The 111839-nt window shown below is 44.2% G+C and carries 138 protein-coding genes and 6 pseudogenes (2 of these 144 running past the window's edge); 91 read left to right on the top strand and 53 right to left on the bottom strand.

Annotated elements, in window-relative coordinates; all coding sequences use genetic code 11:
• From ACKKE8_RS26155 to ACKKE8_RS26130, 6 genes are all read left to right on the top strand, one after another.
• On the top strand, positions 1-292 hold the 3' end of the coding sequence (locus ACKKE8_RS26155) for a riboflavin synthase (protein ID WP_409175586.1). 365 nt of this gene lie to the left of the window's left edge; only the last 292 of its 657 coding nucleotides appear in the window; the start codon falls outside the window, past its left edge; its stop codon occupies positions 290-292.
• 16 nt (positions 293-308) lie between these two features.
• Positions 309-1508 (top strand): bifunctional 3,4-dihydroxy-2-butanone-4-phosphate synthase/GTP cyclohydrolase II, encoded by a 1200-nt coding sequence (locus ACKKE8_RS26150; RefSeq protein WP_409175585.1) that lies wholly within the window; start codon positions 309-311, stop codon positions 1506-1508.
• Positions 1509-1523: 15 nt separating this feature from the next.
• Positions 1524-1988, top strand: coding sequence for a 6,7-dimethyl-8-ribityllumazine synthase (ribE, locus tag ACKKE8_RS26145; protein ID WP_015893048.1), 465 nt, complete (start codon positions 1524-1526; stop codon positions 1986-1988).
• Between the two features lie 123 nt (positions 1989-2111).
• Positions 2112-3614 carry a spore germination protein gene (locus tag ACKKE8_RS26140; RefSeq protein WP_409175584.1) on the top strand — a complete coding sequence of 501 codons (1503 nt, stop codon included), beginning with the start codon at positions 2112-2114 and terminating at the stop codon, positions 3612-3614.
• Positions 3615-3618: 4 nt separating this feature from the next.
• Entirely contained in the window at positions 3619-4707 is a 1089-nt protein-coding gene (locus tag ACKKE8_RS26135; RefSeq protein ID WP_409175583.1) for a GerAB/ArcD/ProY family transporter, read from the top strand.
• Positions 4704-5825, top strand: coding sequence for a Ger(x)C family spore germination protein (locus ACKKE8_RS26130; protein ID WP_409175582.1), 1122 nt, complete (start codon positions 4704-4706; stop codon positions 5823-5825). Before ACKKE8_RS26135 ends, ACKKE8_RS26130 begins: the two co-directional genes overlap by 4 nt.
• Before the next feature lie 22 nt (positions 5826-5847).
• Here the strand turns inward: ACKKE8_RS26130 and ACKKE8_RS26125 are convergent, their stop codons facing one another.
• The 3 genes from ACKKE8_RS26125 to ACKKE8_RS26115 all read right to left on the bottom strand — a co-directional run bounded on the left by ACKKE8_RS26125 (position 5848) and on the right by ACKKE8_RS26115 (position 9124).
• Positions 5848-7380, bottom strand: coding sequence for an aldehyde dehydrogenase family protein (locus ACKKE8_RS26125; RefSeq protein ID WP_409175581.1), 1533 nt, complete (start codon positions 7378-7380; stop codon positions 5848-5850).
• Between the two features lie 3 nt (positions 7381-7383).
• Entirely contained in the window at positions 7384-8010 is a 627-nt protein-coding gene (locus tag ACKKE8_RS26120) for a TetR/AcrR family transcriptional regulator (protein ID WP_409175580.1), read from the bottom strand.
• A gap of 106 nt (positions 8011-8116) precedes the next feature.
• On the bottom strand, positions 8117-9124 hold the full coding sequence (locus ACKKE8_RS26115) for a M23 family metallopeptidase (protein WP_409175579.1): 1008 nt from the start codon (positions 9122-9124) through the stop codon (positions 8117-8119).
• A 199-nt stretch (positions 9125-9323) separates the two neighbouring features.
• On the opposite strand from ACKKE8_RS26115, the gene ACKKE8_RS26110 reads away from it, so the two are divergent.
• From ACKKE8_RS26110 to lipA, 4 genes are all read left to right on the top strand, one after another.
• Positions 9324-9875 carry a DJ-1/PfpI family protein gene (locus ACKKE8_RS26110; RefSeq protein ID WP_409175578.1) on the top strand — a complete coding sequence of 184 codons (552 nt, stop codon included), beginning with the start codon at positions 9324-9326 and terminating at the stop codon, positions 9873-9875.
• A 136-nt stretch (positions 9876-10011) separates the two neighbouring features.
• On the top strand, positions 10012-11139 hold the full coding sequence (locus ACKKE8_RS26105; RefSeq protein ID WP_409175577.1) for an exonuclease SbcCD subunit D: 1128 nt from the start codon (positions 10012-10014) through the stop codon (positions 11137-11139).
• The gene (locus tag ACKKE8_RS26100) at positions 11136-13331 is read left to right on the top strand and encodes an ATP-binding protein (protein WP_409175576.1); all 2196 of its coding nucleotides are present in this window, start codon (positions 11136-11138) and stop codon (positions 13329-13331) included. The genes ACKKE8_RS26105 and ACKKE8_RS26100 overlap by 4 nt, the downstream gene beginning before the upstream one ends.
• A 101-nt stretch (positions 13332-13432) precedes the next feature.
• Positions 13433-14335 carry a lipoyl synthase gene (gene lipA / locus ACKKE8_RS26095; RefSeq protein ID WP_047073014.1) on the top strand — a complete coding sequence of 301 codons (903 nt, stop codon included), beginning with the start codon at positions 13433-13435 and terminating at the stop codon, positions 14333-14335.
• Positions 14336-14406: 71 nt separating this feature from the next.
• Here lipA and ACKKE8_RS26090 read toward each other — a convergent pair whose 3' ends face one another.
• Complete coding sequence (locus tag ACKKE8_RS26090; RefSeq protein ID WP_409175575.1) at positions 14407-15357, bottom strand: YhcN/YlaJ family sporulation lipoprotein; 951 nt, start codon at positions 15355-15357, stop codon at positions 14407-14409.
• A 79-nt stretch (positions 15358-15436) separates the two neighbouring features.
• On the opposite strand from ACKKE8_RS26090, the gene ACKKE8_RS26085 reads away from it, so the two are divergent.
• Positions 15437-16102, top strand: a complete 666-nt coding sequence (locus ACKKE8_RS26085) for a YutD family protein (RefSeq protein WP_409175574.1) — start codon at positions 15437-15439, stop codon at positions 16100-16102.
• On the opposite strand, the gene ACKKE8_RS26080 is transcribed toward ACKKE8_RS26085, so the two are convergent.
• The 3 genes from ACKKE8_RS26080 to glpX all read right to left on the bottom strand — a co-directional run bounded on the left by ACKKE8_RS26080 (position 16099) and on the right by glpX (position 18019).
• The gene (locus ACKKE8_RS26080; protein ID WP_409175573.1) at positions 16099-16623 is read right to left on the bottom strand and encodes a hypothetical protein; all 525 of its coding nucleotides are present in this window, start codon (positions 16621-16623) and stop codon (positions 16099-16101) included. The two genes, ACKKE8_RS26085 and ACKKE8_RS26080, sit on opposite strands and share 4 nt — an antisense overlap.
• A 139-nt stretch (positions 16624-16762) precedes the next feature.
• Positions 16763-17032 (bottom strand): DUF3055 domain-containing protein, encoded by a 270-nt coding sequence (locus ACKKE8_RS26075; RefSeq protein WP_088909252.1) that lies wholly within the window; start codon positions 17030-17032, stop codon positions 16763-16765.
• Between the two features lie 12 nt (positions 17033-17044).
• Entirely contained in the window at positions 17045-18019 is a 975-nt protein-coding gene (gene glpX, locus ACKKE8_RS26070; RefSeq protein ID WP_409175572.1) for a class II fructose-bisphosphatase, read from the bottom strand.
• A 242-nt stretch (positions 18020-18261) separates the two neighbouring features.
• Here glpX and ACKKE8_RS26065 point away from each other — a divergent pair, with 242 nt between their 5' ends.
• The 4 genes from ACKKE8_RS26065 (at position 18262) to ACKKE8_RS26050 (ending at position 21978) form a co-directional block, all read left to right on the top strand.
• Positions 18262-18696 carry a DUF86 domain-containing protein gene (locus ACKKE8_RS26065; protein WP_409175571.1) on the top strand — a complete coding sequence of 145 codons (435 nt, stop codon included), beginning with the start codon at positions 18262-18264 and terminating at the stop codon, positions 18694-18696.
• 111 nt (positions 18697-18807) lie between these two features.
• Complete coding sequence (locus ACKKE8_RS26060; protein ID WP_409179200.1) at positions 18808-19437, top strand: helix-turn-helix transcriptional regulator; 630 nt, start codon at positions 18808-18810, stop codon at positions 19435-19437.
• A 350-nt stretch (positions 19438-19787) separates the two neighbouring features.
• A complete protein-coding gene (locus tag ACKKE8_RS26055) occupies positions 19788-21029 on the top strand; it encodes a DUF4073 domain-containing protein (RefSeq protein WP_409175570.1) in 1242 nt (413 codons plus the stop codon).
• Positions 21030-21198: 169 nt separating this feature from the next.
• Positions 21199-21978, top strand: a complete 780-nt coding sequence (locus tag ACKKE8_RS26050) for a TIGR01457 family HAD-type hydrolase (RefSeq protein WP_409175569.1) — start codon at positions 21199-21201, stop codon at positions 21976-21978.
• Here ACKKE8_RS26050 and ACKKE8_RS26045 read toward each other — a convergent pair.
• Positions 21973-22488: a phosphatidylglycerophosphatase A gene (locus ACKKE8_RS26045; protein WP_409175568.1), complete on the bottom strand. Its 516-nt coding sequence runs from the start codon at positions 22486-22488 to the stop codon at positions 21973-21975. The two genes, ACKKE8_RS26050 and ACKKE8_RS26045, sit on opposite strands and share 6 nt — an antisense overlap.
• A gap of 164 nt (positions 22489-22652) precedes the next feature.
• Between ACKKE8_RS26045 and ACKKE8_RS26040 the strand changes: the two genes are divergently transcribed.
• From ACKKE8_RS26040 to ACKKE8_RS26030, 3 genes are read left to right on the top strand one after another with little or no spacing between them, the layout of a single operon-like run.
• Positions 22653-23738, top strand: a complete 1086-nt coding sequence (locus tag ACKKE8_RS26040) for a hypothetical protein (protein ID WP_409175567.1) — start codon at positions 22653-22655, stop codon at positions 23736-23738.
• A complete protein-coding gene (locus tag ACKKE8_RS26035; protein WP_409175566.1) occupies positions 23695-24654 on the top strand; it encodes a 2-hydroxyacid dehydrogenase in 960 nt (319 codons plus the stop codon). The genes ACKKE8_RS26040 and ACKKE8_RS26035 overlap by 44 nt, the downstream gene beginning before the upstream one ends.
• On the top strand, positions 24651-25571 hold the full coding sequence (locus ACKKE8_RS26030) for an alpha/beta hydrolase (RefSeq protein ID WP_409175565.1): 921 nt from the start codon (positions 24651-24653) through the stop codon (positions 25569-25571). Before ACKKE8_RS26035 ends, ACKKE8_RS26030 begins: the two co-directional genes overlap by 4 nt.
• A 51-nt stretch (positions 25572-25622) precedes the next feature.
• Here the strand turns inward: ACKKE8_RS26030 and ACKKE8_RS26025 are convergent, their stop codons facing one another.
• Positions 25623-25850 carry a NifU family protein gene (locus tag ACKKE8_RS26025; protein WP_007715787.1) on the bottom strand — a complete coding sequence of 76 codons (228 nt, stop codon included), beginning with the start codon at positions 25848-25850 and terminating at the stop codon, positions 25623-25625.
• Positions 25851-26045: 195 nt separating this feature from the next.
• Between ACKKE8_RS26025 and cysK the strand changes: the two genes are divergently transcribed.
• The 7 genes from cysK (at position 26046) to ACKKE8_RS25990 (ending at position 31363) form a co-directional block, all read left to right on the top strand.
• On the top strand, positions 26046-26969 hold the full coding sequence (cysK, locus tag ACKKE8_RS26020) for a cysteine synthase A (RefSeq protein ID WP_007715789.1): 924 nt from the start codon (positions 26046-26048) through the stop codon (positions 26967-26969).
• A 1-nt stretch (position 26970) separates the two neighbouring features.
• Positions 26971-28104: a bifunctional cystathionine gamma-lyase/homocysteine desulfhydrase gene (locus ACKKE8_RS26015; RefSeq protein WP_409175564.1), complete on the top strand. Its 1134-nt coding sequence runs from the start codon at positions 26971-26973 to the stop codon at positions 28102-28104.
• 29 nt (positions 28105-28133) lie between these two features.
• Complete coding sequence (locus ACKKE8_RS26010; RefSeq protein WP_047072988.1) at positions 28134-28469, top strand: YuzD family protein; 336 nt, start codon at positions 28134-28136, stop codon at positions 28467-28469.
• Positions 28444-28893 carry a hypothetical protein gene (locus ACKKE8_RS26005; RefSeq protein WP_409175563.1) on the top strand — a complete coding sequence of 150 codons (450 nt, stop codon included), beginning with the start codon at positions 28444-28446 and terminating at the stop codon, positions 28891-28893. Before ACKKE8_RS26010 ends, ACKKE8_RS26005 begins: the two co-directional genes overlap by 26 nt.
• A 72-nt stretch (positions 28894-28965) precedes the next feature.
• The gene (locus tag ACKKE8_RS26000) at positions 28966-29859 is read left to right on the top strand and encodes a hypothetical protein (protein ID WP_409175562.1); all 894 of its coding nucleotides are present in this window, start codon (positions 28966-28968) and stop codon (positions 29857-29859) included.
• Between the two features lie 144 nt (positions 29860-30003).
• The gene (locus tag ACKKE8_RS25995; RefSeq protein ID WP_409175561.1) at positions 30004-30345 is read left to right on the top strand and encodes a hypothetical protein; all 342 of its coding nucleotides are present in this window, start codon (positions 30004-30006) and stop codon (positions 30343-30345) included.
• Between the two features lie 259 nt (positions 30346-30604).
• On the top strand, positions 30605-31363 hold the full coding sequence (locus ACKKE8_RS25990; RefSeq protein WP_409175560.1) for a carbon-nitrogen hydrolase family protein: 759 nt from the start codon (positions 30605-30607) through the stop codon (positions 31361-31363).
• 45 nt (positions 31364-31408) lie between these two features.
• Here the strand turns inward: ACKKE8_RS25990 and ACKKE8_RS25985 are convergent, their stop codons facing one another.
• Both ACKKE8_RS25985 and ACKKE8_RS25980 read right to left on the bottom strand, forming a co-directional pair.
• Positions 31409-32269, bottom strand: a complete 861-nt coding sequence (locus ACKKE8_RS25985) for an MBL fold metallo-hydrolase (protein WP_409175559.1) — start codon at positions 32267-32269, stop codon at positions 31409-31411.
• A 110-nt stretch (positions 32270-32379) separates the two neighbouring features.
• Positions 32380-33447: an NAD(P)/FAD-dependent oxidoreductase gene (locus tag ACKKE8_RS25980; RefSeq protein ID WP_409175558.1), complete on the bottom strand. Its 1068-nt coding sequence runs from the start codon at positions 33445-33447 to the stop codon at positions 32380-32382.
• Positions 33448-33620: 173 nt separating this feature from the next.
• Here ACKKE8_RS25980 and ACKKE8_RS25975 point away from each other — a divergent pair, with 173 nt between their 5' ends.
• Complete coding sequence (locus tag ACKKE8_RS25975) at positions 33621-33884, top strand: DUF1450 domain-containing protein (protein WP_047072975.1); 264 nt, start codon at positions 33621-33623, stop codon at positions 33882-33884.
• A gap of 104 nt (positions 33885-33988) precedes the next feature.
• Here the strand turns inward: ACKKE8_RS25975 and mqnE are convergent, their stop codons facing one another.
• Positions 33989-35092, bottom strand: coding sequence for an aminofutalosine synthase MqnE (gene mqnE, locus ACKKE8_RS25970; RefSeq protein WP_106836312.1), 1104 nt, complete (start codon positions 35090-35092; stop codon positions 33989-33991).
• A gap of 336 nt (positions 35093-35428) precedes the next feature.
• Here mqnE and ACKKE8_RS25965 point away from each other — a divergent pair, with 336 nt between their 5' ends.
• Positions 35429-35650, top strand: a complete 222-nt coding sequence (locus ACKKE8_RS25965; protein WP_409175557.1) for a Spo0E family sporulation regulatory protein-aspartic acid phosphatase — start codon at positions 35429-35431, stop codon at positions 35648-35650.
• Positions 35651-35800: 150 nt separating this feature from the next.
• Positions 35801-36160 carry an iron-sulfur cluster insertion protein ErpA gene (gene erpA, locus ACKKE8_RS25960; protein WP_173616485.1) on the top strand — a complete coding sequence of 120 codons (360 nt, stop codon included), beginning with the start codon at positions 35801-35803 and terminating at the stop codon, positions 36158-36160.
• Positions 36161-36566: 406 nt separating this feature from the next.
• On the opposite strand, the gene ACKKE8_RS25955 is transcribed toward erpA, so the two are convergent.
• The gene (locus ACKKE8_RS25955; RefSeq protein WP_409175556.1) at positions 36567-37094 is read right to left on the bottom strand and encodes a GNAT family N-acetyltransferase; all 528 of its coding nucleotides are present in this window, start codon (positions 37092-37094) and stop codon (positions 36567-36569) included.
• 99 nt (positions 37095-37193) lie between these two features.
• Positions 37194-37382, bottom strand: a pseudogene (locus ACKKE8_RS25950) (IS1595 family transposase); the annotation flags it as partial.
• Positions 37383-37618: 236 nt separating this feature from the next.
• On the opposite strand from ACKKE8_RS25950, the gene ACKKE8_RS25945 reads away from it, so the two are divergent.
• The 4 genes from ACKKE8_RS25945 to ACKKE8_RS25930 all read left to right on the top strand — a co-directional run bounded on the left by ACKKE8_RS25945 (position 37619) and on the right by ACKKE8_RS25930 (position 41131).
• A complete protein-coding gene (locus tag ACKKE8_RS25945) occupies positions 37619-38047 on the top strand; it encodes a hypothetical protein (protein ID WP_409175555.1) in 429 nt (142 codons plus the stop codon).
• Positions 38048-38053: 6 nt separating this feature from the next.
• A complete protein-coding gene (locus tag ACKKE8_RS25940; protein ID WP_409175554.1) occupies positions 38054-38638 on the top strand; it encodes an RNA polymerase sigma factor in 585 nt (194 codons plus the stop codon).
• Positions 38613-39530 (top strand): hypothetical protein, encoded by a 918-nt coding sequence (locus tag ACKKE8_RS25935; RefSeq protein ID WP_409175553.1) that lies wholly within the window; start codon positions 38613-38615, stop codon positions 39528-39530. Before ACKKE8_RS25940 ends, ACKKE8_RS25935 begins: the two co-directional genes overlap by 26 nt.
• A gap of 110 nt (positions 39531-39640) precedes the next feature.
• Positions 39641-41131 carry a DUF4153 domain-containing protein gene (locus ACKKE8_RS25930; RefSeq protein WP_409175552.1) on the top strand — a complete coding sequence of 497 codons (1491 nt, stop codon included), beginning with the start codon at positions 39641-39643 and terminating at the stop codon, positions 41129-41131.
• Between the two features lie 24 nt (positions 41132-41155).
• Here the strand turns inward: ACKKE8_RS25930 and ACKKE8_RS25925 are convergent, their stop codons facing one another.
• On the bottom strand, positions 41156-41737 hold the full coding sequence (locus tag ACKKE8_RS25925; protein ID WP_409175551.1) for a hypothetical protein: 582 nt from the start codon (positions 41735-41737) through the stop codon (positions 41156-41158).
• A gap of 55 nt (positions 41738-41792) precedes the next feature.
• Between ACKKE8_RS25925 and ACKKE8_RS25920 the strand changes: the two genes are divergently transcribed.
• The 4 genes from ACKKE8_RS25920 (at position 41793) to ACKKE8_RS25905 (ending at position 44515) form a co-directional block, all read left to right on the top strand.
• Positions 41793-42587 carry a metallophosphoesterase gene (locus tag ACKKE8_RS25920; protein WP_409175550.1) on the top strand — a complete coding sequence of 265 codons (795 nt, stop codon included), beginning with the start codon at positions 41793-41795 and terminating at the stop codon, positions 42585-42587.
• A gap of 120 nt (positions 42588-42707) precedes the next feature.
• Positions 42708-43091 (top strand): cupredoxin domain-containing protein, encoded by a 384-nt coding sequence (locus tag ACKKE8_RS25915; RefSeq protein WP_409175549.1) that lies wholly within the window; start codon positions 42708-42710, stop codon positions 43089-43091.
• 400 nt (positions 43092-43491) lie between these two features.
• Positions 43492-43851 (top strand): hypothetical protein, encoded by a 360-nt coding sequence (locus ACKKE8_RS25910; protein ID WP_409175548.1) that lies wholly within the window; start codon positions 43492-43494, stop codon positions 43849-43851.
• Between the two features lie 43 nt (positions 43852-43894).
• Entirely contained in the window at positions 43895-44515 is a 621-nt protein-coding gene (locus ACKKE8_RS25905; protein WP_409175547.1) for a hypothetical protein, read from the top strand.
• Positions 44516-44545: 30 nt separating this feature from the next.
• On the opposite strand, the gene ACKKE8_RS25900 is transcribed toward ACKKE8_RS25905, so the two are convergent.
• Entirely contained in the window at positions 44546-44836 is a 291-nt protein-coding gene (locus ACKKE8_RS25900; protein WP_409175546.1) for a hypothetical protein, read from the bottom strand.
• Between the two features lie 111 nt (positions 44837-44947).
• On the bottom strand, positions 44948-45958 hold the full coding sequence (locus ACKKE8_RS25895) for an NAD(P)/FAD-dependent oxidoreductase (protein WP_017251337.1): 1011 nt from the start codon (positions 45956-45958) through the stop codon (positions 44948-44950).
• A 348-nt stretch (positions 45959-46306) separates the two neighbouring features.
• On the opposite strand from ACKKE8_RS25895, the gene ACKKE8_RS25890 reads away from it, so the two are divergent.
• The 6 genes from ACKKE8_RS25890 to ACKKE8_RS25865 all read left to right on the top strand — a co-directional run bounded on the left by ACKKE8_RS25890 (position 46307) and on the right by ACKKE8_RS25865 (position 49880).
• Complete coding sequence (locus ACKKE8_RS25890) at positions 46307-47497, top strand: NAD(P)/FAD-dependent oxidoreductase (RefSeq protein ID WP_409175545.1); 1191 nt, start codon at positions 46307-46309, stop codon at positions 47495-47497.
• Positions 47498-47501: 4 nt separating this feature from the next.
• The gene (locus tag ACKKE8_RS25885; protein WP_017251334.1) at positions 47502-47753 is read left to right on the top strand and encodes a hypothetical protein; all 252 of its coding nucleotides are present in this window, start codon (positions 47502-47504) and stop codon (positions 47751-47753) included.
• 66 nt (positions 47754-47819) lie between these two features.
• A complete protein-coding gene (locus ACKKE8_RS25880; protein WP_173616475.1) occupies positions 47820-48296 on the top strand; it encodes an NUDIX domain-containing protein in 477 nt (158 codons plus the stop codon).
• Positions 48297-48476: 180 nt separating this feature from the next.
• A complete protein-coding gene (locus ACKKE8_RS25875) occupies positions 48477-48620 on the top strand; it encodes a YuiA family protein (protein ID WP_173616474.1) in 144 nt (47 codons plus the stop codon).
• A gap of 204 nt (positions 48621-48824) precedes the next feature.
• A complete protein-coding gene (locus ACKKE8_RS25870; protein ID WP_017251331.1) occupies positions 48825-49085 on the top strand; it encodes a YuiB family protein in 261 nt (86 codons plus the stop codon).
• 159 nt (positions 49086-49244) lie between these two features.
• Entirely contained in the window at positions 49245-49880 is a 636-nt protein-coding gene (locus ACKKE8_RS25865; RefSeq protein WP_409175544.1) for a 3D domain-containing protein, read from the top strand.
• Positions 49881-49969: 89 nt separating this feature from the next.
• On the opposite strand, the gene ACKKE8_RS25860 is transcribed toward ACKKE8_RS25865, so the two are convergent.
• Together ACKKE8_RS25860 and ACKKE8_RS25855 are read right to left on the bottom strand one after the other, a co-directional pair.
• Positions 49970-50740, bottom strand: a complete 771-nt coding sequence (locus tag ACKKE8_RS25860) for a cobalamin-binding protein (RefSeq protein ID WP_409175543.1) — start codon at positions 50738-50740, stop codon at positions 49970-49972.
• Positions 50741-50752: 12 nt separating this feature from the next.
• Positions 50753-51229, bottom strand: a complete 477-nt coding sequence (locus tag ACKKE8_RS25855) for a divergent PAP2 family protein (RefSeq protein WP_047074924.1) — start codon at positions 51227-51229, stop codon at positions 50753-50755.
• A gap of 153 nt (positions 51230-51382) precedes the next feature.
• Between ACKKE8_RS25855 and ACKKE8_RS25850 the strand changes: the two genes are divergently transcribed.
• The 5 genes from ACKKE8_RS25850 (at position 51383) to ACKKE8_RS25830 (ending at position 55758) form a co-directional block, all read left to right on the top strand.
• The gene (locus ACKKE8_RS25850; protein WP_017251328.1) at positions 51383-51757 is read left to right on the top strand and encodes a DUF309 domain-containing protein; all 375 of its coding nucleotides are present in this window, start codon (positions 51383-51385) and stop codon (positions 51755-51757) included.
• A 49-nt stretch (positions 51758-51806) separates the two neighbouring features.
• Positions 51807-53303: a leucyl aminopeptidase gene (locus ACKKE8_RS25845; protein WP_409175542.1), complete on the top strand. Its 1497-nt coding sequence runs from the start codon at positions 51807-51809 to the stop codon at positions 53301-53303.
• Between the two features lie 47 nt (positions 53304-53350).
• A complete protein-coding gene (locus tag ACKKE8_RS25840; RefSeq protein ID WP_409175541.1) occupies positions 53351-53782 on the top strand; it encodes a CoA-binding protein in 432 nt (143 codons plus the stop codon).
• A 30-nt stretch (positions 53783-53812) separates the two neighbouring features.
• Positions 53813-54409: a sulfite oxidase-like oxidoreductase gene (locus ACKKE8_RS25835; protein WP_409175540.1), complete on the top strand. Its 597-nt coding sequence runs from the start codon at positions 53813-53815 to the stop codon at positions 54407-54409.
• Positions 54410-54684: 275 nt separating this feature from the next.
• A complete protein-coding gene (locus ACKKE8_RS25830; protein ID WP_409175539.1) occupies positions 54685-55758 on the top strand; it encodes a DNA cytosine methyltransferase in 1074 nt (357 codons plus the stop codon).
• On the opposite strand, the gene ACKKE8_RS25825 is transcribed toward ACKKE8_RS25830, so the two are convergent.
• The 4 genes from ACKKE8_RS25825 to ACKKE8_RS25810 all read right to left on the bottom strand — a co-directional run bounded on the left by ACKKE8_RS25825 (position 55755) and on the right by ACKKE8_RS25810 (position 58135).
• Positions 55755-55970 carry a hypothetical protein gene (locus ACKKE8_RS25825; RefSeq protein ID WP_409175538.1) on the bottom strand — a complete coding sequence of 72 codons (216 nt, stop codon included), beginning with the start codon at positions 55968-55970 and terminating at the stop codon, positions 55755-55757. The two genes, ACKKE8_RS25830 and ACKKE8_RS25825, sit on opposite strands and share 4 nt — an antisense overlap.
• A 353-nt stretch (positions 55971-56323) precedes the next feature.
• Positions 56324-56743 (bottom strand): coproporphyrinogen III oxidase, encoded by a 420-nt coding sequence (locus ACKKE8_RS25820; RefSeq protein WP_409175537.1) that lies wholly within the window; start codon positions 56741-56743, stop codon positions 56324-56326.
• Between the two features lie 56 nt (positions 56744-56799).
• Complete coding sequence (locus ACKKE8_RS25815) at positions 56800-57192, bottom strand: hypothetical protein (protein WP_409175536.1); 393 nt, start codon at positions 57190-57192, stop codon at positions 56800-56802.
• Positions 57193-57325: 133 nt separating this feature from the next.
• Entirely contained in the window at positions 57326-58135 is an 810-nt protein-coding gene (locus ACKKE8_RS25810; RefSeq protein WP_409175535.1) for an alpha/beta hydrolase, read from the bottom strand.
• A 686-nt stretch (positions 58136-58821) separates the two neighbouring features.
• Here ACKKE8_RS25810 and ACKKE8_RS25805 point away from each other — a divergent pair.
• Together ACKKE8_RS25805 and ACKKE8_RS25800 are read left to right on the top strand one after the other, a co-directional pair.
• The gene (locus tag ACKKE8_RS25805; RefSeq protein WP_409175534.1) at positions 58822-59076 is read left to right on the top strand and encodes a hypothetical protein; all 255 of its coding nucleotides are present in this window, start codon (positions 58822-58824) and stop codon (positions 59074-59076) included.
• 42 nt (positions 59077-59118) lie between these two features.
• Positions 59119-59466 (top strand): hypothetical protein, encoded by a 348-nt coding sequence (locus ACKKE8_RS25800; protein WP_409175533.1) that lies wholly within the window; start codon positions 59119-59121, stop codon positions 59464-59466.
• Between the two features lie 7 nt (positions 59467-59473).
• Here ACKKE8_RS25800 and ACKKE8_RS25795 read toward each other — a convergent pair whose 3' ends face one another.
• From ACKKE8_RS25795 to ACKKE8_RS25785, 3 genes are all read right to left on the bottom strand, one after another.
• Positions 59474-59848: a hypothetical protein gene (locus ACKKE8_RS25795; protein ID WP_409175532.1), complete on the bottom strand. Its 375-nt coding sequence runs from the start codon at positions 59846-59848 to the stop codon at positions 59474-59476.
• A 93-nt stretch (positions 59849-59941) separates the two neighbouring features.
• A complete protein-coding gene (locus ACKKE8_RS25790) occupies positions 59942-60070 on the bottom strand; it encodes a hypothetical protein (protein WP_409175531.1) in 129 nt (42 codons plus the stop codon).
• Positions 60071-60265: 195 nt separating this feature from the next.
• On the bottom strand, positions 60266-60547 hold the full coding sequence (locus ACKKE8_RS25785; RefSeq protein WP_409175530.1) for a hypothetical protein: 282 nt from the start codon (positions 60545-60547) through the stop codon (positions 60266-60268).
• Between the two features lie 105 nt (positions 60548-60652).
• Between ACKKE8_RS25785 and ACKKE8_RS25780 the strand changes: the two genes are divergently transcribed.
• From ACKKE8_RS25780 to ACKKE8_RS25665, 24 genes and pseudogenes are all read left to right on the top strand, one after another.
• Positions 60653-61039 (top strand): ArpU family phage packaging/lysis transcriptional regulator, encoded by a 387-nt coding sequence (locus ACKKE8_RS25780; protein WP_409175529.1) that lies wholly within the window; start codon positions 60653-60655, stop codon positions 61037-61039.
• 82 nt (positions 61040-61121) lie between these two features.
• A complete protein-coding gene (locus ACKKE8_RS25775; RefSeq protein WP_409175528.1) occupies positions 61122-61628 on the top strand; it encodes a hypothetical protein in 507 nt (168 codons plus the stop codon).
• Positions 61629-61759: 131 nt separating this feature from the next.
• Positions 61760-62182 (top strand): hypothetical protein, encoded by a 423-nt coding sequence (locus ACKKE8_RS25770; protein WP_409175527.1) that lies wholly within the window; start codon positions 61760-61762, stop codon positions 62180-62182.
• Between the two features lie 637 nt (positions 62183-62819).
• Positions 62820-63731 carry a DUF6973 domain-containing protein gene (locus ACKKE8_RS25765; RefSeq protein ID WP_409175526.1) on the top strand — a complete coding sequence of 304 codons (912 nt, stop codon included), beginning with the start codon at positions 62820-62822 and terminating at the stop codon, positions 63729-63731.
• A 37-nt stretch (positions 63732-63768) separates the two neighbouring features.
• Positions 63769-63990 carry a hypothetical protein gene (locus tag ACKKE8_RS25760; RefSeq protein WP_409175525.1) on the top strand — a complete coding sequence of 74 codons (222 nt, stop codon included), beginning with the start codon at positions 63769-63771 and terminating at the stop codon, positions 63988-63990.
• Positions 63991-64060: 70 nt separating this feature from the next.
• Positions 64061-64555, top strand: coding sequence for a hypothetical protein (locus ACKKE8_RS25755; RefSeq protein WP_409175524.1), 495 nt, complete (start codon positions 64061-64063; stop codon positions 64553-64555).
• A 219-nt stretch (positions 64556-64774) separates the two neighbouring features.
• On the top strand, positions 64775-65167 hold the full coding sequence (locus tag ACKKE8_RS25750; RefSeq protein WP_409175523.1) for a ParB N-terminal domain-containing protein: 393 nt from the start codon (positions 64775-64777) through the stop codon (positions 65165-65167).
• A gap of 2 nt (positions 65168-65169) precedes the next feature.
• A complete protein-coding gene (locus ACKKE8_RS25745; RefSeq protein WP_409175522.1) occupies positions 65170-66075 on the top strand; it encodes a DNA-methyltransferase in 906 nt (301 codons plus the stop codon).
• Between the two features lie 397 nt (positions 66076-66472).
• Positions 66473-66637: a hypothetical protein gene (locus ACKKE8_RS25740; protein ID WP_409175521.1), complete on the top strand. Its 165-nt coding sequence runs from the start codon at positions 66473-66475 to the stop codon at positions 66635-66637.
• A 345-nt stretch (positions 66638-66982) separates the two neighbouring features.
• Complete coding sequence (locus tag ACKKE8_RS25735) at positions 66983-68188, top strand: hypothetical protein (protein ID WP_409175520.1); 1206 nt, start codon at positions 66983-66985, stop codon at positions 68186-68188.
• The gene (locus ACKKE8_RS25730; RefSeq protein ID WP_409175519.1) at positions 68169-68345 is read left to right on the top strand and encodes a hypothetical protein; all 177 of its coding nucleotides are present in this window, start codon (positions 68169-68171) and stop codon (positions 68343-68345) included. The genes ACKKE8_RS25735 and ACKKE8_RS25730 overlap by 20 nt, the downstream gene beginning before the upstream one ends.
• A gap of 73 nt (positions 68346-68418) precedes the next feature.
• Positions 68419-68757, top strand: coding sequence for a hypothetical protein (locus tag ACKKE8_RS25725; RefSeq protein WP_409175518.1), 339 nt, complete (start codon positions 68419-68421; stop codon positions 68755-68757).
• A 16-nt stretch (positions 68758-68773) separates the two neighbouring features.
• A pseudogene (locus ACKKE8_RS25720) lies at positions 68774-69723 on the top strand (hypothetical protein).
• 5 nt (positions 69724-69728) lie between these two features.
• Positions 69729-69977 (top strand): hypothetical protein, encoded by a 249-nt coding sequence (locus ACKKE8_RS25715; protein ID WP_409175517.1) that lies wholly within the window; start codon positions 69729-69731, stop codon positions 69975-69977.
• Positions 69977-70411, top strand: a complete 435-nt coding sequence (locus ACKKE8_RS25710; protein ID WP_409175516.1) for a DUF2634 domain-containing protein — start codon at positions 69977-69979, stop codon at positions 70409-70411. Before ACKKE8_RS25715 ends, ACKKE8_RS25710 begins: the two co-directional genes overlap by 1 nt.
• Positions 70399-71214 carry a baseplate J/gp47 family protein gene (locus ACKKE8_RS25705; protein ID WP_409175515.1) on the top strand — a complete coding sequence of 272 codons (816 nt, stop codon included), beginning with the start codon at positions 70399-70401 and terminating at the stop codon, positions 71212-71214. The genes ACKKE8_RS25710 and ACKKE8_RS25705 overlap by 13 nt, the downstream gene beginning before the upstream one ends.
• The gene (locus ACKKE8_RS25700; protein ID WP_409175514.1) at positions 71211-71762 is read left to right on the top strand and encodes a putative phage tail protein; all 552 of its coding nucleotides are present in this window, start codon (positions 71211-71213) and stop codon (positions 71760-71762) included. Before ACKKE8_RS25705 ends, ACKKE8_RS25700 begins: the two co-directional genes overlap by 4 nt.
• Positions 71756-72055 (top strand): hypothetical protein, encoded by a 300-nt coding sequence (locus tag ACKKE8_RS25695; RefSeq protein WP_409175513.1) that lies wholly within the window; start codon positions 71756-71758, stop codon positions 72053-72055. The genes ACKKE8_RS25700 and ACKKE8_RS25695 overlap by 7 nt, the downstream gene beginning before the upstream one ends.
• Before the next feature lies 1 nt (position 72056).
• Positions 72057-72668, top strand: a complete 612-nt coding sequence (locus ACKKE8_RS25690) for an integrase (RefSeq protein ID WP_409175512.1) — start codon at positions 72057-72059, stop codon at positions 72666-72668.
• A gap of 140 nt (positions 72669-72808) precedes the next feature.
• Entirely contained in the window at positions 72809-73282 is a 474-nt protein-coding gene (locus ACKKE8_RS25685) for a VOC family protein (protein WP_409175511.1), read from the top strand.
• 128 nt (positions 73283-73410) lie between these two features.
• Positions 73411-75288, top strand: coding sequence for an Ig-like domain-containing protein (locus tag ACKKE8_RS25680; RefSeq protein ID WP_409175510.1), 1878 nt, complete (start codon positions 73411-73413; stop codon positions 75286-75288).
• A complete protein-coding gene (locus tag ACKKE8_RS25675) occupies positions 75288-75518 on the top strand; it encodes a hypothetical protein (RefSeq protein ID WP_409175509.1) in 231 nt (76 codons plus the stop codon). The genes ACKKE8_RS25680 and ACKKE8_RS25675 overlap by 1 nt, the downstream gene beginning before the upstream one ends.
• Complete coding sequence (locus ACKKE8_RS25670; RefSeq protein WP_409175508.1) at positions 75515-75670, top strand: CD1375 family protein; 156 nt, start codon at positions 75515-75517, stop codon at positions 75668-75670. Before ACKKE8_RS25675 ends, ACKKE8_RS25670 begins: the two co-directional genes overlap by 4 nt.
• Positions 75671-75716: 46 nt before the next feature.
• Entirely contained in the window at positions 75717-76187 is a 471-nt protein-coding gene (locus tag ACKKE8_RS25665; RefSeq protein WP_409175507.1) for a hypothetical protein, read from the top strand.
• Here the strand turns inward: ACKKE8_RS25665 and ACKKE8_RS25660 are convergent.
• The 4 genes from ACKKE8_RS25660 to ACKKE8_RS25645 all read right to left on the bottom strand — a co-directional run bounded on the left by ACKKE8_RS25660 (position 76188) and on the right by ACKKE8_RS25645 (position 79797).
• A protein-coding gene (locus ACKKE8_RS25660; protein ID WP_409174781.1) for an IS3 family transposase occupies positions 76188-77359 on the bottom strand; the annotation gives its coding sequence in 2 pieces (ribosomal slippage) (positions 76188-77086 and positions 77086-77359; 1173 coding nt in all).
• A 131-nt stretch (positions 77360-77490) separates the two neighbouring features.
• Positions 77491-77988 (bottom strand): hypothetical protein, encoded by a 498-nt coding sequence (locus tag ACKKE8_RS25655; RefSeq protein WP_409175506.1) that lies wholly within the window; start codon positions 77986-77988, stop codon positions 77491-77493.
• Between the two features lie 74 nt (positions 77989-78062).
• The gene (locus ACKKE8_RS25650) at positions 78063-78638 is read right to left on the bottom strand and encodes a YpjP family protein (protein ID WP_409175505.1); all 576 of its coding nucleotides are present in this window, start codon (positions 78636-78638) and stop codon (positions 78063-78065) included.
• A 466-nt stretch (positions 78639-79104) separates the two neighbouring features.
• Positions 79105-79797, bottom strand: coding sequence for a hypothetical protein (locus ACKKE8_RS25645; protein ID WP_409175504.1), 693 nt, complete (start codon positions 79795-79797; stop codon positions 79105-79107).
• Positions 79798-80049: 252 nt separating this feature from the next.
• Here ACKKE8_RS25645 and ACKKE8_RS25640 point away from each other — a divergent pair, with 252 nt between their 5' ends.
• The gene (locus ACKKE8_RS25640; protein ID WP_409175503.1) at positions 80050-80649 is read left to right on the top strand and encodes a M23 family metallopeptidase; all 600 of its coding nucleotides are present in this window, start codon (positions 80050-80052) and stop codon (positions 80647-80649) included.
• Between the two features lie 472 nt (positions 80650-81121).
• On the opposite strand, the gene ACKKE8_RS25635 is transcribed toward ACKKE8_RS25640, so the two are convergent.
• From ACKKE8_RS25635 to ACKKE8_RS25625, 3 genes are all read right to left on the bottom strand, one after another.
• Complete coding sequence (locus ACKKE8_RS25635) at positions 81122-81577, bottom strand: recombinase family protein (RefSeq protein WP_409175502.1); 456 nt, start codon at positions 81575-81577, stop codon at positions 81122-81124.
• 14 nt (positions 81578-81591) lie between these two features.
• Positions 81592-82005, bottom strand: a complete 414-nt coding sequence (locus ACKKE8_RS25630; protein WP_409175501.1) for a hypothetical protein — start codon at positions 82003-82005, stop codon at positions 81592-81594.
• 406 nt (positions 82006-82411) lie between these two features.
• Entirely contained in the window at positions 82412-82555 is a 144-nt protein-coding gene (locus ACKKE8_RS25625; RefSeq protein WP_409175500.1) for a hypothetical protein, read from the bottom strand.
• Between the two features lie 509 nt (positions 82556-83064).
• Between ACKKE8_RS25625 and ACKKE8_RS25620 the strand changes: the two are divergent.
• Positions 83065-83261 (top strand): annotated as a pseudogene (locus ACKKE8_RS25620) (DUF3850 domain-containing protein).
• A 132-nt stretch (positions 83262-83393) separates the two neighbouring features.
• On the opposite strand, the gene ACKKE8_RS25615 reads toward ACKKE8_RS25620, so the two are convergent.
• Positions 83394-83879: a hypothetical protein gene (locus ACKKE8_RS25615; protein ID WP_409175499.1), complete on the bottom strand. Its 486-nt coding sequence runs from the start codon at positions 83877-83879 to the stop codon at positions 83394-83396.
• A gap of 328 nt (positions 83880-84207) precedes the next feature.
• Here ACKKE8_RS25615 and ACKKE8_RS25610 point away from each other — a divergent pair, with 328 nt between their 5' ends.
• Genes ACKKE8_RS25610 through ACKKE8_RS25595 form a run of 4 tightly spaced genes read left to right on the top strand, consistent with a single transcriptional unit; the run spans position 84208 to position 85106 of the window.
• The gene (locus ACKKE8_RS25610) at positions 84208-84471 is read left to right on the top strand and encodes a hypothetical protein (protein WP_409175498.1); all 264 of its coding nucleotides are present in this window, start codon (positions 84208-84210) and stop codon (positions 84469-84471) included.
• Positions 84468-84590, top strand: a complete 123-nt coding sequence (locus ACKKE8_RS25605; RefSeq protein ID WP_409175497.1) for a hypothetical protein — start codon at positions 84468-84470, stop codon at positions 84588-84590. The genes ACKKE8_RS25610 and ACKKE8_RS25605 overlap by 4 nt, the downstream gene beginning before the upstream one ends.
• A 44-nt stretch (positions 84591-84634) precedes the next feature.
• Complete coding sequence (locus ACKKE8_RS25600) at positions 84635-84781, top strand: hypothetical protein (RefSeq protein WP_409175496.1); 147 nt, start codon at positions 84635-84637, stop codon at positions 84779-84781.
• Positions 84765-85106, top strand: a complete 342-nt coding sequence (locus ACKKE8_RS25595) for a hypothetical protein (RefSeq protein ID WP_409175495.1) — start codon at positions 84765-84767, stop codon at positions 85104-85106. The genes ACKKE8_RS25600 and ACKKE8_RS25595 overlap by 17 nt, the downstream gene beginning before the upstream one ends.
• A 29-nt stretch (positions 85107-85135) precedes the next feature.
• On the opposite strand, the gene ACKKE8_RS25590 is transcribed toward ACKKE8_RS25595, so the two are convergent.
• Complete coding sequence (locus ACKKE8_RS25590) at positions 85136-85429, bottom strand: recombinase family protein (protein ID WP_409175494.1); 294 nt, start codon at positions 85427-85429, stop codon at positions 85136-85138.
• Positions 85430-85942: 513 nt separating this feature from the next.
• Positions 85943-86251, bottom strand: coding sequence for a cupin domain-containing protein (locus tag ACKKE8_RS25585; protein ID WP_002094998.1), 309 nt, complete (start codon positions 86249-86251; stop codon positions 85943-85945).
• A 90-nt stretch (positions 86252-86341) separates the two neighbouring features.
• Between ACKKE8_RS25585 and ACKKE8_RS25580 the strand changes: the two genes are divergently transcribed.
• The 5 genes and pseudogenes from ACKKE8_RS25580 (at position 86342) to ACKKE8_RS25560 (ending at position 91385) form a co-directional block, all read left to right on the top strand.
• Positions 86342-87223: a LysR family transcriptional regulator gene (locus ACKKE8_RS25580; protein WP_409175493.1), complete on the top strand. Its 882-nt coding sequence runs from the start codon at positions 86342-86344 to the stop codon at positions 87221-87223.
• Positions 87224-87296: 73 nt separating this feature from the next.
• Positions 87297-87479 (top strand): annotated as a pseudogene (locus tag ACKKE8_RS25575) (hypothetical protein); the annotation flags it as partial.
• A gap of 287 nt (positions 87480-87766) precedes the next feature.
• Complete coding sequence (locus ACKKE8_RS25570) at positions 87767-88897, top strand: tyrosine-type recombinase/integrase (RefSeq protein ID WP_409179199.1); 1131 nt, start codon at positions 87767-87769, stop codon at positions 88895-88897.
• On the top strand, positions 88898-91012 hold the full coding sequence (locus ACKKE8_RS25565; RefSeq protein ID WP_409175492.1) for a tyrosine-type recombinase/integrase: 2115 nt from the start codon (positions 88898-88900) through the stop codon (positions 91010-91012).
• Complete coding sequence (locus ACKKE8_RS25560) at positions 91005-91385, top strand: DUF6262 family protein (RefSeq protein ID WP_409175491.1); 381 nt, start codon at positions 91005-91007, stop codon at positions 91383-91385. The genes ACKKE8_RS25565 and ACKKE8_RS25560 overlap by 8 nt, the downstream gene beginning before the upstream one ends.
• 213 nt (positions 91386-91598) lie before the next feature.
• On the opposite strand, the gene ACKKE8_RS25555 is transcribed toward ACKKE8_RS25560, so the two are convergent.
• From ACKKE8_RS25555 to ACKKE8_RS25540, 4 genes are all read right to left on the bottom strand, one after another.
• Complete coding sequence (locus ACKKE8_RS25555) at positions 91599-92252, bottom strand: hypothetical protein (protein ID WP_409175490.1); 654 nt, start codon at positions 92250-92252, stop codon at positions 91599-91601.
• Positions 92253-92297: 45 nt separating this feature from the next.
• Complete coding sequence (locus tag ACKKE8_RS25550; RefSeq protein WP_409175489.1) at positions 92298-92954, bottom strand: hypothetical protein; 657 nt, start codon at positions 92952-92954, stop codon at positions 92298-92300.
• A 1550-nt stretch (positions 92955-94504) separates the two neighbouring features.
• Positions 94505-94753 (bottom strand): DUF4183 domain-containing protein, encoded by a 249-nt coding sequence (locus ACKKE8_RS25545; RefSeq protein ID WP_409175488.1) that lies wholly within the window; start codon positions 94751-94753, stop codon positions 94505-94507.
• A gap of 317 nt (positions 94754-95070) precedes the next feature.
• Positions 95071-95355 carry a DUF4183 domain-containing protein gene (locus ACKKE8_RS25540; RefSeq protein WP_409175487.1) on the bottom strand — a complete coding sequence of 95 codons (285 nt, stop codon included), beginning with the start codon at positions 95353-95355 and terminating at the stop codon, positions 95071-95073.
• Positions 95356-96226: 871 nt separating this feature from the next.
• On the opposite strand from ACKKE8_RS25540, the gene ACKKE8_RS25535 reads away from it, so the two are divergent.
• A complete protein-coding gene (locus ACKKE8_RS25535) occupies positions 96227-97240 on the top strand; it encodes a hypothetical protein (RefSeq protein WP_409175486.1) in 1014 nt (337 codons plus the stop codon).
• Positions 97241-97370: 130 nt separating this feature from the next.
• On the opposite strand, the gene arsC is transcribed toward ACKKE8_RS25535, so the two are convergent.
• The 8 genes from arsC to ACKKE8_RS25495 all read right to left on the bottom strand — a co-directional run bounded on the left by arsC (position 97371) and on the right by ACKKE8_RS25495 (position 103586).
• Positions 97371-97775, bottom strand: a complete 405-nt coding sequence (gene arsC, locus ACKKE8_RS25530; protein ID WP_409175485.1) for an arsenate reductase (thioredoxin) — start codon at positions 97773-97775, stop codon at positions 97371-97373.
• Between the two features lie 14 nt (positions 97776-97789).
• Positions 97790-98839 carry an ACR3 family arsenite efflux transporter gene (arsB, locus tag ACKKE8_RS25525; RefSeq protein ID WP_409175484.1) on the bottom strand — a complete coding sequence of 350 codons (1050 nt, stop codon included), beginning with the start codon at positions 98837-98839 and terminating at the stop codon, positions 97790-97792.
• Between the two features lie 18 nt (positions 98840-98857).
• Positions 98858-99295 (bottom strand): ArsI/CadI family heavy metal resistance metalloenzyme, encoded by a 438-nt coding sequence (locus ACKKE8_RS25520; RefSeq protein WP_409175483.1) that lies wholly within the window; start codon positions 99293-99295, stop codon positions 98858-98860.
• Positions 99296-99359: 64 nt separating this feature from the next.
• Complete coding sequence (gene arsR / locus ACKKE8_RS25515) at positions 99360-99674, bottom strand: arsenical resistance operon transcriptional regulator ArsR (RefSeq protein WP_409175482.1); 315 nt, start codon at positions 99672-99674, stop codon at positions 99360-99362.
• Between the two features lie 77 nt (positions 99675-99751).
• A complete protein-coding gene (locus ACKKE8_RS25510) occupies positions 99752-100678 on the bottom strand; it encodes a discoidin domain-containing protein (RefSeq protein WP_409175481.1) in 927 nt (308 codons plus the stop codon).
• A 715-nt stretch (positions 100679-101393) separates the two neighbouring features.
• A complete protein-coding gene (locus ACKKE8_RS25505) occupies positions 101394-101798 on the bottom strand; it encodes a DUF4288 domain-containing protein (protein ID WP_409175480.1) in 405 nt (134 codons plus the stop codon).
• Positions 101799-101819: 21 nt separating this feature from the next.
• Complete coding sequence (locus ACKKE8_RS25500) at positions 101820-102401, bottom strand: hypothetical protein (protein WP_409175479.1); 582 nt, start codon at positions 102399-102401, stop codon at positions 101820-101822.
• 402 nt (positions 102402-102803) lie between these two features.
• Positions 102804-103586 (bottom strand): hypothetical protein, encoded by a 783-nt coding sequence (locus tag ACKKE8_RS25495; protein WP_409175478.1) that lies wholly within the window; start codon positions 103584-103586, stop codon positions 102804-102806.
• Between the two features lie 368 nt (positions 103587-103954).
• On the opposite strand from ACKKE8_RS25495, the gene ACKKE8_RS25490 reads away from it, so the two are divergent.
• Entirely contained in the window at positions 103955-104497 is a 543-nt protein-coding gene (locus ACKKE8_RS25490; protein ID WP_409175477.1) for a hypothetical protein, read from the top strand.
• 542 nt (positions 104498-105039) lie between these two features.
• On the opposite strand, the gene ACKKE8_RS25485 is transcribed toward ACKKE8_RS25490, so the two are convergent.
• The 3 genes and pseudogenes from ACKKE8_RS25485 to ACKKE8_RS25475 form a co-directional block, all read right to left on the bottom strand.
• Complete coding sequence (locus ACKKE8_RS25485) at positions 105040-105609, bottom strand: hypothetical protein (protein ID WP_409175476.1); 570 nt, start codon at positions 105607-105609, stop codon at positions 105040-105042.
• Between the two features lie 177 nt (positions 105610-105786).
• Positions 105787-106005 (bottom strand): annotated as a pseudogene (locus ACKKE8_RS25480) (hypothetical protein); the annotation flags it as partial.
• A 169-nt stretch (positions 106006-106174) separates the two neighbouring features.
• Positions 106175-106615, bottom strand: coding sequence for a hypothetical protein (locus ACKKE8_RS25475; RefSeq protein ID WP_409175475.1), 441 nt, complete (start codon positions 106613-106615; stop codon positions 106175-106177).
• Between the two features lie 356 nt (positions 106616-106971).
• Here ACKKE8_RS25475 and ACKKE8_RS25470 point away from each other — a divergent pair, with 356 nt between their 5' ends.
• From ACKKE8_RS25470 to ACKKE8_RS25450, 5 genes and pseudogenes are all read left to right on the top strand, one after another.
• Positions 106972-107463 carry a transposase gene (locus ACKKE8_RS25470; protein WP_409175474.1) on the top strand — a complete coding sequence of 164 codons (492 nt, stop codon included), beginning with the start codon at positions 106972-106974 and terminating at the stop codon, positions 107461-107463.
• Positions 107464-107528: 65 nt separating this feature from the next.
• Entirely contained in the window at positions 107529-108224 is a 696-nt protein-coding gene (locus ACKKE8_RS25465; protein WP_409175473.1) for an HAD family hydrolase, read from the top strand.
• A gap of 50 nt (positions 108225-108274) precedes the next feature.
• Positions 108275-108920: pseudogene (locus tag ACKKE8_RS25460) on the top strand (uridine kinase).
• A gap of 402 nt (positions 108921-109322) precedes the next feature.
• Positions 109323-109793: a DinB family protein gene (locus tag ACKKE8_RS25455; RefSeq protein ID WP_409175472.1), complete on the top strand. Its 471-nt coding sequence runs from the start codon at positions 109323-109325 to the stop codon at positions 109791-109793.
• A gap of 169 nt (positions 109794-109962) precedes the next feature.
• Positions 109963-110445, top strand: coding sequence for a hypothetical protein (locus ACKKE8_RS25450; protein ID WP_409175471.1), 483 nt, complete (start codon positions 109963-109965; stop codon positions 110443-110445).
• Between the two features lie 209 nt (positions 110446-110654).
• Here the strand turns inward: ACKKE8_RS25450 and ACKKE8_RS25445 are convergent, their stop codons facing one another.
• Both ACKKE8_RS25445 and ACKKE8_RS25440 read right to left on the bottom strand, forming a co-directional pair.
• Complete coding sequence (locus ACKKE8_RS25445) at positions 110655-111314, bottom strand: uridine kinase (protein WP_409175470.1); 660 nt, start codon at positions 111312-111314, stop codon at positions 110655-110657.
• Positions 111315-111421: 107 nt separating this feature from the next.
• Positions 111422-111839 carry the 3' portion of an IS110 family transposase gene (locus ACKKE8_RS25440; protein WP_409175469.1) on the bottom strand. 1031 nt of this gene lie beyond the right edge of the window, so only the last 418 of its 1449 coding nucleotides appear in the window; its start codon lies off the right edge, out of view; it ends in the stop codon at positions 111422-111424.

The following is a 111839-nucleotide window of genomic DNA, read 5'->3' as shown; positions in this document are numbered from 1 at the left end:
TGAGGCGAAACCGCAACTGTTGAAGTACGTTATTGCCCGTGGATCGATTTGCATTGACGGCATCAGTCTCACTGTGGTGGACGTAAACGATATCGGTTTTACCGTTTCGATCATTCCGCATACGCTGGCCAATACGAGTCTTGCCGACAGACGACCTGGGGACTTGGTGAATCTCGAAACAGATGTCATCGGCAAATATGTGGAGCGTTTGTTAGGTTATCAAAACCATGGCGGTACTGAGAAATCTAGCGGGCTCAGTCTAGCCTTTTTGCAGGAAAACGGCTTCGCGTGAGTAGGAGGGAAAAAGCATGTTTCATCGCATAGAAGAAGCATTGGAAGATTTGCGTCAGGGCAAGGCGGTCATCGTGGTAGATGATGAGGATCGGGAAAACGAAGGAGATTTTGTCTGCATGGCCGAAGCGGCTACGCCTGAAATGATCAACTTCATGATTACACATGGGAGAGGACTCGTTTGCGTACCGGTGACAGAAGAGCACGCAACTCGCTTGCAGCTCCATCCGATGGTGAAGTCCAATACAGACAAGCAAGGAACGGCTTTTACCGTGTCCATCGATGAAGGGAGTACACACACAGGGATATCCGCTCATGAGCGCTCATTGACGGTCTTGGCGATGCTCGATGAGCAGAAGACCGCAGAAGATTTCCGCAGACCGGGACACATTTTCCCGTTAATCGCGAAATCTGGCGGTGTATTGCGCAGAGCGGGACATACGGAGGCGGCGGTTGATTTGGCTCGCTTGGCGGGGGGCAAACCCGCGGGAGTCATTTGCGAAATTATGAACGAGGATGGCTCCATGGCACGTCTGCCGCAATTGGTAGAGATCGCACGCCGCTTTGATCTCAAGCTGATTACGATTGCAGACTTGATCGCGTACCGGATGCGGACGGAATCCATGGTGAAAAGGGAAATCGAAGTGCAGCTTCCGACCGCCTACGGTGATTTTCGGATGGCGGCCTATACGAACGAGCTGGATGGCAAAGAGCATGTGGCTCTCATCAAGGGAGACATCGGACCAGATGAGCCCATCCTCGTTCGCGTGCACTCGGAGTGCCTGACAGGAGATATTTTCGGCTCTCATCGCTGCGACTGCGGTCCACAGCTGCACGCTGCATTGGAGCAGATCGAAGCGAACGGACGCGGCATTTTATTGTACATGCGCCAAGAGGGCAGAGGCATTGGCTTGATGAATAAGCTGCGTGCCTACAAGTTGCAGGAGGAAGGCTTGGATACTGTTGAGGCCAATGAAAAGCTAGGCTTCGCCGCTGATCTGCGAGATTACGGTATCGGTGCGCAAATTTTGCGAGATATAGGAGTGCAACGCATGCGGCTTTTGACCAACAACCCACGAAAAATCCGCGCGCTTACCGGTTACGGATTAACAGTAGAAGAACGGGTGCCACTTCAAATGCCGGAGCATCTGCACAACAAACAGTACCTATCAACAAAACAAGAGAAGCTGGGTCACCTGCTTCATCTGCACGGATAAGGAGAGGGAATAAGCATGAGAACATTCGAAGGACATTTGGTTGGAACAGGTTTGCGTGTCGGGATTGTGGCAGGACGCTTTAACGAATTGATCGTAAGCAAGCTGGTCGGAGGGGCTCTCGATGCCCTGAAGCGTCATGGCGTAGAAGATGAGCAGGTAGACGTGGCTTGGGTACCGGGGGCATTTGAAATTCCGTTGATCGCTAAAAAAATGGCGGAATCCGGTCGCTATGATGCGGTTGTTACTTTGGGAGCTGTCATTCGTGGCTCCACTCCGCACTTCGACTATGTCTGCAATGAGACCGCAAAAGGAGTTGCGTCCCTATCTCTATCGACTGGGATTCCCGTTATTTTTGGTGTTTTGACGACAGACAATATCGAGCAAGCTATCGAGCGAGCAGGAACAAAAGCAGGCAATAAAGGCTGGGAAGCAGCAACGGCAGCGATAGAAATGGCTAATCTATCTAAACAGTTCGCCTAACCAATTCATAGGAATAACGAGTTTTAACGGGGGCTTCGGCTCCCGTTTTCTATTTTTTTGGATAAAATCACCACGGACAGGTCAAAGTAAGAAAGATTTTCCTGAAAAAAGGGGGGATCTAGCGTGAAGCCGACTGATTGGTGGAGAGCGCAAGTAGAGTCCATACAAGCAAAGCGGCGCATCGGTTCGGGTCAAGCGCGGCGAAGCGAACAAATTACACCGGATATGGTAAAACAATGCATGCAAAACGTGGATGACCTCAGCAGCTTGTCATTGAAGATGAATGACGAAGAGGTACACGTTTTTTTTCTCGATACGCTGGTGGATGTGTCCCAGATTTATGAGAATGTCTTTCTTCCGTTGCAGCGTTCCGATGGTAGAGATCCGATGCAGGTGCTTCCTTTCGCACAGGAATGTCTTCTTGACGATATGGAGACGTTGATGAGTAACTTGCTACGCGGTCATACCATCTTGTTTTTCCTGGAAAGGGATCTCATTCTGCATGTGAATACATTTCAGGTCCCGCATCGTTCCATTACGAAATCCGAGACAGAGGCGACCGTCCTTGGACCGCAAGACTCCTTTGTTGAAATGCTGGAGATCAATTTGTCTTTGATCCGGAGAAGACTGGCTACGCCCCATCTGAAAATATCGAGCTATACGATCGGCACCGAGGCGCAGAACAAGGTAGCTGTGATTTATTTGGACAATATCGCGAACGCGGAAAATGTGGAACGCGTGAAAAAACGGATCGACAACGTCATTTACCATGGATTTGTCGGGATGCCCGTCTTAAAGCAAATGCTGGAGGACAAGCCGTACTCTCCGTTCCCGCAGTTCGGCTTGACGGGTCGGCCAGACAATACGGTAGCAGCTTTGTTGGACGGCAGAATCGTGATCATGCTGAATGGCAGTCCGGATGCAGCCATCTGTCCAACTTCCTTTCTGGAGATGTTTAGCAGCCCCGAAGATTTTTACAATCGATGGTCAACGGCAAGCTTGCTGCGGATGATTCGCTTTTTTGGTTTATTTATCACCATTATGCTCACCTCCAGCTACGTCTCTGTCTTGACGTATCATCCGGAAATGCTTCCCCCCGCTTTACTGACGATTTTGTCTGAATCGCGCAGTCGGGTGCCTTTTCCGCCCGTGATCGAGGTGCTCATTATTGAGCTCGTCATCGAGATCCTGCGGGAAGCGGGGATACGCATGCCGACTAAAATCGGCCAGACAATCGGTATCGTTGGCGGTATCGTGATCGGGACAGCCTCTGTACAAGCGGGGTTAGCCAGTAATATCTTGATTGTCCTTGTTTCTGTATCAGCACTGCTTTCTTTTGTGCCACCCAATTTTTTGATGAGTAATGCGATTCGCCTCGTTCGCTATGGTTTTATCTTGATGGCAGGAGTATTGGGTATGTACGGCCAGATGCTGTCACTGGCGTTTTTGTTCGCACACTTGCTCAATCTGACTTCACTCGGCACGCCGTACATGGCCCCAGGTGTTCCGCGTCAATGGACCGATTTGATGAATAGTCTCCTACGTGCACCATTGAGGTTTATCGTCAATCGCAACCGCATGTCCCGGGCAAAGCAAAAGCATGTCCGGCCAGTTGGGGAGGACTAGGGAGATGGATAGAGGGAGAATTCACAGCCTGAATCCGATCCTGGTAATCGGATTGATTATGAATACGATGGTGGGGGTTAATTTACTTGGACTGGCTCATCATGCGAGCAAAATGGGCTACAGTCTGTGGTGGTCTCCGATTTTGCTGGGATGCATCGTCAGCTTAACGTTAATTCCGATGATGGCCTTGTGCCGTCGCTATCCAGAGGATAATCTTTTTCGGATTCACGAAAAGCTGTTGGGAAAATGGCTGGGACGCTGTTTCAATATCTTGATCATCGTCTACGCCATTCTGAATGTATCTACCGCCAATGAAGGATATGTCAGGCTGGTGCAAACCTCCATGCTGAGCAATCAGACAGCCACATTGCCGTTGCTCGGATTGACTTTGGTCATGGTCTACATTACAAATGGCGGTATCAAATTGATCGCGCGTTTTTGCCTGTTAACCTTCTTTTTTACGGGCTGGATGGTTTTTCTTTTGCAGTACGGATTTCAAAAGGGGGGAATCACGCATATTTTTCCTCTTTTTCATACAGATTGGCGAAGTATAGCTGAAACTGTGCACAATTCTTACGCGAGCATGCTTGGGTATGAATTGGTTCTGTTTTTTTACCCATATATCCAAGAGAAGAACAAGGCACACAAGCATGTGCTGATTGGGATATGGATCGTTGTTTTGCTATACGTCATGATCCTGATCACAAGCGTAGCTTATTTTTCCGAATGGCAAATGGACAATCTCATTTATCCCATTTTGAATTTGTTTAAGGCTGTAGAGCTGTCTTTTTTGGAGCGGATCGAAAATCTCGGGATTGGTCTCTGGGTCTTCCTCATTCTCAGCACGAGTACGGGATACTTGTGGGTTGCCCGTACCGGTCTTGAAGAAATGGCAGACAGGACGAGGTTGTGGCATCTGCTTTTACCGACAATCATTTCGTTTCTATTCATTGTGGGGCCATTATCTGTGGAAAAACAACGCTACATTTATGACAAGGTGACTGTTTATATCGCCTATGGATTGATCTTGTGGCCGATTTTTTTGTTATTGCTTCATTCCTTGAGGTTCGGTAGAGGAGAGCGGGTATCATGAAGAGGGCGAGCTGGTTCATTGCTACGGTTATCCTCTTGCTCAGCCTTTGCGGGTGTGGAGGCGAACTCGAACGGCCGGCACTGGAAGACATGGCCATGATTGGGGTGATGGGCTTCGATTATGTGGATCGTGAAAAGATAGATGTCACCGTATCCGTACCAGTTCCCTCCAAAAATAAGGAATCCACGCAGGTGTACGCGACTTATGCCTCGATGACGAGCGAGGCGATGCTGAATCTCGCGACAAAAGCAGAGAGGACTATGTCCCTCTCGCAATTGCGTGTGATATTGTTCAGTGAAGAATACGCCCGCAAAGTAGGGATCGGAAAAGTCATCCTTGATCTCTATCGCAATCCGATTGTAGGAGAAAATGTATACATTGCTGTCGTACAAGGAAAAGCGAAGGATGTCATCAAAGGAACCTATAACCACAGGCCGGAAATCAACACGTATTTGAACAACTTGCTCCGTCCGAGAGTGGAAACGGCCTTTTCGTCTTTTGCGACCATTCACGATTTTGTTTTTATGATGACCAGCAACACGATGGACCCCAATCTTCCTTATCTTATCCATAGTAACGGAGAAATTCAGATCATTAAGGCGGCCCTTTTTCGAGTAGACAGGATGATTGGATTTTATTCACAGCGAGAGGGGAAGCTGGTTCAGGGGTTTCTGGGAAGAGAACGCTTGCCGCGTATGAGCTTCGAGTTCCAGCACGAGACGAAGACGGGGAAGAAAAAACCAACGGAAAGGATCGTCTTCGATTTTGTGCGGGCAAAAACGAAAGTAAGAAGCAAAGGCAGCCTGAAAAAGCCTGTCATCGACATCAAGCTCCGGGTAAGAGGGATGTTGGTGGGTTATTCAGGAAGCAAGGATTTGGAGAAGCGGGCTCAATTTCGGACCATGGTTCAGGAGCTTGAGAAACGAATCAAAAAGGAAAGCGTGGATATGCTGGTACGTTTTCAAAAGCAAGGGGTTGACCCGGCGCAGCTAGAGGAGAGCATTCGCCAAAAATATGGTGGCAAATGGACACGCGAAACGGGTCTCGCCCTTTATAAAAAAGCGAAATTCAACGTCAAGGTTCATGTGGATATAGTCGGTTTTGGCACACTGAAATAAGGAACAACAGCATTCCGGTGTGTTAGAACAGACGCTTGAATTCGCGCCAGATCGCACCCAAAGTCCGGCGATTTACATTTTGGAGTTTGCCGTACAAGAGGTTCGTCAAACCGATGAAGGTGAGCTCCTGATCCTTCGTATACGGATACCAATTGAACTCACGCTTGCGTTTGCCCGGATCATGGATGACAGAGATGCTGTGCGTAAAGGCTTGCAATCCTGAAGGTCCGCGATAACGGCCGATGCCACTTTGTTTGACCCCGCCAAAAGGAAGATGGGGATTGGCGTAGCTGATAATGACGTCGTTGATGCAAACATTGCCGCTGTCGAGCTGACGAGCTATGCGATCCGCTTTTGTTTTATCAGCTGACCATACCGAGGCATTCAGCCCGTATGGTGAGCTGTTAGCCAGGCGGACAGCCTCCTCTTCGGTGGCAAAAGTCATGATGGGCAACACCGGACCAAAGGTCTCTTCCCGCATGATTTTCATGTCAGATGTCACGTTTGTGAGAATGGTCGGCGCGATATACATGCTGTCAGGGGAAGGGAGTCCTCCGGTGACTGCAGTCGCGCCCGCAGCCAGTGCTTCGTTCACATGCTCACGGACAATGCCGATTTGTTGGGAAGACGTCATCGAACCGACCTCGGCCTGATTCGGATAACTTTGGCGCAATGCTTTTGTCTTTTCGGTGACCAGCTTGAGAAATTCAGGATATACCTTTTCATGGACAAAAAGCCGTTCAACAGACATACATACTTGCCCGGAGTTCGTAAAAGCCCCCCACACCGCGCCATTTGCTGCCCGTTCCAGATGCGCATCTTCAAACACGATCATCGGGTCTTTGCCGCCCAGCTCCAGTTCTACCGGGATCAAATGCTGCGACGCTGCCGCCATAATTTTTTTGCCTGTCGCGACAGAGCCTGTGAAAAATATTTTATCTGGGCGCGCAGCTACCAGCGTCTGTCCAGCTTCGCGTCCCCCATGCAGGACGGTCACGACTCCATCCGGCATCGAAACAGCGGAAAACACCTCTTCAATGAGCAGTCCGGTAGAAGCAGTCACCTCGGAAGGTTTTAAAATAACGGTATTGCCTGCTACGAGGGCAGATAATACGGGAATGATGGCAAGCTGAAACGGATAATTCCACGGAGAGATGACCGCGACGACACCCATCGGCTTGTAGTGGATATACGATTTCTTCGGCCACAGTACGATAGAGGTTGGTACTGGCTGATCAGCCAGCATCTGATAAGCATGTTTTTCATAAAACCGGATTGTGTCGACAGTGACAAAAATTTCGGTCATGTACGCTTCCAATGTAACTTTTCCGGTAGCCTCACTGATTTTTCGGGCGATTTCTTCGCCGTGATCGACTAAATAGTGCCGCAACCGTGTCAAATAGTCCAGACGCTCGGCCAACGATGTAGTGGACCAAGCTGGAAAGGCGAGACGCGCACGTGCCATCGCGTCTTCTACTTGTTCTGGAGTCGCTTCCTGTAAAGAGCCAAGCAGCTCTCCAGTGGCGGGATTTTGCATGGACATGACTGCCATCATGATTCACCTCGATTCAGGAGATAAAGATTCAGAAGGGAAGAGTGCATGCATCAAATGCGCAAAGGCCTGTTCAAAACGGGCAATCGCTTCTTCCGGCTTCTGTAACTCATCGAGCAAAAATTGAAAAAGGAATCCGTCGATTGCGGAGTAAATGAGTGAGATTGCGGAGTCTTCGTCGATGGTCAATGAAGATTGTTCTTCGTGCTGCAATCGTACGAGCATACGAGAGATGAGCTGATGCAAACGGGATCGAATGACTTTTACCTGTTCACCAAACGCAGGAACGTACATGGCCTGTACCTGCAAGTCATACCAGAGCCGATGCAGCTTTCGATCCTCATGCAGACTCCGGCACAAGACACGGGCTAGAGCAGCTGACCATTCGCCAAATGGAGCTGCGAGCACTTCGCGTTCCAACTCCTCCATAAAACGTCCTTTGTAGCTAGAGATTACAGCGAGTAAAAGCTCTTCTTTGCTTGCAAAGTAATAATGCAGAATGCCAAGTGAGACACCAGATTCCTTGGCAATGTCGCGCAAGGAAACATGTGCATACCCTTTTTCAGCCAGACAAGCAGTCGCTTGCTCAATCAAAAATGCCCGTTTTGCTTCGGCTTTTTTCTGGGTAGTCACTTTCTCACCTCTTTTTTGGACGACTGTCCAGTTTTTATGTTTTTATTGTATTTTTACGGAAGATGTCTGTCAATAAAAAGAGCTACCCATAAAAAAAGAAGCGGCTTCATTGCCGCTTCTTTTGCCGCTCCCAGCGTCGTAAATACGGATAAGGATCAAATGACCAATCTGCGCCACCTGTTTCCCGATACATACCGTAGTGCAAATGGGGAGGGAATTTGCCTGAGGTACCAGGCTTCCCATAACCTGAGCTGCCGACATATCCGATGACTTCACCCGGCTCCACGATGTCACCCGGCTTCATGCCCTTTTTAAACGAGGACAGATGTGCGAAGTAATGGTACACATTGCCCATGTCACGCATCCCGATTCTCCACCCGCCATACCTGTTCCAGCCGAGTACCTCAATGACTCCGTATGCTGTGCTGAGTACAGGGGTGCCGTGACTCGCAAAAATATCGGTCCCCTCGTGGATACGACGCCCACCCCAGCCGCGCGGAGCGCCCCATGTACTGCGGTAGCTGTATTCGTACCTCGCGGGGATAGGAAAATGCCGCTCATCTAGGTCCAGATGTTGATACTTTGCATACACCTGAGCGAACTGCCTGATCGTCTTCACGGAACGATCCCGCTGGTAGTACGACCAGAGACCAATTTGCCAATCTTCGTGAGAGAAGCCGTATTGGGATAGGTAGCGTATGAAGGTAGTGAGTGCATCGAGATCGTTTTGCCGATCCGCAAGCCCATCGCCATCCCCGTCCATCCCAATTCCGTCAAAAAACTGGATGGATACCGGATTGGTATCCTCCGCATCAGGATTTAACGCACCTGCCCAACGATCGCTTGGAATGTCCACGGCTGTTAACCGCGAGACGTTTTCTTGCTCCTGCTTCTTCCTGCGTATTTTCATGGTTCGCTCGTATTGATCAATGGCTGCTAAATAATTCCATGGAATTCCGTACATTGATTCCAAGCGCAAAAAAAGCTGCAAGCGCTTTTGAAGAACCGGGTCTTGCTCATTGGCGGACGGAGCGATTCCGGCGACGGATTCTAATGGCGAAATAGCTGCAACCACGCACAAGCTGATCTGAATGATTAGGCGGAAAACTCGCATGCCGTCTCCCTCCAGCCTCGTAGTCTTTTGTTGTAGTTTCTGCCAGTTGGAGTGGATTATCCAAGATACTTTTGGAAAGCTTTTTGTCGAGGAAAGTTTTGTAAATTTGCGGTAAAAGAGGCAGGAGCACAACGTACAGTCAAAGAATTGAAATCAGGAGGAGTGTATTCCTTAAAAATCGTCATGAGGAGGCTGTGTGATGAGCAAAAAAGTGTTGATTGTAACAGGCGACGCTGTAGAGGCACTGGAGGTTTTCTATCCGTATTACCGCTGCTTGGAAGAAGGGTATGAAACGGTCATTGCAGCACCCAGCGTGAAAACCCTGCACACCGTTTGCCATGATTTCGAAGCACACAGTGAAACTTACACAGAAAAGCCAGCTTATCAGCTTCCCGCCCATGTTGCATTCTCAGACATTAATCCTGAGGCGTTTGACGCCTTGATTATTCCGGGTGGACGAGCACCTGAGCATATCAGGCTCAATGAGCACTTGAAGCCGATTGTGGCACATTTTTTCGAGACGAACAAGCCAGTCGCAGTCATCTGCCATGGTTCCCAAGTATTGACCATCGTTCGCGAACACTTAGCCGGCCGTGAAATCACAGCTTACCAAGCATGCAGACCCGATGTAGAAGCGTGCGGAGCGATCTACCAAACAGAAACACTCCATGTCGATGGCAATCTTGTTTCCGGACATGCATGGCCAGACTTGCCAGGCTTCATGCGTGAATTCCTCCATTTGCTCAAGTAAAAACCAAATCCTTCAAACTTCCGTCATTGCTGGCGGAAGTTTTTTCGTTCTGACAGATGCTTTTCATCCAGCCTTTTCCTCTGTATCATAAAGGGAAAGTATGTTCGTCTGTTTCATGTGAGGAGTGGAATTGATCGTGTTGTCATTTATTCATACAGCGGATGTCCATCTGGATGCGCCGCTTCAAATGTTGGGGGAGCGTTACGAGCTGCGTCAGGATGATTTTCGTCAAACGATGAAAAGAATCCGTGACCTCGTTCGGGAAAAGGAAGCAGACTTCTGGCTCATTGCCGGAGATTTGTTGGAATACCACGGGGGAAGACGATCAACTGCGATGTTTTTACGTGATCTTTTTGCCAGCATCGCACCAATCCCTGTCGTAATCGCACCTGGCAATCATGACCCGTGGCGAGCGGATTCGTTTTATCAAACATTGGAATGGCCAGGGAACGTCTACTGGTTTACACCCGAGTGGGGTGTGTATGAATTCCCCGAAAAGTCGTGTGTGATCTACGGCTGGGGCTTCGGGCAGCCACATGTATACGAGTCGCCACTCGAGACGTTTCCAGGCAAATTGGAAGGATATGCCCATCATCTGATGGTTCTGCATGCCAGTGTGCTTTCCAATTCAGGAGACGAAGAGCATCATCCGTATGCGCCTGTAACCTTGCAGCAGCTCGTACAGACTGACATGGACTATGTTGCGATGGGACATATTCACAAGCCAGAGCAATTCATGCATCCCGTCAAAAAACAACCGTTCGCAGCTTATCCCGGCTCTCCAGAAGGATTGACGAGCAAGGAAGCAGGAGAACGAAATGTTTTGTATGGAGAGCTGGATCATGATGGCAGATTGCAGCTCGCGGCGATTCCTGTCCAGTCACGCAAAATTAGAAAGCTGGAGATCAAAGGGAATGGAGTCGAAACGACTGAGCAGCTCATTGATCAGATGGAGCAGCAGCTCGCAGAGGAAAAGGATTCTGATATGATGTACATCACGCTGACAGGAGAACGTGCTGGGCATTTTCAGCCTCCATTGACCGTGCTTCAACAGCGATTTTCTCGGTTTTTTCTGCTGCAGCTGACAGACCGGACCTGGCCTGATGTGGATGAGGACAAGCTGATCGCAGAGGGTGGCGTCTGGGGGAGATGGCTTTCTAAGCTGGCAGAGGCGGAGTCCCGTGCACAAAATGAGGACGAGCGAGAAATCGTCAGGTTAGCCAAGCAAGAGGCTTTGGCGCGGATTGGAGGGACCATTCGATGAAAATGGAGGAGCTAGTGCTAGGGAGCTTTGGAAAATGGCAGGATGCTACCTTTCGTTTTGCTCCAGGCATCAATCTGTTTTATGCCCCCAATGAGTCAGGAAAATCAACCATCCTACAAGGCATTTTCGCTGCCTTGTATGGAATGAAGCGCGATTACGTCAAATCGGCTCGATACTTGCCTGAATATGAAAAATACCGTCCGTGGCAGAATGGCTCGTATGAAACGATCATTACGTACCAATTAGCGGGTAAAATCTATCGCCTGCATCGTCAGTTGACGAAGGAGCGGGAGGAGGCGCGCCTCTTTTTGGACCCTGAATGGACGGAGTTGACTGAGCTTTATTTGGAAGACAGGCGCAAGGAACGGAATTTTATCGAAAAGCATACGGGCCTTACACGCAGTCTATTTACGGATTTGACATGGATCAGGAGGGAACCACTTCAGGCGGCTGAGCATTTGATTCCGACTTTTACGACTGCGGAAGAAGCCAATCCGGCTGTCCAACAAATTTTGACCGAGCTGGATCGGGAGGTTGCGGTCATCGGCAAAAAAGAACGGGCCGAAAATACACTTTTGGGAAAAGCCGCAACGAAGGTGGCGCAAAAAGAACAGGAGAAGGAAAACGCAAAAGCAGCGTGGCGAACGATCAGCCAACTGACGCTGCAAATAGCGGAAGCCACAGAAGAATGTCAGCAATTAGAATTGCGGCGCAGCCGATTGCAGCAGCGTCTGGATCGCTCAACCGGACACGCGAAAGCGTTGCAGGAAGGCTGGCAACGAAGCCATGCTCCTGTCAGTCAACAAGACTGGGCGTGGTGGGAGCAAACAGCTCGCTCTGAAGCCGAGTTGGCTATTCACGAGGAGGCAAGACGTGGTCTCACTCAGGTAAACATGTCGACGGTTGCCGTACAACAGAGTGATGACCAGCTCATACCCTTACAGCAGGATTATGAAAAAGGCGCACAATTGCTCAAACAGCGAGAAGTATTACATATTCGTTTGGCGACATTGGCTGTATCCGCCCTTTCTACAAGTCCGCGAAGTACAGCATCACGCAGCAACCGCCAAGGCAATCACGCGAAAAGGAAGCGGGGAGCTGCACTCATGTGGGGCGGCGCAGGGATACTGTCTGTTCTCGGGTTAATCGGCTTTGCGAGTGGACATCCCCTTGTGGGAGGAATTTCTGTGACTGCCGCTTTGTTGCTGTTCGGCTTTGGGGTTTTCTTGCTGCGAGTAAAAGGGAGTAAGGGCGGAGCTAAACAAACAGCAGATAATGATACAGTACAGGAAAGTCAAAGGGTACAAGAAGAGATCGCTTCACTCGATGCTGAACTCGCTGCACTCGTTCAGAGATGGGGGGCGAGTAATTGGGATACATTTTTGGAAAGACGGGAAGAGCTACTGAAAAGCACACGAAAGCAACAATCTGAGCAGCTTCTATCGGAGATGGCGAAAACGAAGCAGGAGGCCGATCTGTCTGCAAGCTGGGGGGAGGCACTTCGGACCTTGCTTGAACAGGAAAAAAACGCGCTTGAGATCGAGCAAGGCAAATTGCGCATCGAGATGGTGGAGATTGAGGAGAGACTGCAGGAGCTGCGGGAACAAATGGCCAGAGGAAATGGGGAGATGGCAGTTCACGAGAGCCTGTCATTATCTCGCGCGACGGATGAGCTGGAGGAAGCACAGGCAGCACTTCGTCAGTTGCAAAATAAGCGAGATGCCCTCCAGTTGGCTCGGGAAATGCTCCAGGAGGCAGTAGGGGAATGGCGGCGGGATAGCACCCCTGCTGTGAATCAGCAGGCTTCGGAGATCATCGCGCATATTACAGGGGGAGCGTATCGGGATGTCAGACTCGATCCCCGTGACGGATTTGCCGTCCGTTTGCTGGAACCGACCAAACAAATGGTGCTCGAACAGGATCAATGTTCCACGGGGACTATCGATCAGCTATACCTTGCCCAGCGTTTGGCATTGGTGCATCATGCTAAGCAGTCGGAGCCATTGCCGCTGTTTTTCGATGATCATTTTGTCCATTACGATGAAGAGCGCCTGCGTCGAACGCTTGATTATGTAGCGATGCTGGCACAAGAACAGCAAGTGTTTCTTTTCACCTGTCATGAACGAGAGCTGCGCATGCTTGCGCCATTGCTTCGTCAAGGGAACCGTCATGCCGTGCATCGAATCGGGTAATTGTTTCCGGGGGAGGAAAGAGGTTGCCCCTCCGAAATCCAACCTCTATAATGGAGATTGTTATTGTCTTGTACCATGATGTCACATGAGGAGTGAGCCCTATGACGCAACGCAAGCCGGAGTGGCTCAAGATCAACCTTGTTTCAGGATCAGAACTAGCCAGCTTTAAAGAGCTTAAGCAAACCATGCGCACGAAGACGCTACATACCGTTTGTGAAGAAGCAAAATGCCCCAACATTCATGAATGCTGGGCAAGCGGTACAGCAACTTTCATGATTTTGGGTGATATATGTACCCGTGCCTGTCGGTTTTGTGCAGTAAAAACTGGACTACCGACGGAGCTGGATACAGCTGAACCAGAACGTGTAGCAGAAGCAGCAGAACAAATGCGTTTGAAGCATGTCGTTGTTACTTCCGTTGCTCGTGATGATTTGGCAGATGGAGGCGCACAGATTTTTGCCGATACGATTCGTGCAATTCGTCGTCGACTGCCGTTTGCCTCCGTAGAAGTATTGATTCCCGATTTTATGGGGAACTGGGATGCGTTAAAAGTGGTCATGGACGCAAAGCCTGACGTATTAAATCACAACATTGAGGCAGTTCGCCGAATGTCAGATCGTGTACGGGCAAGAGCCAAATACGATCGGACGCTGGAACTGTTGAAAAAGGCGAAGGAATTCCAGCCGAGCATTCCGACCAAGTCCAGTCTGATGATTGGTGTAGGCGAGACGATGGAGGAAATCATCGAAACGATGGATGATCTGCGTTCTGTCGACGTCAACATCATGACGATTGGTCAGTATTTGCAACCGACTAAGAAGCATTTGAAGGTAGAAAAGTTCTACCATCCAGATGAATTCGCTCGCTTGAAGGATGAAGGCATGAAGCGTGGCTTTAGTCACGTGGAGTCAGGGCCATTAGTGCGCAGCTCGTATCATGCTCATGAGCAGGCGAGTGCTGCGAAGGAAACGATTGCGAAAGAATCCATGCCGAAAGCGCAATAATAAGTAACCCCCTCAGCCGCCCTACACGAGCGGAAAAGAGGGGGTTTTTCAAATACATGGGGGAGAGGGCTTTAGCGACCGGTTGTACCTGTATGAGCTTTGTGAGTCGTCTTCATAGGCTGGGGTGTTCCACCCATACGCTTGACTAGCGTATCAATGCTATTCGCATCTTCTGTACGCGCTGTACTCACATTGCTGGAGCGGCTGGCGACACGAGCGATTTCCTGGATATCATTTGGATTATCGGTTACATACACTCTGTAATAGCGTGGTGATACCGATTCTGCATTCATTTTTGCCTGTTTTTTCGCTGTACGTGCATCTGCTCCTTGTGTGTTCAGCCCCACAAAAATTTCTCGATCCGTTACCAAGACGGTAGACCGTTGAACGCCAGGGCAGCTCGCAGTGACATTCCCGACAGCCTGTGCCAATGTGTTACGATCTACATAGACGTTGGTTACACCGGCGGTTCGCATATGCTGACGGTCAGTCTGTGCATAGCCCATTCGCTGCATTCCGGTTTGCATGACACCTGCACCGCCACGGTTCCAGGCCTGATTTTGATAAATGGACTGGTTCATACCTGCTGGCGTGTTGTTAGTACCCATCGTGCCCATCCCTGCTTTATGATCCGTAAAGGCATTATACGGTCTCATACCGCTCGTGAAGGCGTTGTAGTTGTTGACATTTGCTCGTGGATAGGTACCATTTGGGAACATGCCATTGTTGATTCCATCGTTGTTGGTAAGCCCCATTCCATTCCGGGCCTGACCACCGCCAAAATTGTTGGAACGTACACCGTTATTGTTGTCGGCATTGAACCAGTCAAAGTTATTCAAGCCCATGCCATCGTAGTTACGGACGTGCATTCCATCAAAGTTTCTGGTGTACGGTGCGGCTTGATTCGTCATCGTCCTGTTTGGATGCGTGTAATTGGGTGCTGCGTTGTTGTTACAACCAGAAGCCAAGAGCACAATACCTGCAATTGCAGAATACAACCATGTCTTTTTCAATGGTAACACCCCCTACACGATAGAATGTCCAAAGGCACACGGCAGTTATCGTGGGAATTTTAGCTCATGTTGCGTGAAATATGATAAGATGGACATAGTATACATGCGTAAGGAGGAAGCGAGTTTGATTCGCACGCAAGCCGGTACTTATGAAGTCATGGAAGTAAATCGAGACGGCTGGAACCTTGAAGCGTTCAAGGAGCGCTATAGCGACATCCTCGACAAGTACGATTATATTGTAGGGGACTGGGGCTATGGTCAACTTCGTCTTCGTGGGTTTTATACTGACGCTAATCGCAAAGTACCGTTCGAGCAGCGGATCGCCGCTTTGGATGAGTACCTGCATGAGTTCTGCAATTTTGGTTGTCCGTACTTCGTTTTGCGCAAGGTAAAAGCAAACGTCGGCAACGGTGACGACCAAAGCGGGCAAGACGAAGCTGCCTTTGATGTCATCATTGATATTCGTCATGACATTCCGCGTGAAGAGGGTGGCTCTTCGCCCTATGTAGAACGAAAAGAACGCAGACGCTATCACCCGCGTCAAAATAAACAGGATCGCCAGAACAATGCTGGTGCTGAACGCAATGGAGCAGGGAGAAACGAACGCGGGGAGAAGCCAAAGTTTCAAAAGGATCGACCCGATAAAAACGGCAAGGATGCCAACTCGCGAGAGCGCCGTCCCAATCAATTGAAACCCAATCGCGAACGAGATAAAGTCCCAACAGGACCAAATACACCAAAGCGTGATTCCTAAAAACGAATCAGAATAACCGAAGCATAAAAAGAGCCCTGTATGTCAGGGCTCTTTTCGTTTTTCGATCTAATAACCGCCGCCAAAACCACCAGGGGTTCAAAAACCACCGGGTCCACCGAAACCGCCGGGTCCACCGAAACCACCGGGTCCACCAAAACCACCGGGTCCACCGAAACCACCGGGTCCACCGAAACCGGGTCCCCAACCAGGCCAACCCCATGTGGGCCAATAACCAGGCCAGCAAGTACTGCATCCCCACCAAGGATATGGCTGTGGGACGACAACGACCTCAGGACCGCGTCTTCTCCGGAAAAAGACTGGATGTGCCTGATCTTCTGGAATGTATTGATAATCCTGGTCTGCTGAGTAATAAGGTGACTGGTCATATTGTGCAGGAACAAATTGGTTTTGAGCGTATTCGTTTTGAGCATATTGAGTTTGATCGTATTGGTTTTGGTCGTATGAGCTTTGGTCGTATGAGCTTTGGTCGTATGGATAAGGTTGCATGTTGCGATTCGCACTCCTCTCGGTATCTGTCTGTGCATCTGTGCAGTAGCAGTATACGAGGCATTCGCCTGTAAGGAGCATTGTCCAGCAGGAAATGGGCGGGGGCTACAAATAAAAAAAGGAAGAGCCCGCAATCGCTCTTCCTTTGGTGAATTAAATAGCTGCTTCCAAAAATGCTTTCAATTCTTCTGCTTCACGCTCGTTCAAGTTGAACGCGAATTCCAGATAGCCTTCTTCTTCCAGATCATCATGTCCAATAATAGCGGAGCGGCCATTTTGAATGTTGATGACAATCGCCTTCCCATAAAAACGGGTAGTCGTCGTAATCGCGAGGTCAAAGCGGGTAGCTTCGCCCGTGAAGCTGACAAAGCGCGTTCGAGTATCCTCAGCTTCGTCGTACAAGTAGAACAAATCATTTGCCATATAGGTGTCCCTCTACTTCCATAAAAGATTTGGTTTGTGTTCGGTATTGTGTACAGCGCGGACAAAGCGAATGGTTTTGGTTTTGGCACGCATGACGATTGAATGAGTTTCCACCATATCATCACCGAGATAGCGCACGCCTTGCAACAGCTCTCCATCAGAGACGCCTGTTGCCGCAAAAATGGCGTCATCCCCTTTGACGAGATCGTTCAGCGTCAAGAGCTGCTCCGGATTGTCGAGCCCCATTTTGATGCAGCGCTCACGCTCGATGTCGTTTTGCGGCTTGAGCTGGGCTTGCATGTCGCCACCCAGGCACTTGATCGCCGCGGCACTGATCACGCCCTCTGGGGCACCACCAATACCTAAGAACAGGTCAATTCCTGTATGCGGCAGACAAGCAGCAATCGCAGCACCCACATCGCCATCTCCAAAAAGCTTCACTCGCGCACCCTTTTCACGAATGGCGTCAATAATCGCCTGGTGGCGGTCGCGTTCCTGAATAATGACCGTCACATCTTGCACGCGCTTGTTGTTTGCTTTTGCTACAACCTCTATCATTTTATCCACAGGATCGTAAAGGTTGATTTGTCCGGCAGCACGTTTGCCGACGGCCATTTTCATCATGTACATGTCTGGTGCATGCAACAGTGTTCCACGGTCGCCGATGGCGATGACAGACATGGCATTGTTGTGACCCTTGGCGACAATCGTCGTTCCTTCTAGCGGATCAACCGCCACATCTACCTCAGGCCCGCCTGCTTCCGAGTTACCGAGCTTTTCACCGATATAGAGCATGGGGGCCTCATCCAGTTCACCTTCGCCAATGACGACGGTACCCCTCATGTTGATCGTATCAAACATGGCGCGCATGGCGCTGGTCGCTGCTCCATCTGCTTCATTCTTTTTCCCGCGTCCCATCCAGTGAGAAGAGGCGAGTGCAGCCATTTCCGTTACCCGCACAATTTCCAGAGCCAATTCGCGTTCCACAGTGTGTTCCTCCCCTTATGCTTGCCGGCAAAAATTCACCCCATCATTGTATCATAAAGTGATACGGGATTCGTGACAGGTCGTACAAATTTGGTATACTGAGGGATGAAAAGAGGTGAAACCGGTGAGCAATTCCTATTTGCAGGAAGGGGAATTGGTGCTTCTCGTCCTGGTGCTAACATTTGTGTTTACCGTTTACTACTCAAAACGCAAATCAAAAAAGCGAAAGTAAGGAGAAATATATGTACGACGTGAATACAAAACGAATCGACCAAGTATTGGAACATATGTCTCGTATGCTTGATCTGTTGGACAAGCTCAGCGAACGAGGAGCCAAAGCGGTTTTGGCAGATGAAGTAGCTGTTGCAGCGATGGAGCGAGCCCTGCACTTGTCTATCGAAGGAATAGTGGATGTCGGAAACGCGTTGATCGACGGATTCATTATGCGAGATCCAGGAAGCTACAGCGACATCGTGGAAATTTTGCGGGATGAGCAAGTCATCACGGATGAACAGGCTTTGATCCTGACACGTGTAACTGATTTCCGCAAGCATCTGGTCATTGATTATACAAGTGTGCCGGTCACTGAGATGTACAGCCTGGTAGAAGAAGCTGCGGGTACCATTCGTCAGTTTGAGCCACAGGTGAGAGCTTTCCTGAAAAAAGAACTGTTTTAAAAAATGTTTTCAATCCAACACCAACGTAGCGGATATTTTATACAAAAGACTTTCGTTTGTTTACTAAAACGTCTTCATCCACTACAATAGGGGGAAAGGACGGTGATACGTATGACAAACGAAGGAACGTCCACTCGTGATCAAATCCTGCACATGCTCAAGGTCAAAGGTTCACTCCCTGTCAGCGACATGGCCGTCGATCTAGGGATTACTGAAATGGCGGTACGACGTCATTTGAACACCCTGGAGAGAGATAATTTGATCAAGTCTACGCTTGTTCGCCAAGCGATGGGACGCCCAACGAATGTTTATTCATTGTCGCAGGAAGCAGATGAACTGTTCCCGCGCAATTATTCTCATTTGACATTAGATTTTTTACAAGACATAAAGGAAATCGACGGTTTGTCCAAAATAGAAATGCTATTTAGACGCCGCGAGAATCGCTTGGAGGAGACTTATCGCTCCCACATGCAAGGTGACTTGGAAAATCGTGTAGCCAAGCTAGCCGAGCTGCAAAACGATAAAGGCTACATGGTGGAATGGGAAAAGGACGAAAATGGAGACGGCTATCGGATTCAGGAGTTCAATTGCCCAATCTCGCAAGTAGCTCGTGAATTCAACCAAGCGTGTAGCTGTGAGCTCTCCTTGTTCCGTCGGGTCTTGAACGCCAATGTCGAGCAAACCACATGCATGGCAAAAGGCGGAGACAAATGCGTGTTTCACATCAAGGAAGCGAAATAAAGTTGCTATAACGAAAGTCCACTCGAATCGGGTGGATTTTTTTCTTTTGTTTACAAGATTTCCTTGATGACATTTCCTTATCGTTCCTTATAAGAACGATGCAGGCACAGGATTCGGTTAGGGTCCTGTGCCTTTTTTTCTATAAGCAGGCGGGCATTAAGTACCTTTTTGCTCCATTCTAGCAATCTTAATGTTGTTTTAACGTTTTCTTTATGTTGGACATCTACTATTTATGGTGTAAAAAACAACAAAACACACAGGAAAACAACAGAAAGCCGGAATGATATCGGGATACTAATTGGTGAATCGGATGGGCGTCGTTACGAAAAACAAATGAGGAGAGATCCGTAATGAAAAAAATGGTATCAGGTATAGCTGCTTCTGCCATCTTGTTGGGTGGAATCCTGCCAGTCGTTGATTCCGCACATGCAAGTGACAAATTTTCTGGGAAAAAGATGACGATGACATTTGACGTGATCAGTGACATCCAAGGAGACCTCCGAGATTTTGATCACGTTTTGCAAGACATCGATAAGGAAAATCCAAAGTCCGAAGCACTGATCATTAACGGCGATATTACTCCTCGCGGCTACGATTTTGAATATCAAGCCGTTCAAGATGTGCTCGATAAAAATCCTCACCCTGAAAACGTTTGGTACAGCATCGGTAATCATGAGTTTTATGTGCCGAAGTGGAAGAATCCCCAAACGCTTGCACAAAGTTCATGGCCAAACGGCACAACGGAAGAAGAGTTGTTCGATAACTTTTACCAATTCAGCGGAGAAGACAAAGTTTATCACCAAAAAGAAATCAAAGGATATCCCTTCCTTTTCCTCGGCACAGAAAAGTACATGAAATACCACGATCCAAAATTGTGGGATGAAGTATACATGAGCGACGAGCAACTGGATTGGCTGAAAGATAATCTGAAGCATTACAGCAAGAAGGACAAGAATAAGCCCATTTTTGTATTCTCCCACCATGTGCTCCCGGATAGTATCTCCGGCTCCAGACAAAATCCATACTTGAACGATTACCTTAATGTGGACGAGCTCCTTGACATCTTGAAAGACTATCCGCAAGTTGTTTTCTTCACGAGCCACACCCATTGGGATCTGAACCTGCCGGACTGGGCAGGCAAAAAGAAAGTCAAAGGCGGAGACAAACGCGGCTTTACTGTCGTAAACACGGCTGGCATTGAAACGGGATGGATGTCAGCCGGTCCAGACGGGGGCGAAAAAGTCACGCCGGATGGAGGGGATTTCAAGCAAGGGCTGCGCTTGCAAGTGTACGGTAATGATGTCGTCATCCAAGCGTATGACTACCAACACGACAAAGTAATTAAAAAGCTCGGTATCCGTAATGGAAAAATCGAGCAGTTGCCGCCGGATGTACAGGCAGATGATGATAATAATGAGCTTGTCAACGCGACGCAATACATGGAGTACGCAGTTGGCAAGCAAAAAAACTGGCAGGATTTTGATCCCGAAAATCCACCGACATTTGCAGGAAACCAGGTCGTGTTTGTTCGTCATAAAGGGGAAATGAACCTGGAAGACGGCAAGCCAATTATGGTCAAATTCAAAAAATAACGGGACTGACGGCTGGACAGAATCGTGGCAATGCGAGGAAGAGCCGACTAGACAAAAAGCAGGAAGCGGTGGAAGGCCGTTTCCTGTTTTTTTGCGATAGAAAGGACGAAGGTTTACACTAAGAGGGGAGAGCTAACCGGCTTAGAAAACAGATGGGAGATGGAACAACGTGAAACAATATAAAGGCTATTTGCTTGATCTAGATGGAACGATTTATCGGGGAAAAGAAGCGATTCCGGGAGCCGCAGCATTCATCACCCACTTAAAAACTCATCAAATTCCATTTTTGTTCCTGACCAACAATTCTTCAGCCTCTGCACAGCATGTGGCAGAACGGCTGGTAGCAATGGGTATAGAGGCACAGGCACGGGACGTGTATACCACGAGCATGGCGACCGCTACCTATTTGCGAGAACAGGCACCAGCGGGTACACGCGTCTACGTGATTGGAGAAGCGGGCTTGCATGATCAGCTGACGGATGCAGGCTATGTGATTACAGAAGAAGATCCGGCTTATGTCATTGTCGGGATTGATCGTGCTTTTACGTATGAAAAGCTGACGATCGCCGCACGCGCTATCCGTGCAGGAGCAACTTTTATCGCTACCAATGCAGATGCAGCCCTGCCGACGGATGCTGGTCTGTTCCCCGGCAATGGTTCACTGGTGGCAGCCGTCTCCGTTGCCTCCGCGACCAAACCTATCGTGATTGGCAAACCAGAGTCCATCATCGTCCGTTACGCTCTGAATCAGCTTGGTACTGCTGCGGCTGACACGCTGATCGTCGGGGACAATTTATTTACTGACATTGAGGCAGGTGCCAACAGCGGCTTGGACAGCTTGCTCGTTTTGACTGGCTATTCCACGCGCGAAGAAGCAGATCAGCATCATGTTGCGCCTACCCATATTGCGGAAGATTTGCCGGAATGGCAGCAACGAATCTCGCTATGATTCTGCGCATTCTTCCTGCTGCTTCTGGCGGTGGGCAATGCGGCTGGAGGCGGCCGCTGCGACCGCACCGACGAGATCGTCCAAAAAAGTATGGACACCAAAACGCTTGTCGTTGAGATCGGCGAGCTTGCCGTGTTTCAGTTTGTCTACATAACCGAAGTTGGTGAATCCGATGCTCCCGTACAGGTTGACGATTGCGAGGGCAAGTACCTCGTCTATGCCGTATAGCGGTTCGTCTGATTCAATAATTGCCTGGAGCGGGGGCAGCAGCTGCTTTTGTTCTGCGAGGATGTCGAGCTGAATCCCGGTCAGCAGCGCGTTTTGGACCTCACGTTTTTTCAAGACGGACGCCACACTGTCCAGACACAAGTCCAAAGTGATGTCCGGGATGTATTGTGACTGCAGGAACATGACAATTTCAGCAATGTCGTTCAAACTGACTCCTCGTTTTTCCAAAAGCTCAATAACGAAGTCCAGACAGCTCTCGCTATTTAATGGATGCTCAATCATGCTTGTGGTTCCTCCTTTTTAACGTGTGTGTTCAAATAGTCGACTTTTCAGCACCCAGAAAGTCGGCATGAATGCATCTAGTATCTGCATACAAATAGGCACCTATCCCGATCTACCGACATACAATGCCAGAAGAGCAGTATGCAAGGAGGGTGAACAACTGTATGGAAGAAAAAGAGCTTCTTCAGGAGAAGTACGGTTTTGAACTCCAGGGATATCGTACGACGGGGGCCAGCAAGGTACTGGAAACGGATCGAGGCCTTTACTACATGTTCGAGGCGCCAGCCGGATATAAATACAAGAGCAAGTTTATTGAGAAAGTAAAAAAGCATTTGAGTCAACAGCAAAGCATTCGCTTGTTAAAGCTAGTGAACACAACAAGCGGGCAGGCTCACATCGTTGATGATGAGCAGCTTTACTATTTATACAGAGGCGTGCGGGAAGCGGTTCCTGACGACCCATATTATGCCAGTGGCCAATCGCTCGCACAGTTCCATCTGGCCACGAGTGATTTTTCATCTGACAAGATGTTTATCCCTTATAGCTCTCTTGGCAACTGGCCGAGCATGTGGCGAAAAAAGCTACGGAATTTTAATGAGTACCGGGATGAGATGGATGAGGATCATGTAGAGCTCGCGCCAATGGATGAATATTTGTTAACCTGCTTCACCTACATTACTCAGCTCGGTGAATTGTCCGTTCAATATTTGTTGGATGCCGGATACGATAAAGTCGTGAAGGAAACAGCTAGTCTCGGGAAAGTAGCCTACCAAAATTTTGATCAAGGGTATATGCTATGGAAAGAGAAGGATGTACGTCTAATGGCAGGTGAATGGAACTGGGTTCTTGATATGCGCACTCGTGATGTAGGGCAGTGGATCAAAGCCGAGACAAAGCGAAACGGCTGGAATGAAGAGGCTGTGACCAGCTTTCTCGACGGCTACAACAGCGTCTCTGTGCTGAAGCCAGCTGAATATGCCGTGATTTATGCGCTCATGATCTACCCAGGCAGGTTTTTGAAACTCGTAGAGACCTATATGGAGTTGCCGGTAGAAGAGCGCCAGGAAGTCAACATCCAAGCATGGCAAACGCAGTTGGAAGACGAGCTAACCAAAATGGAAGACGCACTTCGAAAGTACCCCGTATTCATTGCACAGCGTTATGACGTATCCATTCCACAAATTGATTGGTTGTGGAGGAAAAAAGATGATCAAGCAACAAGTTTTCGTTACGAGGAAACTCAATCCTGAAGTGATCGCGATGCTTGAAAAAGTAGCCGTGGTCGAGCAATGGACAAAAAATGCGCCGATCCCGCGTGAATTGTTGCTGGAAAAGATTAAACATGTAGATGCCGTCTTGACCATGCTGACAGAACGCGTGGATGAGGAATTTTTGGCGTGTACAAAACGACTCCGAATCGTGGCGAACATGGCGGTCGGTTACGACAATATTGATTTGGAAGCGTGCAGACGGCACGAGGTGATCGTAACCAATACGCCAGATGTACTGACAGAGTCCACAGCCGATTTGGCTTTCGCTTTATTGATGGCAACAGGCCGCCGATTGACGGAAGCCAATCGATTTTTATTGCAGGGGGAATGGACATCGTGGAGTCCGACCCTCATGGCTGGACAAAATGTATATGGTTCGACACTGGGGATTATCGGGATGGGGAGAATTGGGGAAGCTGTGGCGAGACGCGCCAAAGGATTTGGCATGCGAATCTTGTATCACAACCGGAATCTCAAACCGCAGGCTGAGCAAGAGACAGGAGCACGGTATGCTGATTTGGCAGAGCTTCTGCAAGAGTCCGATTACGTCGTTTTGCTTACACCGCTGACAGAGGACACACGCATGTTGATGGGGGAAAAACAATTTTCGCTCATGAAAGAAACCGCTGTGTTTATCAATGTTTCTCGTGGTGGGACAGTCGATGAGTCCGCCCTGTATCAAGCGTTGGTAGATAAAAAAATTTGGGCGGCAGGCCTGGACGTTTTTGCGGTCGAGCCTGTCCCGATGGATAACCCGCTCTTGCAACTGCCGAATGTCGTAGCATTGCCGCATATAGGTAGTGCGACTGTGCAAACGAGGGCGGAGATGGCGAGGCTGGCTGCTGCTAACATCGTAGCTGTACTAAGTGGGAGGGAACCTCTGACTGCGGTATGAACACATACTTTGTATTAATCATAGGACTCTTATTGCTACTCTTGATTGCAGCAGTAGCCGTGTCGTTTCACGTAACCTGGCGCTTGACACATCCCGTACGAAAGCTGGTTAACACGGACCCTCGAGATTTTGGGATTGAACAGGTGGAATCCATCGTTTTTTCGAGCAGGGAAACGACTATTTCGTTGGCTGGATGGTACTTGTCAGCTGAAAAAAATGGGAAAGTCTCCAATGGTCGTACAGTCGTCTTTGCCCATGGGTATAGCCAAAACAGATTAGAACCGCATCTTCCCGCTCTGTCACTAGCGGCAAGGCTTGTTCATGCCGGTTTTGACGTGCTGATGTTTGACTTTCGAAATGCGGGTGAGTCCAGCGACGCGCTGACTACGATTGGTCTTCGGGAGCAGCAGGATTTGCGGGGGGCCATTGATTTTGCGGCAGCCAAGAAGCCGGAACACACACTGGGTCTCGTCGGGTTTTCCATGGGGGCGGCAACCTCCTTGATGGTGGGAGGAGTGGATGAACGCATCACGGCGATTGTAGCGGATTCTCCATTCTATTCCTTGCGTGAATACTTGGTTGAGAACTTACCGCAGTGGACGGGCCTACCTCGCTTTCCATTCAACTGGCTCATCCTTACCTTGTGTCCTATATTGCTAGGAGCTAATCCGCGTGACGTCAACCCGTATCAGGCAGTCAAGCAAGCGAATAAACCGATTCTTTTTATACACGGGACAGGCGATACGACGATCCCCATGGTGAACAGCGAACGACTATTTGAGCTGACGCAAGACAAAGATTCCGAGATTTGGATCGTACCGCGAGCGGGTCACGTCCGCAGTTATCCGTTAGTTCCAGAGGAATACGAGAAGCGCGTCGTTGCTTTTTTGGAAAAAGGAATGGGGAAGGGAAAATGAAAAAAGCAGCTACGCGGTTGCTGTAGCTGCTTTCATGTCGATGTGACTGGATTAGAATACTTGTTGAACTTCTTTGATGCCTGGGATTTCTTCCACCAGTGCACGCTCGATTCCTGCTTTCAGGGTGATGGTAGAGGAAGGGCAGCTACCGCAAGCACCCATCAGGCGCAGCTTCACGATGCCATCTTCTACATCAACGAGTTGTACGTCACCGCCGTCACGTTGCAGGTAAGGACGCAGTTTATCGAGAACTTCTTGTACTTGATCCATGATATCCATGTTACATTCACTCCTTTCCAACCTCTCCTTTATTATAATCATACCATGGTGAGAAATCCATGGCTTACATGCCCTGTTGACACTTTGAAGTTCCGTTGACGCACCGAAGTTCAGTAGCATGGACTTTTTGTAATCTTTGCATGTTATAATGAAAAAGAAAGAAGCAAGTACTTCAATATAAGGAGTCAGATCTTCGTGAACGTATTTCGCAATGTGAAGGAACTGATTGGTAATACGCCGATCGTCGAAATTACACAATTTGAGCTCCCAGAAGGTGTCCGCTTGTTTGCCAAGCTGGAATATTTTAACCCAGGGGGCAGCGTAAAAGACAGACTCGGCATGGAGTTGATTCGTGCCGCAGAAGAGAACGGCCAATTGGCCCCAGGTGGTACCATTATCGAGCCGACAGCAGGAAATACAGGAATTGGTGTAGCGCTGGCCGCTGTAGGAACTGGTTATAAAGTCATCTTCTGCGTACCAGCGAAGTTTTCCGAGGAAAAGCAAGAGCTGATGCGTGCCCTCGGAGCAGAAGTCGTCAATACCCCGACAGAATTGGGAATTAAGGGTGCAATCGCCAAGGCAAAAGAACTCGCAGAATCGATTCCAGGTGCTTTTGTTCCACAGCAATTTGCTAACCCGGCGAATCCAGACGCACACTACAAAACAACAGGTCCAGAAATTTGGAGTCAAATGGATGGTCAAGTTAACGTATTTGTGGCAGGCGCGGGCTCTGGCGGTACTTTCATGGGTGCTGCTCGCTACTTGAAAGAACAAAATCCAAACGTAAAAACGGTAATTGTCGAGCCAGAAGGTTCCATCTTGAATGGGGGAGAATCCGGCCCGCATAAAACAGAAGGAATCGGCATGGAGTTTTTGCCGCCGTTCATGGATACGAGCTACTTCAATGCCATTCACACGATTCTCGATGTGGAAGCATTCGATCTGGTCAAGCAGCTAGCTGCCAAGGAAGGCTTGCTCGTAGGCAGTTCCTCAGGTGCAGCCATGGCAGCGGCACTGCGCGAAGCAAGAGAAGCAGCACCAGGGACGAATATCGTTACATTGTTTGCTGACGGCAGCGAACGTTATCTAAGCAAGAAAATTTACCAGGGGGGAATTTAAGATGCGCATCAAAACTCGTCTGATCCACGGCGGAATCGATGGAGATCCACATACAGGAGCCGTATCCGTTCCAATTTACCAGGTAAGTACTTATAAACAGGAAGCCATTGGCGTTCACAAGGGCTTCGAATACTCCCGTACCGGGAACCCGACCCGCCACGCATTGGAAACATACATCGCAGAAATCGAAGGCGGCGCTCGCGGCTTTGCATTTGGTTCTGGTATGGCGGCACTCTCTACCATCCTTTCCATGTTCAACAAAGGCGACCATCTCGTGGTAGGTGACGATGTATACGGTGGTACTTACCGCGTCGTTACACGTGTATTCTCCCGTATGGGTCTGGAAGCAACCTATGTAGATACGAGTGATCTGGCAGCAGTAGAGGCGGCAATTCGCCCGGAAACCAAAGCCATCATTATGGAAACACCGACAAACCCGCTGCTGAAAGTAAGCGACATCAGCGCGTTGGCAGGCATCGCGAAAGCAAAAGGCGTGCTGCTCGTAGTAGACAACACGTTCATGACACCATACTGGCAAAATCCGCTGGATCTCGGTGCTGACATCGTGTTCCATAGCGCAACGAAATATTTGGGCGGACACAGCGACGTAGTAGCAGGTCTGGTCGTAGCAAAAGATGCGCAAGTGGGCGAAGACCTCCATTTTGTGCAAAATGCAATTGGCGGTGTGCTTGGACCACAAGATTCTTGGCTCTTGCTGCGCGGTATGAAGACGCTGGGAATTCGAATGGAAGAGCATGAGCACAACGCACGTACGATAGCAAAATGGCTGTCTGAGCGCAGCGACATCAAACGTGTCATTTATCCTGGTTTGTCCAGCCATTCCGGTCATGAGCTGATTCAAAAGCAAGCGCGTGGCTTTGGTGGTATGATTTCCTTCGACGTAGGCAGCGCAGAACGTGCTGACGAAGTGTTGGCAAAGGTAAAATACTACACGCTGGCAGAATCGCTGGGTGCAGTGGAGAGCTTGATCAGCGTACCTGCACGCATGACACATGCTTCTATCCCGGCAGAGCGCCGTGCTGAGCTGGGCATTACGGATGGCTTGGTGCGCATCTCTGTTGGTATTGAAGATGTTCAGGACTTGATCGAGGACCTGGACCAAGCATTGTCCTAAGCTAGCTGACCCGGGGGAGGGCGGATATAGTGACTGTCGATATCAAGGTTTTTGGGACAGAGCAATTGTGCGCAAGCTGCGTCAATTTGCCATCTGCAAAGGAAACAGCCGAGTGGCTGGAGGCGGCACTCTCGCGCAAGTATGGGAGTGACAGCATCCGCATCGTTTATAGCGACTTTCAACAGCCGCAGACAGACGATGACAAAAGCTGGGCGAATCGCATTATCGAGGAAGATTTATGGTATCCGCTTGTCGTAATTTCCGGGGAAATTGTCGGTGAGGGAAATCCGAAATTAAAGGATATCTATGAAAAGCTGGAGAGCATGGGCGTGCAGCCGATTGCTTCGACAGCAGATGCCGAATAACAGCATAAGAGCAACGATAGTCATTTTTTTAAGCGACCAGATGCATGAGCCTGGTCGCTTTTTTATCTGTGCGAAACGACATCTCTCGTTTTTACGTCCGTATGACCGCTTGTTTCTCTTTATCACGCTCGTTCTGCCGGGGAAAAAGACGGACGAAGGTTGGGAGTATTACCAAGTCAAGCTGTTAGATGGCATGCTGCCTGTTCAACTCCGTGAGTTCATCCACAATCCGAAGTTTGCCAAGCAAGTGGCTGCCTATCGCAAAAATAAAAGCAGCAAAAACGTAGATGCTGCCTATCAGGCAGTCAGACAGCATTACAATCTGAACATCCGTCAAGACTCGCCAGCCATATCAAAAGTGTGCTGGATAACGTCAAGTAACGTGCTGTTTCCTATTTGTATATCATTCGTAAACATTTTGTAACGAAATAGAATGGGCCTCGTCCTATAGTAGTAAATGTAACCAATAACTTACCATCTAGTGGAGGCCATAACGATGAATAAAAAATGGATGAAGCCTGTTACATATTTGCTGCTTGCAGGAGTTGTAGGCGTAGCTGGATTTTCTGCAATGAATACACAGGTAGCACACGCAGACTCTGAAAAAGGAAAGCTGTTCTCTGCGGCAGCTGAATTAAAGCTCGCGAAAAACACCTATGTGATCGATCAAAAAACGGCTGACGTGAATGGCGATAAGAAGGATGACGTCGTATACCTAATTGGCGAAAAAGAAAAAGCGGATGACATCTATTCCTCCAATATGAACATGGTAGTGAAAGACGGAAAATCCGGCGCTTATAGTCAAACGGATATCAAAGAGCTGGGCGGCTATGAAGGCGAGCTGACTCTCGTAGACTTCACGGGTGATCATGTTGCGGATGCCTTTGTGAAAACAGCGACTGGCGGAAGTGGCGGTGTTTACAGCCACGTAATCGCTACCTTTGAAAACAACAAGCCAGCCGTGATTTTTGGTGAGAAGGAAAACGAAGGAATCCGTTACGAGGGGAAATTTGTAGATGGCTTTAAAGTAGAGGGAAAAGGCTCCCACCTGGATAAGCCGCTGACGCTTGACGTGAGTGCCAACCAAGATGTATACGTAGCTGCCAAGCTGTATGACAAAGCAGGCAAAGTACAGCCAACCGAAGATGCTGTTTCTGTATTCTCTTATCCATTCGGTTCTTTGACTCCAGTTGATATGGATGCGAACGGTACATTTGAGCTGGTGGGGGAGCAACGACTCGTAGGTATGAACAACACAGATACCGTTTCTCGCATCAACTCCGTATGGGGCTACCAAGGTGACGGCAAATGGAATCCATGGGAAGTAGAGTATTCTACTTTCTTGAAAAAACACCCGGGTGAAGCGATCAACACGATGATTGAAAAGTAATAATTGTAGAGTTTGATCGGCAGCCTCCTTTTCATGACGGAAATGAAAAAGGAGGCTGTTTTTCGTTGCCAGTGAATGGTTCTACCAACCGACTTTTTCTCATATGGATTTTGGGTACAGGGGTAACCAAAGGAGGAAGAGCGGATGGACCAACCGATTGCTCGCTACTACGAATTAAAGGAAATTCAAAAGCAGGTAGAGGAAGAGTTGAACGAGCTGCGGAGTAAACTGATTGAAGCTTACAGCGAAGCAGGCAGTGCAGAGGAAGGCGAATACAAGCTGCTGATCTCCTATCAGGAGCGGCGAGAATACAACGATGATCGCCTTTACAACGCCTTGCCAGATCCTTCGCTTTGGCGCCTCGTGTCGAAGGCGGATACCGGGAAAATTTCGAGTTTGCTCAAGCTGAATGTTATTCAAGAGAAGGTACTGGCAGACACCTTTGAACCAAAAAAAGTACCTGTTTTACGTGTCCAAAAGCGATAAACCAGCAAAATGAGGAAACCGTCAGGATTAATCTTGACGGTTTTTTTGCATTGGGAAAATTATTTTGTATAATGGAATGATATTGAAAATTCCTGTTTTTTTCCTTGTTTTTCTCTAGCATCTCGCCAAGATGGAAAATGGCTTTTGGACCATCCTCGAACTGGGGGATGCACAGGTGTCTGCTCTGCCTGAACAGGCTGACAGATTTGAATTTTTCACAGAGCTAAAAAGAAATCTTTCATAGAAAGAGGGATTCCCCATGAAAATAGGCTTGGCTCAGACGAGGTTTCCTCAATCAGCGGCGGAGGGGCTTGCAATCATCAAGCAGCAGATGATCAACGCTGCGCAAAACAATTGCGATCTGATTTGCTTTCCTGAATCGGTCATTCCGGGGCTGCGCGGTGTAGGCTATGAAGTCGAAGCATACGATCATGAGGTACAACAGAGAGCTTTGGAAGAGATTCGTGCTCTGGCGAAGGAACGCCAGCTCGCCGTCATTTTACCGATGGAATGGAAGGATGAGCGCGGCTATCATCTAGTCGCCTTTGTTGTGGGGAAGCAGGGAGAAGATCTTGGGCTGCAAATCAAAAATCAGATCGATCCAGATGAGGATCAGTTTGACTATGTCCCGGGCGAGGGGCGCCAATTGTTTACGTTAGAGAATGTGTCGTTTGGCATTGTCATTTGCCATGAGGGATGGCGGTATCCAGAGACGGTACGGTGGGCGGCACGCCGTGGAGCGAGCATCGTTTTTCATCCGATGTTTACAGGAGAAGTCAGCAATCCTGATTTTTACAACGGGGCAATGGTTTGCCGAAGCTTGGAAAACAACATCTACTTTGCCAGCGTGAACTACGCGATTCCGAATCAACAGGTGACGACGGCTTTGATTTCGCCTACGGGGGAACGACTGTGTGTCGCAGCTTCAGGGGGCGAGGAGATGCTTGTGTACGAGATTGATCCTGCGAGAGCGACACGATTATTGGCCGAGCGCTTCCATCCTGAGTTGGTTGAATAGGAAGGAAAAAAGCTGACGTCCATACGCGTCAGCTTTTTTGCCAGTCTACATCTCCATATCCACATAACGTCCATACTTGGGGACAGCTATTCGATCAAACTTGGCAGCCAATTGGACCAATCCATCGGCCAACTCCTCGCCATACATAGGTGGACCGTGACCAGTAATTGCATATGCAGGGGCAAGATTGGCAAGCTTTTCGACGGATTGTCGGGCTGCCTGCCAATCGGTTGTAAGATAAACAGGAGGACCGGTCAATTGCTTTTGCTGGGTCACGACTTGATACAACGAGTCCTGCTTCACCGTAACAAAAGCGTCCCCTGCGAGGAGAGTTCTGTCTTCATCACGAAAGAAGGAAATGTGCCCGGGCGAATGTCCAGGAGTATGTATCCAGCGCCATTCAGGCATTTCGGGAACGCTCCCATCTTCGGGCAGAGGAAGAACATGGCTGCCCAAATCGATTGGTTCATTTGGAAACAACGGCGACAGCTTCGCAAGCAACCCGCCCTCAACAGTTCCATCTGGCTCCGGATAGAATTTTTGGCCTGTCAGATAAGGGATTTCTAGTGGATGGGCATAGACGGGAACCTTCCACGCTTTTACGAGCTCGATGACTGCCCCGACATGATCGAAATGACCGTGAGTGAGCATGATGGCTCTCGGCTTGGCTTCCTCACCAAAGCGCCCCCGGGCAATCTCGATGATTTGTTCCGCTGATTGTGGCATCCCCGCATCTACTAGAACCCATGATTCTGAATCCCCGACCAACGCGATGTTCACAATTTGAATGGTGTAGCATTCTACATCTGGTCTGACTGTCTCTTCGACTCCACTTCGAAAGGAAGTCATTGGCATGTAATTGTCTGCCAGCGTATCTTTCATATCCTCATATGTGTTTGATTCCACTAAAAAACCTCCAAGCTGGTTTCTCCGGTCTACGATATTATGCCGATTCTGCTTGGAGATTATATACAAAAAGAAAACCTGTTTGACCATCCGGCCAACAGGCTTGTGCTTTATCCCATATGCTTTTTGTACATCCATAGCTGACCGCTCTTGATGACACGAGCCATCTGACCGACCAGAGACATTTTTCCCATGCTGGCAAAGCCTTCCTTTTTGCCGAGGGAACCGAGGAAGCCTTTGTGCTTGAGAGCAGGCAATGACGCTGGATACTCCTCACCTTTGATGTCTTTTTTCAACATCAAGGCAACTTGTTCGCCTTGGATCTCAGCTGTTTGTGCGCTCGGCGCGATGATGGTGCTTGCACAGTCACCTACCACATACACGTTCGTATGGGATGGGATTTGATGATACTGATTTAATTTGGCGCGTCCGATGTTGTCTGTTTCGATCGGTAGAGAGCGCACGATTTTGTTCGCTTGAATACCTGCTGTCCATACGATAACATCACTTTCAACAGGCTGGTTGTGGTTGTACACGATCCCTTGCTCAATGCCAGTGACATTCGCCATGGAAACAAGCTGTACATCGTGTTCAATGAACCATTGAGATGCATATTCCTGAAGCTTTTTCGGGAATGGGCTCAAAATGCTTTGACCGCGGTCGATGATGCGTACATTCAGGTCGGGACGGCTCTCGCGCAGCTCAGCAGCCATTTCCACCCCGGAAAGACCACCGCCCACAACGCTAACCGTGCCGTATGGGTTCACATTATTGATTGCCATGTATGTGTTGCGGGTAGCTCCCATGGTTTGGATCGAACACGTAAATTGTTCAGCACCAGGGATATCATGGTAACGATCCTCACAACCCAATCCGATTACAAGCCAATCGTAGGAGAGGGTGTCCCCGTTAGCAAAATTGACGACCTGCTCGTCCAATTCCACACCAGCAATTTCACCGTATTTGACGGTCAGGCGTGGATCGTTTGGAAAATTAACACGCAGGTGAGATTCCGGTGTAGTACCTGCCGCCAGAGCATAATACTCTGTTTTCAAGCCATGAAACGGCATACGGTCTACGAGGGTTATAAACACGTCATCTGGTAAATCAGGGGACAGGACTCGCTCAATAATACGAAGACCCCCGTATCCTCCTCCAAGGATCACAAGTCGTTTCATAGAAGGTCTAGTCCTTTCTTCTGTCCGTTTTTTACAGCACCCACTCTATTTTTAGTCTCTTTCACTAAAAATGCAAGCAGAATCTTTTTCCCGTTTTCTCCGCTGGATTTTTATCAAACTCGAGGTACAATAAAGTACGTGATGATGTCGAAATAATCGGTAGGTGACAATAGATGAAACCACTTGTAGAATTTTGCGCGAGCAATGTTTCCTCCTATACGCAATCCGTCGTGGATGCATTGGAAAATGATCCTGATCTGGACGTGGACGTACTCGAGTACGGCTGTCTGGGGTATTGCGGTGAATGCTACATGGAGCCATTCGCGCTCGTAAACGGCACATTGGTGCAAGCTCCAACAGCCGATGAATTACTGGTGAAAATCAAGAATAAATTACGGGAGGAAGAAGAGCTGCTGGATGCAGATTTCCCTCTGTAGGTTGTTCTCTTAGGATGTTCATTGGGGAGCATGATCAACCGTGCACGTATCAAAATAGTAAAGCTGATGCCCAAGTGATTCGGAGCATCAGCTTTTTTTATGGTTTAATGTTCTTTGATCACGTTGTAGAAGGTATCGCGTTCCAGCGCACGTTTTCCTGCGCCTTTGATCAACCAAACCAACTCATCTACAGTCAGAGCTTGTTGGGTGAGTGCACCGGCTGAGTGGCTGATGCGCTCCTCGATCAAGGTTCCGTGAGCATCGGAAATTCCCATTTGCAGAGAAAGTTGTGTGAGCTGGGTACCGATGTTGATGAAGTATGCTTTGACATGCTGGAAGTTATCGAGCATCAGACGGCTGATCGCCATTGTTTTCAAGTCATCAATGGCAGAGTTGCGGCGTTTGATGCCAGCTGTTGCTTTGATCGGTTGAACAGCCAATGGAATGAACACCATGAAGCCGTTTGTGTCATCTTGGAGCTCGCGCAGGCGGAGCATGTGAATCACGCGCTCTTCCAATGTCTCGATGGAGCCGTACAGCATGGTGGTATGTGTTTTCAAGCCCAACTCATGAGCCGTGCGGTGTACTTGCAGATACATGTCTGTACTTGCTTTTTCCGGGCTCATTTTCATACGATAGCGCTCAGTCAAAATTTCAGCGCCACCACCAGTAAGGCTTTGAAGACCAGCTTTCATCAGCTCTTGCAAAACCTCGCGGATGGATAGACCGGAAATACGGGAGAAGAACTCGATCTCTGCACCTGTATACGATTTAATCGTCACATCCGGGTACGCTTTTCTCAAGGTACGAATGGTGTCGAGGTAGTATTCAAATGGCTTGTGCTGGTTATGTCCGCCAACGATATGGAATTCACGGATACCCGGATGGAAGCGTGTTTCTACATAATGAAGCAACTCTTCCATGCTCATTGTGTAGGCACCCTCATCTCCTTCATCGCGGCGGAAGCCACAGAATCTGCAATGAGCTTCACATACGTTCGTTGGGTTGATGTACAGATTTTGCAAAAAGTAAACCTTATCCTGATTCTTGCGATAGTTAACAACGTTAGCCAATTGTCCAATCGTCAAAAGATCGTTGGAATTAAAAAGGGTGACACCGTCTTCCAAGGTAAGTCTTTCGCCATGCATAACTTTTTCGGCGATTCCGGCGAGAGATTTGTCTTGTATGGCAATCGTTTCAAGCGCCATTCCAAACACTTCCTTTCAAAGTCAATGGTTCTTAGATGAAAGAGCTTTAATCCAGTCATACCCAATCGATATTCGTTCCATGGGAGTGGAAAGGCTCTTAGGAATAGAGTAAATCTCGGGCAACAAGAGCACCTATATTATAAACCTCTTGGTAAGTACGAACAATATCATAAGTTCTCCAACTCTCTAGAAGAAAGTTGCGGATGTAAAAATAGAACAATTACCGTCGTATTTTTGGTATATTTTCGGAAATAAAGTAATTTTTGTTTGCGAAATTCTAGCTGTTCTTGTAAAATATAGTAAGAAAGCCTGATCTATTATTAGGAGGAGCTTCAAATGCGGGACGTTTTGCTCGAGAAAATCGAACTCCTTCGACAGCGTATGGTACATATGGGGTTAGAGTTTGGGTTAGATCATCCAGATGTCCTAGAATACAGTATACAAATTGATCAACTACACAACGAACTGAACCAGATCGATCATAATCTGTCTAAGGCAGGGAACCGGAAGAAAGCTTATAGATTTTATCTAATGGAAAATAATGCACATTTTGCATAGGAAGGGGAAACCCTTCTTTTTTATTTATAGAGAGAGAATGAGCGAGTAAAGTGCAGGGGAACCTTGTGGGAAGAAGCGTTTCTTAGTAAACTGAATATACTGGTTGTAACAAGTGCAGGAATGAAAAGCCTGTGAAGGAGGGAAAGAAGCATGATTACATTGACAGAGCGCGCCAGTCTGAAAGTAAAAGAAATGCTGGCAGCAGAAGGCAAGCCCGACGTGTTTTTGCGGGTAGGTGTCAGAACAGGTGGTTGCAGCGGCTTTACCTACGGGATGGGCTGGGACGAAGAGATAAAAGAAGGCGACGAGACCTTCGAGCAAAACGGTGTGAAAATTATTGTCGATAAGGACAGCTATCCATACATTAAAGGTACAGAGATCGATTTCAAGGAATCGATGATGGGCGGAGGCTTCTCCATCGAGAATCCGAATGCAGTCGCTTCTTGTGGCTGTGGTTCTTCGTTCAAAACAGCCTTGGCTGAAGGAAAAGCGGAGAAATGTGACGACTAATTGGCGGCATATCAACGTTTTTTGGTTCCGGTGATCTGACCGGAGCCTAATCGGTAGCCTAACCGGAATTTTTCGGGAAGTCTGCCGTAGGTTGAGGATTGCACCCGAATATCTGCGGATTATCAATCGCGCGAATGTACAATAACAACCCCGAAATGTACGTTTTAGGGTTGTAGATAACGGCCTTCTTAACGGTGGATTGCGTAAAAATACCGTTGAGGAGGCTTTTTCTTATGGTGTTGAAGAAGCGCGCAAAACGTACACCAATTGGGAGGCGGCAGGCGGATACTGAGTATCCGCGACTGTAAATCCGATTATGAACGTAAAATTGATTCGCCAGGACGTTGATTTCCCGTTTGGTGAGCGATTTGATATCTCACTACAATAAAATCCTGCTTTTGTCGTGCTAAAGCTTCTTTATCATATGAATGTCATAAGGTTCTTTTTCAAATAACTCCTCATCTATTTCTGATGTAATTGTAGAACCATAACTTGAATAAAACTTTACCGCAGAGTCAGTTTCAGTTGAAGATATATATAGGTACTTCGCCCCTTTTTGAATTGCCACTTTACTTAATGCGTCCAAAATTTGGCTACCAATTCCTTGTCTTCGGTATTCCCGTGTAACATACATCAGGTCAATCTGAAGTTGGTTATTCTCTTTACCCCTAAACTTATGAGCTAAGACTCCGAACCCAACCAATTTATCCCCGTTGTACGCTCCAAAAGCTGTCCCACCGTTTTTGAGTTCATATTCGTACCGCGAAATTATTTCATAATAATCATCTTCTTTCCAATTTGGGCATTCATGTCCTGCTGTAATTTCCTCAAGAACTCCGTTCTTGCATTTGTAAATCAGATCTATTGTTTCTGAACGGTCAATATCATGTATTCTGTAAGAATCTTCGAGTTTCATTTGAATTATCGCAACCATTATTACCCCCTGAATTTATGTTGTATGAACCGATCTTCATGTTTTTGATCTTCAACTTACAGTAAAATTATAACAGATTTTCTGCAAGATTCTGCCCGTTCAGTCAAGAAAAAGCTGTTGTTTGAAGTTTAGTATTTGTCTCATTTCATTAAACAGGCAAGAGACGACGAACATATTCTTCTTATTCGACGCTGTATTCTCATATTCTTTACTATCTATATAACGGAACCAAGCTAAATAATGTTGTAAATACTTGGTTGCAAGTCCATTAGAGAGGTCGATCCAGCGTTACAATGGTATAATTAGGTAAAAGCGGCCATGCTAATTCTAGAAATTGATACTTTTTGCAGAGTTGGTGAAATTGTTTCGCTCAAGAAGACAGACATTGATTTCGACCGGAGGATAATACGTCTCAGATCAACTATGACCAAATCGCTTGCAGGTCAACGATCCAGCAGCGGAAAAAGGGCTGCAAAAAAGCTCTCTTTACAAGGTAAAGCAGGGTAACAGCACGCCGGAAACAAATGAAGCTGGATGGGACCGAAAAAACGAAGCTTACCGAAGATGACACGAAAATAGATGTCAGCAAGGGCGGCAGCTTTGAGGTTTATACGGACGCGATTGCCTACGTGGATAGCAGCTCTCGGCATGTGCTGATTTCCAAGGAGGGTAAGTACTTGCAAGATAGCAAGCAAATCAAGGGAAAGATCGTTGATGTCGTAGGTGACAACATTTTCTATCTGGACAGCGACAAAGCTTTATACCGGACACAACTCGCTTCAGATAAAACAGAGAAAATCATGGACTTGAAGAGCGATACGATTGTAGAGATAAACAGCTTTACAAGGTTCAGTGGAAATAACACAAGGAATCCATACTTTTGTATGGATTTTTTTGCGGCAACATGTCACAAAATGACGCCCTCGTTTGTTATACGTGCGAATCGGAGGTGAGAGGGCTTGGATCATAACGAAATGGAGCAAGTGCTAAAGGAGGTAAGAGCCGGGGATATCGACCAGTTTGGTTTGATCATCGATGCGATGCAAAAGCCGTTGTTCGTATACTGCTACCACATGCTGGGACATCGACAGGAAGCGGAGGATGCTGTTCAGGAGGTTTTCTTGAAAGCATTCGAGCAGCTGGACAGCTATCGGCACATCGTTTCTTTTTCGGCATGGATGTATAAGATTGCGTATCATCATTGTCTGAACCTCTTAAACAGAGCGAAGTTGAATCGCGTGGTCACTTTTTTGCGAGCGGGGATTCAGACAGTCAGTCGCCATGAGGGAGAAAAGAAGGTAGAAGATACCGAGTATTTGAACAACCCTCTTCATGTAGCTATCTCAAAGCTATCCGTAAAGGAGCGGAATCTCCTGATCTTGCGTGTGGTGGAAGAACGCAGCTACGACGAGCTGGCCTTGTTGTTTGATACAAAGCCAGCTACGCTGCGAAAACAGTATGAGCGAGCATTGAAAAAATGTAAATCTTACATGCTCGTGAGTGAAGGCGGTGATAGACATGACTCGATCTCAGCAACCCGATGAATGGAAACAGCAGTTACTAGCAGCCGCCGATGATTTCGATGTCAAGGATCAGGTCCTTCAAAAAATCAAGGAACAAAAAATGAGGTCGGAGGGGAAGCAAGTGAAAAAAAGATTGGGATTACTTGTCGCGGCGATTCTTGTGTTTGGGGGAACATCCGCCTATGCAGCCATGAAGGTATACGAATTGAAAAATGAAAAAGGGGAAGCAGTAGTGAAGGTACAGCAGACTGCTACTCCATTAGAAAAAAGTAGCCCTGAAAGTATTAAAACCTTTGAAGATGCTCGAAATTCGCTTCAGCCAGGAGAAGGGGCAGCAGTATATATACCCGGCCCTCATAATCCGAAAAAACGTGTTTCCTTCACGTATATTCCTGTTGAACATCTGACCACACCCCCGTTGCAAAAAGAAGTGGGTAGCTTTTATGAGGTACCGGCAGAGGTAGCGGGTGGCTACAAATTCGTAAAAGGACATGTCGAGTATCCATTTGATTATAGCCAACCAGAGTTATTCGCAGAAATGCACAAGGAGGCGGAGAAGGACAATAAACAAATTGTCATGCGAAAAGTATCTCCTAAGCCGACAATAAATAGAGTCTTTACGTTGTACAAAGGGAGTGAAGGAGCCGAGACCGACGGGGACGTGTACATCGCCATCACGAACCTTGAGGGTGTGAAATGGATCGAACAACAAGCAGGAGAGGATGCAATTGTCGAAAAAGTGAAAGTGCAAAAATACGAGGGAATGTATGTGGCCAAGAAGCTATTGGACGGAAAAGAACAAAAAGAGGTACAGGTTTATCAAGAGGATAAAAATAGGCTCATCGAAGTGGGTGCCAATAATCCAGCGTTGACGAAAGAAGAATTATTGGCGATTGCTGAGAATTTAAAGTGATACCGTCAGATTAAAATTGTAACATTTAACCAATTTTGCACGTACTTACAAGAGCAGCTCTTTTATGGAGTCTGCTCTTGTTATTTTTGGGCAAAAAGTCAATGTAAGGAGTGAAGAAATTGGCTGATGTTACGCAAGAACAAAAAGGCTTACAGTGGCTATTACTGGGGGCATTTGGGATCGGCTTACTGTTTGACTGGATGTTTTACGGTAAAGGAGTGGGCATCTCTTATCTATTGTTCGTAATCGGCTTGTACAGTCTTTTTATTTGGCAGGCCAGGCAACGCATTCATATACGCTTTTCTCGAAAGCAAGTATTCAACTGGATATGGACGCTACCGATTTTTCTATTGGTCTTTACGTTTTTTCTATTTTCCAATCCGCATTTTCACCTGTTCAATCTGTTACTGATTCCGTTTTTATTCGTGATCCAAACGATCCTGATCACCAAGTGTCATCAAGCGAAATGGTACGAGGCAGGATTTTTCATGGAGATGATGGAGACATTGCTTCTTTACACCCCGAAGTATACGCGCCTGCCATTTAGGCTGGCAAAGGAATGGATCAAGGGTAGGGTGAACCAGGAGAAGTATGGGGTGATGAAGAAGGTTTTCATCGGAATCGGCATCTCGGTGCCTCTACTGGTGATTGTACTCTCCTTGCTCTCGAATGCGGATAGTGTGTTTGGACATTTTCTGGGTCAAATACCGCGAAGGGTGATTGATGTCCATTCACTTGAAGCAATCTTTCGAATGGTGCTAATCGCGATCATGACGATCCTTGTGTTTGCCTATATGTATTCTCTTTTCGGGAAACGAGAAGAAGTAGTGGAATTGCCTATGCCCGAAGATGACAAAAAGATTGTCTGGGACGGGGTTATCCTTGTGACGATTCTGGCGATCATCAATATGGTGTACACAGCGTTTACATACATTCAGATATCGTATTTGTTCAGCGGGGCGAAGCGAGTTTTACCAGATGAATTGACGTACGCCGAGTATGCTAGAAATGGCTTCAATGAGCTGGTGACGGTCACCGTTATTAATTTCTTGATTCTCCTATGCACGATGCACTTTGCATCACGGGCAAAACCAATGCTCTACCGGATCATTCAAATTTTGCTGAGTATGCTGACGATTTGCACGGGTTTCATGCTCGTGTCCGCCTATTTTCGCCTCTCGCTGTATGAGGATGCTTACGGGTATACGCATACGCGGCTGTTAGCTCACGTTTTCATGATTTTTCTGTTTGTGCTGTTTATCATTGCTCTCTTGAAAATTTGGCGCGACGGTTTCTCCCTGATCAAGTATTACGCGATTGTGACACTAGTGAGTTACGTCATTCTGAATTACATCAATATGGACGTCATCATTGCCAAAAACAATGTACAGCGCTATCATGCGACTGGACAAATCGATATCGAGTATTTGAGCGAGCTGTCTTATGACGCCATACCAGTGGTTATGGAGCTTGTGCGGGATAAAAAGGTAGAAGAGAGGTTTATGGAGATGCTGCAGGAGCGGAAAGAGATTTTGTACGAGGACAATAGTTGGCAGTCCTTTAATCTCTCGGAGTATCGGGCAAAAGTATATCTTAAATGAAAGTAGAGGACGGAGACGATGAAGTTATCGTCTCCGTTTTGTTTGGAACAAAAAGAGATAGAACAAGATTCCTCCTACGATGATGATGACAATCCCTGTGGATAAATAATGATTCCAATCGAGATTTGCTGAACGGACAGGCACTGTACCAGACCCCAATGCTTGCAAGTCTTCCCGTGCGTCTGCTTTTAGGGCTGTACGTGTACAAATGTTGGTTTCTAGCTCATTTAGCTCCCAATAAGAGGCATAGACAAGATATTCTTGACCTGGTTGAAAAGGAATACCGCATCCACCTCCAAGACCGCTGGTGACAATCTGAACTTGTGTCTGATCCACTCCTTTCCATGTGGACTGCACCTCGAAAATAACATCAAAACCCCCTCGCTCTGGTTTATCCCAAAAGGGAAGCCAACGAAGCCAGTCTGTTCGCTCATCCACCTGAAGTACCTTGCCTGTAAATACAGCAGCAGACTGATCCTTTGCTGTTAAAGGGTCAGGAGGTCTGGCACAACTACAGGCCGACGCAGGAAAGGGCTGCATGAAAAAGGTGAATAGAATCACGAACGAGAAAAATGTAAGAATACCTTGAGCGTTCCTAAATATCACCACTGATCCACTCCTCTAATCTATAGGACGGGGAAAAGAGAGGATTGTTCCGAAAATGATGACGACGATAATTTTGTGTATCCTGGTGGGAATAATCTTTCTTGCCTACCATACGACTTATGTCAAAACATCGACAGTGAAGCTGACGATCCCTTCTGTCCCCCCACTTACATTGGTTCATCTTTCCGATCCTCATGGGCGAACACGGTTTTGGAATGGAGAGTTGCACAAACTGGTGAATGTCCACGATCCGGATTTGGTGATGGTGACGGGAGATTTGACACAGCACAGCGGGCAGTTGACGCGTGTGTTGAATGAACTTGCGAAAATAAAGAGCGAGGATGGGCTAGTCTTCGTCCCTGGCAATTACGAGAGAGAAGCAGGAAGATTTCGCAAAAAGGCCTATTCCGCTGCTGGTTCCCATTCCCAAAAAGAGGCTTGGCAACAGGTAATGACAGTGTTGGAAAACGAGAGTACCGTGATCGAAAAGGACGGCAGTCGCATTTGGATATACGGCTTCGATAATTCGATTTACGGCAATGAACGGCGTCCAGAACAAGGGATCCAGCGGGCGAACTTGACGATCTTTTTAGCTCACTCTCCCAATATAATCTCATTGATTCACAACGAGGGTTTGAAAGCTGACCTTCTCTTGAGCGGACATACTCATGGGGGACAAGTTCGTTTGTTCAATCGGACTGTTGGTGCCTACAAGCATTTTCATGTGGGGCAAAAAGACGATCAATCCGTTGGTGTATTTGGCATCAGTCGCGGGCTTGGTACTTCAAGACTGCCAATCCGACTGAATTGCTTTCCAGAGATCACCGTTTACACGATCAATCAATCATGAACGCTCGTGTTCATCAATCGTTCCCCAATTCGTCACTGTTCGTTCACACGATTCCAGATTTTGGATTGATTTCATCGAGTAAGATGGAAGTGTAGAAAAAGAAGAAAGAAGGGGTCAAAAGTGAACAAGAAGTGGGGTCTGTTGGTTTCTTCAGTTGCATTGTCTGCGATGTTGATTACAGCATGCGGTGGAGGCAAGGATCAAGCTGCTAGCACGGATGCGGCGGCTCCTGCAGCGACTACCGGCACACAAGTGAATATCGAAGCTAGTAACTGGAAATTCAATCAAGAAACCTTTGAAGTAAAAGCTGGCGAAGAGTTCACGATCAACTTCAAGTCGACAGAAGGCTTTCACGGTATTGGTATCCAAGGGCTGGATGTAGACATGCAAAAAGATGGCAGCAAAACGATGAAAATCGATACAGCTGGTGAGTACACCATCTTTTGCAACGTGATCTGTGGACCGGATCATGGCAAAATGGCAGCAAAACTAGTCGTGAAATAATTCGAATCTCTTTTTGAAATAAAACAACAAACAAGCACTTTGGCCTGCATAGCGGGTCAAGGTGTTTTTTCATTTCACAGGTGGGGACATACTACAAGGGCAGCCACTCATCGAGTAAGGGAGGAAACCTCATGTCCAAGCACAACAACAAAGACAAACGCCCAACGGAAGCATCCGCCGGCTCACGCAGCACTCCCCCGAAAACAGGAGAGAACACTGGACATAATTTGCGAAAAGAAGATCGATCGTAGCATACAAGTGAGAAGCTAGCAGGTAAAAGTCCTCCCACAGCACCATGACGGAGGGCTTTTTTGCTTGTCATATACATGTTTTCGCGATTTTTGCACATGGTAAGGAGGAAAAGTTTTCAAGTCGGTCATGCGATCCAAAAAGGAGATGAGTGACACTGGATAAGAAACACTACTACGTGACCTTGCAAGCAGGAACGACAGTGGCGGAAATCCGCGATGAAAAAGGCTCTGCCACGTACGATTTTGAAATCGAAGCGACCGATGTACAAGTCGAGATGATGCGCGATTTGTTCAATAACTGCATGCATGGCGATTTCATGATGTGGATGCACGGGCATACACTATGGTCTGACATGCCGGATCGGGACAACGACGAATACGATGACAACCTGCGAGCCATCTACCAACTCATTTATCAGTATGGCACCGAAAAAACAAAAAGTGATCTCGAGCAAATGGGCCTTGTAAAGCTATTGGGGCTGGATAGAGAAGAGTTGAGCCCTTTTTAACGGATCAATCATAGACGTTTTCTAAGAAGAAGGAGTGAATCGTATGAAGATGTGGAAGCAAGGAATGTTGACAACAGCGCTGGTAATGGGCCTCGCCATGCCAGGTGTTGCATTGGCCCAAGATGTATCTGCAACAGTTGCCCAGGTGATCAAGCCGACTCACAGCCATGATGAGCATGGAGAGCAGCACATGAAGGTGCGACACAGCTCAAACAGAGGCGTTCATCAAAAAATGTACATGCTCTTGCTAGCGGAAAAATATGCACCGGATAGTGTGGAGAAATGGCAGGCAGCTTTTAAAGAACGCGATCGGTTAATGAGCGAGTTCGAAACGCTGAGTGACGACCCGAAATGGCAGGCAAAGCGTGAAGAACGAAAGCAACTGATCAACAAGCTGAATGAACAAGTGAAAAAGGGCGAAATCACCAACGAACAGATGGAAAAGCAATTCCAGGAATGGAAAGACAAAAACATGGGTCCAAAAGAAGAGCGTGACGCCCGAAAAGCTCGGATCGAGCAAATGAAAAAAACACACGAAGCTTTTGACTCGGCGATTGAATCTGGCGATACAGCCAAGATTAAGGAGTCACTCCAACAAATGCTGGAACAAATGCAAACAAACAATTCTCGCATGGCGGAAAAGCTGGCCATGAAGAAAAAATAACGTCTCGAACAAAAAAAGGACGTGACCGACTTACTGGTACGCGTCCTTTTCCATATCGGTTACAAGCATAGCAGGGGTCCATTCATCCAGGAAGACCATCTGTTCGGTTTGGCAGGAGGGACACCAGCCTGTATGGATGCATTGGTGGCGCGTACGATCTATATAACCGTTGTCCATCTTGGCATCGTCTATCTCCCGGTACGGGCTGTAGCTCCCATAAAAGTCATACAGACGGCCTGCATCCTGCAGAGCTTGACCGCACGTTGAACAGGTTTGTTGGAGTGGTGTGAAGCCATTGCAAACTGGGCAGAGATGATTCAAAGCGTATCGCCTCCTCGCTTTCCTACTTTGCACGTGAACAAAAGCGGTTATGCAATGGAATGAAAAATCCCTGTCGCAGCCATTGGAGGCAACAACAGGGACCAAACATTTTTACGATTTGAAGTTGTCCATGCTGGAAGAATGACCAGGCTGCAATTTGGCATCCGGATTAAAGTAGGAAACCGCGTTGTTCACAGCGGTAGGGGCCTCACCAAATCCGACAGCAATCAGCTTGACCTTACCAGGATAGGTTGCGATATCGCCTGCTGCGAAAATACCTGGAATGTTTGATTCCATGCGGGTATCGACCACGATGGAGCCTTTTTCGAGCTCAAGCCCCCAGTTCTTGATGGGACCGAGAGAGGAGATGAAGCCGAAGTTGACAATGACTGCGTCAACTTCCAGATCGACTTCTTCTTTTGTCGTGCAATTGGCCAGCGTGAGTTTTTCGATGCGCTCCTCGCCGTGCAGAGCTGCAATTTCGTAAGGTGTCGTGACGTTTACTTTGGAGGACATGAGCATTTCTACGCTGTGTTCATGTGCGCGGAACTTGTCTCTGCGATGGATGAGGTATACTTCTTTTGCGATAGGTTCTAGCATGAGGGACCAGTCCAGAGCGGAATCACCGCCGCCAATAACAGCTACACGCTGTCCCTTGAAGGAGTTCAGATCGGTAACAAAATAGTGCAGATTGGATTTTTCATATTTGACGGCATCTGGGTGTTCCAGCCTGCGAGGTTCGAACGCTCCTACCCCAGCAGTGATGATTACGGATTTGGAGTAGTGAGTGCCTTTGTCCGTTGTGATTTCAAACACATCGTCTACTTTTTTTACGACATTTTCCACTTTCTCTTCCAAGCATACGGTTTGCTGAAAGCGGGATATCTGATCTTTCAGATTATTGATCAAATCTTGTGCCAAAACCTTTGGAAATCCGGCTACATCATATATGTACTTCTCCGGATAAAGAGCGGATAATTGCCCGCCTAGCTGGGGCATGCTCTCAATGATTTTTACACTGGCCTGCCTCATCCCGCCGTAAAAAGCGGTAAATAACCCGGCAGGGCCGCCACCAATGATCGTAATGTCGTAGATTTGCTCGTCCTTTTGCAGAAAATTCAATCCAAAGCACCTCCGAATTAATCGTAAGCGAACTCCTCAACCATTATAACCCATACAAGTGGAAAAACAGGAGAGAAATTCGAAAGATGATAGGCAAAAAAACCTTGCAAATCCAATCGGTAGCCGATAAGATGAGGATGACTGTAAAGAAATTGTCACATTTTTCTACGTCTGACTTTGTGCATTTTTTCACAGAGTGGTTCGGATGGCATCACAGGGCAATAATTCCGATACTACACGGATCATGAAATGGGGCATCTTAATTTGTACCAGACCACGTGAAAAATCGCACAATCTTCCTTAAGTTACCATGAACAATGACATCATACATGATTGGAAGGGATACTGATGGGTACACCCAAAATCCTGATTCTTGGCGCTGGATACGGTGGTTTGCTCACAACGTTGCAGCTACAGAAAAAGCTCAACTACAATGAGGCAGAAATCACCTTGGTCAACAAGCACAACTATCACTACATCACGACTTGGCTACATGAGCCGGCTGCTGGTACAGCACCAGCGGATCATGCCCGCGTCAGTCTGGATGGCATATTGAACAAGGACAAAGTCAACTTTGTCAAAGGAACGGTGCAAGCCATTCAGCCAGAGGAGCAGACCGTCACGCTCGAAAATGGCGAGGTGCTGTCGTATGACTATCTCGTCATCGGATTGGGCAGCGAGCCAGAAACGTTCGGAATTGAGGGACTCAAGGAGCATGCGTTTAGCATTCGCAGCATCAATGCAGTCCGCAATATTCGCGAGCACATTGAATACATGTTCTCCAAATTTAAAAATGAGCCGGATCGTACGGACTACCTCACGTTTGTTGTGGGTGGAGCTGGCTTTACAGGCATTGAGTTTTGTGGAGAGCTCGGCGATCGTCTGCCAGAGCTGTGCCGAGAATTTGATGTCGATCCAGAACTGGTGAAAGTCTACTGCATTGAGGCAGCGCCAACTGCATTGCCTGGCTTTGATCCAGAGCTGATCCAATACGCAATAGATGTTTTGGAGAGAAAAGGCATCGAGTTCAAAATTGGAACACCAATCAAGCAGTGTACCCCGGATGGCGTACTGTTGGCTACCGGAGAAGAAATCAAATCGAAGACGGTGGTTTGGGCAGCAGGTGTCCGAGGCAACAGCATCGTGGAAAAAGCAGGCTTCGAAGTCATGCGCGGTCGCGTCAAGGTAGACGAATACTTGCGTGCGCCTGGTCATGAGAATGTTTTTGTCGTAGGGGATTGTGCCTTGATTTTCAACGAAGAAGGACGTCCGTACCCGCCAACTGCGCAAATCGCGGTACAGGAAGGCGAGACGCTGGGTGAGAATCTCGCTGCATTGGTTCGTGGGGATCTACCTCAAAAATTCATCCCGCATCTGCAAGGGACACTGGCCTCTCTTGGAAAAGGTGAGGGCATCGGGCAAGTTGGTTCGAAAAAGCTGTTCGGCAGCACAGCAGCCATGATGAAAAAAGCAAGCGACCTGCGCTACTTGTACAAAATTGGCGGCGTCGGTCTCGCATTGAAGAAAGTAAAGCTGTAAAACGATGCGTCACGCGAGCATTCAAGTCCGGGGGCTCATGGTCCGCGAAGAGATGGATCGGTACAATGCCTTGATGGAAGTGGGAGCTTTTCTGGAGGAACAGGGGCGACACGATTTGGCATGGCATGTACAGCGTGAAGTAGATATTCTCATCCTGCCTGCCATCGACCGGCTCAAGGAAAAGGGCCGCGAGAGGGATCGGGAAAATCTGCGATACATGATCGATAATGGGCTCCTTGATGACGAGGATGATTGATAGGTACCCCCGGCGAAGAAGAGCCGGGGGTTTCGTTTAGCTAGGACATGGGAAGGAGAGAGTTGGATGCGCGAAGGGAAGGTTTGGCTAGGCGCCTGCGGGATCGTCATTCGCGGGCAAGAAGCACTGGTTGTCAAAAAAACGTACAGCGGACTAAAAGGGCAATGGTCCTTTCCAGCGGGATTTGTGCAGGAGGGCGAGACTGTAGATGAAGCAGCAGTGCGTGAGGTACTGGAAGAAACGGGTGTCGAGGCAGTCGTACGACAAGTAGCGGGAATTCGGTCAGGTGTCATTCGAGAGTCCATTAGCGACAATATGGTCGTTTTTTGGATGGATTACATAGGGGGAGAACCTCGCCCGCAGGAAGGTGAGATCGCCGAGGCGAGATTTATGCCGATACAAGAGCTGCTTCATGACCCGCTGTCATCGACTTATTTAAAAATCATATTACCGGACTACATCAAACGGGAGCAGGGAATGACAGGTCAATCGTTTGATATCGATCCCATTTTTCAATACACTTCCTATAAAATCTTTAAGTAATACTGCGAATAAGCTAGATAAACTGCAATGTTTCCGCTTACATTGCGGTTTTTTTAAGGTTTTTCGCAATGAACTGCATTGTGAACCAAGGGGAGATTCTGATATAGTTAGATACATCAAAATAATCAGAAAATACATGCAATTAATTCTCACGCATGTATGCCGAAAGGGGAGCTCAACATGAGACAAAAACAAGAACAGTGCCCGTACTGCCATGGCCAAGGGTATTTCCAACTGCTCCTGGGGGGCTCGGAGAATTGCCCAAACTGTGACGGAGCTGGTACACAGGAAGCTCAGAAGGAAGCTGTTTCTTCTCATCAATAATGATTAAGGACCTCGCATAGAAACCGTCGAAGCGAATGCATCGGCGGTTTTTTCTGTCAGCAGGCAACACATACGATAGGCTTCTCTTATTGACCGATCCCTCGCCTTTTTGCTACACTTAATACCGAAAATAGCCCGTCTTTCCTGTATTTGCATAAAGCAGTGGCAAAAGGTGGAGAAGGTGGCAGGAGGTCTTTTTCGTCGATGAACTTGATGCAATTTATGGTATCCATTGTTCTGTTCTCCGTGCTAGGGTTTGGCATTGGGTTTATTTTAAACATGATTTTGAAAACGACATGGTTTCCTGTTGTGATCGGCGTTGGTGTTGTCGTAGGTGCACTTGTCTATCAACAAATCGTTCCGGGAATTTGGGATTCGCTCATTCTGGGCTGCGGCATGGCAGGTACAGTGGCGAGTGGCTGGACCATTCAAACGCTACGCAAAAAAGGATATCGAATGTTTTAAAACAAGTACAAGCAGGCCTTTGTTTCGGGCCTGTTTTTCTTTTGGCATTTTATTGGAAAAACGTGCAACTGACTGAATATTTCTGTAATCACCCAAAATTTGTGTATACTTTCCTCCTCGTCGGGACATGACTAGAAACGAGAGGAGGTTTACCAAGAAATGAATGGGAAGCAGTTCGTAAATATCGTCGCGCTGTTCATCCTGGTCTTGACGGCCTTCGCAAGCGATGGATACAGCTATAATGTTGTGGGAGACCACGGTGTCTCATCTACTTTTGGAATCAAGGAAACGAAAGAGGGGCAACGTGTCGTCAAAAAACGGACGGTATCTGCCAGTTCTCTTACTCAAGTGATTGATAAAGCGGAAGTATTTCACGATCAATATCCAAAAGTACGTGTAGTAGCGACTGGCTACTATGCTGGATACGAATCGACGGGCAAAAATCCATCTCACCCGTCCTATGGCATTACATATTCAGGTGTAAAAGTACGTAGAGACGACTATTCCACGATTGCAGCTGATTTGCGTGTTTTCCCGCTGGGGACCGTTTTGTACATTCCCGGTTATGGATATGGCGTTGTAGCTGACAAGGGTGGAGCGATTCGCGGCCATAAGATTGACCTGTATTTCGAGACCAAGCAGGACGTATTCTCGCAATGGGGGAAAAAATCAGTGGACGTGTACATCGTAAAAAAAGGCGAAGGCAAGGTAACGGAAGCTTTTCTGAATAGCTTGAATGAAAAAGGAATAGCAGCCATGGCGGAACCCGTCAGCGGCAAACAACAAACTGAATAGCAACTAACGAAAACGAATGGATGCCGCATCGGTGGCATGAAAGAAAAAAGAAAAAACGTTCAAGGCAGAAGCTTTGAACGTTTTTTGTGTCATTTTGTATGAATCAAATTAACCAGCTTCTCCAGTCCTTCCAAAATGCGAGGAGAAGGGCGGCAATATAGGCCTTCTTCCAACAAATGAACCTGATTGTTTCGAATAGCGGTCATGTTCAACCACTCTGGGCGGTTTGTGATCATGTCAGGCTTGATTCGCTTCAGTTCAATTCCGCACCAGACGACGCAAATATGGTCGGGATTGCGTTCCATGACCATTTCCCGCGTAGCCTTGACGTTCGCGACAGGATAGTCTGCAAAAATATTGGTGGCACCCGCAATCTCACTTACATCGGTCAACCAGTTTTCCTGACCAGGTGTGTAGATGGGATTCGGCCACCATTCCCAGTACAGCTTCGGGCGTTGAGTGTACTTCGCTGCCTTTTGTCGGATGCTTTCAATGGTTTCGTCAAATTGAACCGCAAGCTGCTCGGCTTGCCTCTGTGTTCCTGTCGCTTCACCGACGAGTCGGATATCATGAGCGATTTCTGCGATCCGGGAAGGGTTCAGGACGATATGAGGAATGTCTCTATCGCGCAGAGCCTCTATATTTTTCTCCATACCAGGAACAGAGAGTGACGCTACGACCAGATCCGGTTGGAGGGCAGCGACCAGGTCCATATCGATTGTCAGATCGGGTCCAACCCGGGGGAGATGCTGCCACTCCTGCGGCCAGTCAGAGTGATCATCCAAACCGACGACATGCTCACGCAGGCCTATATAATAGAGGATTTCGGTATTGCTGGGACAGATGGAAACAATGCGCATGGGAGCCCTCCTTTAAAAAAACGGATGGAGCAATAACGCAATCATGACGCCTAACCAACCGCCGATCAATACCTCGATCGGTTGATGACCGAGCAGTTCTTTCAGTTTTTTTGCTTTTTCCTGGTTAGGGCGTACTTTTAACGATTTCATTCCTTCTAACAGGTGGTTGAATTCATCGACCAGCTTATTTAAGACAACGGCTTGCATACCGGCATGGCGGCGGACACCTGCGGCATCAAACATCACGATCACACCGAGAATGGCAGAAATAGCGAACATGTTGCTGCCAAAGCCCTCACGCAGTCCCACGGCTGTGGATAGTGCTGTCACGGCAGAAGAGTGGGAGCTGGGCATACCGCCTGTACTCATGAGCAGTGACCATTGCCACGTTTTCGTTGCAAAAAAATGGAGGGGAATTTTGATAAATTGGGCGATCCCTATGGCTAGCAGTGCTGCCCATAAGGGGAAGTTTTCAAAAAAATCCGCCACGGAAAATCCATTCCTTTCTACTGTGCGCTTATCTCTAGGATTATTGTAACAGAAGGGCGTTGTCTTAATCCGTGAAGTTTTTGTTTGGATGTAAAGTCATTGCCAATCTGTGTTACCATGAAGACGGAAGGTTCGAAACGGAGGCATGCATCCATGGGGTATCCCGAGCAGTATTTACAGTTCATTGAAAAATTCAATGATGGCGAATACTACGAATGCCACGATCTGTTGGAAGACATCTGGATGGAAGATAAGTCAGACAAGTTTTTGCAAGGATTGCTGCAATTGTCAGTCGGACTGTATCACCAAGAGTACGGCAATATAAAAGGTGCTCGCTGGATGTTAGGCAATGCACGAAAGTATTTGACCCGTTACCAGCCAGTTCATTGGGGACTGGACGTAACAAGAGTTCTTCGTTACATAGATGAATGCGAGAAATTGTTGCCGGAAAAGGATGTCATTTCTTACACAGAGGCAAAAGCCATGACGTTTCCACCCTTGCGCTTATATGTCGACACATCATGTTAAACAAATGTGCCCATATAGTATCCTACCACACAGAAAGAGGGAAGAGTATATGAAAGTAGCAGTAGAAAAACGCATACAGCTTGTGAATATCGCTTGTGATGAACTGATTGTCCCGCTATGGAAGGGTGAGGAGATCTCGCAAGTATACCCGGAATTGGACGAAGCTTTTGGAGGCAGTTTGAGTGGCTTGCAGCAGGACAAGGAAATTACAGGTGAGGCAAAGGAAATTACGGTTGTTCACGGAATGAACAACGTAGCTGCGAAAAAACTGTTGATCGTCGGGATGGGTGAACCAGGGAAATTTGATTTCGTCGCAGCCCGAAATGCATGGGGACGTGCAGCCAAAACGGTTGTGGGAAAAGGCAACGGCAAAACAGTGGTGATTGATTTGCCAACAACAGAGCATCTGAGTGCTGACCGTCTGGCGCAGGCAGTTACGGAAGCCTTTGGTCTTGCCGAATACAATTACGAGGGCTACCGTCAAAAAGCAAAGCGTGAGTTTGACCCAATCACGACGGTGCAAATTTTGTCAGCAGATGCCGATGCTTCATTGGTACAGGCAGGTGTTGCACGTGGTTCGGCGCTCGTATCCGGGACGAATCTGGCGCGCACGCTCGTCAATGAACCAGCTAACTACTTGACTCCACGTGCTTTGAAGAATGCGATGGTCGAGGTAGCAGAGCGCTATGGCATGACTGTAGAAGTCATGGAAAAAGCGAAGCTGGAAGAGCTGGGGATGGGCGGAGTGCTTTCTGTAGCGAAAGGCAGCGAGCTTGAGCCTTATGTCGTCGCAGTCAAATACCAAGGAAGAGACACGTGGGACGATGTCATTGGCTTGATCGGTAAAGGCGTGACATTTGATACAGGTGGAATCTCCATCAAGCCAGTAGCGGGCATGGAAGACATGAAGTCGGACATGGGTGGAGCGGCTACGATGATCGGCGCATTGGAGGCACTGGGACAGATTAAACCAAAAGTAAACGTACTGGCTGTCGTCGGTACCGTGGAAAACATGCCATCCGGAACGGCATTCCGTCCAGGGGATGTCATCACGACCATGAGCGGCAAAACGGTAGAGATCATTACGACAGACGCAGAAGGTCGTCTCGTACTGGCTGATTGCATCACCTATGCAAAAGAGCAAGGTGTGTCTTGCCTGGTGGATGCCGCTACCTTGACAGGTGGTATCGTGGTAGCGCTCGGTCATTTCTGCTCTGGCGCCATGACCAATGACAAAGCACTGTTGGATGAGCTGATGAATGCAGCAGACGTCGCGGGTGAGCGCTTGTGGCAACTCCCGACCTTCGATGAATACCGCAGCCTGAACAAGAGCCGCTTTGCCGATTTGAAAAACTCGGGTGGACGTTATGGCCATGGCATTATCGGCGGTGTTTTCCTGCAAGAATTCGTTGGCGACACACCGTGGGTACATCTGGACATCGCGGGAACGGCGTACACAGCAAGTGCTGGCGACATGCAACCAGCTGGCGGTACCGGATCGATGACGCGGACCATCGTTGAATTCGTTTCCAGTCGTAGTGAATAAGAGGTAGTTCCATATCCCATTTCAAAATAAAAAAGGAGTGTTTTCACATGGCACAAAATCCAAGCAACGAAGCACGTCGTCAACTGCTGGAGGATGCAAAAACGATCGCGGTAGTGGGTCTCTCCAACAAACCGGACCGCACCAGCTATATGGTATCGCAAGCCATGCAGAACGCTGGCTACACAATCATCCCGGTCAATCCTGTCATCGCGGGTGAAACGGTTTTGGGTGAAAAAGTACTTGCCAGCCTGTCTGAGATTGATCAGCCAGTCGACATCGTCAATGTGTTCCGCCGCAGCGAAGACATGATGCCTGTTGCAGAGGAAGCATTGAAAATGCAGAACAAGCCAAAAGTGTTCTGGATGCAACAAGGCATTGCCAACGAAGAAGCGGCTAAATTGGTTGCAGATCAAGGCATCGAGGTTGTGCAGGATATGTGCATCAAGGTAGATCACGCCCTTTTGCGGGTCGGAAAATAAGAGACTGACAATCGAGGGAGTGGAAACAACATGTTTATCAACCCTGCGGCAGATACCAAGCGCGATCGCATTCCACCGAATCAAAAACAGACGACAGGCTTTCCCGTCCTGCACTATGGAGAGGTTCCCGAATATACAGATCTGTCTACGGAGTGGAGTTTTCGCCTTTTCGGTCTCGTCGAAGAAGAAGTAACACTGACCTACGAACAAATGATGGCTCTGCCAAAAGGCGGTACGACCAACGATATTCACTGCGTGACAGGCTGGAGCAAGCTGGACAATGAATGGGAAGGCATTCCGGTGGAGGAAGTTCTGAAGCTGGTAAAGGTAAAGCCGGAAGCGAAGTACATCATGCTGCACGCTGAGCACGGATGGACTGTGAACATTCCGCTTGTCGACTTCATGAAAAACGGCAATCTGTTCGCCACGAAACATAACGGCGAGGATTTGACCCCTGAGCACGGCTGGCCGCTGCGCTTTGTCATCCCGCATCTCTACTTCTGGAAAAGCGCCAAGTGGGTGCGTGGGATTGAGTTTATGGAGAAAGACAAGCAAGGGTTTTGGGAGAAGAATGGGTATAATATGTATGGCGATCCCTGGAAAGAGCAGAGGTTTGCTTGGGATTGATTGGAAGAAAAGAGGCGGTGATTATCCGCCTCTTAATTCGTTTCAAATGATTTAATTTTGCATGCTACCCTTCGACCAGGACCACCTTGCCTCGAATGGAAAACGTGGGTACGCCTTGCACTTTAAAGCAGGCGGAGACTGGCGAGACCTACAGAACATCCCATATGAGCAATACAGAATCATTCACGAGCCACGCAGTGGGGCATGGGGTGTTGAGGACTGGAATAACACAGGGCGCACCGTAACTAGCACAGCAGGCCCCGGTAGAAGCAACGGTGTGTCTGCATAATCTGACCCGAGGCTTTCGATTAACGGTGCGGGGAAAGCGAATCTATATCGAGTGCAATCGTTTGAGCAACCAGCGGATTGCATCACTGGAGCTGTGGGGCCATCAAACGGAGCTGCAAGCATTTCCGATCCAAAGCTCAAACATCGTTGAAGGACGACACCCGGGCGTATACCGGATTGTTGGGCCAGATGAAACGGCTCCATGCGTGACAGGGACAAGGTTTGGCAGCGGTGCAATCGCTGTCGCTGATCCGAAAGTGATGACAAAGTTACATCCCGATAGCTATGGCGTGCAGGAATGGGGTAGTGCTTCCAAAACGGTTCGCTCTGCTTCTCGAATCATGCAATCGGCTGCCAGCATTAGCGATCCAAGAGTTGTTAATCAATATCACGATGGAGCCTATAAAGTGAACGAATGGGAAACAACTTCACCCACTGTCACGACAGGAAGTCATTCAGCCGGCAGCGGCAAAATTATCAGCGATCCACGTATTTCCGATCGACCAGGACTTTATACGGATAAGTACCGCATGCAATCTATGGATCAGCCAGCGGCAACAGTGACAGGCGTAACGGATGTACAGAGCGGCGCACAGCTCGTAGCTGACGTTAGAATGACATGCAGCCCGCGCTCGGGAACGATGGGCGTAACCGCATGGGAAGCGACATCCCCAACGGTCACGGGCAGCAGCGATGTACACTCGGGCTCCTCTGCCGTTGCTGATCCACGACCAGTCCCAGTTGATACAGACCGAGGCGTTTGGATCATCATTGCCGAGGATGGGACATGGCATAGGCCGCTCACGACATACGAGCTGGCAATGCTTCAAGGCTTCGATACACACTTGCCTGATGGTCGTCCGTTCCAGTTGGAAGGTTGCAGCGATGCGAAGGCCCGGGAGTATATCGGGAACGCAGTACCGCCAGCATCGGCAGAGGCAATGGGTAAAGTGATCCTTTTGGCAGCAGCGAAGGCAGAAGCAAACGTTGGATTCGAATTGAGTTGGGAAGATATTTGGGTCGATTCTGACAGAGTAGAAGTCCCAGCATTGGTTCACTAAGGATATCGGCGTCCATGACTACCAAACAGTTCGTGGACGCCTCCATACACACGAACAGGAAGGTCAGGAAACACGATGGCAACATGACTAGCATCAAGCTGTAGACGGTCGGAATCTTGTTCAATGGCATAGGGTATCTCCATAGCATCCAAGGCCTCTTTCAAATAGCTGACTTCAGACCATTCGACCGAGTAATAAAATGACTTTTCCACGTGACCAACTTCTTCGTCATCATTATGCCACGAGGAGACTGGAACAAAAAAGATAGGAACAAAAGCTCTAATATGTTAATTAGGACCTTTCGACAATTCTGTTTTGCGACTATTTCTCAACGCAAGCCATTTTTTAAGATCCGACCACATCATCTTTGTTGTCGCAATCGCAAACAATCCAATCCACTTATCAGCATGACCAGGGGAATCATCTATGAAGCCCATATAGATACATGCAGCAACTGATAGGAACCAAATAATGGCGAATAATGGCAATGTAATCACCTCTCTTAGAGGAATCCGGCAACGAAGCAAAATTGTTTCACTTGTTCATTTACAAACTGCTCAATATGTTAAATGTCGTGGTGAACGATGAAGTAGTTTTCAAGAAAAGCCCGATCGGCAATAGCTGCTAAAGTTGTTAGGGTTTTAGTCAGATCATCTCTGGTGAAATTCAATTTCTCGTACCGGCCATTACCATTCTCGTCCATAACAAAGTCGCCTGTGAGTTGGAGGGTTGAAGGAGCCAGAGAAAACAGGTGTGACGAACTCAAGCAAATGTCTTTGAGAAGGTTTGCACCTTTATGACGAATCAACGTAATACCGTGGTAATTTAAGCCGACGTGGTTTTCTTTGGTTGAGGGATTAAAGGCAGGGATCCAACGAAGAGAGTCCCATATGTAAAGGACAAGGTTATCACTTAAAACTACTTGCTCAACTGGTTCATCATCACTTTCACTCCGTAGTAAGAAAAACTCATGTGTAAGGCCCATTTAATCACCTATATTTAGTTAGTTTTTGTTTATCTTATCACATTGTGTACTTTGTATTATAGGTCCTCGCCAACATAACGACTTTCTCCAGACATGAATTTATTTAAAGAGATCCACCATTTTAGGGAAATGGGCATCAGAAAACATTCAATTGAGCTTGAAATTTCACAACCTAGCAATGATTCGAGAAACCCAATTGTCGCTAATTCTTTAACATAGTCGTCACCTTTGATATGGAGCATTTCTAAAACCTCAAATATCATTGGGAATTCTGTTAACTTTTGCTGTTGGTAAAGCTCATCTACATGTTGGGCGAAATCTGAGACATCAATATACGGAAGATGCTCTTCGCCATCTTCGTAAGATTCAAGAACATATTGGAGCCATCGTTCTTTATAGGAGGGACAGGCGGATAAGAATAAGTTCATAACCTCATGCTTCTGTATCATTAATAAATCACTCCGGAAAAGGTATATCGGCATTCTACCACATCAAAAACGGTATTCAACACAATAGTATAAGATGAAAAAGAAAGCGGAGGATGAGCCTCCACAGTTCGTTTAAGAAATTTAGAAAAACTGTCTAAGTCACATGTAAGTTAGTCCGAAAGAATGTAAGAGTTTCAAAAATGATTTCTTTAGATAATTCATTATCATCAAATAAGTCAAAACCATGATGTCCACTTGAGTGGTTAACTAGGTGAACTGGGACACTTAGACATTCAGCCTCATGGACGAAACGATCAATTGAATTATTGAAAATTAGACTATCTAGCTCCGCTTTTACAACATACATGGGAGGGAGTCTATCTGGAGTATCACTTAAATAATTTATCGCTGAGAACTCATTAATTTGCTTCTCTGAAAGTTCATGTTTTAAGTCGAAAAGATCCATCAAGGAATAGTAAGATACTAGGCATTTTGCCCATTCAGGCTTGGTTTTAAGGAGAGCTGTTAAACCAGTAGGGCCACCTGCTGAGCACACCCAAACGCCGATTCGATTAGAGTCAATCTTCAGTTCACTAGCACAGGACTGAACGTATTGAAATAAATCAAGAATATCCTCTGTAGGGCCTAAAAGATCCGTAAAACCATGAGTTGATCGGTGTGTGAAAGTGATTCCAATTAATCCGGAAGCCGCAGCAAGTTGTCCCCATGAGGTGTATTGACCACTCTCTTTAATAGTACGGAGATTTTCCCATGGAGCATCGCCATGAATAAATATTACAGATGGTAATGAATCTTCTTTTGAGTAACTAGCTGGATAGTAAATATCAGCTGTTAACTTCTCTCCATCGATTTCTTTGTAAACCAAATCTTGAATTACTTTTGCAGTATTCATGTCAGGGATTTCGAGAACAACTTGTTTTTTATGTATTTCATTCCTGTCCATATGAAAGGCCTCCTTTTTAACAGTAAGAACAGTTTGATTTTACCATAATTATCCTACCAATTGATGATTTAACAAAACGGTAATTGTGGAAAGTACGATGTGCGCTCCTCGAAAAATGTTAGAAAAAAACCCCCGGAGTAACCCGAGGGCCGTTGATGGAAGTTGTTATCTACAAATGATAAGCCACTTACTGGATACTGTGCCGCCTTTGTCATCGTGAGCTGTAACGGTAATAGTTATAGTATTTCCAATCGATTGTTTTGGAAATCTCGCAAATAAATTGTTTTCAAAAGCATTAGCGGAGACTGTTGGATCATCTGATTCGGCTGTAAATCTAAGTTCATCTCCGTCTGGGTCCGAATAAGCAGAGTAAATTGGACCTAAAGTGCCAGTACCCTCAGCATATTGATTTATATAGGTTACCTCTAGAACTCCATTATTATCATGAACTACAGGCGGTCGATTGCTATTCTCGACTTATCCCCTTATGTTTTTAGGGCTTTCGTTCGAGCCTACACCGTGCGGGCGACTTTCATCGCACACGGCGTTCCATCAACGGATAAGATAGGAAAATTACAACGGGCAATATAATCGTACAACTCATATGTCTTGATTTACAGTTTTTGTTTTCGACACAGAACGTTGACTTGTCACAACACACGATTTGTTAAACGGGAGGGAAATGTATGAAGCAACCTAAAATTAAGATTTTCGGCGGGGTATACGACGTAATTGAAATAGGGTTTGATAGGAAAACTGGTCTTATTAAGAAGATCATGTACCGAACTGATGGGGATTATGAGGAAGTTGTATTCCGAGGAGATGAAGTTTTTGCTGGGTCATTATCAGAAACGGTCAAAATTCAAGAGCCAACACGCGATCCTTACTATGGTTTTGCTTATGCACCTGATTTAGAGAGCTTGGTAGTGATGAGCAGTTAAGTATTAACAAAACAATCGATGTGATAAATGGGGAGGCTGAATATGGGCTATATCAAACATAACGCTATTGTTGTGACAGGCGCACCACACGCGATGAGCCAACTGGAGATGGTTCATAACAAAGCTCAGGAACTGTTCGGGTCGCTGGTGTCTCCGATTATAGAAAGCCACTGGAACGGATTTCACTCCTTCTTTGTTGCTCCAGACGGAAGTAAAGAGGGATGGAAAGAGTCAGATGACGCGGATTTGCACCGAAGAAAACTTGCAGCATTCATTGATTCTATGAAACATGGCGATGGTTCAGCTTCCATCCATTATGTCGATGTCTCATACGACGAAGAACATGATGTAGAAATCGAGAAAACCAATAAGTATTCAAAAGCAATTTAACATTTCATTACTTGTGGTAATTGAACCTCAGTTCTTGATTAACCCAAATATCGTTTTGCTTGATCAACTTAGCAGTGGCATCGCATTTAATTCCACTGTAGTCATATGTAGCAATAACAGTATAGCTGCCATCGCTATTATGTGTCACAGTAACGATCTTGAAATTCTTGAGCCATTTATGGCCTCGGGGAATTTTCCGCGATTCATGTGCTTCACATTCATGTCTAACATGTTGCTCAAGTGCCCAACCTTTTCGAATCCAGTGATCGATCGAATTGATGATATCCCTGATCGGCGGCTTTGGATGTGAATCTGCTGCAAAAGTGTTTGGGGTAATGAACGAAAACAAAAAGAAGCCCAATAAAATAATCAATTTCCGCATCGAAAAGTCACTCCTTCATCAGTAACTTTTCCGGCCGCGAGGGAAAATATCAACAAAGTTCATTTAACAAAAGAGAAATTGTGATGAACTATGTTAATCCTCCTTATCGATTAACTTGGTAAGCAAGTCTTCGATTCTCTGTAAATGTTGATTGGTTTGCTTCAGCAGATAATACAAATTCACAATTGAGATCATTACGACAAACCCAAAAACTAGCTCCATTTTAATTTCGCTCCATTTGGTAATAGTTGGATATTTTGATGATAGCATGAAAGTAAAGAAATCGCGATGTTTAACAAAATATTTCAGGAGTAAACTGGAGATTTTAGTCATCCCAGTTTTCGAAAATCGAATCGCCAGTACACCACTTCTCGTAATCAAAAAGTTCAGGATTTTGGATGAGTTGAAATGAACGAGCTACCCATTGTTGAAGAACGTATTTCGATTGGAAGAAGCCTGTTCTACAAAAGAACGAACTTCTTCAAGGTGGTTTTTATTATTGTTAATTTTGACAGCATCACCTACTAATAGATATAGACAAGCTAGAAAGACTTTTCGCTTATCCTTTGCTACTTTCGGGTCAACAGATAGTGATAATAGCAAAGGAGCAGTATCTATAGTAGTGACAAAAAGGTCCCAATCTTGATGTGGCAACTCTGAATCATTTGAGAACGCCCATTCGCGGATGTCATAAGTCATCGTATCAACTACTTTCTATAAAAAAATAGCCCCCTTGCGGGAGCGCGTATATATGTTCGGCAAAAACATTATAGCACGGGCTTGCCGCGAGGGGGAATTGGAAAGATGAGCGCACAAGAACAACTGTCATTTCTGGAACCAGTAGATGAAAAAGAAGTCAGGAAGGCTGTTGTTAAAGCATTAAAAGAATATAAAGCCCTTCGTGTTGCTGTCCAAAATAAACAGGAGCAAGAGGAAAAGGGCATTGATCAACTGTTTCCACGGCTTCAAAAGTTTGAGTCCACGAATGAGTTGAAAGCACGACAAATCGAAAGGGCTTTGCAGTATTCGTTGGATGAAGTAGAGCGTCAGATCATCGAAGAGAAGTATCTCAGCACAGCCAGGGTGAAAGACATCAATGTATATCTGGACTTAGGTCTGACAAAAGACCAATTCTACACAAAAAAGAAAGAGGCAATAATGCAAATTGCTACGGCACTCGGAATGATCTGAGTGCCTTTTTTCATTAAACAAGTGTGCATCGGCCATGCGCTAAACTTTCATTTTTTTAGCCAGAATGAGCGTTTTTTATCTGATGAAAAATCCAACTTTTGGATGTAAAATCAAACTAATTACTGCAAAAAATATCGCGAAAATACTGGGGGTAGTCATGAAACCTGTAAAACTGGTAGCAATTGGTGGTAAGTATTTCTCAAATTTATTTAATGGGAAGTTATATCATTCAATCGAAGTAAAATTGAGCCCATTTGAGCTTGAAGGAAATGAATGTATAGATAACCCAATACATACAAAGATCAGTATTGATTTTCTTGAATTGCCAGGTGTTCGGAGTTGGCGGGATTTGGAGAATAAAGCTTACGAGTTTACCGACTTCGCTTACGAGGATTACGAAGTTCCTATGCCTGATGCGTCAATTTATTTGTCTTATTATCATAGTCTAGTATGCGTTACTAATATGGAATTCGGGGAGAGAACGGATCACTACATAAGAATGTTCATGAAATGTAAAGTGGATTTTGAGAACGGAGTACACGGAATCCAGTCTTATGAACTTTCATGTCTACTTGAGATTGGGGATTAACGGAGAAAGACATGAGGAGGCTGCTTAAGTTTTTACGGTAGCTTTTGTTAAACTAAAGGGCAGGATAATGCAAGAAAATGTCCAACTCTTCTAAGGTTTTGAACATATTACCATTGAACGAGGAGGCAGATATGAGAATATTGAGATATGCTTTATTGATAATTGTGTTTTTTCTTTCTTACTGGGCTGGTTATTACTCTTACGAGAGTTTGCTTTGGTTAGTTTGGAAACAGACTCTTGGAGGTGATAAGCGAGCAGTAGTATTTTGGTCTTCAATAGCTTATTTAATTATATTAGTTCCGTTGTTTCTTTTGATATGTTATACAATAAAAAGTAAATTAAAATGTAAATTACCACGTTTCGTTTCTTATCCTATTTTTTGTGCGAGTGCTTGTATTTTACCTACAGCCTTCATTATGTTGTTCCTTGGAGGGGGAAGTTTTTTTTCAGCTGAATCTCTGTTATTTTACTCATTTTTTGCTTCATCAGGGATAAGCTTCGGTCTAGGTTACGGATTAATTTCACTTATGTTCGAACCTAAAAGTATGGAATAGTCGTTACGCTAAGGGGTATCGATAGTTGAAGATAGCAGTGACAGAAACCACCTTTAAGGTGGTTTTTTTGTTTAAGTTGATCAATGAAGTCCCGACAAAATCCCGATAAGATGTAGGAAAAAATCAGGGATAAAAGGCAGGACGATTTGAATTTGGATAGTCGGTAATCTTGAGTCAAGAGCAAGCGACATCTGCTCTTGGGAGATACCGCCTATCCCTTATCAATGGTGTACCTGAGCGAATCTATGGGTGATGACGAATGTGACCTTACGAGAGGGGGACATTCTGAGCCTGAACGCACCAGTTGCGACGAGCGTAGCAGGGAACCATGCAATTATTTTTCATTGTATGCATTACAGCGGTTTTCAAGTTTTGGGAACCCCTCTCGGAGCTTTAGAAAATCGCGATTTACTCTGCTGGGATTTACCGGACAGGGGAAACCATGCGAGGCATACGGCTCCGGCCTCTCGCCCTTTGTCCGTTACATCTCAATAGCAAATAAACTAAATGTTGCTTTGGAAACCTATTAAAATTATCCATAAATTGTTTCTAATGTGTGAATTGCAGAAAAATGCTTTATATGTAAACAAATGGAGTTTATAGTTGGTTTGCACCATAAATAAAAGGGAGTATTTTAATGTCAGGAAAGAAAATGTTATTGGCAGGTTTGTCACTTGCTACAGCCAGCATGGCTATACTTTCAGGAGGGGCCTTTGCAGAAACAACGGATACTTCAAAAGGTAAAAAGCTGAAGAAGCAACAAGTCATCAGCTTACTAGAAAATAATGATAAAGAAGAATCTTATCTTTATATAGCATTGAGCAAAGATGATCAGGACTATGAAGGTGCGCATGATTATTTGAAGAATGAGAACTTTAAGAGGAATTTTAAGGTCATTGGGGAAGAGCTAAGTAATTATCAAAAAGATAATCCTGATGCAACGGAAGAAGAATTAAATGAATTTTTTATGGAAACTGCAAAAAAGTATAGCAAGGAAGGATCAGAAACAAGGATTGCTAAAAGTGATGGTGAATATGAATTAGAGGATTACGATATCCCTAAATTAAATGAATACGAAGAAGTATTATTTGATGATAATCCGAAAAAAGGATATTGGTCTATTGCGGCTGGAGTGGAAGCTTACGATTATACTGATTACCTATTTGGTAGCACAAAATGGCCTGGAGGCAAAAATGATGCCTTTAGACACGCGTACTGGAACATCACAGTGGTAATGTTGGTTAATGATCAGTGGGCTGACGATTGGGCGACTGCCCATGAATTAGGGGCAGCAGACTACTCAAAAAATAACCCTCATGTGAAAATGGACCTCCATAACAATGATGAGGGCAGATATAAAGCTGCTCAAGATGGATTGGATTTTAATGATCACTTTACTGATGCGAGGGAATCAGCCCATGAACTATATGAAGGTGGAAAGCTTAAATACTTGAAAAACTGGGATAAGTACCCACGGGACTGGAATAAGCTAGATTTAACTAGATTCACGGGTAAATCATCTGATTATGAAAACGATCCAAGATACTAATTAATGGTAAACTATAGGAATCATGAGGGGGAACGTTGTGAGAAAATTAATTGTTTTTACATTAGTTTTCTTTTTCCTTGGCAGCTTAACTTATCTTTTTTTTAACCAAGAGGAGAAATATTATAAGTTGTCTGAAACTGCTCCCCCTGAATATGTAAAGTACCTTAAGGAAAATGGTTTAGATGTTAAGGTAGAAAAAGACGGATCACTTTGGTTAAATGAGAAAGACAAAGCAGACTATGTCGTATGTTGTAGTTAATTAACAGTTTGTGTACAACTTTGGCGCAGCAATTTTGCTGTGCTTTTTTTATGGAGGTGGGTGAGATGTAGTGCGCCAATATGTTGACTCGGCGACAGGAGAAATATACTACACGGAGGAAGTGCTGCGCCGGTCGGACGAGATTGTAAAAGTTTTTCGTCCAGTAGGTCGCAGCTCAAAATTCGTGAAAATCAAAGCCAGCCAGAAGGCAAAGAGACGGCTCAGAAAGCTGTCACTTGCTGAGGCTGGTTTTTTGTTGAAGATCGCACCTTATGCCAGCGAGGGAACCAACCTTCTGCAAGGCGATAATGAGCGCGGGCAAAAGGGAACACCGCTTACTGTTAAAGACCTTGCCCACATCGCAGACTGCTCCTATCCAACGGCACGTAGGATCGTGAAGACATTCGTGGAGCTCCACGTCATGCGTAGAACCGATTTGGAAGGACGGTCAGGTTTAGCAATTAATCCACTGTATTCTCTCAACGGGAAGACAGCGGAAGCGTGGCTTCTACACCTATTCAGTCAGGAAATCACAGAGGCAGGCGAAGACCCCAATTTGGACTAGGGGTTCGCCAGAAGCCAACAGCCATCCGAGGCATGAAGCTCTAAGCCTCACCCCCATTTTTTGCGGTGAAACAAAACATATACTTTTCCGCTGCAATAGTAGTCGTTTCGTTACACCCCCAAAACATGGGACCAGCCCAACAGCATCAAGGCATACAGCAATTTAAGGGCTGGCAATATTCTTTATTCTTACTTTATTGCCACGAAGGAGCTGAACAGCATGGACATACGGAAAATACCAGTCTCTATGATCAGAGCTGCAGAGTATAATCCACGGATCGACCTGAAGCCGGGCGATCCTGAATATGAGAAGCTGAAACGATCCATTCAGGAGTTCGGATACGTGCAGCTGCTCGTCTGGAATGAGCGATCAGGGAACCTTGTCGGTGGACACCAGGGATTCAAAATACTCGTCAATGAGCTAGGGCGGACTGAGATAGACGTTTCAGTCGTTGATTTGGATGATATCAAGGAGAAGGCGCTCAACATCGCACTGAACAAGATCAGTGGTGATTGGGATGAGGAAATGCTTGCTCAGGTGTTGGCTGAGCTACAGGAGAGCGATTTGGACGTAGAGCTCACAGGCTTTGATCTGGAGGAAGCTGTAGAGTAGATTTGATCGATGAGTACTTCAACATTGAAATAGATGAACCAGTTGAGGAAGATGATTTCGATGTTGAGAAAGCACTAAACGATATCGTTGAACCGGAGACGAAGCTAGGGGACATCTGGAGACTCGGGCGGCACATTCTTATGTGCGGAGACGCTACAAGCGAGCAGGATGTAAAACGGCTGATGGATGGACAGCAGGCAGCTCTAGTAGTTACTGATCCACCCTATAATGTTGCTGTCAAAAGTGTTTCGGCTGAACTAGCTATAGACGGAAGAGAAAGCATCTTGAATGATGATATGCCTATGGAACAATTCGAGGACTTCCTTCAATCTGTGTTTGCAAATTATGCATCAATCATGGACCCGAAAGCAGCAATCTATGTTTTCCATCCATCTAGCTATCAGCGAGAATTTGAGAACAAGATGAACGAGGCCGGAATAGTATCACGCACCCAGTGTATTTGGGTTAAGAACGCTTTTTCATTGTCATTTGCTCAATATAAGTTCAAACATGAGCCAGTGTTCTATGCTCATCTAAAAGGTCAAGCTCCTGCATGGTACGGAGATCGTAAGCAGACGACGGTCTGGAGAACTGAACTCTCTTTAATCCCTGAAGAACCAGAGACTGTCTGGGAGGTATCACGAGGGGATGTAAGTAAGTACGTCCATCCAACCCAAAAGCCATTGGCGCTGCTTGCTATTCCAATTGGGAACAGTAGTCAGAAAGGTGATACCACTGTCGATTTTTTCGGTGGTAGTGGATCTACCCTTATGACGTGTGAGCAGATGGGGCGTATTTGTAGAACAATGGAGCTTGATCCGAAATTCTGTGATGTCATCAAGAGGCGATTCTATGAGTTAACGGGAATCGAACCTGTGTTACTAACGAGACAAAGCGCTAGAAAATAATGTCGATTTCGATATCAGGCCACACTTCTTTCAGTGGCAGACCATTTAACTTAACAAGAGAGAGCAACTCATCTGGCTGTTGTGTAGTAATGACACTATCCTCGTCATAGTAACGTGTGAACGAATGACCAAACGGAGTGTTTGTTATTGAGTATCTGTTGCTATTATATATAAACTCGATGTCACGACCTGATCTTATATCTTCAACGAATTGATCATATGTGTAAGGCGTCATAGCATGCACTTCCTTTCTAAATATAAGCAAAAGGGAGACGCGTCAACGTCCCCCATGCAACCAGGTCACCCCGGCTGAGATAGTGGAAACCCGTGCGCACGGAACCCAATAGCCACTATCTCGTCATCCATCATAACATGGAAAGCCGAGGGTGTCACAGCTATGAACAACAGTGAAGTTGACAAAGATGCGCTACTTTTACAACATGAAGCCCAAATATTGCAGCAGATCATGGAGTCGAGAGCCCAGTATCGTAAGGTAGTACAAGCAGCTATCGCTCAGTGGGTAAAAGAACTGAAAGCTGGAGAAATCAAGAACAAACTGTAGATGATTTCCGAAAGCTCGTTGAGATGGACCTGGAATTGCTCAAAGGCGAGTGAGAGCTTGTCGATTATGTATCTACGAACCATACGAGTGAGTACTCATTCCGTTACTTTGAGAATAACAGAGATGTATCTGTCCTTAATGGAGTCCTTAATTTTTGCTTGATTGTTTTGCATGATAAAAGCCATCTCCTTGATTAATTTTTGGTCTTCCCACGGTAACTATCGCGCTATGCCGTTTTGGAGTTGCGAAGAAAGTGGAGCTCTGTCTTCAAGTTGAAAACTCGCCTTCTTCCAAGAGTTAAATGTCGCAACGGTGAGGCGTTTGTGACTCTTTGGAGAAATAGTTTTGGTAGGGTTAGCATTAGCTGAGGATTTAGAGCCTGCAATTAGGTGGACTGCTGATGCATTAAAGGAAGTGAAGGAAATGGTTGAAGGAGCTCCGCCTTGGCTCACATTGGCGGGGTTAGGTACAGTTGTTGGTGTGGTGACAATTGCGCTATGGAAGATGAAAGTTGCGCTCGACGCAGCAACCGCCGCAGCCGTACAGAGAAAGTTAGCTGGGGGGACGGATTCGGGCCCTGATTTACCGGATTTACCGGATGGACCCGATAAGGGTGGTAAGCCGAAAGGGAAAGGCAAGGGCAAAGGCGGCTGGTTTAATCCGTTTAACTGGGGAAGTAAAGGCGACAAAACGCCAAAATCAGCAAAGGATTTTGCATTCGAAAACCCATTGGCAGAAGGGACAAAATCCCCAGGTTGGAGGGAAAAGTTCAAAAATTGGGGTGGCATGCTTCCCAAAGGTGATGCGGTGTTAGATGGTCTCAAAGGTGCATGGGATGTTACTAAAACCACTGGGACAAATCTGGTTCGGAAAGTACCTGAAGCACTCAAAAGCATAGGCGGCATGATTCCATCAGGCGACACAATTATGAAAGGGCTAAAGACCGGTTGGGAAGGTGTGAGAGCTTCGAGTAGTAGTTTATCTCGCAAAATACCAATCGTTGGTATTGGAATAGTTTTAGGACAGATATTGACCGCAGATGACCCACTTAAAATGGCAGGGCAAATCGGTTCGGAATTTCTCGGTAGTGCAGCAGGCGCGGCAGCAGGTGCTTCCGTTGGTTCGGCCGTACCTGGCATTGGGACTGCGGCAGGCGGGATTGTCGGTAGCATCGTAGGAGCTTTCGGTGGCGCGGCTATGTACGAAAAGGTGTTGGAATGGTGGAACGCGGCACCTGCAACGCCACCAGATTTTATTTCGGCTTTATCTGTTATCCCGAAACAAGCTACTGCTCCGGTTCCGGTTGGGCCACCGATACCCGTAGTACCAGCAGTTGGAAATACTGCAAATAAGCCAAAGGTGGTTTCAGTATCAATTCCAAATGTGACGGTTCCTCTTCAGGCTGCTGGTGTGCTTCAAGACATCCCTACCATGCTGAAAATGCTCAGTGATCCGTCTGTTGGTCAAAAGATAAAAGACATCATTGAGAAATCACTAATGGACGCACTGGAGACAAGGGGAGGTGTTGCGGGTGATCCGATTACAAGGTAAATATCGGCTGACCTTTCCCGTCACCCCAGCAGAAATACAATTTCGCGGCTATGGAAATGACATTGAGAGCACAACGACAATCAATTTGCTCACGAACAATCGGATAGCAGGAAAGACGTCCAAAGTCCATTTCTTTCGACTTCTTCCTTCCCGGTGATACCGAAGCACCATACATCGAAGTAGAAGGGTATCAGGGGCCGCGTGAATGGCTTGCGGGTATTGATCGCTTAATGGGAGCTGAGGTACTGCTGACCATTAGCGAGCTGGATTTGGCTTGGAATGTTCTTATCGGCCCATGTGATGGTAGATTTGTAGGTAAAAACGTAGATTACCATGGGTCAATAGAATTTCCTCTTTTCATGAAAGACGAATTCGTGACATGGAGTAATCAAACGCAGGTCTTGAGTCCAAGCAGCGTGATAGCAAAGCAACAGGCTGCCAGACCGAATACGAGCGGCAAGAAGGCAAAGAAGAAAAGTACCGGCACGAATCAATCACTGATTGATCCAGCAGTGCTGAGCATACAACATGACCGCATACAAAGTAAGGTAAAAGGATTCCAACCGTAGATAAGGGGGGAGTGTTTTGAAAGTCGTATACGGGAAGAATCTACACGTTATGACCTTACCAATCAGATACAGGAACTGTCCTGGTCGTCGTCTCGCGGTCAGATCGCCCAAAACTGTGATATCAGAATCAAGGATGCCCCGCCGTTACAGTCGGCGGGTTTTCTTATGGCATTTGCGGGGCAAGACCTCAAGGAGTCGGAGCAGTTTTTTCACGGCCCGTTGGTTCGCTTCGACCGCGATGGCAAGATAAACGACCTGTCAGCCACGGCCTATGAGGTCAGTTGGTACTTGCAAAAGAACGAGACTTCTCGCTTGAAACTGAATGGCGATGCAGGTAAGGAACTAGAAAGAATCATCAAGGCAACGGGTATCAAGTTTAGCTGTCCTGCCTTTGGTTTTACGGCCAAGGATAGGCTCAGCCCACAGTCTTATACATCGCTTTTCACGGCACTGACAGAGCAGGCTTACGAGAAAACAGGTTTTCGGTATTTTGTACAGCATCAGCGTGACAAGTTGATCGTGCTGTCCGAAGGTCAAAACAGAGTCGTTCCTATGTTCAAGGTAAGCATGCTGGAAAGCAGCTCAACAGGGGAGAGCATCGAAGAAGTGTATACGGTAGTCACGGTCGAGCGGTATAAAGATGATAAGGTAGCTGGCAGCGAAACGAAATCTAATGATAGCCTGGTCAAACAAATCGGTCGCATGCAAAAAGTCATCGAGGCGGGCGAAGAAAAGAACCTTGCTGCCCTTGCTGCGAAACAGTTGGGCACCTTGTCGAAGATACCCAAGACTCGTTCTATCACCGTAAGGCATGAAGACAATAACGCTGCCCGAATACGAGCTGGCTGGCTTATCAAGATCATGGAGAAAGACAACAAGACGATAACGGAATGGATTGTTACGAGCTGCAACGCACGATGGAAGGGCGGGCAATACACAGTGGATTTACAGATGGAAGGTAGGTAGTAGGGATGCATTCGGTCATTGCAAAGCTCAGGGGTCATGCTCAGGAAGGCATTCAGGACACCCAAGTAGAATTCGGTGAGCTTTTGGCGGTATCACCATTGTCCGTAAAGCTAGACGAGGACCCGGAACCACTGGAAGAAGATGAATTGGTGAAGCTGAACCCGTTGAATTGGAGACCCGAGGATGTCGGAAAGAAAGTGGCTTTAATGCGTTGCACAAACGGGCAGTACCTGCTACTCGGGGTGGTGGAGTAATGTTTCCAGAGCTGAACGGAGACGAAACGCAACTGGTTCAATCCGCTGACAACCCGATTCCATGGACTTATAAATTCGACTGGATCACAAAACAATTGCAGCAAGGGCCGGATGGTCGCTATTTGCGGACGACTACCTATGCGGAGTACCTGGAAGAGACAGCAAAGAAAATCCTGAATACACGTCGTTTCCGATACGAGATTTACTCGGAAAGGTACGGAGTAGACTTCCTATATGAGACAGGAAGAATGCGCTCGGGCATTTCATTGCCAACGATTAAGACGCAAGCACAAGAGGCGCTAGAGGCTCACAGTGAGGTTGAGCGTGCGGAAGTGGTAGACATTCGGTTTGAGGACAACCGGGTCATTTTTTCGCTCGAAATTGAGGGCACGAGAGGGACAACTAGGACGGAGGTGGATACATGGCAACGATAGACAAACCAGAAATGCCGATACTCAGGGAAACACTGGATCAGATTTATCAGCGGATGGCGAATCGGATGGCAGAATTAGCTCAGCAGCGTGGTGAAACTGCCCCGGCTACGGAGGAAGGCGAAATATATTATGACTTGAGTTATCCCATTGCCCTTGAAATCAGTGAACAGCAGCAGTTATTTGAGTATGGGTTCCTACAACGGTTCCTACCGTGGGCAGATGGAGAGTTTCTGGATGCTAATGGGGGGTTCTTCGCTCTCTCTCGTAAAACCGATGAATCTGATGACGCCTATCGGCAACGTCTCATTGATAGGGCAAGAAGTGAAGAAGGGGATGGTAGACGCCAAGACTATGAGCGGTGGGCACGAAACGTTGAGGGAGTAGGCGAAGCAGTTGCCATTGAGAAGTCGCGACATGACCTATCTATTGATGTGTATATCACAGACCTGACAGGCAATCCTGCAGGGCAGGAACTGGCTACGAGTGTACGGACGAAACTGGAAGACAAACGAAGGGCCTTGCATGACTTGCAGGTGTTACCCGCGAAAGTGTATCTGGTGACTATCGCTGTAAAACTTGCTTTGCGACCAGATGCGGAAATCGAGAAGGTCAAAGACCAAATTACTACGCAAATCAAAACCTACCTAAAAGGGCGTTCTCAGATCGTGTACCAGCAGATCGAGGCGCTCTTTTTCGTGGATGGGGTAATAGATTTCATGGGCTACACCTTAAACGGCGCGGAATTGAATTTGACGGTGCCTGCTGACTCTGTATCGATCCTAACCATGGAGGTGACAGCATGATACCTGAGCGCTATAGACGTATGTTAGCACCGCAATGGTACGAGAATCACGTGGCAGAATACCATTTCGAAGGTACAGAGGCAGCAATTGATTCTTTCAATACCCAGCGAGAGGAAATCCTACAACAGTTTAGCCCATGGTCAGCTACCTGGGGATTGGATATATGGGACTGGATTTATTTTGGAGAAAAGCAGCTGTTAACCATCGAGGAACGACGGAAGAATATTCTTGCCCAGCATTGGGCCAGATTACCTTTTACCATGCCAGTTTTGCAGTCATTGGGTAGGGCGGTGGGCGAACTGGTTTCTGTCTCTGAGGATTTCGAAGCAAAGGAGATTGTTTTTACATTTCAACAAAATAAATCTGTCGATCTTTTAACTTTACACAGGACATTCGAAAGAATGAGGCCTGTGCATGTGAATAGAGAAAGAATCATTATCCAACAAAGTGGAAGCCTTATTTTTTCTACTGGAACCATGCAAGTGTTCGAAACAATGCCATTGTTCTGCGGTTCATTCCACGCTGGAGGTGAAAACGATCTATGCTAACGGATCACGCGCTGACAAGACAAACGAACAGTCTCGAATCGATTTTTTTCAGCGCAGAAGTAGAGCGAAACGGGGCACTTATCTCAGCGGAACTCATAAAAACAAGGCAAAGCAGTAGTAAAGTTACTTTCTTGATTCGGCTGCCTGCCTCTGAAACGGGCATCGTTACTAAACGAATGATCAAGGATGAGAACGGAAAGATTGTCTGGCAAGATACAGTGAATTTTGTAAAGCCCGCACGGGAAGTCGCATTAAGCATTCCCATCGAGCTGAAATGGAAGGTAGGTGAATGACGTGGCATATCAAAAGCAAACGCATGTGAACAGGTTTGTCGACCGACCTAACACATACGTCTTACAAGACAACGGAGACGGAACGGTTTCGATTGTTCCAGCCTGGCAGCAGATTGCAGGGACACCAGTGGATGAAGTCAGGCTGAATCATATGGAGGACGGGATTGAAGGGTCGCATTTGTTGTTTGACCGTTTAGAACGACGGGTGACTCGGGTGGAAGCTTACCTTGATCTAGACAGTCACGATGTAGAAGGAGCACAAGCTAGATTTGCCGACACCTACGATGGCGTAGATGACCCGGTATTGAAACTGGATCAAACGACAACGTATGCAACAACAGCGTTAATCGCCAAACCTTCTTCCATATCCGTTACAGTAGCGTCAACGACTGGCTTTACAGTAGGACAAGAAGTGACTATTTGTGACGATGTGGCTTTTGAGAATCAGAAGATCACAGCAATTGGGACTGGAACCCTTACTTTCGCATCACTTGCAAACAGTTACAAAAAAGGTGCTCTCATCGGTCGATCTACCATCTATCGTGATGTAGCAGCACAAAAAATACGGATCGGTGGGTGGGGTACACATACAATCACCATTACGCAGGTGTAGGAGGCTTGTAATTATGTGGAGAACTTCCGATAACGGCCATTATCATTGGAATTATTAGAAAATTATTATTTACATTTAACAAAAAGTAAATATATGATATTAAAAAGTATAACAACTCATAAAGATGGGAGTGATGTTACTTGATTAAAGGGTTGTACGAGGCTCATTTGCCTGTGAAAAACTTGGAAGTTTCAATAGAATTTTATACTAGACTTGGGCTGAAATTTGCTTGGCGAGATGATGAAACTGTCTTCTTTTGGATTGAAGAAGGGAAGAGCTGGCTTGGTTTATGGGAAGGGAAAGAGCATCAGACTCCTTACCATCCTTCTTTGCGGCATATTGCTTTTCAGGTAACTTATGACGATTTAAAGCAATCTTTGCAGTGGTTGGAATCAATTCAAGTAAAGGCTGTGCCATTTGGGAGGAGAAACTCTGTTGAACCATTTGTTCGTCCGTATCTAGGGAACGCTTCAGTATATTTTGATGACCCAGATGGAAACAGCTTAGAATTGATGTGTAATGTTGTTGTACCCGATGATTTGAAATATATTACGGATAAGTTGTTATTCCATGAGTGGGAAGAATTGTTGATAAAAACAACAAATCAAAATTGAAAACACGTTTATATCACCCCCCATCTATTTTTGGACGGGGGTGTATTTTTGTCGAGGAGATGATCTGAAGTTGAGTTTTTTATTACTTTAAATAACGGCTATTTGAAATAGGAAAGGAGATGGATAAGTTGGCTTATGTTTGGGAATATGTGCAGTTGTCTTATGCTGCAACAACTGCAAATTTAGCTATTACACATAAGTACCAGATCAGTACAATCTCGTCTAATACCTACGGCATTAGCATTTATGGAACATCGAGAGCAACCGGACAAGAGGAGCTTCTGTTTAAAACGGACAGCGTTACCATGAATCCACTTGATGTATCGGGTGCAACTTACAGTAGTGTCCGTACCGCGAATGCAAACGGTGCTACTACGGGTTTAAGACCTGAACGTACAGTGCTCACCAGAATGTCGATTGCCACAGGCGATAAAGACAATCCCTTTAACGTTTGGGAATATATCAAATGGGGTTACACCCAGTTGTCTGCTTCGCTTGCCTCATCACATAGGTATAGAATTCGAACACAATCAAGCTATAGTTATGGGATTAGTGTTTATGGAACATCAAGAGCAAGTGGTCAAGAGGAGCTTCTGTTTAAAACGGACAGCGTTACCATGACTCCACTTGATGTATCGGGTGCAACTTACAGTAGTATCCGTATCGCAATTTCAGGTGGTTCTTTGGCTACAGGCCTTTTTGAGGACGAAACGTTATTTGTTCGTATGCCATTAAATAGCCCTCCTGTTTTAACTCTAACGTCGCCTGCAAATAATCAAACCTTCGCAAGAGGTGATATCCAATTCCAATGGTCCGGCAGTGATCCAGACAGTGACTCTCTGACCTATACATTTCAAGTAGGCACTTCGCCGGGATCATCTAATATTTTCAATCTAAATGTGGGAAGTGAAACATCAAAAAAAGGGGAGGCTTCCAACTGGGTTATATTAGGAACCTATTATTGGAGAGTCATCGCAAATGACGGGAAAGGAGGAGTAACAACTTCAGCGGAGAGAACGTTTGTCATTAACAATACCTTGCCAACGATATCTGTAACCTCACCTGCCAATAATCAAATATTAACAGAAGGCAACGCCTTTACAATTGCGGGTAGTGCGACAGACACGGATAATGGGAACGTTGTCACGATCAAGTATAAGATCAATAGCGGAACAGAAAGGGCACTTCATTCGTCGGTCTCGGATGGAAGTAGCCCTATTTCTTTTTCGAAAGGATTGTCGCATCGAGGTGGACAGCTGTATGACGGCTCCACGGATGTATCTGTTTTACTTGCTGAGGGAACAACTCACACCTTATCTATATGGGCGGTAGATGATAAAGGAGGCACCTCAGCGGTTGTCACAAGGTCATTCACCGTCAAGCACAACAAAGCACCTGCCCTCACGGTAGACGCATTCACACCTGTTTATTCTGGACTAATTCCTCCAGATAGCCTTACATTATCAGGCACAGTCTCAGAGCCAGATAGCAATTCAGTAACAGTGAAAGGAAAGCTAAATAACGGGAGCGAAAAAACGCTTCTTAGTGGAGTATCAACGGGTAACTGGTCATTTCCGTTCAAGATAAGTGAGTTACAAGCAGGGCCTAACACTTTGACAATTACGGCAACAGATCAATTCGGTTCTGCATCGGTCAAGTCGTTCAGCATTAATAATAGTATGGTGCAATCTCCACTCAAGAAAGCTGTAGCTCGATACAAAATCATACCGCCACGCGGTTCTGCTAAAGAAATACTTGCTTGGCTAAAACGTGAGGAAGGTGATCTTGTCGTGGGTGGAGAGGCGTCCTTTGTAGATGCAGGACAGCCCGAACAATATGTTTCGATGAGTAAGAATAGTATTGATCTTACATCATCGATCAGCGAAGACGAGCTGCTGGCTACTGTATCGACGGCTAAATCCAACTTGACGTTTAAGCTGACTTTTTCTCGATCGAACACAAACTCAGTCGAAGCTGCGACGATGATGGTGGGGGTGATTGAGTAATGAAGTATCGTCCACGAAATTCCGATGGAACGTTTGGCGAGTTAGTGGAAACACCAGGGCACACGGAAGGCCTACCTGTAGAAATACAAGTGCTTTATGAAACGATCGCCTATATGGATGGTGAAATGTCGGCTATGCGTGAGGACTATACAAAAAAACATGAGCAGCTAACCGGAAAGATAACTGCACTGGAAGCAGAGGTACAAGCCTTGAAAGGAGGTGGTCAATGATAGTGAAAAAGTACATGATTGCGCCGTATGCGATTCTGGTCAAATCTGGTGGATGGCTGATCGAGCCGACAGGAACTGAGGGGGAGAAAGTTGTCCCGGAAACTTATCGCGTCCATGTAGCTGAATATCTCGCTGCTCAAGAAGTAGCGTAAACGCCTTTCCAAATCAGGAGGGCGTTTTTCGTAGGGAGCTGTTGGGGTGGCTTTTGACGGTCGAGGCGAGGACTTATGGGATGCAATCGTTGCCAGAGAAATGGAGGGTATAGTCGCCAAGCGTAAGGACGGACGATACCACGCCGATAAGCGTACAGATGATTTCATAAAAATAATCAACTACACGTATGCTGATGTCCATATTGCCGGCTGGAGCAAACGAGATTTCGGATGGCTTGCACACTATAATGGTCGACCAGCAGGCGTCATCGAACTTGGCGTGCCACCAATGCACAAGCAGGCGTTTTATGGCGTCGCAAAATCAATTATCACTAGCGAGGATCGCGATTATGTTTACATCCAGCCTCAAATTAAAGCACGCGTCAAAATGAGAAACTGGACAAAGAGCGGCATGCTACGATCGCCAGTATTTGTTGATTTTATTCTGACAGTAATAAGAATAAACCCGCCTCTTTTGGTCATAACCCTGTCAAGTAGACTGCCTAAAAACCCATAGTTACGCGGCGATCGCTTTCCGATACTCAATCGGGGAACGGTCGCCTAGTTTTTTCTGAAAACGACTCTGATTATAAAATGCAATGTATGTTTCAACAGATTGATTTAATTCCTCAAATGATTTTGCCGAGCATCGATACATCATTTCTGTCTTCAGATGAGAAAAGAATGACTCGATACAGGCATTATCCAGGCAATTTCCCCGTCTCGAATGACTTCCTAGTACTCCGTACTCATCCAAACGTTTATTGTAGTGTCTGGAAGTGTATTGAAAACCTTGGTCCGAATGTAGGACGGAACCGTTCATCTCTCTTCCCTTACAAAGACTATCTACGGTGCTCATCACGAGTGACAAATCGTTTTGGGAAGAGACATGCCAAGCAACGATTTCGTTATTAAACAGATCCTGCACAGCAGATAGATAAAAAAATCGTTCTCCGACTCGTAGATAGGTGATGTCGGTTACCAGCTTCTTTAGAGGTGCTTCTGCTTTAAACTGTCTTTCCAGACGATCCGGGTTTACAACTGATGCCTGTCTGCCGAAGAATCGTCTTTTTTTACGAATTACTGAGCGGATGCCTAATTCCTTCATCATTCGATAGACACGTTTGTGATTGATTTGTAAACCTTCTTTGCGAAGGGCAACTGTCACTCGTAAGTAACCATAATAAGGATGCAAGCGATGGATACTTAGGATATGTTCTTTTAGGTTGGCTTCCTTTTCGCTACGTCGAACAGATGCCTCTCTGGACTTTCTCCATTTGTAATATCCCGCACGGGATACTTTTGCAAAACTGAGCAGCCATGATAATCGATATTTGGTTTGCATTTGTTCAATAATTGAGAACCTTGCTTTCTTCGAAGTCACTCCCCGTTTAGATTTGGATATCGCTTTTTTAGATATTCATTCTCCGCTTTTATGTATGCTAACTCTTCCTCAACGCTTGTGAATTTGGTTTTTGGACGCCCTTTTCGCCATGCCTGATTTGATCGAGAAGCTGTTAGTGCCTCCCCATTACGAACCTTATTAACCCAGTCCAACACCTGTCTTTTTTCTGGAATGCCTAATCTTCTGGCGACTTCTCTAGAAGATACTCCGGACTCGTAAAGACGTACGGCTTCCATTTTTTCCTCTTCCGTATAAACTCTAAATGTTTGTCCTTTTTTAGCCATAAAAAAATCCCCTCTGATCAATTGTGTCTTACCCAATTGTAACAGTGGGGTTTTAAACACAGTCAACCATGAGGGGATATTACCACTTTTTAGCAGGTGGGTTTTATAAAGTGATAAATATGTCTCATCAGTCACTTTGATAGATTATCAATGATTTCCTTGAAAATTTCATCTATGTGATCAATTGCCGATGAGTCAATTTTACCAATAAGAAATCCGCGTTCTTCTAAGAAAGGATAGATATCTGACTTCTCTAGAATCTCAATTAAACAACCACCTTCGTAGTAAAGATTCCAAGATTCATCTTCTAATTCAATTGCAATTCCCTCATGTTCAGCACCGTTATGATCGATTTCTATATGATAGTGTCTTAAATCTCTATAAAAAACCTCATCAAACATAACATTGATATCACTTAACTTTTCTCGTAACTGAGTAACAGAAGAAGGTGTTAATTTTAATTGTAGTTTGATACCGATTTCTTCTTTTCTGAAAATACTTGATTCATTAAAAAGTTTTCTATCGCTACCAGTAACGTCTATCACAATTTTTTTAATATCATTATAGTTAGGATGATTCTCAAATAATAGATCACATCCATATCTAATATAGGATTGTTCCCTAGACACGATAGGTCCTCCAGAATTTATTTTAAGATATTTTTAAACCAATGATTGCACAGGAATAGAAAATTAATTAAATTCTACCATGGAAAACTTGGTTTGTCCTTACCAAAGTCAACATCTACAATGTGTATATGTTCCTTCATATCTGGTTGAACATGCATATGAATGTTACCTATGAACCCTTGTTTGGGTGGTTCAAGTACTTGCATATCAACACGAAGAATTTGGACTCTATCATAAGACAAACTAAATAACGTGTGGTTATATTTGTGGGCACTGCTTTTTCTAGGGCCACTCCACGATAATTTATCAACACCATATTCCTCAACTAGATCTTTTACGGCTCTTGTTACTTTTTTTACAATTTGTTTTGTGACTTCTCTTTCAAAGTAAGTTATATAGCCGCGTACAGCAGCAATAAATGCTACTACTTTTACATGATCCATAAGAGGATTTTCACTTCTTAACGAAGCGCGCTGCTGACTATTAGAGGACGGTTTCCCATCATATTTAGTTGGATCATCAAGAATCACTTCATCAGGTGATTCACTAATGTTGACCACCTGTGCCGAAGCTAATGAAGGATTAAAGACTCCAGTAAAAATGATACTTAAAACAAGAGTAAAGGCTAAAATTCGCTTCAAGTGTTTCATTAATTTAAATCTCTCCCAGTTATTATTTCTACCTATTCCTGTGCAAATAGTAGCTTAAAAGATCAGGTTAAAAACGGGTTTATATATTAAAATTTTCCAGTTTGTTTAATTATATCCAACAAAATTTCATTTGCAATTAAAAAGTAAATTGTTAATATTTAGAAGTTGTCCCAATTCCATTCTCAATTTTGAATATGTTAATTAATAATACTAAGGGAGATGTATGCTCTCATCTGGACTTGATTTACCCAAGACTCTAAGCACATGCTTCGTTCAACAGTATTCGTTGATTTTATTTTAGCTGGATAGAGAATAACCCGTCCCTGTTTTGAGCGGACGGGTTTTACTTGTTAGTATCTGGGATAGTTCATTCTGTGTTGAGGATACACATTACAGACTTTATTTAACCACGATTTCAGAAAGTGGAAACTTCATTTCCCTTTTAAGCAGTATAACGTACATAGGTTTACTTTGTATCGACCGATTTCATGTCGATCATTTCCAATATTTCATCGTGAGTCATTTTTTTGATTACATTATAGTCAAGTGCTCTAAGTATAAAGTCACGACGTAATCTTTCTTGTTCATTTTTGGGTTCAGGAAGATTTTCTCCTGTAGCTATAGTGTTAAAACGCGGATTAAAAGTTTCCATGTAGTCGTCTGCGTTAAGTTCAACCCATACTTCTTTGGTTGTACCGTCTTTTAGTGTTAGAAGGTAACTTGCTTTCACGAGATAACCGTCATTATTGGGGTTTCTCTCAGCCATAATATTTTTAATAATAACTTCTTTTGCGGGAAGTGTGCCTTGTTTCTGCATATCCAAGTATGTTGCAAGCTCTTTATGGGTTGTAGATAATTCGCTCCTTACTAGTTCTTTTTCGTCTGGACGTAAATTCCAAGTGAGATAAAAATATGTATTCCATAAATCCTCTTCATTCTTTTGTGTAAATAAATGATGCCATTCAATCGTTAGTATTTCTGTCATTCGACTTAAGGTAGTGTCATGGTTCTCTAATCGATCAAGAATATCTAGCTTTTTATTATAGTCTACAGATTGAGGCAGGGGACTTGCTTGCATGGATGACGCATTGTTACTAGTAGTACAGCCAGCTATTGAAACTACAGAAAGCAACAAGAATACTTTTAACTTTTTGTACATTAAAATTCCCACCTTTTAACATGATTAATATCTAAATTGATTGACGATTATTTGAATGATTAATATAATTTTAATGGTAATAATATACCATATATTGAAAATAATGGTTTAGCTCTCGCGGTATCAGCTGTAGTTAGTGCTGGCAATGGAACAGCTTACGCAGAAGGGATAAATCCATACGACGATTTTAACTGGCGTTGGGTTACTACTGATACTGAATTAAGTAGGGGATATTCTAAAAGTCATAAAGGAATGGATATTGCAGTAAATAAAGAGCCTGTATACAGTCCACAAAAAGGAACCGTATTAAGTGCAGGTTATTGGACAAGTGCAGGCAATTATGTGGCAATTGAAACAAGAGACAAGGACCCTGACACGAATACTAAACTAGTAATTAGGTTTCTCCATTTAAAATCCAAATCTGTATCTACTGGTGATTCTGTGAGCAAAGGAGAAGAAATTGCAGTATCAGGAAATACTGGTACAGATACTACTGGTCCTCATTTGCATATCGATATAAATAATGAAGGGGAGTATGATGGGGCGGATATTAATTTTTCAAATACAATTGATCCTAAATACTTCTGGCCTCACTATTTTGATGGCCCGACCTTTGCGCCACATGAAGAGCATCAAACCGAAGAGCATCAAACGGAAGATGAATTATTACGTAAATTTGACAGTGCAGAATACTTTTTTGAAGACACCCTTATAAATTATGTAGGGGAAGAAGAGTTTATGAAGTGGATTAATTCACAACCGTTGGAGGATCAAACAGTACCAAATTTTAAAAAGGCCTTTAATATCTCTGATGAAAAAGAAAAGAAATTAAAGCAACAAGCTAGGGAATAGCCGCAGAAATTAGATAACCCTATGTCAAATGACAACCCGTCCCTGTTTTGAGGAGACGGGTTGTCTAGTTGAATAACTGAATAATGGTTACATAATAGTATGCACGGTGATCCCTGGAAAGAGCAGAGATTTGCTTGGGATTAATTGCAATAAAAAGAGGCGGGAAACCGCCTCTTAATTCATTTCAAATGATTTAATTTTGCATGCTACCCTTCGACTAGGACCACCAACAGCTTCTCCATATGTATCTACTACTATTCTGGAGAATACAGTTTGCATAATTACTTTCTTGTGATCAAGTTCAAGATGCGGCCAGTTTTCCTTTAGTCCATAGATGACTCTGACATAAGTTGTGCCCTGATAGTGTCTTCACGTTCATTTTCTTCATGCATGCGGAGTTTGAGGTCATCTAAGCTAATTACATCATTAGCAAAGGCCATCTGCCATTTCTTTTTCCGTTTTTGTATTTCACTTAATTCACTGCTTCGAAATCTTCTTCTGAAACAAGGGCTTCATGATCACCATCTATCAAGTTATCCATCCATCTCATTTTTCCTATATAAACTGGATTGTTAAGGATGTATCTTACCGTGAATCCAGCCCAGAGCGCACCCTTTCCGGTTCTGAGGCCTTCTTTATTAAAAATCTTACTAATCTCACGCTGTCCTTTTGTTTTATACAAATTAAAGATGCGTTTGACTATTGCGGCTTCTGGTTCGTATACAACTAGTTTTCCATCCTCCAAACGATACCCATATGGAAGTTCTCCGCCATTCCAGCCACCTTTACGGAAGTTTTTCTCCATGCCCATTATTACTCGTTCTCCAAGGTTTTCTCGTTCCCATTGAGCAATCGCTGCTACTAATGTAATGAAGAATCTGCCCATAGCAGATGTAGTATCGTAAACCTCTGTTGCAGATTTAAACATTACGCCATGCTTATCTAGGTGAATGACATTACCTCTTTTACATCAATTTCCCAATCTTCTGAGCCTATAATATTTCCTTTCTCTACAGAAAATCGAAGGGTATATTTTCCTGATTCTTGGAAGAAAACTGTCCCTTCATATCCTTCCTCATAAGGTTGCATTACAATGCTCACATTTTGGTTATTGTCAAAGTAAGTTACTTTTACAAGTGCATTCCGTAACGGTCTACCATTGTAAAACAAATTGCTCGCTACATCAATTGGAGTTTTGGCTACAATTCCATTGGCAGAACCGGCTTGTAAGTTCCATTCAAATGCATTTCTTTGGGCTGGTGATGGGTCAAGTAAGAAACTTGCAGGAATTAAAAGTGCAAATAAGAGAGGCAGAACAACTATTAAGTTTCCGGATTTAAAAAGTTTTTTGTTCAAAATGAAATACCTCCGATTAAATACTGATACTGTCTCCATTATAAGGACGAAGGTAATGGTAATTTGTTACAATTTCCCCCAAAATTTTTTAACAAATCACACGATGTGAAAAATAGGAGGGATTGTATGGATGAGTCAATGAAAAGGGAAATCGAAATGGTCAAGCAACGTGACAGATGTGAAGATTGCGTATGGCGAGGCAACATTGCTCGATATTGTGACGATTGCAGACTAGCTGAAAATGGACTGTACTTCAATCGGATATGTTTTTGCGGCGGACTCACGATAAATCTTAACAAACCAATCGTTTAGTAAAAGCGAAAAAAACACTCCCTGGTAATTAAGGAGTGTCCCGTTGGGTTCATATTTGGGCAACTGTGTATATTACTTTCGAGCATGTTCACATTTATTCAATTGGGCAATACCAACCGCAATCCCCATCCTCGTCGCAACGCCAAACACAAATGGGTTCTGGACTTGGATATTGATATTGCACCAATTGACCTTTTACTTTCTTGAATTTCTTAGAATTAGATTTCTTCTTTTTCATGGGATATCTCCTCCTAATATAACGATCTATGATAACGTATTAACAAAATTCACCTTTTGACTGGACGAGTGTTCTGCGGAACCGAAAATGGGCGTAAAAAACAGTCGTAGAAGGAGACTGTCTCATCGTAAAGGCAGACGTAAATAAAGTCTTTGAAAATCAGCGATTAAACAAATTGCGTAGGGAGTTTCGCTTAGAAAGTTGGGTGGTTTATGTTGAAGAACATTTTAGTTTTGGTAATGCAGCGCAGTGGAGTCAGGGCATTCTACGAATTTTCGTCCTCTGATGATTTGGATAATGAGTATGGAACGTGGATAATCCAAAATGGATCGCGGTTCTATCGACCTGTCAATTCTAGAAATCACGATGAGTTTATTAGCGAAGACGAGGGCTGGCATAGGGCATGATATATAAACGACATGTGGGGCTTGGAAAAGGATGTCGTTTTGCCGGAACAGGCAACCGAGGTGCATGAGCTGAAAACATAGCCTGAATACTTTGAAGCGGTCATGTATGGCACCAAAAAGGCAGAGATAAGAAAAACTGATCGAGGCTATAAGGTGGGAGATCACTTTTGCTTCGAGAGTGGGACCCAGAAGAGGAAGAATACACTGGTCGGATTGTAAGGCGGGTTATCACTCACGTACTGGCAGATGAGCAATTTTTGCAGCCAGGAAAGGTCATGCTGTCAATAGCGCTGATTTAACACATCGGTAATTGAGGAGAACGGTGGCAAGACGATGTCGTTTCATGCTTCGGTAATGTCTCTATTAGGGGTAGCCTCGCCTCACCAAATTAAAAAAGAGCCGCAGCTTACACGGCTCCAATTATTATATTCTTATGGACCACCTACACCTGTATCTGAAGCCCAGACAGGATACCAACCTTTATTCAAGTCCGTTGTGTTATACAGAACTAAATTTCCATCATCTTGCATAATCAGAAGGTCGCCACGGAGGTTTGTACCCGCTGGATGCCTACTACTACTCCATGCAGCGTTATCTGAGTACCAAGACGGAGTACCATTCGCATGCATCAAAACGAGTTTTCCACTATAGTAGTCAATTTTGAGATAGCTCATACCCCAGTCGTTGGTTTGCTTGGTCCATAAGAGGGTTGCTGGTTTGGGATCTCTCCTCCATAATTCAAGATTTCCTACAGCAGTTAATTGGAAGAAGTATTTATTGTTACTTGACACTATCCGACCAGCTTTATCGATTTGTTGACCAACCTTAATACGATCACCCCCATAAGCAAATGTTGCAGAAGTGAAATGGAGTTGGAGCATGAAAACCGCAAATAATAGCAAGATAATCTTTTTCATAATAACCTCCTATTAAATTTGTTTTCCAGATTCTAGTGGATTTTACCATACGCCCAATAAAAAATGGGGAATTTTCAAAAAATAATCAAGTCACACGATTGTTAAACGGGGAGGGATACTAGGATGAATACCTACACAATCAGATAGGTCCGAGGACACGAACCAGGAACATACGTAACCTCGATTCGAGCAAATTCGGAAGAAGAGGCAATAAACATCTTTTACGCAATCAATCCAAAATGCTATGGTGTCTACCAATAAAATCGCAGCAGAAGGATGACACAAAACATTACGTTTGTACCTAGATGTGAGGAGATTGGAAATTCAGATGACATGCCAAGGGGCTGCTGAAGAAATTGCAAAGGGGTACGGATTGACCAAAAAGGAGAAAGACCTGTTGGCTTATTTACTGGACGACGAAAATAGCAAAAACATCGGTGATATTTGTAAAGCGCTACGGACAACGCCGCGAACTCTTATAGGGGAGACCAAACCTTCTCTGGTCAGAAAACTTGATCTTATCCCGGATCATGAAGAGGACGGGTCTGTGGTTAAGTTGGTTCGTGCAAAAACGGGGGAGGAATCTGCATGAAAGCCATCACCATTCATCAGCCGTTTGCGACATTGATCGCTCTTGGCGAAAAACGATTCGAAACACGAGGGTGGGCAACTAGGTATCGCGGGCCAACCTTATCGGCTGTCATTCCGTAACAGCAACAAAACCATATAGGGCTGCGTTAGCTGGCTCAGGTTACGTGGAAGGAGAATTAGCGTTTGGATGGTATGATTTAGGGCGTTATGCCTGGGAGATGACGGACGTAAAACAAATCGATCCGGTGCCAGCGAAAGGGCAGCAAGGACTGTGGAATTGGGGAGGGAAACAGGATGCAAGCGGGACGTGAGTTGGATGTGAAAGTGGCTGAGGCGTTGGGGTTTCGGATATATGAAGATTTTCCGGTGTGTGCGATATACACCGGAGATACCCCAACATCGTTTCGAGTGTTCCGACCTTCAGTAGACTGGACAAGCATGGGTGTACTGGTGGAGGAAGCGAAGAAGGACGAAATTTACCTTGATTTTGCGCACACACCCAATGGCTGCTACTGCGGTTTTGCTGGAGTCTTTAAAGACGGGAAGTATCAACTCGATCATAATACACCAGCAGTAGTTGGTGCTCCGTATGCTGTCTCCTTGGCTTACTTGATGGCAAAGGGTATCGCTGTTTAACAAAAGAGAAAAAGTGATTCCATTCAGAATCACTTGGCAAATACTACTGGGACATTCATCTGATTAGCTATCCACATAAAGTTACCTAACTCAACAGGGTTCCGGGAGATTCGCTCAGCACTTTGGCAGATGACCTTTTTTACCAATCCAGCCTCTATGTCAGAAATCAACTGTGACAGGCCAGGACGATCCGAGTCAATGGTTACGTCTATTTCCATGTACACCTTATGTTCTATATCTTGGACAAGCGGCATGCAGGACTCCATTTGCTTTTGGGTCTTCCGAAAATCACTGGAGGCAGTTCGGATAAAAACAGCAACCATAGGATCACCTCAAATTGAATTGTAAATTAATGGCAATGTATGCAATCGACGTCATCAGGGAGATTATTTAATTGATACATGTATGATCCTCCTAAAAAGAAAAGCCCCCAGATGGGAGCTGAAGTGCACCCCTTAGAATAGACATTGGATTAAGCCCCTTCGTAAAATTATTTCCATTTGTTAGTAAAATTATGGTTTATCGTTTGGTTGCTGGTTCTGGGCTTAATTGCTTGAGGAACTAAAATATAGTCAGTGTCCAAATTGGTCACAGGGCTTCAATCTTAGGATTTCTCCACCAGTTGCCTGTCAGCTACGAGGCAACTTGGCTCTTACCTCGGTTGGACTTTCACCAACTAGCAATTAACGGCTTGCTGGGTACACAACATAAAAAAACCGCTCCTTTTCGAGCGGTTTCCTCTTAGAATGAAGGTTATCCATTTTATGTGGCAATGTTTGCATGAAAACAATAAAAATTAATAATTTCCTACACAAAAAAACAGAAACAGAAAAACACTATCCAGCATTACGTTCCATTACAAGAACCAAACAACCCTTTTCAGACCATGGTTCATGCTCTGTATTAGGTCCATAACAGAGATAAGAACCTGCTCCATACTCAACATCATTGCTGATAAGAGCTCCATCTAATACGAATAACTCCTCGGTATCCTTATGCGTATGTTGAGGGAATTTTGCCCCCGGTGCAAATCGCACGACATAACGCAGTTCACCATTCTCATCTCGTAATGGAATTTGTTCTATACCATCCATAACAAATTTCCACTCACTGTTTGTGATATCAACGGAAAATAAATCTTTCATGTTATCATCTCCTTCTATATAAATAGTAATTTACGATGTTATATTAGTAAATATGAACAAAAATGAACTATTCTTCAGGAGAAATGAATTATGGAAATTCGTTTGTTACAGACATTTCAAGCTGTTGTCCAATGTGGTAGTCAGATAAAAGCAGCAAATCTGCTGCAATACGCACAATCTACCATCACCCTACACATCAATCAATTAGAAGAAAATCTCGGCATCGAACTGTTTGAGCGTAAAGGAAAACAAATGGTGCTAACCGAAGCCGGAAGACTTGTGAAAGAACAGGCAGATATTTTATTAAATCAAGTGGATGTAATCACCAAAACCGCAAATGAATTTTCAATCGGTCAGAAAGGACTTATTCGGATTGGAGCAATTGATTCCATTGGCAAAACAAATTTGATTTCCGTACTAACAACGTTTATGAAAGAATATCCACAAATTTGTCTTTCCATCGAAAGTGGCGTAACCCAACAATTTAGTCAACGGATTATTGCTAACGAACTTGATATTGCCTTATGTCCCCCTCCATCACCAGAATTAAATCTTGAATTTTATCCGCTATATGAAGAAAAGCTTTGTTTGATACTGCCAATCGACCATCCATTATCTACACAAGAAAAAATTTACATGTGTGATTTGGAAGATGAAAATTTCATTTTAACTGGACAATTGTGTGATTATCGGCGAAAAATAGAGCATGTTTTTCTTCATCATGGTTTTCATTTACACTCTAATTACGATGCAGCAAACATGGAGATGGTTTTAAATCTTGTATTACAAGGGTTTGGTATTGCTATGCTACCTAGCAATTTCGTTGCCAAGTCACATCAATACGTTATTCGTGACATCGATGACATTTCATTCGCTTTACCTGTTGGATTAATCCGCCAAAAAAATAAAGTCCTCAGCCCTGCTACAGAAAAATTGGTAGCTAACATATTTCATCCTGCTAAACAAGCATAAAAAGCCCGCGGTTTTGAACAGGGCTTTTTCCATTATGGGGATGAATGATTTATAGGGGAGCTGCTTCGCTTGCATTTCTTGCTCACGAATCACGACATCTCTTTTTGGGGGGCGTCCGAGACACTTGTCTCCTTCTTCCCTTGCTAAAATAGCAAAAGAAAAGGGGCTTGTCACTCGATCGAGTAAATTTCGAGCCCAAGATTTACTTGCATTATGTGTTTGGTTAAGTCAACGAATAGGGACAACTTCTTTAACCTAACCTTCACAGAGTGGCAGGATAAGCTCATCGAAAACGAGGGGAAGGAATTTTGGATTCCCGCATACGAAGAGTAAGCACCGGACGCGAGAAATTTAACAGTAGTATTAGTTTAAGAGGATATTATGTCTATTATAGGGACATAAGTTCTCTTTTTTTATTCAAAATACAACCTATAGATATACATTGAATATAAAGATTAATTAGTATATTATGTAAAAGGAATGTACGTTCGTAATCGGGGGGGGCGTATCCTTCGGCAGGAGGTCTTTTAAGGGTGATGACATATTCGTGTACAAGAAGTGATTGTAGATAACTGCAAGAGATACATGCTAGTGGATAGCAAAGGGATACCGATTATTTCTGTCGTGAAGTATTTAAAACACCTAGATACTACAGGGAAAAGTCGCAATACATTGAAGACATACTGTTATTCATTAAAACAATATTTCCTCTTCTTGCAGGAGAAAAAGAAGGATTACATAGACATTCGATTGGAGGACTTGGTTGAGTTTGTAGGTTGGTTACGGAGCCCATATAAGAGTACCAAAGTGGCATCCATCACTCCTGTCAAAGCAGCGAAAACAGAGAGAACCGTGAACCTTACGGTCACTGCTGTAACAAACTTTTACGATTTTCTTTATCGAAACGAAGAGTTACCAAAAGATATGAATGAGAAGTTAATGAGACAGGTTTTTACGGGTGGTAATAGCCGTTATAAGAGTTTCCTCCATCACGTCAATAAGGATAATCCTTCTGTTCGAAATATACTGAAGATTAAAGAGCCTCGTAAGAAAGTAGAAACACTCTCAAAGGAACAAGTAAAGAATATTCTGGAATCCACTACGAATATTCGAGACAAGTTCTTGATTCAGCTATTGTTTGAGACAGGTTTACGAATCGGAGAAGTCCTCTCCCTTTTCATTGAGGATTTCAAATTTGACCATAGTAAAGGGCACCGCATTAGGTTAACCGATAGAGGGGAATTAGAGAACGGTGCAAAGCTGAAAACTGGAGAACGTGAAATATATGTATCTCAGTCTCTCATGGACTTATTTGACGATTACTTATACGAAGTGATTGATGATCTGGATATTCCGACCAACTTTGTGTTTGTAAAGTTACGTGGTAAGAACAAAGGTGAACCTATGTCGTACAGTGAAGTTAATGCCCTATTCAAGCAACTACGCTTGAAAACAGGTATTAATGTACGCCCTCACCTATTCCGTCACACCCATGCAACAATATTTTATCAAGAAACGAAAGACATCAAACAGGTACAAGAACGGTTGGGACATTCACAGATTCAAACAACCATAAAGCTATATGTTCATCCTTCGGACGAAGACATCCGTAAGGAATGGGAAAAAGCTCAAGGTGCATTTCAAATAAAAAAAACAACAGAATGGCGTGAATGAATGGGACAGTTGAAACTGGTAGATGTAGAACAACTTGGATTACATGAAAGGATGCAACATGAATTATCCTACTACCCAGTAAAGACCATAAAGGAAGATGGTTCTGTTGCGATTCACCAAGAGTTAAGTTCCTATTTTTTAGAGAACGACGTTTGGAGTATAAATTTTTTGGGTTCCATTCCACAATTCGAGGATACGGTAAACAACTATAAATACACTTCTAAAAATATACGTTTTCGTTTTTCCAGTCGTACAGTAAATTTAGAAGCAAAGTATCTAATATTTAATAAAATTTTCACCGATTCAATCACACTTAATACTGCTCTTATTAGTATCAATCATTGTCTAAAAAAAATGGCTGAGTTTATGGATAAGAAATATCCCACTCTCCATTCTTTACTGGATATTGATATAGATAAAACAGAGCGTGAGTGGATTTTCTGGTTGGAGGAACAAGGTGTTGCAACACAAGCAACAATAACACATATTACGTATGGACAATATAAGAATAAGAGCAGTATTGTGCTTTTCTTACGTAGATTTCACTCGGAACTATCGACCTTAACGGATACACGTGAAGAATGGGAGAAAGACCGTTGGGATGTAAGGATTTTGAATGAGAAATATGGAATTGATTATAATGTAACAAAGACTCATTACTTCATAGATTTTAGTAAGATTGAAAGTGCGAATATACGTCAAACGGTTAAAAAATATGTAAAACAAAGACTGTTGAGTAAAAATAATTTCTCTGTGGGTAGAGCACAAAAATATGTGTTGCCGTTAGAGGGATTCTTTTCTTTTATCTTCTCATTGGAACCTACATGGCATGATTTGAGTGGCCTTAAACGTTCCCACATATTGCAATATATTGAATGGTTAAACGAAAGAACCAAAAATTTTAAACGCAGAGATTCTCATCCTGAACATTTTGTTAGTGAATCGTTGAACATAGTTAATAAGTTTCTAGAAGATATTCAACGCTACGAATACACTATTGCTCCAGAAACCTCTGTAAGTAAGATAATTTTCCCAGAAGACAGTCCGAAACGAAAAAAAAAGTCTATTGACCAAATTGACTACATTTCAGATTTTGTATTGGAGCAACTCTTCGCACACGTCAATGATTTACACAAAGATGTAATTCCTGTCGTATGGGTTGCTTTTAAAACCGGCTTGCGGATCTCAGATGTATTAGGTTTAACCTGGGATTGTTTGGAACAGTTAAACGGAAAATATTCTATTGTCACTGACATTGAAAAAACTTATGTAAAAGGGCACCGCATACCGATTGATGACGAGTTAGCAAATATACTAGCCGTATTAATCAAGCAGGCTAAAGAAAATAGCAATATAGATAACAACCCCGAAGGCTATGTCTTTATACGTTATCGTGGTTCTCGAAAAGGAAAACCTTTTTCTCAGCTATTGGTTCAAGTTGCACTTAATAAGTTAGCTCACGACAAGAATATTGTGGATGAGAACGGCCAACTGTTTCATTTTAAATCGCATCAATTTCGTCATACCTATGCGGTAAAGATGTTGAACGGTGGAGCAGATATTTTGACGGTACAGGAACTGTTGGCTCACGCTTCTCCTGAGATGACCCTGCGATATGCAAGGCTTCTTGACGAAACTAAGCGAAAGACATTTGAAGCAGTCATTAACCAAGGCGTATTTAGCTTTGATTTGAATGGTGAAGTGCAAGAAGTTAAACCAGATCAAGATATCCCAGAGGACATACTACAAGCTCTGTGGAGAGACCACAAACTAAATGCGATGGATAACCCTTACGGGACCTGTCACGCAAGGTTAAAAGGCAACTGTCCACATATGGAGGCTCCGCCCTGCTTGACTTGTGGTACTGGTGGTAGTCCATGTAGTGACCTAGCAATTGGTTTCTCGGAATTGGATGTGGAAAAATACGAGATGCACCTGAAAACGACTGAGAGGGCTATAGAGGTCTCTAAACAGTACGGGCGGGAAGATATGGCAGAAAAACAACAACGCAATTTAGAACGCTATCGTGGCATTCTGGATAGCATCCGAGATGGCAACATCATCTTCGGTAGACAGGAACGTGTAAAGAGAACGATAGGAGCTCAAAATGTCTAAATTTAACCGTAGCGAGCAGATAAAAGCTGTGCATAAAGCAAGGAAGGAAACCACCTTGAAAAAGGTAGATAAAGCTATTCAAAGGCTCTTACGAGCCTCTGAGAACATTAATTTTAATAGTGTAGCAAACGAAGCTGGGATAACTAAAGCGACTCTATACCGAAACCAGGAGCTGAGAGAGCGTATCGAGGGGTTGCGGACCCAACAATTTCAAGCACCCACATCAAAACAACTAAAACGCGAGCTAGACGAGAATAATAAAGATGCGATTATTGCATCCCTTCAACGCCGTATTAAGAAACTGGAGACTGAACTAAAACAAGCTCGCGAGCAGCAAAAAATATCTTACGGAGATTTATACAAAAGAATTTAAAAGGGGTACAGCCGAGATACGTGTAAAAATGGGTCATAACGTTCCAACAAATGGAAAAACTATTTTTGGCGTTTCAAAGTGCGGATTTTGTACGCTAAGCCTGAATGACAAAAAAAACACCAGTATCCTATACGCTATGGATACCGGCTTCGATTTTCTCTTGAATGAGTTTAGGTCAGCATTTCGCTTTTGATCAAAGAAGCTAAAGAGCATTTATTCTTCTTTAAGATCTTCAAGCAACCAGGTTAAAGCGTGTGGGTGATATTTCTTATTTTCTTTTATAAAGTGGGAATCAGCGGATGCATCAAGTAGGAATGTGTGTGAGTCTGCTTCAATGTCATCAATCTCTTTTGAATTAACGATTACATACATATCCGTATAACCAACAAACTCAACGTTTTTGTTTTCATATTCTTCTTCAAGGCCTTCTAAAGCATACTCAACTGCTTTCTCTACATCTTTATTATAGATGCTTGACAATGTGATTCTTTTATTGTCGACTTTAGCTCTTGATTGTAATTGTTTAACCTCAAGTTTATGTTTTTTGATATAAGATTTAACTTCATCAAAATCTAGGGGCTCCGCAAATGTAATAGTTGCGATAATTCCCTCTTTATTGCTCTTTTTAAGCGCATTATTTTTTTTCTTCGTTTTTAGTACATACTCTTCCAATCCATCGTCAGATTTCTCAATTTGTAGGTAATTCCCAATTATTTGCTGCTTTACTTCTTTATTTACTTTTTTTTCTTTATAAGAATTTATATCCATGCTACTCTCTTTTGCAGTAACTTGGTGGGTAATACCAAAAGCAAGAACAGTACAAATGCTTAAAGTTGTTGCTAATATTGTTCGCTTCATCAATTTCATACGAAAACATACCTCGCTTTTAATTAGTTTTTATACTAGATTTTTTTACTGATTATAATCATCACCGTATGTTACAGTTCCTTGGATCGCAGTAGACTGAGTACAATTGTTGTATTCCGTTAAGCCTTCGTTACTCATAGAAAACTGAGCCTGGATTTTTCCGCTATCTTGTGCATCTCCATCGCGGAAGTCATCCCAAAACGTTCTCATGGAATACCTTTCATCTACTTCTACTCTCCCGAGTACAGTAACCTCGGATTCATTATTGTCCCATGATCCGTTAGACACCGAGTCAATATCTGGTTTAAAGTTTGGTAGATCAGAAGTAATTGTATTTGCTCCAATTTCTAAATCTACGCCATCTCCGATTGCAGTAACATCAATCGTTAAATATGCATATACCTTCCCTGCATTTCCACATGCTTTTGTTCCCATGTTATAGCTATGTATGCTATCTACATTAGTAGAGTCAAGATCAAATCTAACAGTTGTATCCAAGAAATACGGATTACCAGAAGCACCATCATGTGCTCTTAAAGTCAAAGTTCCGCCCCTTGGAACGTATGAACCATTCGAATAATCACTGTAACTCCACTTATCATCATCAAGTGTAGTTGTACCAGCAGAAGCAGATTGAATACCGACTGAAGAAGCAAGGATTACACTTAAAATACTTAAAGAAAGCACATTTTTCCTCTTCACAAGAATCCCCCTAATACATTAGTATGGAATTATATTCCATTGGCTTGAATATACATAATATTGTGTAATTTTGTCAACAATTACATATACTTTCAGTTGTTCTTTGGATATAATGTAACAAATTTACAATAGGAGGTATCGGGTTATGCTTTTTTTAATAGCGACAGTTTTAGTAGTAGCAGTAGTTCTTATTATCATGAAGCGAATCAAAGCTAGAAACTATTACTCGATAGTAACACTTATGTTACTTTTTTCGTCAATAATTTCCAACATTTGCCTTGCTCAAAACTATACACAGAGTCTTATACCAACAGCAAATGACGGAATAGCAATCTCCAATTCGCTTGCTTATTGGATAATTGGAGAGAATGGTTGGTCTCAAGAGTTATTTAAAAATTACTTTGATTATTCAATTTTGGTTTCTCTACTGCTTTTACTGATATATGTCCTTTGTACCATTCAAGAAAAGAGAATCTCGAACAAGTAGTTAGCCGCACGTGTTAGGTTGACAAAAAGTGAACCTAGCCCAGCATGTGGAAGTATCCTTCATCAACAAGCACAAACCGCCAGTCAATACGGAATATGTAAACTCATTTCCGTTCGATAAGACGCATAGACAACTGACAAAATTTATCTGCTCCAGTCTGCCTTTACTGTACACAGCAAATATTGACCACCTGACCCAGACGACAGTGCCCTCCAAATGGAGGGCACTTTAGCTATTTGGGGTAGCGCCAACAATTTGGCGGATTTATACGGTAAGCATTAGCGGACACGTATTTGCCTGGTTCCTGACTGCCTTAGCGGACGAATTAAGCCAATTTCCGGCTACGTAATGACCGCTAATGATGTTTAGCGGACATTCTGCTTAGAGTAGGAAACACCTGCCTTTCATGCCTGAAAACGCCCTTAGCGTATATTTTCGTTAAAATGTTGGCGTGACCCCTTTTTAATACCAAAAGTACATTTCAGGTATTTGATTAGTTTTTCCATGAGTACAGCAATTTAAAAGCTTGGGAACGTAGTTTAAATAACAATTGGATATTGGAAAAAAATGTTATGCTGTGACCCATTTTTACACGTATCTCGGCTGTACCCGTAAAAGGGTTGGTACATAATACACATAGGTATTATGTACCAACCCTTTTGTTTACATTGTTTTATTCAATAATCTCTAGATAACATCAGCGCGTCTTTTTTTATGCTAAAAAAGTTACAATCGGACTCCCTAAGTCAGTGCTTAAAAACGATAGAAATGACTAAAAGCTGGAGAAAAATCTAGTGTTTTTTTCTGCTAAATCCTTACGGATTTCTGACTAAGCACTACACTACATTATGTATATACTACAATAGATACAACGACCAATAACCTTACATTTTCTCCTCGACGTGTTCGTCGGGGATTTTTTAGTTTTGGAGATCGGCGGACATTGCCAGATCTTATTATCAAGAACAGAGTCAAAAGAAAGGCAAACGTCACCTCCACACTGTATCGTTAATCTCACACGTCCACTCGGCGTGACTACTTACGCATACGCAAGACTTGACTATCACGAAGCAGAGATTTGGATAAACTGTAGGATGATAGGAACGCCTTGAAACGGGACATCACTCAGCATCAATACGCCCGGCTGGACTACATACGTATTTGAAGGCTGAAGAATACCATTGATAAAAAGATTGACAATCGAAACGGTGCTTGGATCGAGAATTCCGGAAGTACTAAACTGTAGCGAAGCATCGGCATTCGTATACACATTTTTTTGTCCATCCGAAAAAGCTGTGTATTGAGAAATCACGGTCGTCAGCAGTCCAGGTGTACAGGGGCACGGCGGGCAGGGTGGACAAGGTGGGCAGGTCTGGCAAGGTTGCCCGGGAAAGATATTAGGGCACCCGAGTGGCGGCATTACTGGGTAACAGGTGCTCAGATTATTGGATCGAGTCACTACTATTCTTTTACTGGTTTTTTGCTGCATGGTCTCCAGCCCTTTCTCATAGTAATGAAGATGTGAAAGAATCCGAGGCTACAACACGTTCTTGACATGTTATTTTTTTGATGGAATATTCCCCAGGCGTGTACCCTTTCCTGGGGAATTTCTTATTCACTTTCTAGTTGTCAGTTGATGACGAATTCTACGATCAATGGTGTTCCGCCGTTTTCGACATCACCGTCAGGAATCGTAATCGCTGTTGTTGTGACTGTGGAAGTATTCCCTGACTGTAGTACCCCATTAATGTAGAGATTGTAAAAAGCAAACGAACCAGGAAATGCTGTGGCAGCTGCGCCCGCGTCATTCACAAATGCTGTTGCCGCAATGGTAAATGTTGCTCCAGTTCCTGTTCCAGCCCCTAGTGTCGAAGTGAACCTGAGCGACGTCATAAATGGTTTGGTAATCGGCATTCAACCAACTCCTAATTGTAGTAATGTAAGGTAAATCCTTACATCGTTTATTGAATGCACACTGCTTCCTTCTCGAAACGTACAAACGCCTTTTAAGGAAACGATTTCCACGAAAAGGAACCGTCCCTGTTTTCGATGGACGGGTTTTATTGATTAATAATCGCTTAATGGTTACACAAGTGTATGTACGGTGATCCTTGAAGTCCCAAGCGACAATATTTACTGGTACATTATTACCTGGACCTCCTTTGTAGATAGCTGCTGGGGTATTAATGCTGATTCGTTTGAATAAGGAACCTATTGTTTGTTTACGAGTAATCGAATCAAGTGTGTACCAATCATCTATAAGGAAGCGCAATGCCTGGGCTAATTCTTCAACAGTCCAGGTTATTGTTGTTTCGTTTTCTAAGGATTGTAACTGCTGACTTAAATATTCTTCCCTTTCTTTATCGTGTGCCGTATGTTCTTTTAACTCTTCCCAAGTAGGCATAAGCTAATTGCCACTTCTTTTTTCGTTTGATTACGTTTTCAATTTCATGTTCGAGGGCTTGTCTCAAGGCTGTTTTGTCATTGGTTTCCCGATCTTCTGGTATCTCCAGAGAGCGCTGGCAGAATTATATCTGATCGAAATGAATGTTACCCGAGAAATGATACAAGATTAAGGCGTACTGTATTAGAAAATTGTTAAATGAATGGGGTAGCTAGCTGAAAGTAAACCATCTGAAAGTTGAATAGGAGAGGGGAGCACGCTCTTCAACGGAATCTGTGAAGGGTGTTTTTGTCTTTTAACTGCAAAAAACCGAAATTCATTGTCACGAAATCCCTCCAGCTGGATCAAATAAGTGATCTAAAATAGAAGGGAAGTCACGAAATGAAAAAACAAACGTTTTTAGCCGTTAGTATGATGACATTGCTGTTGTCAGCAGCAGTTCCATTTGCGAGCATGCCAGAACCAGCTTATGCAGACACTCAGGCGCAATCGGCCCCGGAACCAATGAAAAAACTCGCACAATTGGACAAAAATATCGTAGAGGCTGCCAAACAAGCCATGCAGAAGGAGGCGGGCAGTCTGCCGATCGAGTTGGATGAGATTACAGGGACGAACGCCGATTGCTGGATGATCTCAGCCAAAGACAACAGAGGCGAGGTTCTGGTTACCAAAAAAGAGGGAACGGTCGTATCTGTACGTGTTAACTTCAAGTTCAGCGAAGTGGCTACAGATTTGCAAAATACTGTCATGAGCACGTTGAAAAGCATGGATGGCACACAGGCTTTTACATTTGATAAGGTAGATCGAATCAGTTCGGATATGGAAAACAGTTGGGTGTTTCGGGGGGAGAATGTAACGGCATCCATCGACGCGACAACAGGGAAGCTCAGCGTTGTTTCGATAAAATATACAAGCCAAAAAATTAACCCCAAGGTGGTCGATACAGCGCAAAAGGCAATGAAGACACTATCAAACGGAAAAGCATCAGCATTGCTCCCTGAGGTCTCGCTCCAGAAGAATTCGGACTATCACCTGGATCAGGTGTGGAGCTTCATGGATCGTGACCGTACACATAGTGTCTTCATCGGGGCGAAAACAGGGAAAGTTGTTTCAGCCATCATGTACAATGAATTCAGAGATAGCAACTATGTTTCGGACGAAGATATTCCAAAAGTGTTTGCCAAACCGTTCTATACGAAAGAAAAAGCGATTGCTGCCGCTAATCCAATGGTGAAGAAAATCTTTAATATGGATTTGACAGGATACAATGTTTCAACGAAATACAACGAGTATACCTTTACGAAAAAGGGAAAACCGACCGTTACGGCATCGATCAATAAAAAAGGGGTTTTTTATGATTTTACCGTCACTCCGGAAAACGGCATGATCAACTAGACCGTTGATCCAACAGGAAGTATGCATAATTGTTCAAGCTCAATTTGTCTAGAGGCCGAAAAACGATATGCCAGAATGCATTGAAGAAATAGCTAACCCGTCTCTGTTTTAAGGAGACGGGTTTTCACATTTATTCTCCTATATCCGCGAATCTCTTAATTCGTACACCGATTTCATCACGAACTCGTTGAAACTCAGCCCATTCTTTTCCCGCAGGATCGTCAAATCCCCAATGGACACGTTTTACATGAGTAGGAGTGGTTGGACAAACGGAATCTGCATGGCTGCATAGTGTCACGATTAGATCGGCCTTGTTTAAAATATCAGGGTCAATGACATCTGATGTCTGATCGGAAATGTCTATGCCAACTTCTTTCATCGCTCGAACGGCATTTGGATTCACACCATGGGCTTCAATCCCAGCAGAAAAAACATTCCAGGCGTCACCCAAGTATTTCTTTCCCCAGGCTTCCGCCATTTGGCTTCGGCAAGAATTTCCTGTACATAAAAAGTAGATTGTTTTTTTGTTTTCCATGATGTACACACCTTTCAGCTTCCATTAGGATATGTGCTGGCAAAATACTTGCGCTTGAACCATAAAGCTACATTAACCAATGCAATCATCACTGGTACTTCAACAAGAGGACCGATGACGGCTGCAAAAGCGGCACCTGAATGAATCCCAAACACTCCGACTGCCACAGCGATAGCTAATTCAAAGTTATTACTGCCCGCTGTGAAAGCAAGTGTCGTAGTAACAGGATAATTTGCGCCAATCTTTTTCCCCATATAGAAAGAGATAAAGAACATTAGAATGAAATAGATGAGAAGTGGAATGGCGATGCGAACAACATCAAGTGGAACGCTTACGATGTTTTCTCCTTGTGTTGAGAACATGACAATAATGGTAAAGAGTAAAGCAATCAAAGTCATAGGGCTAATTTTGGGGATGAATACTTTCTCATACCAATGTCTACCTTTCACTTTTACAAAAGTAAAGCGTGTCAGCATCCCTGCAAGAAAAGGAATACCCAGGTAAATAAACACCGATTTTGCCACTTCTGTCATCGTAATGCTAATGACTGCACCCTGAATCCCAAGCCATTCCGGAATTACGGTGACAAAGACATAGGCATATACTGAAAAGAAAAGCATCTGAAATACAGAATTGAAAGCCACAAGCCCGGCAGCATATTCTGTGTCGCCTTTTGCGAGGTCATTCCAAACAATCACCATGGCAATACAACGTGCCAATCCAATCATTATCAGCCCCACCATATATTCTGGTTTATCTGGCAAGAAAATGATGGCTAACAAAAACATCAAAACCGGGCCTATAACCCAGTTTTGAATAAGGGATAGCACAAGAACCTTAAGGTCTTTAAATACACGTCCCATTTCTTCATATCGAACTTTAGCTAAAGGGGGGTACATCATCAGGATTAAGCCTATAGCAAGCGGAATGGATGTTGTACCAATTTGTAAGCTATTTAGTCCATTTGTGAAAGTAGGAAAGAAAGTCCCGATTATAATCCCTGCTGCCATAGCAAGGAAGATCCAAAGGGTCAAGAAGCGATCTAAAAATGATAATTGTTTCATTGGGCCTCCCACTTTGCCTTAGCAGCAAGAATTGGTTGCTTCTGTTTTTGAATCTTCGCAGCAGGATGTGGATTCAATTTTATGAACGTCACTGTCAGACTTTGTGTAGAAAAATTCCCACTCATTACCGTCTGGATCAGTAACCCAAAATTTATCCTGCACGGCATAACAACATGTCGTATCCATCTCGTCACGAGCGAAGAAGCCTTCTTTTTCTAGTCTTTCCTTATGAGTAAGGATTTCATTTGCACTTTCAACTTGGAACCCGAAGTGGTTAACTTGATTTCCGCTTACAGTGTCCCGGACATTCAATGTAAAGTTTAGTCCTGGGGTTTCAAGCAAGAACTTAGCATAATCAGGTTTTACCTTTACAGGATTAACCCCAAAAACTTTTTGATAGAACTCAATAGATTTCTCCAAATTGGTAACGTTAACGCCAACATGTACATACTTCATTTCAGAATCCTCCTTAATTTTAAAAACTATTAATCAAAAAAAATTGATGTAAGGTCTAAAAAAATTAGCAGCAGCTACCTTTGCCTGTTTTTCTAAAAATACAACAAAGCTCTTCCGATAATAGGTGATTCACTTCATCATCATTCAAATCGTAATAACTCCAGGTACCTTTTGTCTCTTTGATAATCAGGTTGGCATCCAATAATATCTTGAGATGATACGATAATTTAGATTGAGGCATGTCAAAAATCTCGGTAAGGTCACATACGCATGTTTTACCTCTTTGGCAAAGCTCATACATAATTTCAAGTCGCTTCTGATCGGAGAGAGCTTTGAATTTCTTCTCATATTGCTCCAATTTGTGCTTGATGTCGTTCATCGATTACAACCTCGTTCATCAATTTTTTTTGATGATTTTATTATTTGCACGATTACCAAGAAGATGCAATGGTTAAATCAAATTTTTTTGATGTAATAAGTTTTTCGGTAGAGACGGGTTTGTTTAATAATTGTTTTAGCTTGGGATTGATTGGATGAAAAGAGATGAGGCACCTTCCTGTTTTTAAGGATGTGCCTCATCGTGTTATTTGGTATATTCCATGACTTCAAAGATTGAATCTTGCTGAATGCTACATAATCTTTTCGTGAAGTAAATGGTCCCTTGTTAAAATCCTTATCGAACATATATGTTTCTTTGCCACGTCCATCTGCACGGCCATTATACCAGTCAATGAATTCTTGTACTTCAGATGCTGATAGCTCAAATTCTTTCTCAAGTCCACTGATCATTTTAATTACAAGAAGTGCGTTGTCCCCAGTTGGATTTGGTTCTGGTTCCGGCTCCGGCTCAGGATTGGGTGTGGAATTGATTTTCTCCATCATTTCCATTTCGCCAATAGTCACAAACTTTCGAGAACCGTTGTTTGCGGTAATATTAATGCGGTATTTGTTAAACGAAGTCTGGTTCGAGAAAGTAAATTCTTTTATTTGACCCATTGCCCAATCGGTTACATCAGCTTGAGTATTAAGAACTACCCAATTTGTTCCATCCCAGCCTTCAAACGTCCATGTTTTCGGTTGCTCCTTAACACCATCAATATTATTCTTTCGCGGTTTAAGTGTATATTTTTCGATTTTTACAGGATTATTGAATTCATAGGCTACCCAGCCTGTTAAAGCACCTTCAGCGCTACACCAACCGTACATTCCATCGGAATCATCGAAAGCATGAAAAGGTTGATGATTCTTCACACTCCAAATACTACTAGCAGTTACAGTTCCACTAGGTGCAGTATTGCTTGTCATAGTAGGGATCAAATCCCCAGAATACTGATCTTCTTCTGCAAGCACAATACCCTGACCAGAAAATAAAACAGAAAACATTAGTGCAAAGCTTAGAAACTGTTTGGTGATTTTTTTTGTGAAAACTATGATAGCCCTCCTTTAATTTCTAAAAATGGATAATATAACATAGAAATTAATTACATTTTCGATGATTTGAGCAAAACAGTAAAAGGAATAAATTCAAATCAAAGGAACAGTAAGTGGAATTGTTCATATAAAGTTCAAAAAATAGCAAACCCGTCCCTGTTTTGAGGAGACGGGTTTGCTTGGTGAATAACCGAATAATGGTTACATAAGAGTATGTTCGGTGATCTTTGGAAAGAGCAGAGATTTGCTTGGGATTGATAGGGGAAAAGAGGCGGTGATTATCCGCCTCTTAATTCTTTTTAAAGGACTTAATTTCGTAAGTTATTCGTCGTGCTGGTCTACCAACGGCTTCACGGATAATGATCGTCGGTGGGATTCGGGCGATTGTAGGAGCATGAGCAAGTCCAGTCGCTCAAGAAGGTTTTTGAGTTAATTTTAACTGTATTCTAAAAGGCGAATATCTCCTTTGGAGCAATTCGGGTAGGGAGTTTTGTCGTTATGCGTTCTTTTTAAAAAGACCCAGGTGCTTTTTTCGGAGTGTGTGCAGAAAGTGAGAGAAATCACTTTTTCATGGTCAACGTTATTTTAACGGCGCGATTCTCCGGTCCGTCAAGGAATGAACCATTGCAAATATACACACACAGTTCTATAGCTGTAAAGGCTTCAACTATTCAATATGCTCAGCCTCTGGGTAATAGTGCTTAATAATATCCATAGCTGTATTCTCTTTACTAGTGTGGATAAATCTCGCATATATTTCTGTTCCGTCAGTGAGCTCGTCATCGTTGAGCTCAAAAGTGTGCAAAATTCTCACAAACTGAACCATAATTGAAACACCATATGTGTTCATGTATTCATCTTCAGAGTTTTTGGAATAAACTTCCGCTTTTTCATTAGCCTGACCCTCATTTAACGCTTTCACAAGTATAATACGTTCCTCAAAAAGCTTCAAATTGTAATCGGTATCGGCTACATCAGACTTATCAGGGAGCGGATCTCCAGAATGAACAGATTCAAATAATACCTTTACCGCATACCATCTTGTTTGGGCTTCTGTTGATTTGGTATCCATAAAAATCCTCCCTATAGTGAATTAATCTTTTTTGAACCTATTGTCATTTAGCAATTTTTTCGCTGTTCTTGCCTTTCTCTCCCCATTTTTGGCGTCTTTTTCAATTTCATTAAGAGTTTTATCGAGATATTCACTAGGGAATTCTCTTCTGATTGACCCCTTTCTGTTTTTTGAAATATATTCATCAGCGGTTTCAGCATTGAGCCAAGAATCTACACAATCATAGAGCCAATCACCTGCATAGTAAAGAGCGGTTCCTATTAATACAGCACCTGTTACTACCAAGGCAACTTGCCTAATACCCGGAACGAAATAAACCGCTACAGCTGGTGACTTTTGGGGATTGTCAACAGAGCTCACGAGCGTTTTATCTTTCGCTTGAATCTCTTTAAGGATTTTTTCAAATTTTTTAATCGTTTCGGGATCTTTTATGGCTTTTGGATGATTTGGGTCAAAAAACTCTTTTGGAATTATAATTTGAGTTGGTGTATTTTCGTTGACTTGGACACTAACTGATGAATCAGTCTTAGCAGATGCATAAGCACCCCCGGAGTAAACAGCCAAAATACTAGTTGCAATTACAGCGGATAAAATCTTTTTCATTACACCAAACCTCCACACCATATTTATTAGCACCTAGGTAATGTTTTACCTAATAAATTCGTTATATACTAAATAATGGTAAATTACAGAGATTTGATGGAAAGTACACGAAAGTGACAAAAATTCTTAGGTCCCGATAAATACACTGAAATGCTTACGTGAATTCAGTTGGCCTGCACACTATAACGTTTAACCTGCAGGTGTCATCGAGCTTGGAGTGCCACTCATCACTGGCGAGGATCGCGACGATGTTTACATTCATCCATAGATAAAATCCTAAGTCAAATTTCGAAATTGGACAAAGAGCGGCATACTGTGTTTGTCGACGTATTCTTTCAGCATAAACTAGCGTCTTAAAAAGTGCGAGGCACCTTCCTGTTTTACAGGATGTGCCTCATCGTGTTATTTGGTATATTCCATGACTTCAAAGGATTGAATCTTGCTGAATGCTACATAGTCTTTTCGTGAAGTAAATGGTCCCATATTGAAGTCTTTTTCAAACATGTAGATCTCCTTGCCGTTCCCGTCAGCACGGTTGTTATACCAATGGATAAAGTCTTCAATCTCAGCAGCAGTTAGCTCAAACTCTTTTTCAAGACCACTGATCATTTTAATAACAAGCAATGCGTCATTACCGGTTGGAGTTGGCTCCGGTTCAGGTTCGGGATCTGGATTTGGAGTGTCCGGAGAAATTACCGTTCCAGTTGCATCTATGTCGATTGAATCTATCCAAAAATTCGGTTCCTTAACAGTAATCTCAACGCTATGGCGTGAATTCGTTAGTGACTCATTTACATATGTCACCCCATAAGCTGTTTTACCGTTTGCATTAATGTCTCCAATGTCTACACCATCAATTTTTAAGTGATAGACTCCGGAATAAAGATAGGATCGAATATTCAACTTTGTCCCCGTAAAATCAAACTTTATCTTTTCTCCGACAGTCTTGCTCCCCATTGAGTTACTGCTTGTCTTTCCAGTGTATGTAGGGGCTGTTGTGTCCACAAACCAGGAAGATCCTTGATATTGAATGTTTGGATCTGGTTTGTTGAATTCATAGCGCTGCCATCCGTCTTCAACTGCTAGCAATACATCTCCATATTGTGCAGCATAAGTAGTTAGTGGCAATAGTAAACTTAAAATTGCCGAAATACCCAAACCCTTGATAAATGAAGTAATTTTCATAAGTTCACTTTCCCTTTCTATAAAAACATAAATCTTCTATAAATCACGTGAAAACTATATCATTAATGTTAAATGTTAACAAAACAAATGCTGGAAACCGTCTTTCTAAGACCTATTCCTACATTGAAGGATTTCAAAGATTAGCTTATAAATCTAGAGTTGGACAAATAGTGTCGTGTTTCGGTCACCAGTATTCGTTGATTTTTTCTCGTTACCTAATAAACAACAAACCCGCCCTATTTTGAGGAGGCGGGTTAGCTTGGGATTGATCGTACAAGTAGAGAGGCGGGAAACCGCCTCTTCATTTATTTTATTGGTTTCACGTTCATGCGTAACAGCAGTATCATGATTAGGGGCATTTGCATAGTATGCACCACGTGCATTTTTTAGCCTTTATTGCTGTTTTAAGTGAAGCATTTCGATCAGGGAATGGCTGCTGCCTGTATTCCGATAAGACCCAAGAATACAATCGGGAAGTAATAAAAGAGATTAAGGAAAAGTCCGAAAAGGAATTCCGAATTAGCCGTCGAGTATACTATGTCATTTCTTACAGCTACCAACCATCTGCTATGGGACAGTTATCGGTCGAAGCACGAGAGCAGCGGATCCTACAGGAACTGTATATGCGAGCAGCTACCGTGGTTCGAATGCTAAAGAGGGCAAAAATTGAAGCGGAAATTTTAGACTCACTGCGGGCAATGGAAGTTATTAAACGCGCGCTAAATAGAGATAGAATTGTGGCTGTACCAATTGAATCCCTAGTTGAGGAAGGAAAAGAGAAGTTTAGTCCGTTCATCACCGCGGATGTCACAACACTTCCGGGGTGGGAAGATTTGGTTTATAAAGAGTTAATGGAGGAGTGCTCAGATGATGGCCTTCCTGAGCAAATTCAAGAAAACGAAGCATCCTAAAACCGATAATACGCTTGTTTGTTGCACGACAACTGTAGTTATAGCACTGAACCTCGGCACTAACAAATATGAGCCTTTCACTTACGCCAGCCGATTTATTAACCCACCCCTATTATCATTCGGGAAACATTATACAACTTAGCGATTTGCCAATAAATGATTCTAGCGAAATGTGGATGATCCGAGATGAAACGGCGCGTCTCAAAAAAGGGTCAGGTATTTAACATAACAATCGATTTGTTAAGTGAGGTGACATTGATGAAAAAAATATGCCCTTCTTGCGGTGATGAGTACAAAGATTCCTATGGGTTTGACGAGTGCGAAGGTTGCCGGGGAGAAGCGGAACCAGAAGAGTGATTTAACAAAACATTACTTGTGATAATTAAACCTAAATTCTTGAGTAAACCAAGTATCGTATTTTTTGATCACTTTATACGTGGCTTCACATTCATTCCGAACATGTTGTTACAAGCCCACAAGCTGATGCCGATTGCATTTCGACGTCAGCTCGCGGACTAGATGCATGCCATGTGCGCTTTGTTTTAGCCAACTTTCCTGATCACTTTCGAATTTCCACCTGAACTGACAATGATCCATCCTTCAGGAACAGGCGAGGCTTGCAGTACCTCAATCTGTGTTCCGTTTGGAGCACCATTGGCATTTCTGATCACATTCGATCCTCCATAGGTTCGAACCATGACCCATCCGATTGGAATAGGCGAGGCGAGCATCACCTCTATCTCCGTACCATAAGAAGCACCGTTCACATTCTTGATTACATTCGACCCTCTAAAGGCTCGAACCATGACCCATCCGATTGGGATAGGCGAAGCTAGCAACACCTCTACCTCCGTGCCATAAGAAGCACCGTTCATATTCTTGATCAGGTTCTGCGTTCCTAAAGTTCTAACGATAACCCATCCGGCTGGAATAGGTGAGGTAAGCGACACCCAGATTTCTTCACCATACGTGGCGTTTCTGATTTTTTTATTGGAAGCGTAGGTGGTTGCCTTTTCCTGTGTAGGGAGCGCTGCCCCTTGGACTTGTGTGGCTAGAGAGGGTACTACGACGACTGAACTTAATGACAGGATAATAAGTGCTTTTTTAAACATGAGCATCAACCTTTCATGATAAAAGTTGTTTGGAAACTATCATCGAGTAGAGGTCAATTGTTGCAGTATTTCTTGCAAAAAAAGAGGCACCTATCATCTCCTTCCTTAAATACGAACATATACCACCTTATCACGAAATCGATCCTCGTAACTTTAGGATAAATTGTCGAATAGCAGTTAAAATTTACAATATTTTGAATAACTGAAGAAGGTGCATATGGAGACAGTTGTGAGATTTTGCCAGATGAGAGCATTAAAAAAAGCACCCAATTTCTCCGAGATATGTATGAAAGGCTCCAATGCTCCGCTTCCATTCGCGGTAATTAGATTCTCGTCACGGACAGATTGAGCATCTACATAATGTTGATCTCCTCTGTAATTTGGGGCTCCTTGCTTCTCTGCATTCGGTTACTGCATTGGAAAAAACGGGCTGCACGCCTCCTGGATGGTAAGGAATGGAACCAGTTTCCCGGAGCAATTTAACACAAGAGAAAAAGGGTGAAATACACAGTGAAATTAAAAGGAGGCCTTCAGTAGAAAGCCTCTATCAAATAAGAAAGGGAATTTATGGAGTGATGACTGACACAGTTCCACGAACTTTCCCGGCTCCATTGTTCTTAACTCTAATATAATATTGGCCTATTGGTAACACTTTAGTACTTTGAAAACTAAATGAACCTGTCCCAGGAAACAGAAAATGTCCAAAGTTTGGGTTATAATCAGTTCCGTCTTGTCTATATATCGCGTACTCTACTAATGGATTATCAACATTTATTCCACTTTGAGTCACCTTAACAGTAAGAACAGCAGGAGAATTAATATAAATATCTGCAGAGTCAGAATATCCTCTAGTTCCTTGCTCAAAACTTAATACTTGTGTTTCAGTCGCAGCAGGTGCTGCTTCTTTGGTCGAAGACTGTTGGGAGCCGGCAGCAAATGTTTCTGATGGTAGAAAAACGGAAGCAGAAAGTAGTGTAACTAAAGCAACTTTACCAAACCATTTCAACTCTATCATCTCCTAATTTTTGGATTTGACTAAATGTTATCAATAAACCCAATTATTTACAATATTTTTTGTTGCGAGATACCTTGTCACACAAAGGAACTGACTGAACCATTCCACTTTTTGAGTGATTTAACACAATTATTTCAGGAGTGAAGAGGTGGGGACAATGATACCTGCTGGAATCCAAGATGACGGACAACACAAAAAAGGCCGTTGGAAAAAGAACGGCCACTAGGAGGAAGCCATTGATAGTATAGATCGTCAGATCTCAGTTATTACACGGTGAACAAAGCAAAGGCATCGAAGCTCACCCTTACACAACAATTTTAAAATCATTCCCAATTATGAGTGATGTAATGGCATGCACCCTAATTGGGGCAATAGGTGATGTAGACAGGTTTTCAAACTACTTGGAATATAAAAAGTACCTTGGAGTAGCTGCTGAAAACAAAACATCAGGAACTTCTGTTGCTAAAACAAGGCAGACGTATGAAGGAGTAAGGGATACAAGAAGAATACTGTTTTTAATGGTTTTGGTTCTAATCTCACCAAATACTAAACCTAATTTGTTTAAAATTTATTATGATCGCCTTGTAAATGGCAGAGGAATGAGCAAGCGGAAAGCAATTGGACATGTATGTGGAAAGATAGCTCAAGTAATGTTTTCCTGCTTAAAAAACAACTGTTTGTACTATCCATTTGTTCATGCCAAACAATTAGGGGTTTCCTGGGGTGAAACAGCAGTTAACGTAATTAAGTTACCGGATAATATAGATGAACTTGAAAACGATGCTGAAGAAATGTCTGAGGAAATAGATTCCTGGCCTAAAATTATCGAACTAACGTGAATAATGTAACAATTAATGCAAGATGTTTATCTATGGCAAATAGCCAAGCAAAAGGAGTGTGTCTCTTGTCAATCAGAGCTGTTCTCTTTGATTTGGATGGAACATTGTTAGATCGTGACTCATCACTATTATTATTTGTTAGGGATCAGTTTAATCGATATAAGGAGTTACAGGTTGTAGAGAAAGAAAATTTTGTCCAACGCTTTATCGAACTTGATAATCATGGTTATGTATGGAAGGACAAAGTGTATCAACAGCTTATCGATGAGTTCTCCATTCAAAACGTAGACTGGGCTTCGCTTCTCAATGACTATATAAGTAATTTTCAAAAGCATTGTGTATCTTTTCCTAACCTGTTGAGTATGCTTACTCAGTTAAAGCAACATGACATAAAATTAGCGTTGGTCTCAAACGGCTTCGGTCAATTCCAGTTTGACAATTTCAAGGCTTTACACATAGAGCATTTATTCGATGAGGTATTGATATCAGAATGGGAAGGGCTACGAAAACCTGACCCAGAAATTTTTAATCGAGCTTTAAATAAACTTGGTGTACCAGCAGAAAACGCTCTTTTTGTGGGCGATCATCCTAGCAATGACATTCAAGCCAGCCGTGATGTTGGAATTAAGGCGGTTTGGAAACGAAATCAACACTTTGAATCTGTTGTAGAGGCTGATGCTGTAATCGACGATCTAGGGGAATTAACTTATATTGTACTGCCCAACGCTGACCAAATTAACCTAAAGGAGATAAAAAGTTAAATAAACACAATAGATAGCCACAATAATCTTATTTTATTAAGGGGGAAAAAATGGATAACTTATTAAAACAAATCAAAAATTGGATCAGAATGACTGATGATCGGATTGTTGTTGGTGTTTCAGGACATGGAGCTGCTGGAAAAACAACGTTTACCAATAGGTTCGTAAACCTACTAAATCAAAATGAAGTGAATTACATTAATACAGATCCGTATATTGTTAGCTCGAACATACGAAAGTATACAATTATCGACTATACATATCAAAACGAAAATCACCATTATAAAATGACTGCTTGTCATCCATCAGCACATCATTTGCCTTCTTTAGAAAGAGATGTTCAGATGGTTAGAGACGGTTTAGATTTACATACGATAGATACTCATTATATGAAAAGCGAGTTAATCTCTTCGAAAAACAAATTAACGATTGTAGAAGGAATGAGTGTTGCATTTATTAATCCGGATTTATTTGATATATACAGATGGTGAAACGGAACTAAAGAGAAGATTGAGCCGTGATATTGGTGAAAGGGGAACCGATATCAACTATTTAAGGCAGTCACATGAAGAACGTCGGATTCAGTACGAAGTATTTATGCATCCGTACAGTCAACAGTTTGATATTATTATCAAAGCTTCTGATGAAGGATTATTTCTAGAAAAAAATGCATTTGAATTTAAATCATTCAGCTAACATGGATACTTAAACAAGCACAACAGATAGCTGCAAAAATCTGTTGTTTTTATTAATTTTTCCGTATCCCCTACACGTGCTTAAAAATATACATATGATGACATGTTATCTAATTTACTAGAATATAAAAAGGTAAAAATTCAAAGTCCTACAGGCTTAAGCACTACACTACATTGTAGACTAAGAAAATAATGCTTTAGACTAACTCGAGTCATACGCTAACGGGCAGTTTTGCTTAATTTCTAAGTCCCAATAGTGGAATAAACATTTAGGGACTTTCCGAAGAAATCACTTTAGGGTGACTTATTATTGGTTAAAACCAAAAAGGCATTTGTTCTATAACGAAGAATAATATTATCGAATGTTCCCTGCCACACGAATAATGCTGAAGGAGAGGATCGGATGGAAAAGTTGATCGAGGAGTACAGCCAAGGCTATGCGCTGTTGCGAGAAGCCGTCGAAGGATTGTCTGAGGAAGAGCTGCGTTTCCAACCTGCACCGGACAAATGGAGCATCCATCAGATTGTGATCCATGTGACAGATAGCGAAATCCTGTCGACACATCGGATGAGAAAAGTCTTGGCTGAGGAAGAACCACTTCTGCTATCATTTGATCAGGAAGCCTGGGTGGATAACCTGGGATATGAACGTTTGGACCGCGAGCAGCATCTGCTCCTGTTCCAAATGCTGCGGGCCAGCATGCAGCCGCTTCTGGAAAATCTGACTCCCGAGCAGCTTGATCGGGTCGGGGAATATCCCGATGGAGCGCGGTACACGTTCAAAGAGCTGCTGGAATCGCGCGTCCAGCATGTCCGTGACCACCTTGCCCAGATCGAGCGGGTAAGGCAGGCATATCGGGAGGATAGGGTATAGTACTATATGGTAGTTGTGATTAAACTAACGGGTTCAAGAGCTTAATACATATGAAAAACGGCTGCCTTCGTAAATGGCTGTCGTTTTATCAACTAAAGGGCAGTTTAGTGTAATTTTGTTGGTTTTTGATATGCTTATTTCAAATGCAATATATGAGGGTGGAAATGAAATGAACAATCAAAATGTAAACAACAAAATTGTAATTTGTGATTTTGTAGGGACATATGTAAATGCTTTGACACGAGGCAAGAATTATGAAGTATTAGTTGAAGATGATGAAAAACAACAGATAAAAATTGTAGGCGATAATCACCGAGCAAGGTGGTTTAGAAAAAGTCATTTCTTACCTGCCGGAAGTAATGTAACCATAATGCTTTCATGGAAATTTGATGACGAAATAATCGACCCCAGTGAAGAATCATTAGAACATATTGAGGTTACAGTAACATTTAGCAATGGCGAAAAGAGATGGTGTTCAATTTGTACGAAAAATGGACTGTGGGACTACATCGAGCGAAACATGCTTGGTAATGTTTTTTTGATTGAGAATGAAATAATAGTAAGAAATTTCTCAAATGAAGTAGTAGATGATGCCCTAAGAAGTTTAGACCAACAGAATCAGTTATTAAGTTCAACCAGGCCGTTACGCTAACGGGGTCGATAGTTCAATGAGGCAGTCTACAATGTAGTGTAGTGCTTAAGCCTTTAGGACTTTGAATTTTTACCTTTTTATATCCTGGTAAATTAGATAACATGTCATCATTTTTGTATTTTTAAGCACGTGTAGGGTATACGGAAAAATTAATAAACACAACAGATTTTTGCAACTATCCGTTGTGCTTGTTTAAGTATCGATCCATGTTAGCTGAATAATTTAAATTCAAATGTATTTTTTTCTAGACATAATCCTTCATCAGAAGTTTTGATAATAATATCAAACCGTTGACTATACGGATGCATAAACACTTCGTACTGAATCCGACGTTCTTCATGTGACTGCCTTAAATAGTTGATATCGGTTCCCCTTTCACCAATATCACGGCTCAATCTTCTCTTTAATTCCGTTTCACCATCTGTATAAAAGTAAATTTTCAAATCAAATAAATCTGGATTAATAAATGCAACACTCATTCCTTCTACAATCGTTAATTTGTTTTTCGAAGAGATTAACTTGCTTTTCATATAATGAGTATCTATCGTATATAAATCTAAACCGTCTCTAACCATCTGAACATCTCTTTCTAAAGAAGGTAAATGATGTGCTGATGGATGACAAGCAGTCATTTTATAATGGTGATTTTCGTTTTGATATGTATAATCGATAATTGTATGCTTTCGTATGTTCGAACTAACAATATACGGATCTGTATTAATGTAATTCACTTCATTTTGATTTAGTAGGCTTACGAGCCTATTTGTAAACGTTGTTTTGCCAGCAGCTCCATGTCCTGAAACACCAACAACAATCTGATCATCAGTCAATCTGATCCAATTTATGATTTTTTGTAATAACTTATCCATCTTTTCCCCCTTATTAAATATTGTTTAACGAATGGTTAAAATGGCCTTAAGCTATTTTTGACTTTGATGCAGAATCGAATTTTCATAGGAGCTCAATGATTATTAGATTACGAATCTAATTCCTCGGACATTTCCGCAGCATCGCTTTCAAGCTCATCAATATTACCCGGTATCCTGATTAAGCTAGCTACTGTCCCTCCCCAGGAAACCCCTAATTGTTTGGCATGAAGGTACGGATCGTACATAGAGTTGTTTTTTAAGCAAGAATACATAACTTGAGCTATCTTTCCACATACATGTCCAATTGCTTTGCGTTTGCTCATTCCTCTGCCATTTACAAGGCGATCGTAATAATTTTTAAATAAGTTAGGCTTAGTATTTGGTGAGATTAGAACTAAAACCATTAAAAACAGTATTCTTCTTGTATCTCTTACGCCTTCATAGGTCTGCCTTGTTTTAGCAACGGAAGTTCCTGAGGTTTTGTTTTCAGCAGCCACACCAAGGTACTTTTTGAATTCCAAGTAG

Source organism: Brevibacillus fortis, assembly GCF_046196545.1.
Classification (GTDB): Bacteria; Bacillota; Bacilli; order Brevibacillales; family Brevibacillaceae; genus Brevibacillus; species Brevibacillus fortis_A.
The sequence above is the reverse complement of the archived record's forward strand: the minus strand, read 5'-3'. Positions and strand labels throughout refer to the sequence as shown.

Coding starts and splice junctions, on each gene's coding strand:
- ACKKE8_RS25555 (WP_409175490.1), bottom strand. CDS start 92,252: ATGAAATTGATGAAGCGAACAATATTAGCAACAACTTTAAGCATTTGT.
- ACKKE8_RS26060 (WP_409179200.1), top strand. CDS start 18,808: ATGACAAACGAAGGAACGTCCACTCGTGATCAAATCCTGCACATGCTC.
- ACKKE8_RS25805 (WP_409175534.1), top strand. CDS start 58,822: ATGAAGCAACCTAAAATTAAGATTTTCGGCGGGGTATACGACGTAATT.
- ACKKE8_RS26045 (WP_409175568.1), bottom strand. CDS start 22,488: ATGATTGAGCATCCATTAAATAGCGAGAGCTGTCTGGACTTCGTTATT.
- ACKKE8_RS25820 (WP_409175537.1), bottom strand. CDS start 56,743: ATGGGCCTTACACATGAGTTTTTCTTACTACGGAGTGAAAGTGATGAT.
- ACKKE8_RS25905 (WP_409175547.1), top strand. CDS start 43,895: ATGAAGATGTGGAAGCAAGGAATGTTGACAACAGCGCTGGTAATGGGC.
- ACKKE8_RS25535 (WP_409175486.1), top strand. CDS start 96,227: ATGAAAAAACAAACGTTTTTAGCCGTTAGTATGATGACATTGCTGTTG.
- ACKKE8_RS26115 (WP_409175579.1), bottom strand. CDS start 9,124: ATGCGAGTTTTCCGCCTAATCATTCAGATCAGCTTGTGCGTGGTTGCA.
- ACKKE8_RS25520 (WP_409175483.1), bottom strand. CDS start 99,295: ATGAAGTATGTACATGTTGGCGTTAACGTTACCAATTTGGAGAAATCT.
- ACKKE8_RS25635 (WP_409175502.1), bottom strand. CDS start 81,577: ATGTTTAAATCTGCAACAGAGGTTTACGATACTACATCTGCTATGGGC.
- ACKKE8_RS25845 (WP_409175542.1), top strand. CDS start 51,807: ATGAAAGTAGCAGTAGAAAAACGCATACAGCTTGTGAATATCGCTTGT.
- ACKKE8_RS26055 (WP_409175570.1), top strand. CDS start 19,788: ATGAAAAAAATGGTATCAGGTATAGCTGCTTCTGCCATCTTGTTGGGT.
- ACKKE8_RS25485 (WP_409175476.1), bottom strand. CDS start 105,609: ATGTTTAAAAAAGCACTTATTATCCTGTCATTAAGTTCAGTCGTCGTA.
- ACKKE8_RS25790 (WP_409175531.1), bottom strand. CDS start 60,070: ATGGAGCTAGTTTTTGGGTTTGTCGTAATGATCTCAATTGTGAATTTG.
- ACKKE8_RS25860 (WP_409175543.1), bottom strand. CDS start 50,740: ATGCGCATTGTTTCCATCTGTCCCAGCAATACCGAAATCCTCTATTAT.
- ACKKE8_RS25505 (WP_409175480.1), bottom strand. CDS start 101,798: ATGGATACCAAATCAACAGAAGCCCAAACAAGATGGTATGCGGTAAAG.
- ACKKE8_RS25770 (WP_409175527.1), top strand. CDS start 61,760: ATGAGAATATTGAGATATGCTTTATTGATAATTGTGTTTTTTCTTTCT.
- ACKKE8_RS26125 (WP_409175581.1), bottom strand. CDS start 7,380: ATGATGGCAGTCATGTCCATGCAAAATCCCGCCACTGGAGAGCTGCTT.
- ACKKE8_RS26015 (WP_409175564.1), top strand. CDS start 26,971: ATGCGCATCAAAACTCGTCTGATCCACGGCGGAATCGATGGAGATCCA.
- ACKKE8_RS25865 (WP_409175544.1), top strand. CDS start 49,245: ATGAATGGGAAGCAGTTCGTAAATATCGTCGCGCTGTTCATCCTGGTC.
- ACKKE8_RS26085 (WP_409175574.1), top strand. CDS start 15,437: ATGGACATAGTATACATGCGTAAGGAGGAAGCGAGTTTGATTCGCACG.
- ACKKE8_RS25775 (WP_409175528.1), top strand. CDS start 61,122: ATGAAAAATCCAACTTTTGGATGTAAAATCAAACTAATTACTGCAAAA.
- ACKKE8_RS25650 (WP_409175505.1), bottom strand. CDS start 78,638: ATGAAACACTTGAAGCGAATTTTAGCCTTTACTCTTGTTTTAAGTATC.
- ACKKE8_RS25455 (WP_409175472.1), top strand. CDS start 109,323: ATGGAAAAGTTGATCGAGGAGTACAGCCAAGGCTATGCGCTGTTGCGA.
- ACKKE8_RS25625 (WP_409175500.1), bottom strand. CDS start 82,555: ATGAAAAAGAAGAAATCTAATTCTAAGAAATTCAAGAAAGTAAAAGGT.
- arsC (WP_409175485.1), bottom strand. CDS start 97,775: ATGGAAAACAAAAAAACAATCTACTTTTTATGTACAGGAAATTCTTGC.
- ACKKE8_RS25585 (WP_002094998.1), bottom strand. CDS start 86,251: ATGAAAGATTTATTTTCCGTTGATATCACAAACAGTGAGTGGAAATTT.
- ACKKE8_RS25880 (WP_173616475.1), top strand. CDS start 47,820: ATGCGCGAAGGGAAGGTTTGGCTAGGCGCCTGCGGGATCGTCATTCGC.
- ACKKE8_RS26035 (WP_409175566.1), top strand. CDS start 23,695: ATGATCAAGCAACAAGTTTTCGTTACGAGGAAACTCAATCCTGAAGTG.
- ACKKE8_RS25590 (WP_409175494.1), bottom strand. CDS start 85,429: ATGGTTGCTGTTTTTATCCGAACTGCCTCCAGTGATTTTCGGAAGACC.
- ACKKE8_RS26000 (WP_409175562.1), top strand. CDS start 28,966: ATGAATAAAAAATGGATGAAGCCTGTTACATATTTGCTGCTTGCAGGA.
- ACKKE8_RS25810 (WP_409175535.1), bottom strand. CDS start 58,135: ATGGACAGGAATGAAATACATAAAAAACAAGTTGTTCTCGAAATCCCT.
- ACKKE8_RS25965 (WP_409175557.1), top strand. CDS start 35,429: ATGCGGGACGTTTTGCTCGAGAAAATCGAACTCCTTCGACAGCGTATG.
- ACKKE8_RS25490 (WP_409175477.1), top strand. CDS start 103,955: ATGCACCACGTGCATTTTTTAGCCTTTATTGCTGTTTTAAGTGAAGCA.
- ACKKE8_RS25470 (WP_409175474.1), top strand. CDS start 106,972: ATGGCATGCACCCTAATTGGGGCAATAGGTGATGTAGACAGGTTTTCA.
- ACKKE8_RS25510 (WP_409175481.1), bottom strand. CDS start 100,678: ATGTTTTCTGTTTTATTTTCTGGTCAGGGTATTGTGCTTGCAGAAGAA.
- ACKKE8_RS25605 (WP_409175497.1), top strand. CDS start 84,468: ATGAAAGCCATCACCATTCATCAGCCGTTTGCGACATTGATCGCTCTT.
- ACKKE8_RS25980 (WP_409175558.1), bottom strand. CDS start 33,447: ATGAAACGACTTGTGATCCTTGGAGGAGGATACGGGGGTCTTCGTATT.
- ACKKE8_RS26030 (WP_409175565.1), top strand. CDS start 24,651: ATGAACACATACTTTGTATTAATCATAGGACTCTTATTGCTACTCTTG.
- ACKKE8_RS25715 (WP_409175517.1), top strand. CDS start 69,729: ATGCATTCGGTCATTGCAAAGCTCAGGGGTCATGCTCAGGAAGGCATT.
- ACKKE8_RS25495 (WP_409175478.1), bottom strand. CDS start 103,586: ATGAAAATTACTTCATTTATCAAGGGTTTGGGTATTTCGGCAATTTTA.
- ACKKE8_RS25710 (WP_409175516.1), top strand. CDS start 69,977: ATGTTTCCAGAGCTGAACGGAGACGAAACGCAACTGGTTCAATCCGCT.
- ACKKE8_RS25640 (WP_409175503.1), top strand. CDS start 80,050: ATGGATATTGCAGTAAATAAAGAGCCTGTATACAGTCCACAAAAAGGA.
- ACKKE8_RS25540 (WP_409175487.1), bottom strand. CDS start 95,355: ATGCCGATTACCAAACCATTTATGACGTCGCTCAGGTTCACTTCGACA.
- ACKKE8_RS25955 (WP_409175556.1), bottom strand. CDS start 37,094: ATGGTTGCGATAATTCAAATGAAACTCGAAGATTCTTACAGAATACAT.
- ACKKE8_RS25890 (WP_409175545.1), top strand. CDS start 46,307: ATGGGTACACCCAAAATCCTGATTCTTGGCGCTGGATACGGTGGTTTG.
- ribE (WP_015893048.1), top strand. CDS start 1,524: ATGAGAACATTCGAAGGACATTTGGTTGGAACAGGTTTGCGTGTCGGG.
- ACKKE8_RS25565 (WP_409175492.1), top strand. CDS start 88,898: ATGGGACAGTTGAAACTGGTAGATGTAGAACAACTTGGATTACATGAA.
- ACKKE8_RS25785 (WP_409175530.1), bottom strand. CDS start 60,547: ATGACTTATGACATCCGCGAATGGGCGTTCTCAAATGATTCAGAGTTG.
- ACKKE8_RS25885 (WP_017251334.1), top strand. CDS start 47,502: ATGCGTCACGCGAGCATTCAAGTCCGGGGGCTCATGGTCCGCGAAGAG.
- ACKKE8_RS26135 (WP_409175583.1), top strand. CDS start 3,619: ATGGATAGAGGGAGAATTCACAGCCTGAATCCGATCCTGGTAATCGGA.
- ACKKE8_RS25580 (WP_409175493.1), top strand. CDS start 86,342: ATGGAAATTCGTTTGTTACAGACATTTCAAGCTGTTGTCCAATGTGGT.
- arsR (WP_409175482.1), bottom strand. CDS start 99,674: ATGAACGACATCAAGCACAAATTGGAGCAATATGAGAAGAAATTCAAA.
- ACKKE8_RS25840 (WP_409175541.1), top strand. CDS start 53,351: ATGGCACAAAATCCAAGCAACGAAGCACGTCGTCAACTGCTGGAGGAT.
- ACKKE8_RS25850 (WP_017251328.1), top strand. CDS start 51,383: ATGGGGTATCCCGAGCAGTATTTACAGTTCATTGAAAAATTCAATGAT.
- ACKKE8_RS25595 (WP_409175495.1), top strand. CDS start 84,765: ATGCAAGCGGGACGTGAGTTGGATGTGAAAGTGGCTGAGGCGTTGGGG.
- ACKKE8_RS25645 (WP_409175504.1), bottom strand. CDS start 79,797: ATGTACAAAAAGTTAAAAGTATTCTTGTTGCTTTCTGTAGTTTCAATA.
- ACKKE8_RS25935 (WP_409175553.1), top strand. CDS start 38,613: ATGACTCGATCTCAGCAACCCGATGAATGGAAACAGCAGTTACTAGCA.
- ACKKE8_RS25705 (WP_409175515.1), top strand. CDS start 70,399: ATGGCAACGATAGACAAACCAGAAATGCCGATACTCAGGGAAACACTG.
- ACKKE8_RS25615 (WP_409175499.1), bottom strand. CDS start 83,879: ATGAAAAAGATTATCTTGCTATTATTTGCGGTTTTCATGCTCCAACTC.
- ACKKE8_RS25740 (WP_409175521.1), top strand. CDS start 66,473: ATGAACAACAGTGAAGTTGACAAAGATGCGCTACTTTTACAACATGAA.
- ACKKE8_RS25500 (WP_409175479.1), bottom strand. CDS start 102,401: ATGAAAAAGATTTTATCCGCTGTAATTGCAACTAGTATTTTGGCTGTT.
- ACKKE8_RS25870 (WP_017251331.1), top strand. CDS start 48,825: ATGAACTTGATGCAATTTATGGTATCCATTGTTCTGTTCTCCGTGCTA.
- ACKKE8_RS26110 (WP_409175578.1), top strand. CDS start 9,324: ATGAGCAAAAAAGTGTTGATTGTAACAGGCGACGCTGTAGAGGCACTG.
- ACKKE8_RS26075 (WP_088909252.1), bottom strand. CDS start 17,032: ATGGCAAATGATTTGTTCTACTTGTACGACGAAGCTGAGGATACTCGA.
- ACKKE8_RS25695 (WP_409175513.1), top strand. CDS start 71,756: ATGCTAACGGATCACGCGCTGACAAGACAAACGAACAGTCTCGAATCG.
- ACKKE8_RS25675 (WP_409175509.1), top strand. CDS start 75,288: ATGAAGTATCGTCCACGAAATTCCGATGGAACGTTTGGCGAGTTAGTG.
- ACKKE8_RS25700 (WP_409175514.1), top strand. CDS start 71,211: ATGATACCTGAGCGCTATAGACGTATGTTAGCACCGCAATGGTACGAG.
- ACKKE8_RS26040 (WP_409175567.1), top strand. CDS start 22,653: ATGGAAGAAAAAGAGCTTCTTCAGGAGAAGTACGGTTTTGAACTCCAG.
- erpA (WP_173616485.1), top strand. CDS start 35,801: ATGATTACATTGACAGAGCGCGCCAGTCTGAAAGTAAAAGAAATGCTG.
- ACKKE8_RS25610 (WP_409175498.1), top strand. CDS start 84,208: ATGACATGCCAAGGGGCTGCTGAAGAAATTGCAAAGGGGTACGGATTG.
- ACKKE8_RS26065 (WP_409175571.1), top strand. CDS start 18,262: ATGTACGACGTGAATACAAAACGAATCGACCAAGTATTGGAACATATG.
- ACKKE8_RS25815 (WP_409175536.1), bottom strand. CDS start 57,192: ATGATACAGAAGCATGAGGTTATGAACTTATTCTTATCCGCCTGTCCC.
- arsB (WP_409175484.1), bottom strand. CDS start 98,839: ATGAAACAATTATCATTTTTAGATCGCTTCTTGACCCTTTGGATCTTC.
- ACKKE8_RS25875 (WP_173616474.1), top strand. CDS start 48,477: ATGAGACAAAAACAAGAACAGTGCCCGTACTGCCATGGCCAAGGGTAT.
- ACKKE8_RS25795 (WP_409175532.1), bottom strand. CDS start 59,848: ATGCGGAAATTGATTATTTTATTGGGCTTCTTTTTGTTTTCGTTCATT.
- ACKKE8_RS26025 (WP_007715787.1), bottom strand. CDS start 25,850: ATGGATATCATGGATCAAGTACAAGAAGTTCTCGATAAACTGCGTCCT.
- ACKKE8_RS25765 (WP_409175526.1), top strand. CDS start 62,820: ATGTCAGGAAAGAAAATGTTATTGGCAGGTTTGTCACTTGCTACAGCC.
- ACKKE8_RS25445 (WP_409175470.1), bottom strand. CDS start 111,314: ATGGATAAGTTATTACAAAAAATCATAAATTGGATCAGATTGACTGAT.
- ACKKE8_RS25995 (WP_409175561.1), top strand. CDS start 30,004: ATGGACCAACCGATTGCTCGCTACTACGAATTAAAGGAAATTCAAAAG.
- ACKKE8_RS25990 (WP_409175560.1), top strand. CDS start 30,605: ATGAAAATAGGCTTGGCTCAGACGAGGTTTCCTCAATCAGCGGCGGAG.
- ACKKE8_RS25750 (WP_409175523.1), top strand. CDS start 64,775: ATGGACATACGGAAAATACCAGTCTCTATGATCAGAGCTGCAGAGTAT.
- ACKKE8_RS26100 (WP_409175576.1), top strand. CDS start 11,136: ATGAAAATGGAGGAGCTAGTGCTAGGGAGCTTTGGAAAATGGCAGGAT.
- ACKKE8_RS26130 (WP_409175582.1), top strand. CDS start 4,704: ATGAAGAGGGCGAGCTGGTTCATTGCTACGGTTATCCTCTTGCTCAGC.
- ACKKE8_RS25945 (WP_409175555.1), top strand. CDS start 37,619: ATGAAGCTGGATGGGACCGAAAAAACGAAGCTTACCGAAGATGACACG.
- ACKKE8_RS25780 (WP_409175529.1), top strand. CDS start 60,653: ATGAGCGCACAAGAACAACTGTCATTTCTGGAACCAGTAGATGAAAAA.
- lipA (WP_047073014.1), top strand. CDS start 13,433: ATGACGCAACGCAAGCCGGAGTGGCTCAAGATCAACCTTGTTTCAGGA.
- ACKKE8_RS25560 (WP_409175491.1), top strand. CDS start 91,005: ATGTCTAAATTTAACCGTAGCGAGCAGATAAAAGCTGTGCATAAAGCA.
- ACKKE8_RS25450 (WP_409175471.1), top strand. CDS start 109,963: ATGAACAATCAAAATGTAAACAACAAAATTGTAATTTGTGATTTTGTA.
- ACKKE8_RS25670 (WP_409175508.1), top strand. CDS start 75,515: ATGATAGTGAAAAAGTACATGATTGCGCCGTATGCGATTCTGGTCAAA.
- ACKKE8_RS25920 (WP_409175550.1), top strand. CDS start 41,793: ATGATGACGACGATAATTTTGTGTATCCTGGTGGGAATAATCTTTCTT.
- ACKKE8_RS25835 (WP_409175540.1), top strand. CDS start 53,813: ATGTTTATCAACCCTGCGGCAGATACCAAGCGCGATCGCATTCCACCG.
- ACKKE8_RS25975 (WP_047072975.1), top strand. CDS start 33,621: ATGAAACCACTTGTAGAATTTTGCGCGAGCAATGTTTCCTCCTATACG.
- ACKKE8_RS26150 (WP_409175585.1), top strand. CDS start 309: ATGTTTCATCGCATAGAAGAAGCATTGGAAGATTTGCGTCAGGGCAAG.
- ACKKE8_RS25800 (WP_409175533.1), top strand. CDS start 59,119: ATGGGCTATATCAAACATAACGCTATTGTTGTGACAGGCGCACCACAC.
- ACKKE8_RS25725 (WP_409175518.1), top strand. CDS start 68,419: ATGGGAGCTGAGGTACTGCTGACCATTAGCGAGCTGGATTTGGCTTGG.
- mqnE (WP_106836312.1), bottom strand. CDS start 35,092: ATGGCGCTTGAAACGATTGCCATACAAGACAAATCTCTCGCCGGAATC.